Origin of the sequence: Fibrobacter sp. UBA2449, assembly GCF_002342555.1 — a bacterium.
Lineage (GTDB): Bacteria > Fibrobacterota > Fibrobacteria > Fibrobacterales > Fibrobacteraceae > Fibrobacter.
The window spans coordinates 336,348-428,694 of the sequence record NZ_DDQF01000006.1; the positions used below are offsets into that span (position 1 = coordinate 336,348).

The window sequence follows — 92,347 nt, forward strand, 5'->3', positions numbered from 1 at the left end:
TCCAGCCATTCCTCGCGTTCTTTCCTGGAGAGCTTTTTACCGCAGATGCGGTCGGCAACGCCTTCCTCTACTGCGAGCTGGATTGGCACGGTGTGAACGCTGTAGTCAAGTTCACCTTTTTTGCACTTCTCGATGAGCTTGTAGAATAGGCTGTTCACGCCGTTGTGGGTTGACAAGATGCGGATGGGATAGCCCCACATGGCGGCAGGCTTCGCGGCTGCCCACATCTTCTGGTCGTTTTCGTGGTGGGCGGCTTCGTCCCACACGATTTTACCGCCCTTGGAACGGAACGCCTTGGGGTTGCTGGAGAGCACGTAAATCTTGGAGCCGTTGCAGAACTCGATGAGCTTGGATTTGACGCCCTTGTCTTCGTCGGCGAAAACGCAGTCCTCGATGTCTTCGCAGTTGACTTCGGCGAGTGCCTTGGCGATGGCGTTGAGCTTCTGGATCCAGGAGTCGCAATAGTCGATGTATTCGGCGGCTGCCGTCATGTCGGCTGAGCTGAAGAAAACCTTCAGTCCGGGCTGTTCGATACAGTCCTGCACGTCCTCGAAGCTCTGCACCCACGTTCCGCCGATACGGCGGGACTTCTCGAAAATCTTGACCTTGCTCTTGTCAAGTAGCCAGCGCTTCTGGTAAGGAAAGAAAAAATCGTCAAGTGCTGCCATTTAAAACGCCCAGGTGTTTCTTGATTTCTTCGAGCGCCTTCTTGGCGCGTTCTTCCGGGGAAAGGTCGGACTTGTTCTTTTTCGGTGCCACGGCCTCGTACTTGCGGGCGTGTTCTGCGGTGTCGATGATGCGCTGGAGCGCGGTGTAGCGTTCGGGGGCAATCTTCACGCCGTCGAGTTCGTCCTGCTTGATTTTTCGGGCCATCACTTCGCCCAGGCTGAAGAGTTCGGCGTGGAAGTTCTTTTCGCCGCCGCTGATTTCTGCGCGGGTTTCTTCCCAGCGGTCTTCTGCCTTCCAGTTCTGCAGGGTGCGCGTGGATATGTTGAGCCTGCGACTGATGTCTGCGAGACTCAGCTGGTGGATGGTGTAAAGTTCTTTCGCCTTTGGTTTGAGTTCCGCCTTGCTCATGGCATTCTCCCGGGTGTTGCGTGGTTCTCGGTGCAGCATGCGCGTATCGCTTCGAGTGCTCGTTTCTGGTCGTCGCTGTATTGCTTCAATACGGCTTCCCATCGCACCTGGTCATTTGCGGCGTTCTTTTCCCACTTGGCGTTTTCGTTCGTGTAGAAGATGGCGAGCATGACGGCGAAGACAATGCCCACGCCGAACTGTTTCAATGCCTCTTGCCAGAAAGTTTTATCCATGGAATATACCTCCGTGCAAATGTAGCCGTAAAACACTGACAAAGGGCATGACATTGTCATGTCCTCTTTCGCGGGCAAGCGGGTAAATTTGGAGCCATGAAAGATAAGCATCCGAAGATTCTGAAATCCACCGACCTGCGCGAGCCGTGGGTCGAGGCATTCAAGACCGGCCCCGTCGTAGATATGGCGGGCAACACTCACGACTTTAGCGAAGCTGACCTCGAAGAACTCAACCAGGGAATCCACGACCAGCTCGCCGCAGGCTACCAGCCGCCGATGGTCAAGGGCCACCCGAAGGTTGACGATCCGCGTGTCGGCTCCATTGTCGATTCCAAGGTGGAAGACAAGGTGCTGAAGGTGAAACTCGACGATGTTGACCCGGACTTTGCCGAAGAGGTGAAGAAGGGCGGTTTCAAGTATCTTTCGGCTGCCGTTTACAGCAACTTGAAGAAGGGTTTGCGACACCTGGGCGCTCTCGGTGCGGTCGGCCCTGCCATGAAGGGTATGGCCCCGCTTTGCTTTGGCGAAGGTATGTTCGCCGATTCCGACAAGGGCGTTACAGAGCAGGACGTGAGCGTCTTTGCAGAGCCGTTCGCATGGGACCGCCTGGTGCCGCGATCCGTGTTCGAGTCGCTGGTGTACAAGATTGGCGGCATTGGACGCCTGTTCCGCAGCCAGCGCGAACAGCTCATTGAAAAGGAAGGCATCGAGGCCGCCGACAAAGTTTTCCCGGAATACACCATCAAGGACCTCGAAGAAATCGAAAGTGTCCTGAAGGATGCGAAGGATTTCCCGCAGCTGCCCAAGCCTGCCGTGGAAAAGCCCGCTGAATCTACAGCTTCTTTCGGTGAACCGAACGAAAGCGGTTCTGATTCGCTGGAGAACGGGAATCAGAATCCTCAGCCTACAACGCCCCCTCGCGACGAACCGACCGATTCTATCCCGGAAGGTAATTCTAGCGAAGCGACGCGGCTGAGCGAAGAGAATGCCGCGCTCCGGGCAGAGAACGATACTCTCAGGGCCGAGAAGCTCCAGGCGCAGCGCCTCCGTGCCGGTGCGGCATTCTCTGAGACTTTGGACGCAGCCATTTCCGAAGGCCGTTGCAATCAGGAACTCAAGGACAACCTGATGAAGATTTTCGGTTTCTGCCAGGAAGTGCCCGTCGATGGCGAAGGCTGCTTCGGCGAAGGCGATGAACGCGTGAATGTTGCAAATGTGCTTGCCAAGACGGTTGCCGCGCTCCCGAAGATCGTGGAGTTCGGCGAAGCCCAGGGTATGCACGATACGCCGCAGCTTGCGGCTGGTGAAGCTCTTGCCAGGTACAAGGCGGAGCAGGAATCTAAGGGCCGCGTGCTTTCGTTTGCCGAAGCTGCGGAAGAATACGGTCGAATCAAGGTTTAAACAATCAAGGAGAATCCTATGAAGGGCAATGTCCTCAATTTTACGGCGTCTAATGCCGTCCCCGCCTTCCGATTTGTCGCTCTTGGCGCAACCGAAGGTACTGTCGCACTCGCTTCCGCTGACGGCGATGCCGTTGGCGTGAGCTACGAACTGGATGCCGCACAGGATGGTCGCCAGGATGTCCAGCTTGACGGCATTGCCGAAGTGACCGCTGGCGGTGCTTTCGCCGTGGGCGCAAAGCTCAAGGTCGGCGCGAACGGCAAGGCTGTTGCCGCTGCCGCTGGCGATGCCTACGTGGCTGTCGCTCTCGATGCCGCAGCCGGCGACGGCGACCTGGTGCGTATCAAGCTCGAAAAGGGTGCCGCGACGAACGAAACCACTTTCAAGGCCGAAGAAGCCATCGGCAAGCACCTGTTCGTGAAGGCAGGAACCGACACGAATAAGGTCAAGGTTGGCACTGCTGCTTCTGCTCCGCTCGGCGTAAGCGGCGATTCCGATACCGCAAGCGGTGCGAATATCGTCATCCAGACCAGCGGCAACGTGAAGGTGCTCGCTGGCGGCAATGTGGCTGTCGGTAACCTTATCGCCGTCGATTCGAACGGCAAGGCTGTCGCGGCTGGCGCGTCTGCCGAAACTTACGGCGTGGCTCTCACTGCAGGTGCCTCTGGCGACATTATCACGGTCGCGTTTGGCTACAGCGGCAAGACTGCGGCAGGGCTTTAAACTTTAACAAGGACAAAAACATGAAGAAGATGACCAAAATCCCGCTCATTCTCCTCGCTCTCGTGTGCTCTGTAGCAGCCTTCGCAGGTGCAGACACGCTTACCGCCTGCGGCGTTCCGCAGATTTTCGCCAATCTCTTTGGCTCCGACGGTGGCGCTCTTGCCGCTGGCCTGCTCTTGCCGATTGGCGTGCAGCAGACCGACCTTGTGGCCGCCTACAAGAACGGCAAGATGATTGCCGACCAGGTGATGCCGGTCAAGGTGCTCGACGGCCCGGAACTTGCGTTCAAGTATTACGAACGCACCAAGGGCGATTCGTTTGCCGCACCTGACACCCATGTGGGCCGCACTTCCGAGCCGAATATCATCCACCTTTCCGGCGAAGAAAAGGCCGCTGTTGCCGAAGCCCATGGCTTGCAGACTATTGTTCCGAAGGAAGATATCGACCAGATCAAGAACAAGGAACGCTTTGTCAACACGAACCTTGAATACATCATGAACCAGGTGTTCCTGGGCAAGGAAATGCGTGTTGCCGGTATTGTGCAGAACACTTCGAACTATGGAACCGGTCTTTCGCACACTTACGAAGACAACCAGGGTATCGGTGCCGACGGTTTCAATATCGTGGAAGTCATTCTCGAATATCTCGAAAAGCCGCTTGCTCGCCCGAATATCCTTGGCATGAACGCCGTCGTGTGGGCAAAGCTCCGCACCGACCCGAACGTGCTCCGTTCCATCTACCCGAACTCCAACGGCGCTGGCGTCGCTACCCGCGAACAGATCAAGGCCTTGTTCGAAGTCGATGACATCCTTATCGGTGAAGCCCGCGTGAACACCACCAAGAACGCCAAGAACCCGACTCTCGAACGTTGCTGGGGCAACAACATCTGGGCCCATTACTCCGAACCGCTTTCCACGCTCAAGGAAGGCATCGCCTGGGGTATGACCGCACAGGTGGGCGACCGTTACGCAACGATCATCGAAGACGAAAAGATTGGCCTCAAGGGTGGCGAAATCATCAAGGCCGGCTTCTACCAGAAGGAAGTCGTGGTCGCCAAGGATGCTGGCTTCCTCCTGAAGAACGTCATCAAGGCCGCAGGCTAAGGCTCCCATGAACTACTGCACTTACGAGGACATCAAGGGCCATGTGCCCGAGGCGCGTCTGGTAGAGGTCACTGACGACCTCTCGCCGAACGCGACTGGCACGGTCAATGTCGAAATCGTGGAAAAGGCCATCAAGGAAAGTTCCACGCTTATCGACTCTTACGTGAGGAAGCGTTTCCCGCGTCCGTTCCAGAGTGTCCCGGAAGTGCTGCGCATGGTCTGCATTGACCTGAGCATCTACAATCTGTACGAACGCGTGACGGAGCTGAATATCACTGACGGTATGAAGCTCCGCTACGATAACGCCATCAAGCTGCTTATCCGCATTGCCGATGGCGAACAGGATATCGGTGTGGATCCTGATGAACCTGTCGTTGAATCTGGCTTTTCCGTCGCTTCGAAGCTGAACGGCGGACCAGCCATGTTTTCGCTTGAATCCATGAGGTTCTGATGAGTACGCCGGTTGCCGTTACTAACTGCTATGTGATAGAAAAGGCTGTCAAAGACCTGATTGAAGGCGGAAATGTCCCGCAGATGGTCTTCAAGGCGGTCGATATCCAGAAGGATTTACAGACCATCACTCACCCGAGCTTTACGGTCGCCATCATCAAGGGCGATTTCGAGCCGGAAGGAATGGACAAGATTACGGAGTCCGTCGAGGTGGTGGTGACACTCATCGTGAAGAACCTTGCGAACGAGGAACAGCGCAGGAAGATGATTCACCCGATGGTGTCCTATGTGGTGCAGAAGCTGCACCATAACGATCTCGGGCTTCAGATGGAGCCCCTTACCGTCGAGGGCTGGAATGATGTGACGAATACGGAGCATCTTGGAATCGCCCTGACGCTGTTTGAAATCAAGTTTAAGACGCAGTTCACGGTCGTGCCCGAAGCCGCCGAAGAAAACTACAGGGAACTGCTCTCCATCGGCTCTACGTTCCAGAGCGAAACGCCCGAACACGAGGTTCTTGCCCAGGGCGAAGTCATTTTCAAAGAGGTAAACAATGAACCTGTCCCCTAATATCCCCGAAACTAAAATCCCGGGTTCGTACACGGCCTACAACTACTATGCAGGCCCGAACGGACTCCCCGCCAACATCCAGAAGGTGCTGCTTATCGGCGACAAGTCATCTGCGGGCAGCATTGCGGCATTCAGGCCGACGGAAGTTGCTACTGAGCAGGATGCAATAGCCCTCGCGGGTGCGGGATCCGTGCTCATGCAGATGTACAAGGCTGCTAAGAAGGCTTGGAAGTATGCACAGATTTCGTTCCTGTGCTACAATGTGGCTGGCGGTTCTGCTGCCACTTGGGCGTTCACGCTTACTGGAAATGCAACTGCTGCAGGTCAGGTGGGCGTCGAATGCAACGGCGTTCAGATCGTGACCGGCGTCGCAAAGACTGATGCGGCAGCCGATATCGCCACGGCTCTCGCAGCTGAAATCAACAACACCCCAGACGCTCCGTTTACCGCTGAAGCCTCTTCTGGAACAATCACCCTTACTGCAAAGTGCAAGGGTGCGTATGTTTCCACGGCTGCGGGTGGCCTCAACGTGAGTGGGTTCAGTACGGCAACAGGCGTGACAGCCGGTTCTACCACCGCTACGGCTGGCGTAGGGACTGTGAACCTCCAAACCGCTCTTGCATTCGTATTTGCGGAACGCTATCATATCATCGTAAGTCCGGTGAATGACAGAACGAACCTCGGATATCTCAAGGTACATCTTGAAGCTGCTGCCGCACCGCTCGAACAGCGTGGTCAGCGTGCCATCTGCGGCATGGTGGCTACTCCGACTATGGATGGAACTGCTCTTGTTTCTGGGGCTGCAACCAATGCCGCAAACGAAGGTAAGTACCATAACTATGAACGCATCCACATCGCGGCAGTAAAAAACAAGCTCAACGCTACCGCATGGGAAATCGCGGCTGGTCTCGGTGCGATTTTTGCCAGTAACTCCAAGCCGAACGTGCCGATGAACAGCGTAGCCATTCCTGGCCTTGCCACCCCGGCTTTGGAAGACAAGTGGAGTGGCGAAGAACAGGATCTGCTGCTCAACGGCGGCGTGATTCCTCTCGTCGAAGAAGATGGCCAGCTCTGCATCGTGCGTGCCGTGACCACGCGTACAAAGAATAGCGGTTCTGAATGGAATAAACTCAACGATACCGGGGTCATCGCTTCGCTTGACTATTTCCGCGAAGCTATTCTTTCTACGCACAAAGTGAAGTTCAAAAACAAGGTTATCCATGCACTGCTTGCGGACGCCATCAACGAAGAAAACAAGAAGGTGGCCGAAGACCTTGAAAAAGAAGAAATCTTGCGTTACATTAAAGAATACGAAGACCAGTTCGTCACGCAGGAATCGACGAACGTACCTGGCCGCATGCTTTGCCAGATTCCGGCCCCTGTCGTGCCTGGCCTGAACCAGATCTATTCCACCATCGACCTTTACCTGTAAGGAGTGAACCATGAGAATTTCTTCTTTTACTCTCGTCAAAGACGGCTCCAGAATCACCGACTTCTCTAAGTTCAAGGAAGGTGAAACCGAAGTCGCCACCACCGTAGAAACCTTCTACGGCGAAGACTACATCAAGGTTCCGGCGAAGCATTCCTTCTCGCTTACCTACCTCCCGAAATCCGGTGCAGACCTGGACTGGGTCAAGGAAGAGGCTTCGAACGATAACGGCTGGACCTTCATCATCAACTATGTTGGCGGCAACAAGGTCACCTATACCGGCGTTCACCTGCTCAAGTCTACCCCGAACGAAGTGGACGGCAAGACCGCCAAGGAATCGCAGCTTGACTTCTACGCAGAGGACAAGAAGTAGCCATGACCGCTTTTTCTGACAAAATCAAGGCCGCCCGTGATGCCGCCGAAGAGGTCGATGTCGCAGAATCTGCGATTATCGACCAAATCAAGGCGTCGCACGATGTCTTCAAGGATATCGAGTGGCCCGGTGTCCCAGGCGTGAAAGTCCGCATGAGACTCCTGACGGTTTCCGAAGCCCGCAAGGCTAAAGTCGATAACCAGCAGGAGTTCAACCGTGACGGTATCGAAATCGGCATGCAGAACTTGGCGGACTACCGTGAACAGGAAGCTGTGCACGGTATGTGGCGGGCGTTCTCCGACCCTGCCACGGGAAAGCCGGTGTTCACCAGCGCCGAGCACATGCGGACCCTGTGCACCAATGACGAACTGAAAGCCTTGTGCGATGCCTACAATGCCTTCTCCGACGAGAACGACCCGAACCTGGAAAAGCTCTCGGACGAAGAATTTGAACAGCTCAAGGACATTCTCAAAAAAAAACCGGACCAGATTCGCTCGAAAGTCTTAAGCTTGCCTGTAGCCTGGAAGCTTCTGCGTATTTTGGTTGCCCCGCAAGAGAACTAAACGACGCCCAGTGGCTCCTCATCTTTTCGATGAAGGGCTATTTGGCCAACGATAAAGGATGGCAGAGCATTGGCTGACAATAGCGTTACATTGCGTATCGGCGCGGACCCGACAAGGCTTGAAACAGGCCTTAGACAGTCTTCCGCCTCGATTAACAGCTTTGGCGTCCGTGCCCGTGCAAGCATTGCGCGTGTCGGCAGTTCCCTACGGGGGCTTGCAGACCGTATGGTCACGCCTTTCAATTCGTTGGTTCTTGGCGGTGGGCTTGGCATGGCTGTCAAGAACGTGGGCGACCTTTCCGAATCGCTCATGTATTACGGCTTTGCGGCAAAGAAAAGCGACGCGGACACGAAGGTGTTCCGCGAATCGCTGCATAAGACGGCGGTCGAAACAGGGGTTGCCGCCAATGAAATCTTGAACGGTGTTTCAAAGATCGGTGAAATCACGGGTAAATTCGATTTTGCCGAAGAAATGGGCGGAATCCTGGCAAAGACTGCCAAGGCTTCCGGCGCATCTGTGGAAGACCTGGCTAATGTCGCATCTTCCCTGAAAGTGACCATGGGCTTGACCGCCGATGAAGTCGCAAAATTCTTCAATTCACTCATTGTCCAGGGCGACCAGGGTTCCTTTGTCCTGCGCTCTTTTGCAAGCGAAGGCAAGGCTCTTCTTGCTACTACGTCCACTCACGGCATCAAGACTGCGGAACAGTTCGCTAGTTTCGGCGGCTATTTACAGGTGATGAACTCCCAGATCAAGAGCGAAGCGGAACTTACCACGTCCGTCTCGGCTCTTTTCAGCGAACTCACGGCAAAGGCGAAAGACCTGAATAAAATCGGGGTCCATGTCTTTGACAAGAACAAGGAATTTAACGATTTCGACGCTATTATGCGCCAGCTGATGCAGAAAACGAACGGTGACCTGCAGAAATTGGGAAAACTGTTTGGCGCATCTTCCATCAAGGCGTTGCAGCCCATCATCACCGAATACAAGAATGGGTGGGAAACCTTGGATGCTATTACAAAGAGTGGCCAGGAAGGCATGACCAATACGAAAGTGCTTGATGAGCGCTTCGAAAAGGCGTCCAATTCGTTCAACAGCAATGTTGACAAGATGAAGAATGTCGCCCTGGAATTTGCCGACACGAACCTTACGGGCCCCGTGGAACAGCTCACGACCGCGCTTGGCTTCCTTTCCCGCCATCAGGGGATTGTCACGGCTGGATTCAAGGCGATGGCCGTTGCAGCTATCGCCTTGGGTGCCGTCAAGATTGGCGGCCTCGTGAAGGATGTTGCAGGGCTTGCCAGGGATATCAAGGGCATCTGGAGCAAGAAGGGCGGCGCTGGACCGTCTGCCACCAGTGCGGGCGCTTCTGCGTTGAACGCTTCCGTCCAGAAGGTATTCGTGGTCAACATGCGCGACGGTTTAGGCGGTGGCTCCGACTACATGGACGACGATGTTCCGCCTGTCAAGAATATGGCAAAGCAGACCTCCGTGGCGATGGAAACTACCACAAGAGAGGTGGGCAAGTTCCGCCAGGGACTTTCTACCGCACGTGCGGGGCTGAACAAGCTCGGCAATACCGCCCTGGGTCGCATCGGCCTTACGGCTGCCACCACCTGGGCTATGGACAAGATCTACGACTTTGGCCAGGCGTTCATGGAATGGCGCAATGTCGTTGCCGATGTCGAGGCTAACAGCCGCGCCATGGTGGAACGTAACCAGGAGAATTTCGAAAAACGGTATGGAAGCAAGGCTGCGGTGTATAGCAAGAAGCACGGCGAAACCCTGCTCGAAATCCAGAAGGAAGAAAACAGCTTTTTGCCTTCGCAGAAGAAACTCGACAAGCTCTATGCCGACCTGAACATGTATAACACTTTGATGAAAAACGCCATCAAGAACGGCGACGGGAAAAATGGCGTGTCTGCCCAGGAATACATGGCGAATTTTGTAATCAACATTGATTCTTCCGGGAAAACCGTAGTGGAAACCGACAAGGGCAAGCCGCCCAAGGTCAAGGTCCACAAGAATACACCGGGCTGGGGGGCGTAAATGGCAGAAGCGAAGACCGCAAAGCTGGGGCCGTGGGAACTCAAGCTCGTGTCCATCGACGATGACATTTCCCATGCCATCTCGTCCACGACTTACCCCTACAAGAACGGGGCGGACCATGAAGACATGGGCGTCAACCCGGAAACCTTCAAGTTTTCAGGCGTTCTCTCGAATAAAGACTACGACAATAACTATCAGTCGCTGCGCAAGTGGTTTTTGTCCATTTTCAAGAAGCCTGTAGAACTCTTTCACCCGGACCACGGGACTATTTACGGCTACCCGAAGACGGCTTCTTTCAGAAATGACCGCCGTCGCCGTTTCTGTGAGTTCACCTTCGATTTCGAAGTCGATGAAATCCAGCCCGACATCCAAAGCTACACGGACCCCTACCAGAACAATTTCAAGCAGGCGCAGGCCCTCAACCTGGAAGTACAGGAAAGCGTGGCTCTATCGATGCAACAGACTGGCGTTCCCGACATTCCGGGTTCTTCGGACTGGTCGCTTATTGACGCGTGGTCGTCTCTTGGCGATGCCGCACGAAGCTTTGCCAATGCGACAAGCAAGGCGATGGGGCAGCTTCTTGGAGTTCTCGCTACCGTCCAGGCTCCCGTCGATGCTATCAACACTACTATCGATTACTTGGACTCGCTATCTGGAACCTTGACAAAGGCTATCCAGGAATGTTGCGATTCCTTCGTGACTCTTGCCAGAAAGACAGGTCTGAATAATGGCAAATCCAGGGCTTCTACGGCCACTTTGGTGAGTAGCGCGTCTTCTATGCTGGCATCCCTTTATGACGCCCCTGCAAGCGTCCGTTCGGCTTTTGCGACCCTTGCGGCGGCAACAGTCGCGACAGAGACTGCCAAGCAGATTTCCGATGACGAGAAAAAGATGGGCGAATCCTTCGCCGCAGAACGGATTGTCATGGACGATGCCGAAGGCCGTGAACTGGCAGAGGAAAGCGAAGTCTACCTTGTTACGCCTGCCGATTTGGAAGATACCCTAGCCCTGGCAAGGGAGTTCATTCAGCAAGTCCTTCCGCAGGCTGTAAGCCCTTACAGGCTCAAGAACATGGCCGCGATGCTATCCGATGCGGTACTTCGCATAAAGCTGGAATACATGACCACAAAGACGGTCGATGTGTCCCACGAAACTCCGCTTCACAAGATTGCCCTGGAAAACGGCTTGAACTACAAGGCCGCTGAACGTCTTTGCGCATTGAACAATGTCAAGAATCCCACTTTCATGCAAGGCAAGGTGATGGTCTATGGAGAATGATGAAGTCATCTTGCTTGTGGAAAAAGCGCGTGCTGACAGGTTCGTGAGCTACACGATCGATACCGACCTGTATTCACCGGAAGGCTCGTTCCAGTTCGAAAGTGATTCTAAGTATGAAGTGAACAAGGGCGATTCCTGCGAAATTTTCGTTAATCGAAAATGCGTGATGAAGGGTCTTGTCGATTCTGTGCGTCGTTCGCTGTCTCGCAGCGGGCCAAAGCTGGAAATCGAGGGCCGTTCCGTCGCGTCCGTCCTGGCAGACTCCAGCGTGACAAACTTCGGAACTTTGCCGACTACCTTGCCCGCACTGGCTGAAAAGCTGGTGCGCGACCTTCCGTTTATCTCCAGGAAGGATTTTGTTTTCAAATCGGGCTCCGATAAAGTCAAGGTCAAGAGAAAGTTTGTGGAACTTTCTCCGGGCGACAGCGTTTTCGATGTCCTCAAGAAGGCGGCGAATTCGCAGGGTTTCCTGTTCTGGGCGTCTCCCGAAGGCGAACTGGTCTTTGACAAGCCGGTTGAGCGCGGCAAGGCTGATTTCAAGATCCACGCCTTTGAAAACGGCGAGGAAATGGACTACATCGAAGGAGCCGTTACCGAGACCCTGAACGGGCAGCATTCTCTCATCAAGGTTATCGGCGAAAGCCAGGATGATGACGACATCAAGTATGTGGCGGCAAAGGTGAAAAACGACGATTTCCCGTTCTACCGTCCGCTTGTCGTGAACTGGAACGAAAACGAGGGCCCTGCAAAGCGCACCGCAGAGCTCCAGCTGGCGACGGAAAAGGCTTCCGCAATCCAGCTCGAATATACTGTTCCCGGACATTCTCAGAACGGAAAGCCCTGGACAATCAACGCTTTTTGCGACGTAGAAGACCATTACAACGGCGCTGTGGACTCCTACCTTATCAAGCGCCGCACGTTCACGCTTGACAGGCAGAACGGCAAGCGCACGCGCCTGGAACTCCAGCCGGGAGGCTCCCTATGATGAAATTTTTCACTAGCGTCGTGACAAGCTGCAAGGATATCGCTGGAAAACTCCGCAGTATCAGCGGCAAGGCCAACGGCATACAGTTCGAAGAACGGCAGATGATGCAGCACTTCGGCTTCATCAGCATTCCAAAGTCCGGCGAACGTTGCCTTTTCCTTCAGTTCGGCAATGTTGTCATTGCGGTCGCAAGTGACGGCAAGGACCGCCCCGCCGTAAAGGAGGGTGAAACGGCGCTTTACAGCGACAAGGCCCACTACATCATCCTCAAGGATGACGGCACCATCGCCATCAAGGCCGATGGCGGTGTCGATGTCGATGGCGACCTGCGCGTGAACGGCGAGGTGAGCGACAAGGTGGGCAAGCTCTCCAAGCTGCGCGACAACTACAACCAGCACACCCACATCGGCAACCTCGGCGCTCCTACGGCACCGACGGACAAACAGGACACGGGGGCGTAAATGCTTGACCTGGACACTCTCGATTCCGAATTTTCCCGGATTGTCAAGTCTGCCGACGGCAAGACAAGCGTGGCCCCGCAGCTTGCCAAGGCATACGACGACTACGCCAAGGGCGGCATCATTCTCGGTGCGGACCTTTCGGCGGGTGGCGACAAGTCTCTCCTGGAAAGCGCCTTCTCGGTGCTCGACCCGTCCAGCGGAACGCCTGCCAACATGGCGGCGAAGCTCTGCGCCTACTGGCAGGGCCTTCCTAAGCCAGGAATCCCGTCCCACGGTGGCGTGGCTGTCGTGTCCGTCGTTCCGACCTTCGCGGCTGCCCAGGCGGGCGTTCTGGCAGCCATAATGGCCTGCGTCACCACGAAAGAAGTTCAAAAGCCCTACAAGAAGCTTTTCGGAGACATTGAAACCGTCTTGAAGACCGCCGTCTGTACCGTCACCGAAACCATGCCCACGACCCCGCCGAGCCCGTCACCTTTCCCGGAGACATTACAATGACTACTGACCAGATTAAAGAAGAAGTCCAGCTTTCGCTTACCGTCGCCAAGGGTTCCTTTTACAAGAAGCCCAAATTTGGCCACCGCTTCAAGGAACTTGCCCGGGAAGTGGCGTCCGAAAAGACCAGGAGCAGGGCCGAGACATACGCCGCCGAGGCGTTGCAGTGGATGATTGACTACAAGCACCTTAAAAGCGTCGTATCGACGGCTACCTATGTCGATAGCGACAAGCTCCAGGTGCATGTGGAATGTGTCGCCTACAATGGCGACGTGATTGAATTTACCCGTTTCGTGGAGGTTAAACAATGGCCGTAACAGTTGACCAGATCTTTCAGCGCATGGTGACCGACGCAAAGAACATTGACCCGCTGATAAATATCAGCCAGGGCACGGAAACCTATATCCGCTTCGCGACCGCAGCGGCCGCCATTTGGGGCCTGTACAAGCAGATGGACTGGACCCTTGACCAGATTTTCCCGACCACGATGAACCAGGCGAGCCTGGAACAGTGGGCGAACGACCGAGGGCTCGACTACAGCAACCTGACCGCAAGCGAGCTCTTGACGCTCATCCTGTCGTATCTCCGCAACCCGAAGAGTGGCGGCAAGCCAAGCGACTACGAACGCTGGGCGCTCGAAGCGTCTTCTACCGGCAAGGCCGTCGAACTCGAATCCTCGATGATTTCCGGCAATATGCCTGACCTGAGCGCCGCCAACGCCGTCAAGCCGCACGACCGCGAGAACATCGCCTTTACCTGCGGTTCCAGCGACACCGAAAAGTATGTCGTGATTGACTTGGGCGGTTCCAAGGAAATTTTCGGCATCGGGCTGGGCTTCATTACCAACCGACCGGCTTCTTTCAATGTCTATACGTCCGACGACGGTTCAACCTGGACAAAGCAGGGCAAGGTCGATGCAGCCTACTGGTGGGCCATGGCCACCTTCGAATCCGTTTCTACCCGCTATGTCAAGGTCGAACTCGACGAAATCGAGGCGCTCGAAAGCTGGCAGACTGCATCCCTGAACGCCGTCAAGTGCTTCGGTGTCGAAATCTACGAACCGGCTGAATCCGACGAGGCCCCGTCCACATCCCGCTGCCTCAAGAACTACTACGGCGTGGGCACGGTTCTCATGCTCATCGGCCCGAGCACGCTATCGATGCGATGCTGCGAAGCTGTCCGCGTCAAGTGCGAAGACGAAGGGCCCGTCGCACCGCGTGAAATATGGGTCAATGTCCCTGTAGAAACGACACTTTCCCTGCGCGTCACGGTAAGCGACTTGTCCAATATGGACGAAGACGGCTTCCGGGAAGACGTGACCAAGTATTTTGCCGATCTCAGCGCAGGCGACCTGTTTATCCCCGCCCAGATTGTCGTGTTCGTGCTCAAACACGGTGGTTCCAATGCCGTTGTCGAGGTCTCGAAGAACGGCGGGGCGTACCAGGAACAGACTTCGGCAATCTATCCCGAAAATGAAACTGACCAATTTGTCCTTGGTGAACTGGTGGTGCAGTAATGAGCGAGAATTTCTTCGACAGTAGGCATTACAGGGCGCTCTCGCGGCTGCACCCGCTCCAGATGGACCTGGAAGAGTATGTGGTGTGCAAGGAGCTTGACCGTGCCCTGGAAAGCGCAGACGGCGTTTACCGCGAAATCTTCCCCAGTTCGGCCACAGCGACGCTCGAAAAGTGGGAAAACCTTTACGAATTAGGCCATTCCGGCACCATTGAAGCCCGCAGGCAGGCGGTGCTGGAAGCCTCCAACCGTGATTCGGGCATTGCCGAACGCCACTACAAGGCGCTAGCCGCGTCGATGGGCTTTGAAATCGACATCGTGAAGCCGCCGAGGATGTTGCGTGCGGGTCTTGGACGTGTCGGCTTTGCAATTTACGACCCGGAAGAACAGTACACCTGGACCGTGACGAGCGACCACCCGCAACACGGCATTTACCGTATCGTGGAACTGCTCGAAGCCGAGAAAATCCCGTTCACGCAGATCCGCTGGCAGCTCTCTAAAGAAAAATTCCTTGAACTTGAGGACGGCAAGCTCTTGAAGCTCGAAAGCGACAAATTCCTTATCCTGGAGGACGAAAATGAATAAGATGAATTTTAAATCGGGCACTATCATTCCCCCGGAACTGATGAATGCCTTGCAGAATCCGTCGTTCACGAATGATGAAGAAGAGGCCGGACACTTGCCCTTGCCGCCCAACTACGGCAAAAAGGTCCAGGTGTTCAATACGGAAAACCGTGCAGTGGACCTGTCTACTGCTTCGAGCGGCTTTGCAGTCGTTATCCATCACAGTTCTTCGCTTTCCGGCGAGCCTGAAACGGTCACGATTGACGGCGTCGGCGGCACCGGGGCCAATACGATTCTCCTGGTAACCCGTGGAACGGACTATCCTGTAATTGTATCACTTCCGCAGACATACGGTTCCCGCAAGGAAATCGCTATCAAGGGCGGTTCAAGCGTCCTTTTGACGTTCTTCTCCTATGGTGCTGCGTACGTTTGGAAATATTACGAGCTCGAAACCAACCCGGTCGCCATGACCGATACGGGCTGGAAGAGCTTTACTCCTGGAGGCGATTCTACAAGCTTCGTAAAATTTGCCACGCTTACGGTCCCCAAGGGCTACAGCGCAATCGTGATGGTCAAGGGAACCGGCACGTCCACCTATCCGGTGACATCGGGCAGCAGTGGCGTTGTGGCGGACTATACCTTCCAGGCGATAGACGCCGACGACCGCGAAGAGACGTGTGAAATGTCCGTTGTGAAATGCAACGCCTCAGGCTATTTCTTGCCGGATATGACGCAAGAATATGATGCCAGGGCCGACAAGTTTAGCGGCTACCTTGTGATTCCGCCCTTGAGCACTCCCGCACAGCGCAGCGTCGATCTGAAACTTAAAACCAATCAAGGGGCGATGAGCATCACGGCTTCCTTCAGGGCGCTGCTCTACAAAGCGAACCTTGACACGACTTTACTTGCATAAGAGGTGACTATGGCTAACAGTAACGAAGCATTCGAAGGCGAAAAGACCGGGCAACTTTCCCCGGTGACTCTTGCCGCCGCACGCGAAAACCACTACGAAGGTGTTTTCAGCATATCGGGCAGTTCCAAGCGTCTCGACTTGGCTGAAATCGCCGGAACGGCTGACATCGAAGATGAGTATAGCGAAAACGGGTACTATGTCGAAGGTGCCTTGAGGTATCATTCCGGTGTGCTTTACCGCGCCAAGGTTGATATCGGCTCCGAGAATACCCCCGCCGGTCCGTGGGACTCCACCAAGTGGGAAGTGGCCAAAATCGGGCGAATTATGGCCAGCAAGGACGATGTAAATGCCGCCCTTGGCAATATCGAAACCCTCTTGGCGGCAATTTAAGGAGGCTTTAAATGAGCGTAGCAAGCGAAATCACGCGCCTGAACGGCGCAAAAGCCGATATCATCCAGGCCATCACCGACAAGGGTGTCACCGTGCCGTCTTCGGCGAAGCTCGACGACATGGCGCTGCTCATCGCATCCATAACCGGCGGGGGTGGATCTGTTGGCGGAATAACGACCAAGATGATCGATTCCGAGGTTGGCATCAAGATCGTGGACGAAAATGGCTATATCGGGGCTTCTATCACGAATTACTTCCCGCATGCAGGCAATACATACTACAATAATTTCGCCATCGTTCTTGAAGGAGTTGACTTTTCCCAGGAAGGGCTTGGACAAGTCCGATTCATAACTCCAGGGACATCTGACATTGGCGGTCGAACGTACCGTACGGTCAATATTGGAGGTGTGACCTGGTTGGCGGAGAACCTGGATTTCAAGTTCAGCGGTGTTAATATTGGTCCGTCGGGTTCTCCGTCGTCTCCGTCGGCCTGGTATTATAACAATGACGAAGCTACTTACGGCATAGATGGTACTAGAAAGTGTGGGCTGCTCTACAACTGGCATGCTGTCAAGCATCTTAACGACAACAGGTCTACTCTATGCCCCGGTTGGCACGTGCCGACGACTTCTGAGTGGGACGCCTTAGCAACGGCTGTTGGTGGCACCTCGACGGCAGGCACTAAACTGAAGGCTTCCGGTGTAAGCTGGGCGAGCTCCTGGGGTGGCACCGATGACTACGGCTTTGCGGCTTTTCCCGCTGGTCACCGGGACTCGGGCTCCTTCATCGATTTAGGCAGCTACGCGAACTTCTGGACGGCCACTGGTTACTCGTCTTCCAACGCCGCCAACCGTGACTTCAGTACGGGCGCATCGATGAATTCGAACTCCAACAGTAAGTCAAACGGTTACTCTGTTCGTCTCGTCAAGGATTCCTAAGTGAGCCTAGGCCCTTTTGGGCCTAGAGCGAACGGGACCGGAGCGCCGCAAGGCGCACGGTCCTGAATTTAATTAAATTTGCCCCCCGGCTAAGCATCCAGAAGCAAGGCTGCGAAGCAGCCTTGCGAATTTTTTTTATGAATACAGAAGACATCATAAAGTTTGAAAATAACGCCGGAAACGAACTCCATCTGTTTCGTGACAGACTGTTCTGGCAGGCTTGGGAACGTTCTGCGTTCCTTTTTTCAAAAATCTTTAGAAAATACCAGGTTCATCACAGATTCGTCCAAAAGGTCGCGCAGGACTTGGTGTGGCTCGGTTTCCCAAAGACCGTGCTCAAAGATGTCCAGATGACGGCGAAGCAGAAGGCCTTTTCTTATGAAGTATTGGACGATTCTCATATCGTAATAAAGGGAATACCAGATATTGACGGCTTCCAGGAATGGAAATCTGGCATATTGTCTTCGCCTACGGCAGACAAGAAAAAGCCCGTCACAAAAGAAGCAAAAGACTCATCAAAGAAAGATGTGAAAACCGCTGAATTTTTGCTTTATAGGCTGGTTTTTGACTTTATCATTTATTCTTCAAAACTTGTCCCTAAAATCGATAGAGATTATAAATTCACCATCGGGGAACGGATAGTCAATGAGTTGGTGAACGTGGGAGAGCACATTTTTCTTTATATTAACCATAGAACGGCCATTGATTCGACCAGTGTGATAGATTCTTTATATCGAATACGGTTTGATTTTCGTCTTTTAAATGAACTTAAACAAGTAAGCATCGACCAATGGATGTTTGTAAACACTAAAATCGAGGAGATTTTGAAAACGATAATGCCAGAATCCATGAGTTTACGGACGCATGGAGCGAGCAAAGAGGAATCCAGTATTCTGCCCTCATCACCGGGTCTTCCTGGTGACGGGTTTACACCGCTTACAAGATCCAATGAATGCCTCTTTTAAGCCTTATTAAATGAATACTTAGTCGTATGGGCTTTGCGGCTTTTCCCGCTGGTAACCGGAACTCGGGCTCCTTCAACAATTTAGGCAGCAACGCGAACTTCTGGACGGCCAATGAGAATTCGTCTACCAACGCCTACAACCGTAACTTCAATACGGGCGCATCGATGAATTCGAACAACAACAATAAGACAAACGCCTACTCTGTTCGTCTCGTCAAGGACTCCTCGGAGGGCACCCTATCGGTGCCCTCTCTTTATCGCTTACTGTATAAATCCTATCGTTTGGCCCGCAAAAACAAGCGGAATACCAGAAGCCAGCTGAAATTCGAACTAGACCTAGAATCCAACCTATTAAGGCTTGCCCAGGAGCTCTATTCAAGAACTTACGAATTATCCCCGTCTGTATGCTTTATTAACAAATTACCCGTAAAAAAGAGAGGTCGTTGCGGCTGATTTCCGCGACCGTGTAGTCCACCATTTGCTCTGTTCCTGGCTGTTTCCAATTTTCGAGAGACAGTTTATTTTTGACTCGTACAGTTGCCGCAAGGGCAAAGGAACCCTTTTTGGCATAAATAGGGCCAGAGGCTTCTTGAGAGCTGCTAGCAACGACTTCCACAGGGATTGCTGGGTTCTCAAGCTCGATGTCAAAGGCTTCTTTATGAATATCAATAAAGACCTGCTTTATGGGTTTATTATGGATGGGCTTGAAAGAGCCAAATGGAGCGGAGTCCCAGACATTGACCTATGCAAGTATCTTATCAAGAAAATTGTCTATGCGAAGCCGTTAGATACGGCCATATTCCGTAGCCCACCCGAAGCCTGGGACGACCTTCCGCACGACAAATCGATGAAATATGCAGGCGACGAAAGAGGTCTACCTATAGGCAATCTTACTTCGCAGCTGTTCGGCAATATCTACATGAATAAACTGGACCATTTCGTCAAAAGAGAGCTGAAAATACGCTATTATGGCCGCTACGTTGACGATATGGTCCTGGTCTCAGATGACAAAGAACGGCTGGTCGATGCCATTGACCGTATTCGAAAATTCTTGAAAAAAGAGCTTCTTTTGACCCTTCACCCGCATAAAATACAACTACAGCCAGCCGCCTTCGGTTTTGACTTCCTTGGCGTCCATATATTGCCCTATAGGGTATATCCTGGCATTAGGGTGCTCAAAAACTGCAAAAAGGCCGTTGTCAATCCAGACAACGACCAGGCTAAACAGGAGTCAAGAATCAATAGTTACGAAGGAATGTTTAAGCACTTGAACGGAACCAGTAAAATTCGTAAATTTATAGCCGATTCAAGGAAACCTCAATAACCGTTCAATCGGTTTTGTAATTCAATTAAATTTTGTCTCACGAAAAGCGGTTAGCGTTCTCACGACAACCGCGCCGTTATAGCGGCTATCCGCATTTTTACCTTGTAAACAACAGCAACCTCAACGGAGTTTACGTTCCCGAAAAAGAACTCCACAAGGTTCAGGCAGTCGCCCAAAGGGATTATAACAAGGCTATTCTATCGGCAGCAATACGTGAAATCGAATTGCTGGAAAAATTTGCCCTGAAATACAACGGCACCGAGATTGAGGATATCTACAACGCCCTAAATCCAGCCCGCAAGAGACTAGTCGCTCCGGCGATATTGCCCGATGCAAAATACGCCGAACTCTGGCGGAACCTCCCATACAAGGCAAAATCCTTCGCAGAAGACACTCCGGAAATTTATACCTCAAGAGGCGTGAGAGTCCGGTCGAAGTCCGAGGTCATCATCGCCGATTCTCTAGATAGTGAAGGAATTCCCTTCCGGTACGAATTCCCACTTACAGTCAAGGGCATGGGCACACTGCATCCGGATTTCTATTGCTTGAACATTCGCTCCCGCAAGGAACTTGTATGGGAACACTTCGGACTGATGGACAATCCGGAATACGCGTCCAACGCCGTCAAAAAAATCGAGCTCTACGACAAATCCGGCTATACGCTCGGCGAGAAACTCATCGCAACATTCGAAACATCGACCACCCCGCTTAACGCGAAACATGTAAGGAACGTCATTCGAAAATTCCTGAAGTAGTTTCACTTCAGCCGCGCCCTGAGCGAATCAATTTCGGCCTGTTCCAGGCCAAGCGAAAGCAGGTACTTCTCGGTGGCGGCCGCCAAATCAGCATTCTCGAAATCGGAGATGTCGACTCCCTCCACCTTATACGCATTCCGCATGAGCCTCACGATTATCGCCTGAATGAGTTCCGCCTGCTTCGCGGTCAAGGCAACCTGCCTGCCGCCACTCACGCTATAGAAATTCCTGTGCGTTGCAACGTAATCTGCCTTGATTTCTTCGGCGGTCGCTCCCATCAGGGCCTCTAGCACGGCTATCGAGAACCCGGTGCGGTCCATGCCGTACGTGCAGTGCCACAGGTACGGGCTATCATGCTCTATCATGTAACGGAGCCCCTTCACGAAGCCCTCCTTGAACGGCGTGTTCGCAAAGCCCGGCAGCACATCAAGGTAAACAACGTTCCGCGTCGCATAATAGGACTGCGCAAAGCCGTTGTACGATTCCGCATATTCCGCGCTATTTGCAAGATTCACGAAGGTCTTGACTCCCGCGACCGCCGCAAGTGAATCCGCATACTTGTTGCGCCCAATCGAGGGGTCCACCGGGCTTGACGAGCGGTAAAGCCGACCCTCGCCCATTCCCGTCGTACGCACCATCCTGAAGTTCGCAAAGTCCGCGATGGAAAGTTCCGGATACGCCTCAATGGAATAGGAAATTGCAAGTGAGTTCAAGTTTCCCAGATGTTCCGCATATCCGCCCTTCTCCTTCATCCGGATGGCAACTTCTATCGGGAATTCTGCACCTCGCCCGAGACCAATGACCTCCGCCATCTGTCCATAACGGGCTTCAAGCTTGAGATAATTCAGTCCCGAGGAAACATACAAAAAGAATTCGCCCGGAAACACATCGCCATAGCTCGCAACCACGGGAACGTCCAGCGTATCGTACCCAGGCACCATCACCGAAACAACGTCCCCGTAATCGAACTTGGTCAAGAACGAATCCGCGACAATATCGATATTCAACGACCCAAAGGCAAAAACCTCGAAGGTATCCGTTACCAGAGCAACAACCGACACGGTTTCCGAGGCATCTGAAAAACTCGAGAATTTTATTGAAGAACTTGACGAAACTACAAACGATGAACTCGAAAAGGTTTCTGACGAAGAATTTTCTTCCGAAACATCCGCAAAGGAACTATAAGAATTGCTACAGGCGACAAGGCCGAGAGCCATCACCAATACGAATGTCACGAGGCGTAAAAACTTATAGAGCATACCAAGCACAACTATACAATTTTTTACAAGGCTGTGCGAAGGCGCGCCCCAAAACAAGAGCGTCAACGCGTTAAAGAACAAAGTAATTCACACATTTCGGCGTAGCTTTCGACCACATTATCCGGGGCAAGCGGGAGCAGGTTCACCGGCTTTCCGAACCCGCAGAGGAGCGTAATGCAGTCGACTCCGGCATTGCGGGCGGCCAGAATGTCGGGCTGGTCGTCACCCACCATGACCGTTTCGGCGGGAGCGACACCCGCGGATTCCATGATTTTCAAGAGACCCGCGGGGCTAGGCTTGCGTTCGGGCGTGGTGTCGCCGCAGAGCACGAATTCAAAGCGGTCGCGGAGCCCAAAATGTTCCAGCAACTTGAATGTCGGGCGCTCCGGCTTGTTGGTGAGCATGGCCACACGGGCAGTCGTACTGCGCAAGAATTCAACAACGCCCGGATTCGGGAGCGTGCGTTCGGTGCAGTGTTCCCAGTAAAAATCCGAATAGACCTTGTGAACCATTTCGACTGTAACGCCCGTGCGGGCAATGATTTCCGGGAGGGCCGCCTCCCCCATACTCCGCTCGATCAGCTTCATGGAGCCGTTCCCGATAAAAGTCCGCACGCGCTGCTCGTCATGTTCCGGAAGCCCGAAATGGCGCAGCGCAAAATTCACCGCCACGGCAAGGTCGCCGAGGGTATTGAACAGCGTTCCGTCCAGGTCAAAAACGATCAGGGATTTCTTTTGGAGCATAGCGTGCCCAAATGTAGAAATTTACCGCAAGAATTCCATTTCGACAAGGAACCGGTAAAAGCAAAGCGCCGACACGCCCAAGATGAACACAAGCACGATTACGAACTGCACCGGATGCTCGCGAAAACTGTAATCCGCCTTGCCGTAAGAGAACTGCCCGCGGACAATCGCACTTATGAAAAGCGCCAAAAAGATTAATGCTAGCAGAAGGGACATGAAATTTCGCGTTAACGGGATTTCAATAGTAGCTTATTATTTTCTTGGAGGCCGTCGTTGTCGAAGCGGACGGTGGGATTCTTGCCGCTCTTGTAGGCTTCTTCGCTCTCGAAAAGGGAGAGCGCCACGGAAACGCCAGGCTGGGTTGCAAGATTTGCCTCGCCCACCGGAACATCGCCGCTAAACGAGAATTCCTGCGAAGAGCCGTCCTTGAACGTACCCTTGGGAATGCGGACGGTTTTGCCCAACTGCGCAATGGCCGTACCTGTGCTATCCACAAATTCAGCAACCAAATACACATCGAAGAAACAGGGCGCCACGCCGGTGTTCTTGACGGTGATATTCAAAGTGTTCGTCGCAACATTGCCTGTAGCGGTGTCGGCGGCCGTAACCGTCTGCAGTTCCGCCTGCGTCACGGTAAAGTTGTACCCGATAACTTTGCTCATGGAATCGGCCAGCGCCTTGTTGTCCTTGTAGAAATAGTAACCGCAGTCGTTGTCCTGGTCCAACACGTAGTAGGTCAGGTGCGCCGTGGTAATCGCATCCACCCAGCGTTCCGCGGTCCACTTCTGGGTGCCTCCGGGAATCAGGTCGTCATTGGCCAGCATCGTCCTGTAACCGGCGATATTCTCGGCGATAGTCGGGAGGTTCGCGTTGTATGCCCGCAGCAAGGTATCGGGCCTGCCGGGAATGCCGATGAACCCGTCGTCGCGCTTGGTAATGCCGAGGTCGAGCGCATGCGTATAGACATCGCCAAAACCGTTGGAAGGCAGCACCAGCTGGGTCTTCTTGAACACGGACGCATAATAGTCCAGCATATCCTTCAGCACCGAGTCGGCGGGCATCACGCTCCCCAACATGTGCGAGGTGTGCCATTCGCCCCATTCGCCAAAAGTGCGGACATCGATGTATTCGATACGCGGGTCGCCGTCGTATTTTTCGGCCAGGGCCTTCGCAAACTCCTTCGCCGCCCAGATATAGATGGAATCGTCCCAGACGGGAGCGTACGCATGGAAATCCGTCCCCCGCAAGTCAATCTGGATTTTCTTCGCACCCATCTCATAGACAAAGGGCGGAGTCCAGTCGTATTCTTCTTGGGGCGGGAAATCGCTCTTGATAAACGAAGGGGTGTACGGCAGCACGCGCAAGGCGTAAGTCATGTTGTGCTCGGCAAGTGCGTTCAGCAGTTTTTCCAGTTCCGTCCAGTCATAAACGCCCTTTGCGGGGTTCAGCTTGTTCCATTGCTGGTAACCGGAACCGTACGAAACCAGGTCCCACGCCCTGTTGTTCAAGGAACCGTAAGGGCCGTATTCGAATTCCGGAACAAACGTCCACGCGCCACCGGTCGGCACCGTGAATCCCTTGTGCGGGTTGGAAAGCGGCCCATCGAAACGCTTGAGCGTGTAAGTGATTTTGGTGGTGTCCGAGAATGTCGCAGAACCGGAGTCACCGCTGTTAGAGGATGTCATTCCGGCCCCTGAGCCGGAATCACCATTTACACTGCTAGACGAAATTTCTGCCAACGAACTCGACTGCAAAACAGACGAAGACTGCGCGGCATCCGAGGAACTCGATTCTTCAACCGTACTGCTTTCGCCACCCTCGGGGCCGGAACTGCTCCCGTCATCGCCACAAGCGACGAACAGCGCCGCCGCGGTCACCAGAAAGAACTTCCCAAGGAATTTGCTGAAGGGTTTCGCCATAATTTAAGTATAGCAAAAATATTTTTGCGAACATCGGGGCATTACAGAATTCCCTGCAACTCCAGAATGACTCCTAAGGAGGGCAGGGCTGTAGGCAGGTGGGTACCGTCCCCATTGGCTAGTATTATAATCAACTCAATCTGCGTATTTTAGAAAAACAAGACACCCCTTGCGTATCTCAAAAGTTTTTATTATATTAGAAAGCAGGACTTTTGATTAACGATGGAGGTTTCTTGAAAGTTGAGTTTAGAGATAAGGATTTGGAACTTTGTGCTAGGGACGACGCGTACGCAATACGGAGAATGGGCAAAAAACGAGCCGTATGCTACAGAGCTCGAATCAACGCTTTGAAGGCAGTTGAAAATTTTTCCGACTTGTCCCTATTTCCGGGGCACTTTCACGAACTTGTGGGCAACCGCAAGGGCCAATGGGCTTGCGATCTTGATCAACCGTATAGATTGATTATTTGGGGAGCAGAGCCGGACAAGGCTATTGTTTGGGCTGAAGTTACCGAGGCCGAAGTCGTAGAAATTGTAGATTATCATAAATAGAGAGGAATAATATGGCAGAAGAAAAAGAACTCATTTTGTGGGGGACAACATCTCCGGGCGAAGTCCTTGAAGAAAAACTTCAGGAGATGGGCGTAGACATCAACGATTTTGCAGTTCGAATCGGTTACACCCCCAAAACAATGAACGAACTGCTCAAAGCCAAGTGCAGGGTAACGGTAGAAATGGCCTACAGCCTTGAGCTTGGAACAGGGATTCCCCAGTATTGTTGGCTCAACCTTCAAAAACAGTACGACGAAGACCTTTGGCGTGAAAAAATCAAAGAATCCCTCAAGAAAAGAGTTGGTTGGCGCAAGTTCTTCCCTATCGGTGAACTCAATCCGCGCACATGGATCAAGGACTTCAACAACAAAGAAGACGGCGTGTCGCCCATCCTCAAGTTCTTCGGGGTGGCAAGCCCCAAGGCGTGGGAAAATTACTATTACAAGAACCGCCTGAAGGTGGCCTTCCGCATCTCGCTGGCCGAAACCGAAGACCCGTACGCGGCCTCCGTGTGGATGCGCCGCGGCGAAATCCTCGCCGACGAAATCAAGATGGAAAAGCAGAACGACAAGAAGGTGCGTTCCGCCATCAAGAAGGCAATGCCGCAATTTGTGGAACTGGCCAAAAACGACGTTGCCGCGTGGGAAGATTTACGCCGCAAGAAGGCCCTGCCCAAGCCGAAGGTGGGCGAAGATTTTATTGACGACGGCATGCACAAGTTGCAGGAACTGGGCGCAAAGCTCGGAATCAAGGTGCTCTACGCGCAGAACTTCAAGTCGGCACCCATTCACGGCATGGCCCGCTGGTACAAGGACATCCCCGTCATCCAGCTGCACGACCGTTTCAAGGACCGCAACGCGTTCTGGTTCACGTTCTTCCACGAGCTCGGCCACATCGTGCTCCACGGCAAGAAGGACATCTTCATCAAGAACGTCTATTACGGCAACAAGAACCAGCAAAAAGACGACGAGGCAAACGCATTCGCGCAAAAATACATGACGCAGGCAGGGCTAGAAGTCTAGGGAAAAATTCTCTGCTATTGGGCTCCGGTAGCGGAATTCCGTCTACAAGCCACGTTCGGACTCGAAATGCCGACTTTTGAAAGGGTCATGGAAGCCCCGAAACATCATGTCGGACTGCAATTCGTGCAAAAAAAGCAAGAATTTCACAAAAAGTCCTATGAAAAACGTAATTTCTGTTGCAAAAGTCCTATGACTTTTGTATATTAAAGGTATGGAACGCGAATTTTTAAAAGATTTGCTCACCTGGAAAAATAGCAAGCGCCGGAAGCCCCTGCTTCTGACGGGAGTTCGCCAATGCGGCAAGACCCATACCTTAAAGGAATTCGCCGCAAAATACTTCGATAACGTATGCTACATCAACTTTGAGTCTAGTGACAAGTTCGCTGCCATTTTCGATTATGACTTTGATGTAGAGAGGATTGTCAGGGAGCTTGAGCTGCTTACGCAAAGCAAAATTGAGGCCGGCAAGACTCTCCTGATTTTTGATGAAATCCAGGAAGCTCCGCGGGCAATTACTTCCTTGAAATATTTCTGCGAAAACATGCGGGAACTCCATGTGGCATGCGCGGGCTCCTTGCTCGGCGTAGCTCTCCGTCGCGAAAACATTTCCTTCCCTGTCGGGAAAGTCAACCGCATGCAGATGTTCCCGATGAACTTCAGGGAATTCTTGACCGCCTGCGGTAAAGAAAGATACATTGAACTCTTTGCAGATTGGCCTGTCGATCGGACAATTCCCGAAGTCTATGCAAAACCTATGGAACGCCTGCTGAAGGAATACCTTGTTGTAGGCGGAATGCCGGAAGCGGTGAAAGAATACGCAACCTCCAGGAATTTTGAAACCGTGGGAGAAATCCAGGATGAAATCCTTGCGGACTATGCGGACGATTTCTCGAAGCACGCTCCCGTAAATGAAATTGAAAAAATCCGCATGATATGGGATTCCGTGCCCAAGCAACTTGCCAAGGAAAACAACAAGTTCATGTTTTCGCATGTAAAGAACGGCAAAAGGGCACACGAGCTGGAGGCCGCGTTACAATGGCTTAAGAACGCCGGGCTTGTCCATTTGGTTGAGCTTGTGCAGAATGCAGAAGTTCCCTTGTCTGCAAATTCAGATGCGACGAATTTCAAGGTGTACCTTTCGGACATCGGCCTGCTGGGCCGCAGACTTTCGCTTGGCTACAAGGATATCTTGATGGACGATACGCCCAATACGAATAAGGGTGCCGTCACAGAAAACTATGTTCTGAACGAACTGCTCTGCATGCAAAAAGGCCCGTATTTCTGGCGCTCGGGGAACAGTGCGGAACTTGATTTCCTCTTTGAAAATGACGGGAAAATCGTTCCTGTCGAGGTCAAGGCGGCTACGAACACGCAAGCCAAAAGCTACAAGCAGTTCTGCAAGAAATTTGCACCGGCAAAGGGGTACAAACTTTCGCTCAAGAACATCGCCGTGAACGATTGTGAAGGATGCTCAACGGTAAGCCTGCCACTTTACTTGTTGTGGACGATTCGTTGACTTTGGAAGGGAGAAATCATCAAGTTCCTGATGATTTTTTCCGCATTGACTAGTTGCGCTCCGTTACTGATTTCGGAGATGACTTCAGAAAGTTTCGCGTATATGTTGTCTAAGGACGCGACCGTTACGAGCGTTATCTAAGCTTTTTTGCATTCTGACAATTCCTTGTACTTTTTCTTGACATCGGAAAGGACCATCGCGGCGGGGCGGGTGCGGCCTTTCAGCATGTCGTTGTAGCCCTTCTCGAGTTCCGCATCGAGGCGTTCTTTAGACCATTTGGCGGAGTTTTCTGGAGCCTTGGGCAACTTCACGTCGAAGGGAATTCCCTGTTGCAGAATAATCTGCTTGTAGAACATGTTGATGGCGCTGGAAACGGTGAAGCGCCACCCCCGCAGAAATCTAGACATTCTCTATGTATCTGCATTTGGGGAAACCGCTGCATCCGTAAAATTGATTTCCCGCCTTGTCTCCTTTTTTTGCAGTCCGTAAAATTAGAGGCTTTCCGCATTTAGGACAAATCTTTTCTGCAGTTGTTTCAGCGATCTTTTCATCTACAGAAGACGAACCGGCTTCAGAAACAGTTTCTTCCTGTTTCACGTTGTCATCTGCCTTGCAACCATTCAGGAGTTCTTCGTATTTTTTTGCATAATCAGATTTGCAGGGCTTACTACATTTGATGAAGGAATCCAGGAGTTCGTGCATTTCTTTTTCGGAAGATTTATATAGATCATCCTCTTCATCAATTCGCTTGATATACGAAACAAGTTGATCCGCTCGAATGACAATTTTACGAATGCTATCAGGCGCATTTTTGTCGTTTAAGATGGTCTTGGGATTGGCAAGCACCACGATGGAACGGTAAATTTGTGGAAAAAACTTTTCAAAAACGCCCTGCGTATAGAAATTGGTCTTGTATTCTTTGCGAATTTCCTTGATGACGTTCAAGTGTCTCTCGTTTTGCGAAACAGGAGATACAAAACCCACTTTGCGATAAAATTTTCCATGACCAATATGACGAATAAAATTACCCTTATCGTCGATTTCAATATTGCCATAAAGATTTTTGCATTCTATGATAAACGTATGCTTTCTCGTCATTACCAAAAAATCAATCTGCGCAGACAGCCCATTCTTTTCCAGGTATAGATCATGCATAATTAACATATCCATGCCACTGTTTCTTAGTTCATAGGCAATCTGTTTTTCACCGTACAATCCCGATTCAGCAGCACTAATTTGCTGTTCGATTTTATCTTTTACTTTACCAGAGGCTTTTGATGACAGGGCCTTCATTTTTTCAATAAAGGATTCGGCATCACTATTTTCCTTAATAAAGACAGGGCCGAACGATTTATAAAGCAAAGCATCTAATATAGACATATAAAACTCCTTATTTGTTCTTCTTTTTTACTGCCTTTACAATACATTTATCCGCACTATAAACATTAAGCGCCACCCCTCGTCCAATACAGTTGGCGGCTACAATATCTCCCTTACGAATATTTACTAGTTCTTTCGATTGACTTTTAGAAAAAGAAAGTTCCATATCTGTAATTTTACTTCCCAAATTGAAGATGTTTATCCCAAATCCCTCAAACTTTAAGGTATACCCGCCGAACATTCCTTCATCAACAGATTGCACTGAACCACCAATTGTAAAACGAGGTCCATCAAAACTCCGTTTTGCAGCGGCTTCATTTTGATTGTATGTATCCACAATTTCTCGTACACTAGCCAATTTTCCATTATCTTTTTTTCTAGAATCAATACAATCCATTATAAATCCGTAACCGCTGATTACAATTATCACCAAGTAGGCTAACCCAAGAATACCTTCTAATCCATTTGAAATTTCAGATGATTTGCGATTTCCAAAAAAAGAACCATCAAAAATATGAATCAAATCCACTAAAATCCAAATAGACAGGATAAAAGCAATCAAAGAAAATAAAACGTACCTATCATGCTGATATGATTGCCACATAAAAAAGCCCATAGAAGATTTAACTGCGCCGACAGCTTTATTTCCGTAAAGCCAATCGTGCCATCCAAACCAACCCAAAACAGCTGCAACTAAAGCGGCTGTTGTTTTATTGACTAGAGGAGTCTCTGCTATCGGAGGATGAACTTGATTATTTTCCTTCTCCAATTTTTCTTTAAGTTCTGAGATATCTGCATTCTCTTTTGGGGGAACAAAACCACTTTCTAATTTCTTTATCCATCGATTTCCGAGTGTAGCCATTACTTCAACGGCATTTTTATCGCAATTGTCCACTATTACAATTCTGCTACCTAAATCAATCATGACTTTCCCAAGTAAAAAGCCCTGTGATGCAGAAATCGCTTGAACATTTTTTAATCTAATGCTTTGTGTATCAACAGACGAGGTTAACATAGCCGCGTCAAGAAACAAGAATCTCTCCGACGTTAAAACAACAAGCCAGGTATTAACACCCCAATCAAAGGTGTTAGAAGTGACAGTCTGTTTCATCAAACCAGAAGCCATTGCGAAAACAATTTCATCTTGTTCCAAATATTTTTTCAATACGGATAATTCTTTTCGTGTTCCAACGGTGTCGTAATTAACACCATTGATTTCACAAATTCTTTTCCAATCTGATTTTTCCGTTGCGATTTTATACAGATTGTAATTTTGCATTTCAGGGCTCCTTCTAGCCCTTATGAATAATGCAATCGACAAAAAAGCGTGGTGTCGAATGCACTTACCGTCTTGAGGTAACGACCAAGAAACCTTTCACAAGATAAGTACAAACGACCCACGCCCATTTCTGGACGTGAGCGTTCACCTTATTCTCTTGTGAGGAAATTTTGGTCGTTTTCCAAGACGAGAATAAGAGCTAACTCTACGTTAAACTCGTCGCCCTTCACCTTGCGGTTCGGGGCTATGTCAATGAAAAATATACATAATTAGGAATGAAAAAGAGATGCCGAGTCAAGCCCAGCAAGAGAATTCGCACAAGCACGAATGGCGTTTTTCGCTTAAAAACACTACTTCTTCAACAATTCCCTTGAAAAAGTGTATTCAAACGCACAAAAGTGGGTTGAAAAAGTGCATTCAGGGGTGTTAGGGGGCGGAGCCACCTAGGAGAGAGGGTGACGGAAGACTTGCCCTAGATCCTGCTCCTACGAACCTAACTCAACTAAGGCTACAAGTAGCCAAGTTTCGTATATCGACTTCGCCCTACGGGCTTCGCTCAGGATGACACGCTCGTAGCTCAGGGTAATAGAAGGGCAAGGCTGCAGGCAGGGGGACACCTCCCCCTTTCAAATAAATGCGTGCATTTCCCTAACCACTAGCCACTAGCCACTAACCACTTTTTCTAAATGGCACGCTTCGCGTGCATTTAGTTCGGCTCGGACATGCTCGTTCAAGCAAGCTTGACTCGCGCGTCACTCGCCTTTTACTAAATTTACCCGCATGAAAAAATACCACTTGGCCACATACGGCTGCCAGATGAACGAGTACGACTCGGCGATGATTGCCCAGGAGCTCGACATGTGCGGTTGCGTCGAGACGAGCAACCAGGAAGATGCCGACTTTATCATCGTAAACACCTGCAGCGTACGCGAAAAGGCCGAGGAAACAGCCATCGCGAACATCAGCAAGCTCAAGTACCTGAAGAAGAAGAATCCCGACGTGAAGGTGGTCGTTTGCGGCTGCATGGCGAAGAATCGCGGGCCGGAACTTTTGAAGAGGCTCCCGAACGTGAGCTACATCGTGGGGCCGGACCAGTACAAGAAAATTCCGGAACTGCTGCTAGGCGATGCCAAAAGCCCCTTGCACCTGACGCACCACAAGATGTTCATCGACGAGGACCTGAGCGAGAACTACCTGGGCGAATACGCGAAGCTCCAGAACGACTTCACCACCTTCGTCGCCATCCAGCGCGGGTGCAACAAGCGCTGCAGTTACTGTATTGTGCCGTATCTTCGCGGGCCAGAAAAATACCGCGACATGGAAGATGTTCTTGCCGAAGTCCGCAAGGCGGCCGACAAGGGCATTTCCGAGGTGACGCTGCTGGGCCAGACGGTGAATGCCTACAAGACGGAAGGCGGCAATTTTGCCGACCTGCTCACGAAGGTTTCTGAAATCGGGGGCATCCGCCGCATCCGCTTTACGAGCCCGCACCCGAGGCATTACACGAACGAGCTCATCGACGTGCTGCTGAACAACCCGAAGGTCTGCCACTACGCGCACATCCCCATCCAGAGCGGCTCCGACGCGATGCTCAAGAAGATGCGCCGCCAGCACAACATGGAGCAGTACCTCTCGATTATCGAACAGCTGCGGAGCCACGACCCGTTCTACGGGATTTCGACGGACGTGATTTGCGGATTCGTGGGCGAAACGGAAGAGGACTTCGAGCAGACGCTCAAGGCATTTGAACAGTGCCAGTTCGACAGCGCCTTCATGTTCATCTACAGCCCGCGCAAGGGCACGGAATCGTACAAGGAAGCGGAGACGCTCACCGAGGCTGAAAAGAACGAGCGCCACACGCGCCTGGTGGAACTGCAGAACGCCATCACGCTCAAGCGTAACCAGATGATGCTCGGCCGCACCGAGGAACTGCTGGTGGAAAAGAACTCCGTGCGCGACGAAACGGAACTGCGGGGCCGCACCGACAACTTCAAGAAGGTGGTGTTCAAACCGGAAGAAGGCCGCATCGTAAAGCCCGGCGACTACGTGAAGGTGAAGCTGGACGACATCCGCGGGTGGACAATCCGCGGGACGCTGGTGTGAAGTGTGGGGTGTGAAGTGTGGGGTGTGGAATGAAAGGTTTAAGGTAATGAAGATGAAGTTTTGGAATGTTCGCGGGTTTGCCGCTATTTTGTTCTTGATTTGCAGTACAAGCGCGTTCGCACAGCCTGAAGCACAGCCCACGGCACAGGCAACCACCCCGTCCATCGCCGATGCACAGAAGGCCTACGTGGCCGGCAAGTGGAAAGACGCCGCGACCGCCTACGAGGCTGCGTGCCCCAGGGAACCTGATTCGGTACGCGCCGAATGCTACCTGTGGAATGTCCTTGCCCTTTCGCAGACCGGAAACGCGAAGGACTTTTCCAAGGCGGGCAAGCGCCTCGACAGCCTCATCGGCCAGACCAACCCCCAGCACAAGGTATATGCCGACCTCATGATGACCAAGGCTCAGTTCCAGCTGTACATGGGCAGGCACGCCAAGGCTGCCGAAGCCTTGATCCACGCGATCGAGACGTCGCAACCGCACCAGGTCGTCGTCCTCAAAAAGATTTGTGCCGCCGTGCAGCCCAAGGTCAAACAGCAGGCACTGAACGAAGCCTGCGCCCGACTCGACGAGCCGCAACCGGCCGCCACAGTCCCGGATACGGCCAAACCCGCTCCAGCAGCAACGGACAGCGTCAAGGACCCGCTTCAAAGTCCAACGCAGCCTCCCGAACCGCCGAAACCCGTCGCAGCAGCAGATTCCGCTCCGGCACCGGAGGTCAAGCCTGCACCGGAGGTCCAACCCGAAACAATAGTTCCCGATAAAGCTCCAAGCGCGGCTACCGAATCCTGGATTTTGCAACTCGGTGCCTTCGGCGTGAAATCCAACGCGGATTTGCTGGTCAGCAACCTCAAAAAACGCGGCATCGCGGCCACTATCGAAGAACGCGCCGGAGAGACGAAAACGCTCTACCTCGTGCAGACGGGGCCCTTCGAAACCAAGGAAAAGGCTGTTGATTTCGGTGCAAAGAAACTCGCGCCGATCAACGTGGAATTCAGGGCAATTCTGAAAAAATAGGATCGGGCAGGCCCTTCGGACCCCTAAAATTTGTTCAAATTTCGTATTTTTGCGCATTTTCCCTACAAAAAAACATAAAATGTTCTATATTTAGGACACCCCAAGCCGGGGTGGTGAAATTGGTAGACGCGCCGGACTCAAAATCCGGTACTCGCGAGAGTGTGAGGGTTCGATTCCCTCCCCCGGCATATAGGATAGGAGTAAAAGCCTAATGTCTTTTTGGAGCAAGATTGGATTAATAATGTTCCTCGCATGCGCGATGTCCTTCGCGCAGTTTGACGACGAACCGTCTGGCGACGAGTCAACGGAACAGTCTTACTCTTACGGTGACGATAATTCATCCGACGATGGCGCATCGGTCGGCGAGGCAACCGCCTCCGGCGACCAGTGGGAAGGTTTCCGCTACGAAGACCTCGGGCTCACCCAGTGGGAATTCCAGCAGGCAAAAGAAGAAGGCATTTCGAGGGACAAGCTCACCAGGCTCGTGGAGCTTGGCGTCCGCATTTCCGAATACCTCCAGAAACCGTGGAACAAACTCGGCGTTTCCGAAGAAGACTGGCTCGCCCAGCGTTCGCAGGGAATGGAAGATGCAGACATCGACCGTTCCTACAGAAACAGGTCTGGCAACCAGGGTGCCGCCTACCTCTCCCTACTCCTCCCCAGCTACTATCAGTGGAAGATGGACCAGTCCACAAAGGCTATCTGGATTGACGTGCTCTGGGTCGCAAGCGTGGGAGCAACGACTTACCTCGCCGTAAGCGGCAACAACGCATGGTGGTACGGCCTTATCGTCGTGGCCGGCGCCCACATCTGGTCGTTCGCCGACGCATTCTTCGGTACCCAGTGGGACAGCAACCCCGATGCAAACCGATTCAGCTACGGCGTTCTCCCGACCCCGGAAAAGGGTGTCCTGGGATTCTTCAATGTAAAGTTCTAAGCGCATCATGCAGCTGGAATTACTCAAAAGCAAAATTCACCGCGCTACCGTAACCGACGCAAACCTCAACTACGAGGGCTCGATTACGATTGCCCGCGATTTGATGGACGCCGCAAACATCCTCCCCTTCGAAAAGGTGGGCGTGCTCGACGTGAACAACGGCAGCCGCCTCGACACCTACGTCATCGAAGGCCCGGCCGGTTCCGGAGTCATCTGCCTGAACGGGGCTGCAGCCCGCCTCGTGCAGCCCGGCGACCTCGTGATTATTGTCGCCTACGCGACCATGAGCGAAGAAGAGGCCAAGTCGTGGAAGCCGACCGTCATCCACGTGAACGCAAAGAACGAAATCACGAACAAGTAGCCCGGATCGACATCGTCCGAGATACTTATATTTCCAGCATGCGGTTTACCCTTCTATCTGTAGCAATCCTTGCGGCCTTCGCGTTTTCTGCGGAGCCCGTCCCAAGCGATTCGCTCTCCGCAAGCGACTCCGCCGTTGTAACACCCGCATTCGACGGCATTCCCTGGAACCACTCGTCTTTTCCCCGTGAAAGGCTACTCCGCAGGACATCCATCGACCCGGCCCTGAGCGCCGCATTTTCGTACTCCGTGAGTTTCATGGGCGGGTCCTATGGCACGTTCGCGCAACAGAGCTATCTAGCGCACCTCGCATACGAATTCGACCCCAGCCTGCACCTCTACGCCGATTTCGGACTCTGGATGCCGCTCTATGCGAACTTCCGCGCGGGAGCGCCCATACCCAAGGAAAACGTCAAGCAGGGGAAAGTTGAATTCATCCTGCCCGCAATCGCCCTGGAATACAAGCCGACAGACAATTCCTACATCAGGCTCATGCTCGTAAACGAGAACGACGCAATCAAGGCTTACGGACCGTTCCGTTATCCCTCGTGCTACTGGAGAAATTCTATTTTTTGCCGTTGATGAAGAACAGCCCCGTAGCCATAGCCCTCCTGCTTGCGACATTCGTCCTCTCCGCCTGTGAAGAAGAGAAGGTTGTCGTCAAGGAGAAGCGCACCTACAAGGGCGACATTGAGGTGTTGAACAGTTGCGGAGAACCAGGGGCTGCAGCCAAAATGCGAACTTTCTTACGCGAAAATGGATTCGACGTGGTGAGCTTCGGGAACGACATGTTGCAGAACTACGAGGAAACCATCCTTGTGCTCCGGAATCCGGAATGGGAAGGCGCAAAAGCTCTGGCCCAGACGCTCCAGACAAAAAACGTTCTTACCATCGTAAGCAAGCGTGCCTATGTCGACGCAGCCGTTTATATAGGAAAAGATTTTCATAAAATCATAGAACCCGAACAGGGAGAAACAGATGACAACGAATAAGCAAGAACTTCCAGAGTCCGTAAAAATCGGTGCCAGCATTTTATTTGAGCTGCGCGCCCAGAACGTGCAGCTGATTGACCTGCGCGGCATCAAGGATGTCACGGATTATTTCCTCGTGGCAACCTGCGAAAGCGAAGCCCAGATGCAAGCGATTCTGAACGAGCTCCGCAAGGAATTCAAGGCGAACAAGCTCCCGTCCGTGGGCGTGGAATACAAGGAAGGCGTGCGCTGGGCAGTGTTCGATGCGGGCCTCGACCTGATGGTCCACCTGTTCGAAGAAGAAAAGCGTAACGAGATTTCGCTAGACCGTCTCTATGCCGACGGCAAGATTGTGGAACTCGATGAAAATGACTTTGTAAAGACAACCGACAAGAAGGCCGACGACAATGAACTCGTTTGAGCAAGAAATCGCAGAAGCGCTCGCCGCCACCGGCTCCTTCGAGAAGGAAGCCGCACTCAAGCTTATCTCCGTGCCGCCTGACACCAGCCACGGAAACTTCACCATCCCCTGCTTTTCACTCGCGAAGGTGATGCGCAAGGCCCCGAAGATGATTGCGGAAGATTTGGCCGCACAGGTGAAACTCCCCGCAGGCCTTTCGAAGGTGGAAGCCGTGAACGGCTACCTGAACTTCTTCATCGACCGCGGATTCCTCGCAAAATCTACTCTCGAAGAAATCGCTGCGAAGGGCCTGGAATACGGTCACGCCGCACCCAACGGGAAGGTCGTCTGCATCGACTTCAGCTCCCCGAACATCGGTAAGGAACTTGCCTTCCACCATCTGCGCTCCACGATGATTGGAAACTCGCTTTCCCGCATCTACAAGGCAGCCGGCTACAAGGTGGAACGCATCAACCACCTCGGTGACTGGGGAACCGCATTCGGCAAGCTTATCGTGATGTACCTGCGCGAAAACCGTCCCACCGACGACGCCACGCTCGATAGCCTCACCGTGAAGGAGCTCAACATCCTTTACGCCGCATTCTCCAAGGCATCTAAGGAAGAGCCGGGTCTCGAAGACGAAGCACGCGCCGCATTCACTAAGCTCGAACAGGGCGACGAATTCTACCGCAAGCTCTGGACAGCCTTCCGCGCCGCAACGCTGAAGGAACTTATGCGCATCTACGACATGATGGGCGTGGGCTTTGACCACTACACTGGCGAATCCTTCTTCGAAGACAAGATTCCCGCCATTCTCGACGAACTCCGCGAAAAGAACCTGATGGTCAAGAGCCAGGATTTGGACGTGGTGATGCTCGACGAATTCGACCTGAACCCCTGCCTTATCCGCAAGAGCGACGGTTCTACCTTGTACGCAACCCGCGACCTCGCTGCCGCCTGCTACCGCAAGAAGGAATACAACTTCGACAAATGCCTTTACGTGGTGGACCTCGGACAGGCGCTCCACTTCAAGCAGGTGTTCCACGTTTTGAAGAAGATGGGACGCGAATGGTACAAGGACATGTACCACATTCCGTTCGGCGTGATTCTGCAACTGGTGGACGGCAAGTGGGAAAAGGGCAAGACCCGCACGGGTACCGCAAGCCTGTTGCGCGATGTGATTGAAGCCGCCCAGAAGAAGATTCTCGAATTCATTGACGAGAAGAATCCGGGCCTCGAGAATAAGGAACTGATTGCCCGCCAGATCGGCATTAGCGCCCTTACCTTCAACGACCTCAAGAACAGCCGCCTGAAGGATGTGCGCTTTGACTGGGACGCCGTGATGAGCTTCGAAGGCGATACGGGTCCGTATGTGCAGAACGCCCACGTGCGCCTGTGCAGCATCATGCGCAAGGCCGGCATTGAACGCGCGGACCTCGCCGCCGCAATCAAGGACGTGAACTTCGCCGAACTCAGCGACGATGCGGCCTACAGCCTCATCAACATCCTGTCGAAGAAGGGCAAGAAGATTCTGGATGCTGTCGCCGGTGACGAACCGAGCGTGCTCGCCCAGTACGCCTTGGAAATCGCAGAAGCCGCCCACAAGTTCATCCACGAAGACCGCGTGCTTGGCTCCGCCGAAGAAAAGTCCCGCCTGTTCCTGGTTCAGGCAACACAGATTGTGCTCGAGAACGTGCTCGACCTGCTGGGACTCTTCCCGATCCGCCAGATGTAAAAAAAAACGCAAGCCCTTCGGGCTTGTGTTTTTTTCAATTGAGAATTGATGATTGAGAATTAATAATTATCAATTATACATTATCAATCATCAATCAATTTCCGTTGATGCAGCGAACGGAGTAGGCGTTGTTCTTTGCGTTGTTCGGCACGAGCTGTCGCACCATCTGATCGCTCATGCGGCCCATGGACCAGAGCCAGATGGTTTCGTTCCTGCCGTTTTGTGCGGACCAGAATCCGGCATACTCGCCCATTTCCTCGTAGCGGACCATGGTCTTGCCAAGCACCTTGCGGTAGCCCGAAGAATAGACGGAGAAGCCGTATTCGTCCGTGCCACCACCACCGTGCCAGCCAGTAGTAGCCTTCATCTTCTCGGCGAACTTGCCACATTTGTCTACACCTTCGTAGCACTTGGTAAGCCCAACGAGCATGTCCATCCATTCGCGGTCACGCGGCAAATGCCAGCCTTCAGGACAAGCCTTCCGGGCTCCTTCCAAATCGTAGAGACGACCGCTGCGCAAGCAATAGTTATCCTTGTCCTCGTAGCACCAGGAATGCCCTTCGACGTTGTAGTTCACGTTCTGGGCGAACCATTCACGGCCTTCCACCTTGATGGTGCGGTACACCTGGCCATCGCGCGGATCGGTAAAGGCGCTGGATACGCTGCGGATGTCGGCATGGTGCTGCTGTTCCGCCTTGCGGAATTCTGCAAGGCGTTCGCGCTTGTACTTTTCGCGGCCTTCAAGGTTTGCCGCCCAGTATTCCTGCGCCTTCGGGTTCGTGAACTTTATTCGCAAGTCCCCGACAGCGTAAGTGTCGTCGCCACAGGCGAGGTCCACGCCGGCGATATTCACAATCTGTTCTTCCTTGCCGAATGTCATGGGCTTGTTGAAGTACGAGATCCAAGCCTCTTTCGACATATTGCACTTGTTGTAGAAGTTTTCTTTCTCGATCTTTTCGGCCGGGACCGTCATGTTTCCCGAAACAGAAAAGGCGAATTTTCCGTCGTTTACCTTAAAGGATACCGGCTGGACTTCTTTATAGTGGGTGTACTTGCCCAGACGGATATTCCCTTCAATTTTTACCGAAGTGTAATCGCCTTCGCCCTCCGCATTGAAAATCGAATCCCACGTTTTCGGGGGAACAGCCTCGGAGAGAGTCCAGAGGCAAAGAGCGGATGCAATGATGACAAATCTTGATTTGGAACAGAACATTTCCTGCCTTCTTTGCTTATGTTGCACAACGTATTGAATGTTAGCTTTTTTTGCGGAAATCCACAAGGCGCCCTTTTTACAATTAACTACATTTTACATATGGCTATGACCCGTTACATTTTGCAAATTCACTGCCCCGACCAAAAGGGGCTTATCGCCGGGACCACCCAGGTTCTCGCCAAAGCAGGCGCCAATATCATCGACCTGCAACAGCATACGGCGAAAGATATCGAGACCTTTTTCCTCCGAGCCGTTTTTGAACTGGAAGCTGGCGACATCAGCGAAGTCAACAAGCACCTCGAAACGCTCGCCCCGCACCTCCAGCTGAACTGGAAGCTGTTCGACACCTCCAAGACCGAACGCGTGGCCATTTTCGTCTCGAAGACGGACCACTGCCTCTACGACCTCTTGCTCAAGAGACGCGACGGAGACCTCCCCTGCGAATTCAGCTGCATCGTCGGGAACCACCCCGACTTAGGTCCCGTGGGCGGCACTTTCGGAGTCCCGTTCTACTACGTGCCGTCGAACCCGGACAAGAGCATTCCCGAGAACCGTTTCCGCGAAATCATCGAGGAGACGAAGACCGACACCATCGTGCTCGCCCGCTACATGCAGATTCTGAGCGAGGCTTTTACCGAGGAATTCAAGTACAGGATTATCAACATCCACCACGGGTTCCTCCCCGCATTCAAGGGGGCAAAGCCCTACCACCAGGCATGGCACAAGGGCGTGAAGATTATCGGCGCCACGGCGCATTTTGCCACCGAGGACTTGGACCAGGGGCCCATCATCTGCCAGGATATCCAGCGCGTGCCCGAAACGGCAAGCATCGACGAACTGGTGGAACTTGGAAAGGACATCGAGAAGCGGACGCTTTCTGCCGCCCTCAAACTCTGGCTTGAACACCGCGTTTTCGTCTACGCCGGAAGAACCTTTATCCTGTAGGAGTTAACATGAACGAAGAAAACCTGAACGAGAACAAGGAAACCACCGAGGCTCCCGCAGTCGAAGCCGCCGAAGCCACGAACGCTGCCCCCGCAACAAACGATACGACAGCTGCCGAAGCAGCCCCGGAAGAAGCTGCCCAACAGGAAACCGTCGCCGAAGCCCCGAAGCCGGAAAGCGAGGAACCGCAGATTATCATCCAGAAGGAACGCGGGTTCGCGCACTACGTGGGATTCGCCCTCCTCTGCGTGCTGTGCATCGCCTTCTTCTTCATCCCGGGCATTGCCCTTACCTTCGGTGTGAGCAGACTCGTCCCCCTGCCGGGAGCAGCCGCCTGGATATTCAGCGCCATCCTGAGCTTTGTCCTCTGGCTCATCTTCAAGCTCAAGATCAAGGGATTCAAGAAGTCTTTCTACTTCTACATCGGGCTCTGCGTGGTGGTGTTCGCCATCCTCATCGCCATCGAAGTCCTGACCGAGAAGGTCGCCGTATTCTCCAGCATTGCAGCCCTCCTCCTGGGCGGTGCCGCATAAGGATTTTCCTATGAACATCAAAGACCAGTTTGTCCATTTTCTCGTTGAAGCGGGCGCGCTCAAGTTCGGAAACTTCGTCACCAAGAGCGGCCGCGAAACCCCGTATTTCATCAACACCGGGGAGTTCCGCACCGGAGCTACACTTTCGAAGCTTGCCGAATACTACGCAAGCACCTACATGGTCCACTTCAACGGCAAGGCCCAGAACCTCTACGGCCCGGCCTACAAGGGAATCCCGCTCTGCGCCGCTACCGCGATGAAACTCAGCGACGTGTACGCCCAGAACCTCACCTTCACCTACAACCGCAAGGAGGCGAAGGACCACGGCGAAGGCGGCATGCTCGTCGGCTACAAGTACACCGAGAAGACGAACGTCGTGATTATCGAGGACGTGATTACCGCAGGCACCAGCGTGAACGAGACGATGCAGGCGCTCTCAAAAATCGAGAACGCGAATGTCATCGGGCTTCTCATTTCCGTCGACCGCAAGGAAAAGCTCGACAACGGCAAGTCCGCGCTCCAGACGGTGCAGGACGAATACGGAATCGAGGCCCACTCCATCGTGAACATCAACGATATCATCGCATTCCTCGAAAGCGAAGAGAACCGCAAGGCGATCAACGCCCCCGAAGGAATCCTCGAAAAGGTTTACGCCTACCGCGAAAAGTGGGGCGCCAACTAGGGCCAGCCTTCCATTGAGGGAGTGACGTGTTTAGGAAGCTTGCCACACTGTGCATCGCCGTGTGCGCCCTTGTCGGGTGCGGCCCGTCGTACCATTGGAGCAAGTCGCATCCGCTATACAAGCAGCCCCCCTACAGCGCGCTTTCCATCAGCGGCACGCAGAACGCATTCGTGCTGACGCGGTCCAAGTGGTTCGCCAAGAAACTGGAAATCGCTCCCGAGAGTGCGCAGGTGCAGGTGACATCGTTCTGCGAACGCGCCTTCCTCGATGAAATGCGCAGGGCATACCCGGCGCTCAAGGACGTTCCCGACGCGACCATAAACGCATTCCCCGAAGAGAGCCAGAAGCTCGACGACCGTATCTTCATCAAGGGACACTTCCCGGAACAGGGCATCGCCGTCAAGAATGCCGACGGTTCGACCCCGGCCCTTGTACTCATCATCCACGAGTTCATCATCGGAACCGACCTGAAGCGCGAACTCTACTACGACTACGACCTCATCCACAAGGAAAACGAGGAGAAACCGACCTCCAAGAACCTGAGCGCCATATTCTCGTACACGCTCTGGGACAACGAAAGGCAGCGTCCGCTGTTTAGCGCCGTTGAAGAAATCCAGCAGCCCATCGTAAAGCTCTCGATGGACGACATGAAATCACTCATCGCCACCGCAGCACGCAAGATTCGCATAAGCCTCTACGAGGGGGTGCAGAAATGAAGCGGGCCATGGCATTCATCCTAGCACTCCTTGCCCTCGCCGCCACGAGCCTCGCGAAGGACGTGTACTTCAACAAGCACCCGGTGCTGTGGGAAAACGCGGACATCCTCATCTGGACTCCCGATGCGCAGAGCCCTGTCGACCCCCGTGAACTCTGCCTCTCGCTCAAGCGCAACAACTCCGGCGCAGGCGAACCCAAGTGCAGGCTTTTCGGGGAATGGGAACGAGACTCCGTCGCCATGCACTACGCTCGATGGTTGCAGAAGAACATGGATCCCGCCCTCGACGAGGAATACCTGCACATCCGCCACCCCGCCCTCATGGCCAAGGTGCAAAGTCTTGAAGACAATATCGTGCTCTACCTGGCCGAAAGCGGGGACAACATCAACGTCGCCATTTTCGACGAGACTTCGACAAACCCGAAAGTCGCGGGGTCGATTGCCAAGAATGCAGACAAGGTAGCACTCGCCGACAAAATCGCAAGCACATTCTTTTCGGGAAAGACCAAACGAAGGCTCTCGAAGGAAGAGCGCCAAAAATTGCAGGACGAGCCCGACGACCTTTACCAGGAAGTTCCCAAGCTCCGGGCCTGGGCCGGAGTAGCGTTCGGATATTCGCAGGCACATATTCCGCTTACGCCCTACACCTGGTACAAGAGCCACGTCGAAAGCGAAGTGCGCAACTACCGCATCACGAAGGATTCGGTAAGCCTCTGGAATTTTATCGATGATTCCGACCCGTTGCTCAACGCCTATCTCGGCGGCATCTGGTACGGGTTCATCGGCCTCGAACTCCAGTACCGTTTCGCAAAGCACAGGGTAAAGACCGATGACGACGACCCCGTCTACGACGAGCTCGACCACTGGGACTTTTACCAGCACGAAATCGGCCTCAACGCGCTGTTCTCTAGGACCTACAATATCAAGAGCTGGCTCGACATCAGCCTCCTCCTCATTCTCGGATTCCAGTACAGCTTCTTTGTCGAGGATATCGCGCTCAACGACGACGTGAAGGAACCCTCGCGCGCCTACAAGGTCCGTATCCGCTTCGAGGAAGCCTACAAGGGAGGCGTCATCGGCGGAGCAGCCCAGTTCGTTTTCAAGAAGCACTATGGCATAGGAATCCGCACCGGGATTTCGACACGCGGACGCGACATGTACGTGGATCCGACCCCCGAAGCGGCGGCGGCGCCCACGATTATCGGAGGCTCCACCATCGACTGGTTCGTCGGCCTCGGACTCGAATACCACTGGAGTCTGTAACGATACAAACTTCGGCGAACATAGTTCGCCTCGCGCTTACGCACGCGCAAGCGGTGAACGTCCCATGTAGAATTTTTCTATCTTTGTGCCCACTATGAGCGAAGAAATACAAGAAGAAAAGAAAGAAGAAGTCAATCCGTTCCTTACGCCGGTCAATATCATCGAGCCCAAGAACAAGCTCCCCGACTACACATTCGACATGCTTCCCGATGAACAGAAAAAAGTTCTGGCGAAGCACGGCTGGACGCAGCTCATGCCCGTCCAAAAGAAGACCATCCCCTACATGCTTGCCGCCCGCGACATGCTGGTGCAGTCCAAGACCGGTTCGGGCAAGACCGGCGCCTACGTGCTCCCGCTCCTGCAGGTCATCGTCCGCGACCACATCTACCCGCAGGCGCTGATCCTCGTACCCACCCGCGAACTCTGCATCCAGGTAGAAGACGAAATCGAGAAACTCTCCGAAGGCACGGGCATCCGCTCGGTCGCCATTTTCGGCGGTGTCAGCTACGAACCGCAGCTGAAAGCTCTCAGGAACGGGGTCCACATCATCGTCGCGACTCCGGGACGCCTCATGGACCACGTGCAGCGCGGCAACGTCGATTTCCTCGACATCCGCGACCTGATTCTCGATGAAGCGGACGAAATGCTCTCGATGGGATTCTACCCCGACATGCAGAAGATTCGCCGCTACCTGCCCAAGGCAATCTCGTGCACGATGTTCAGTGCGACGATTCCGCAGACGGTGAAGAGCCTCGCCCGCGAATTCCAGCGTCCGAGTGCCGAATTTCTCTCGCTCAGCTACGACAAAGTCATCGCGAACAACCTCGAGCACTACTGGTACCCCTGCGACGTGATGGACAAGGATTCCATGACCATCAAGGTGCTCGAATACTACAATCCCGACAGTTGCATGATTTTCTGCAACAAGAAGAGCGACGTAAGCTACCTCGAACAGGTGCTTTCGGGCTATGGATTCAAGGTGGGGGCTCTCAGCGGTGACGTGGCACAGGCCATGCGCGAGAAGACGCTCAACGCTTTCCGCGAAAAGAAGCTCCGCATCCTCATCTGCACCGACGTTGCCGCCCGCGGCATCGACGTGGACCACGTGACCCACGTGATTGTCTACGACCACCCGGCCGACCACGAAGTGTACGTGCACCGTAGCGGGCGCACCGCCCGTGCGGGCAGGAGTGGCCTCTGCATCTCGCTCATCACGCCTGTCGAAGAAATCGAAATCCGGCAGACCGCGGCGGACTTCGGCATCAACTTCATCAAGAAAGAAATCCCGTCCAACGAAGACATTGCAAGGCGCGTCAGCGACCGCGCGCGCACCTCGCTGGAACAGGAACGCAGGCACTTCGGCGGCCAGAAGGCGACCGAACGCATCAGCCGCATGCTCCCGCTCGTGAAAGATTTGGCAAACGGCCCCGTCGAAGACCAGATGCTTCTAGCCTACCTCGTCGACCGCTACATTTGGAAAAATTAAGTTAGACTGGTTTTAGGTAAGCAAAATGGCAAAGATAAAGGTAAAATCCGCAAAGGAAATCGAACTCATCCGTGATGCCGGAGCGCTCGCCGCCGAGACGCTCATCCGCGCAGGCGAAATGTGCAAGCCGGGAGTCTCGACACTCGAAATTGACGAATTCATCGGCGACTACACGCGCGCCCACAAGGGCATCTCCGCCTGCATGGGCTACCACGGCTACCCGCGTTACGCCTGCATCAGCATCAACGAGGTCGTGTGCCACGGCATTCCGCGTGCCGACACCATTCTCAAGGATGGCGACATCGTGAACATCGACATCACGACTATCCTTTCGGGCTACCACGGAGACACATCTGCCATGTTCTGCGTCGGCAAGGTTTCTAGCCTCGCGCAGGAACTGGTCGATACCGCAAAGTTCTGCATGGAAGAAGGCATCCGCGCCGCCGGAGAACCGTGCGCCCGCTTCTCGGATATCGGATGCGCCATCCAGGACATCGCCGACGAACACGGATTCAGCGTAGTGGAAGACTACTGCGGACACGGCATCGGCCGCGGATTCCACGAGGAACCGACCGTGCTCCACTTCCGCAACTCCGAACGCACGCCCTTCATCGAGGTCGGCAACGTGTTCACCGTGGAACCGATGATCAACGTCGGCCGCCCGGGCACCAAGACGCTCAGCGATGGATGGACGGCCGTGACCCGAGACGGAAGCCTCAGCGCCCAGTGGGAACACACCATCGTCAAGACGAAGAACGGAATCGAGATTCTCACTCTGCCCCGCTAAGGCAGGACTCCGGGAGTAAAGCGCGATGTCGTTTCTAGGGAACCTCCGGGACAGGGCCGTCGAGTCCATCATCCGCAAGAACGAGACGGTTCTCCGCTTCGGCGAAATCCAGGAAGTTTCCATCGACTCCGAAGCGAGGATTGCCGAGGTCCGCATTATATTGCGTGGCGAAACCGAGCCCACGATGTTCCGCGGCTACTACGGCTTTGACGACGGCGACAAGGGCACCGAGCTCACCGTCGACAAGATCACCTGCGAAAGGACATGGATAAACGAAGCGCTCGCGATGGCGATGGAAGGCCGCACGCTGCGTTTCGCGATTGCAGACTACAGCGGTGACAAGCTCGCGGGTATCGCCGGCGGGATCGCGAAAATCCTGTTCTAGTTCTTTTTCTTTGTATCTTTAAGCAATTCAGTGAGGTTCCCGCGCGTAGGGGCCCTGAGATAAACTGAAAAGAAGAAATTCGTTCCCAGGCCTTCTGTATTCGTTCCACCCAATTCAATTCCGAACACATTCAGCCATTCAAAAAAGCCCGACATCCTAGTACTCGGCCAACGGGGTTCAAAGACGTACATGTAGCGGGCACCAAACGTATATTCCGTCCCCAAGGAGACCTCGAAGAATATGTTCGGAGCAAAATTCGCACCGGGGAGATCTTCATCAAGATTTTTGTCGTCCGTCGAGGACAACGTGTAGACTCCGATTCCTGCTCCCGCTCCAATTGTGAGGAAGCGGGCGAATTCCAGTCCAAGGAACAAATCAATATATCCATATAAGCCATCAATACTAGCTGTATCGGAATAGCCAGAGCATCGACCATAATAATCATCCCAGTAATCACAGCCGCCATTCATATTGTCATAGAACGTCAGAACTTCTTCATCTTCAACGCCATCCTCGCGAAGAGCTTCGAACCCAAATCCCATCAAGCCCTGAATAATGAATCTAACGGGTCCCTCGCTGTCCGAAGAAGAAACCACTTCATTGATGGAATAAGAACTTGAACTTTCGGAGCGCCTACGCGAGGAACTGCTATAGAACCCGGACAGATTGAATGTATATTCGCTGGAACTGGAATATTCATAACTGTCGTAAGATTCCTCTTCATTTTCTTCCTCTTCCTCGGGAATTTCGTAGACCCATTCCGTTTCCGCATGCGCCTGGATTGCATAGGGGAATCCCGCCTGTTCATCGCCCACCGTAACGGTAGCGCAGACAGAGACATCCTCGTCAAAGGGCGTCATCCCGGCCTTCTTGCCGTTGACATACACAGGCACCCTCTGGGGAGAGTCTCCCTGACGGGCGCGAATCGACACATGCCCATTCTTGGGAACAAGTTTCTTATCGAACCGGAATTCCTGACCTCGGGCTATATTTACATTAAAGAGCACATCCTCGTAGCACGCATGTTTCAGTTCGACGCGATACCATCCCGGCGAAAGCGTATTTTCCAGACTCCCGTCTTCGTTATCAACTTGTACCGAGAGTCCATCCGCGCTCCCTAGACGATCGGGAAATTTCGGGTCAATGACAAGCGTTCCAAAATTCGGTTTCATCCGCACACCGAGACTAGTAGTATTGCCATTCACGTTCACGAGCGTATCAAGGTCGAAGTAACGGTCCAACACAAATGTAAACTTATGATTTCCTTCAGTAAGTTCCACATTGCAGGGCGTACTCTGGCAGTTCGACTGCGGACGACCATCCACGCTTAGCAACGCACCCACAGGATTTGAGGAGACTTCTATCAGCCGTTTTTTTATTCTGGACGACGACCAGTGACTTCCCATCGACACGCTTGTGAATCCGCCATGACCACCGCCGTCTTTTTCCGCATTTACCGTAATGGCTCCCGGAATGGTCCCGAACAGCATCGCCGAGCGGCTCTCGATTTCGGAGAGGAGTTCATCCACGGAAGAATTCCGGCTCGTATAGCTGGAAAGCATCCTGCCGCTCGCCGTCTCGTAGAGTTCGACCGTGAGGGTCAAGTCCGAACCGAACTGCCCCACGCGGGCCTGCGCCACGTAGTCCGCCGCGATATTCTTGCCCGTCTGCACAAGACATCCGCCTTCGCATTCCTCCAGCGACTTGTCGGGCGGCAAAAATGCGAGGATGTTTTCACGCGTCATGACGACAAAGTCCTTATACGAGGGCAGGACTTCCACCGCCTGGGACCGGAGCTTGTCCGTCAGGAACACCTTCTCGGCCCTGGACACGGAACTTCCCATGGTGACCGTCTCGAGAACCGCCACGAATACGTTTTTCGCAAGAGACGGCACAGCGAGAACCGCGACCACGGAAACCAGGAATATGATAGAACGGAACAGTCTCATTTCGCAACCAAAAAATAAACATTTTTTTACCTAAATGCAATCTTCAGCAATACCGACACGCTGTCAAGGGACATTTACCAAACATCCCCTGCCACCCCCCGCAGGATTTATTAAAATAGTCTCATCATTACAGGAGTCCCGAATGACCGAAGAAACCGAGAATACCAAGAAAAAGCTCAAGGAAAAGGCGACCAACATCCTTTTCGACCTCATCACGAATATTCCCGACTCCCTGTACGCCGAAAACCGGGAACCGGAAAAGAGGGCGAACCAGCTTATCCAGCAGGCGGCGTTCAAGGCGGCCACCATAAGCGCCACGCTCTCTATCCCTGCAGGAATCACGGGCATCCTCACCGCCATCCCGGACATCGCCGCCATCTGGCGCATCCAGGCGCAGCTCGTCGCCGACATCGCGGCAAGCTACGGCAAGCTCGCCCTACTAAGCCGCGAGGCCATGGTCTGGTGCCTGTTCCGCCATAGCGCGGCCCAGCTCATCCGCGACATCGCCGTGCGCACCGGCAGCCGCATCGTGGTACAGAAGCTCTCCACCACCGCGCTCAAGGCGCTCATCCAGAAAATCGGCATCAAGATTTCCTCGAAGTTCCTGAGCAAGTCGCTGCTCCGCGCCATTCCGGTCGTGGGGGCGGTGGGCAACGGAGCCTACACCTACTACGACACGTTCGAAGTCGGCAAGACGGCAACGGCCTACTTCAAGGCGCTCGCCGACCAGGACGGCAAGGCTGTGACCGACGCCGAGATCGTAGACGCGGAAGGCGCCGGACCTAGCAACAAAGAAGATTCCAGCTCCGAAGCGAAGTGAACGACTCCACGCATAAGCATTTGGCTGTCCGCACCGTCTACGGGCTCCTGTCAGCAATCCTCCTCGCCCTATTCGCCCTATCTGTCTGTGGCGAGACCATTCCCGTGAACGAAGGCGCGGGATTCGACGGGGAATTCTACCGCGAGGTCTTCCGCAACTTTTCCGCAGATTTCTTCGCCACCGGCTATGACAGTTTCCGCATCCAGCGCATCTTCCCGTTCTGCCTGATGAACGTTGTCTATAATCTGGCCGGCATTCCGCTCGACAATGCGCACATGATGGCCGGGATGTACGTGCTCCATTTTGTAAACCTCGCCCTCCAGCTCCTGCTGTTCTTCAAGCTGGCACGGTTGCAGGGATGGAAACCCGCCACAACGGTCGTCCTCTTTTCGCTATTCTTCTTCAATTACGCAACCCTGAAAAACTGCGGCTACGTTCCGTTCCAGACGGACGCCTTCGCCGTGACTGTCGCGCTCGCCTCCTACTACGCGATCCTCAAAGGCAGGGAGGCCTCGGGATTCGTGCTCTCGCTCCTCGGGCTTGTCACCTGGCCCACCCTCACCTACGTGATGACGCTGCTTCTTTTGTTCCCGCTCCGACCGGGCGTGAGCAAGTCCGCAGGCGCGCTCCCGGAACTTTTCGAAAAACCGGTTCCCAAGTTTTTCCTGGTTCTCCCGTTTGTCTACGGGCTTGCCGCCGGGACTCTCGTCATCCTGTTCCATGTCATGCACAAGCAGGAAATCCTCGACAACCTCCTGATGGGAAACTTCGGCACCGGGCACATCATCTTCTGCCTTATTGCATTCTCGGGCTGCGCCTGGGTTATCGCCTTGCTCCGAAAAGTCCCCGGCATTCCCTATTCCGCAGTGGATTTCGCCCGGTCTTTCCGCCCCAGGGTCTTCATCGGCATCGTGCTCTGCATCGCAGCCGTATCCCTGCTCCTCCGCATGCACACGAACAACGACTACTTCTTCGACGGCAAGGTGTTCCTGCTCCAGGTCCTCATCCGTCCCTTAAAGTACCCCCTCGTCACCCTGGCGGGGCACGTCGTCTACTGGGGTGCCCTTCCCGCCTTCCTGGTCTTGTTCGCGAGGGATTTCGTAAAGGTTTCCACAGCAAGGTCGCCCGGGCATACGCTAGTGCTTCTCGCCTTCCTCTTTTTTGCCCTCGACAGCGAATCGAGGCACATCGCTCCGTTCCTGCCGCTCCTGCTGGTGCCGCTGGGCCATGCCCTCGACAAGGCGGACCCTGCACCCAAATTTGCCATTTTCACCGTTATTTTGCAGCTTGTGCTTTCGCATTTTTACATTCCCATCAACGTGGATGGTTTTTCCGAGAGCCTCGAGGCGGGCAAATTCCTCACCCCGGAAGCACAGCGCCATTTCATGAATTACGGCCCCTGGATGACCGGAAGCAGCTATCGGGACTGGATTACGGTTGCCATAGCCGCCCTTATCGGCACAAACGAAGTTTTCAAGCGCTCCAAACGCCCCCAAAGCGGCAAATAGCCCTTGAATACCCCCCGAAATTTTCTATCTTTGGGCGCAAACTTCAAAACATCAACTCCATTTGTGGAATAAAAAATGAAAAACATCCAAAATCACAGAAACATCGGTATTTCTGCCCACATCGACTCGGGCAAGACTACCCTTACCGAACGCATCCTCTACTTCACAAAGCGTATCCACGCTATCCACGAAGTTCGTGGTAAAGACGGCGTCGGCGCCACGATGGACTCCATGGAACTTGAACGCGAACGCGGCATCACGATTCAGTCTGCCGCCACGTTTGCAAACTGGACCCACACCAAGAGCGGTGAACAGGACTCCATCAACATCATCGATACCCCGGGGCACGTGGACTTCACGATCGAAGTGGAACGTTCCCTCCGCGTGCTCGACGGTGCTATCCTCGTGCTCACCGGCGTCGAAGGCGTCCAGTCCCAGTCTATTACCGTTGACCGCCAGATGAAGCGCTACCATGTGCCGCGCGTGGTGTTCGTCAACAAGTGCGACCGCTCCGGTGCAAACCCGCTCCGCGTTGCCGAAATGCTCAAGGAAAAGCTCAACCACAAGCCCTGCGTGATGCAGATTCCTATCGGTCTCGAAGACCAACTGAAGGGCGTGGTCGACCTCGTCGAAATGAAGGCCTACTACTTCGAAGGCGCCAACGGCGACGACATGATCGAAAAGGAAATCCCGGCCGAACTCGTCGACCAGGCCAACGAATACCGCACCAGGCTCGTTGACTGCTGCGCCGACTACTCTGACGAAATCATGGAAAAGGCCATGGAAGGCCAGTACGGCGTCGACGAAATCGACAAGGCCCTCATCAAGAAGACCATCCGCGAAGCCACCATCCGCCTCGACATCACCCCGGTGTTCATGGGTTCCGCCCACAAGAACATTGGCGTGCAGAAGCTCCTCGACGGTGTCATCGACTACCTCCCGTGCCCGACCGACGTTGAAAACAAGGCCCTCGACCTCGACAACAACGAAGCCGAAGTCATCCTCAAGAGCGAAGACAACGCACCGCTCGTCTGCTACGCGTTCAAGCTCGTGAACGACCGCTACGGCCAGCTCACCTACGTCCGCGTGTACCAGGGTACCCTCAAGAAGGGCGACATGATCACCAACATGGCCACCACCAAGAAGGTGTCCGTGGGCCGTCTCGTGCGTATGCACGCCGACGAAATGGTGGACATCACCGAAGCCGGTGCCGGCGACATCGTTGCCCTGTTCGGTATCGACTGCGCTTCCGGTACGACCTTCACCGACGGCAAGAACCACTACAACATGACTTCCATGCACGTGCCGAACCCCGTGATCGAGCTCGTGATTGAAGCCAAGAACCGCGACGACCTCGACAACATGTCGAAGGCCCTCAACCGCTTCACGAAGGAAGACCCGACCTTCCAGGTCGAAGTCAACAAGGAATCCGGCGAAACCATCATCAAGGGCATGGGCGAACTTCACCTCGACGTGTACATCGAACGTATGCGCCGCGAATACAAGGTGGACGTGCAGACCGGTGCTCCGCAGGTGGCCTACCGCGAAACCATCACTCGCGAAGCCAAGTTCGAATACACCCACAAGAAGCAGACCGGTGGTTCGGGTCAGTTCGCCAAGATGTCCGGCGTGATGCGCCCGATGCCTGTCGAAGGCGACTCCGACAAGGTCTACAACTTCGTGAACTCCGTCGTCGGCGGCCGTATTCCCAAGGAATACATCCCGTCTTGCGACAAGGGTTTCCAGAGCTGCATGGAAGCCGGTTCCCTCATCGGCTTCCCGGTCGTGGGTATCGAAATGGAAGTCCAGGATGGTGCGTTCCACCCGGTCGACTCCTCTGACATGGCGTTCCAGATTTGTGCCCGCATGGCTTTCCGCGAAGCTTTCGCCAAGGCCGGCGCCCAGATCCTCGAACCGATCATGAAGGTCGAAATCGCCACTCCGACCGAGTTCCAGGGCAACGTCGTGGGTAACGTCTCCCAGCGCCGCGGTTCCATCACCGGAACGAGCGAAGAAATGGGCACGACGACTATCACCGCCGAAGTCCCGCTTTCCGAAATGTTCGGTTACGCCACCGACCTCCGCTCCATGACTCAGGGTAAGGCCGAGTTCACCATGGAATTCGCGAAGTACGCTCCGGTGCCGAAGAACATCCAGGAAGAACTCATCAAGAAGTACGGCGACAAGGCCAAGGCTCGCGCCTAAGCCCAAGCGACTTCAAGCAAGATTCAAGGTCCGGTGGCACATGCCCCGGACCTTCTTGCATATTTGTATGCATCGGGAAGGAAAAAAATCACCCGGCCATGAAGGCCGAGTGACTTTGGAATAGAAAGTGTACACCCAATGAGTCCTACCCCGCGGTTCGATCCGGCATCCCTTCTCCAGAACCAGGACTGACTGGAAGTACACCCTCAATATACTTCGCATCCTCCGGACGTGAACAAAATTTTTCACAAAGCGCCATTCCCGTAAGGAACATTCCAATGTGGAATAGGGTTCCCGGCATGATTTCAGACAAAGTCTTTGCTATTTTATGCAAAAGGGAAAAAGGAGAAAATCATGCCAAAAAGAGCATTATCGGCCTTGACAATCGGGCTAACGATTGCCATCTGCATCGTAGCCTTCACGGCCTGCGGCTGTACCGACACCTGCGACGGGGTCTACCATCCGATATACAAGCTTGCCGACTGCCAGAAATCCACCAATGTTTTCAAGAAGGGAAACACTGTTCATTACGAGCATTCCGAAGGGTTCGAATTCGACCTGACCGTGAGCCAGGATTCTACCTTCATGGAGGACTGGAGCGATTTCTGCGTGGTGGCAAAGGAAGAGGACCGCTCTGTACTCCTCACGTCCACCTACCCCATCATGAGCGTCGAAGTCAACTTCTATGGCGGCATTAACGTCAGCGAGGAAGAAAACAAGAACAATCTTGTCATAAGCCACACCATGCCGATGCACATAAGCCACAAAAACACGGGCTTCTTTGTCGAACTTGATTCCACCGGAACTCCGGAAGAAAAGGGCATCGAGGGGACGGTCAGATTGCTCGATACAATCACTTTCAACGGAGTCACTTACGACAGCGTTTTCGCCATCATGGACATGGCTCACTACGACGCTCTCAACTACCATAAACAAATCGAAAGCGACACCGCTTTTCTCTACTTTTCCAAGACTGCGGGAATCCTGAGGCTCGAAACCACCGACGGAGCTTCTTTCACCATCAAGGAAAGGGGCGACAATGAATAAGTTTTCGACAGCAACGACGCTAGTCGCACTCACCTTGACGCTCACTTCGTGCGGGATGTTCGACGTAGACGATCCGTATGTCGGCGGCGATTTCGCAAAACTGGTGCAGAAGGAACAGGAATGGGGCGATACAGTCAAGGTCATCGACAATTGGGGCATTGAGGATTCCTACAGAGAACGCATCTACAGCCACAAGCCCGAGTATTTTGAATTCGAGGCACATGGTTTCCTCAACGAAATTACCATCGGCGTGAGGGTTGAATGCGACGAAAACGGTGGCAAGATGACCGTTTCGTGTCTCAGGAATCTTCGCAACGTCAATTGGCCCTACGGCCCGGACATCGTATTCAAGGACCTCGACGGAAACAAGATGACAAACAACGACGGCTACACCGTGCGTATGCTGGATTCGATGAAAGTCGGAAAGAGAACCTTCAAGGATGTTCTGGAATTCGACGCCACCGGCGCCGAAGAGAGCTCATGCAACTTCGACAAGTTCTATGTCGCCGCAAGCGACGGGCTTTTGCGCATAGACCTGCAGGATTCGATTACTATCGAGCGGAAACCTTAGCCTGCTTCCATAGCTGCTGCAGGCCTTCTAGTCCGAATTCGGAAACGGCCTTCCCCTGCTCGCGTGCAAGGCGTTCCACCTCGCGGAATCGCTTCTCGAACTTCGCGTTTGCGCGGCGGAGTGCCACGTCGGCATTGAACCCGCTATGGCGCGCCACGTTCACGAGGCAGAACATGATATCGCCGAACTCGTCTTCCAGGCGGTCGGTGTTCGCGTTCTCTGGCGTAACCTTCTCCATCTCGGCACGGAATTCCGCAAATTCTTCCTGAGCCTTGTCGAACACGGGTGCGGCCTCGCCCCAATCGAATCCGACTTTCGCCACCCGGCGGATAATATCCTGGCTGCGAGCCAAGGTCGGCATGCTACGGCTCACCTTGTCCATCACGGACTTGCCGGCATCCTTCTGGTGCAGCGTCTCCTGGGCCTTGATCTTTTCCCAGCGGCGGCTCACTTCGCCCGCGGTATCCACCTGCGCATCGCCAAAAACGTGCGGATGCCTGCGAATCATCTTCTCGCAAATTCCCTGCACCACGTCGTCGATATTGAAATCGCCACTTTCCTTGCAAACCTGCGCATGGAAAACCACCTGCAAAAGCACGTCGCCGAGTTCCTCGCACATGTGCGCCTTGTCGTCCTCGAGAGCGGCATCGATGAATTCACTGCTCTCTTCGACCAGGTAGGGCAAGAGCGTATGCGTGTCCTGGGCGCGGTCCCACGGGCAACCGTCTTCGGCACGGAGCTTCGACAGGATATCGACCAAATCTTCAAACTTGTACTTCATGGCCCAAAGATAGAAAGTCGCACGCACGCAGGTTCTCCCCCTTGTTTTTGACACTCGAATTCTGTATTTTTAGGCACGGGCAAACAACAACGCCCAAAGGGAAGCAATGAAAGACATCTACACCGTAAAGCCAGAAGAGTATCCGCTCTTGCTCGGGGAATCCATCTACAAGCCAAAACAGCTCTATGCCATGGGGACGCTCCCGCCGCCAGTTCACGCCCTCGACAGCGCGAAAGCTCGCAACGCAAACCTCCCCGTGGGAATCGCGATGGTCGGCACGCGAAGGCCGGGAAACAGCGCCCAGGAACTCTGCCGGAGGCTCGTGGGCGCACTATGCGGGACACAAGCCATCGTCGTCTCGGGACTCGCGCAGGGAATCGACAGTCTGTGTCACGAAGCCGCGCTCGATGCGGGAATCCCGACAATCGCCGTGCTCGCGCAGGGGCTCGGCACCAAAATCGAAGGCAGCCGCGGAAACCTTGCAAGGCGCATCCTCGAACACGGCGGCGCCATCGTCTCGGAATTCGAACCCGACATGCCTGCCTACAAGGGGAATTTCCCGGCAAGGAACCGCATCATCAGCGGCATGTCGCGAGCGACTGTCATCGTGCAGAGCAAGGCGAAGGGCGGAGCGCTCATCACCGCCGAATTCACCCGCAAGGAGGGAAAGCCGCTCTACGCCATCCCCGGCGACTTCGACAGCGAAGTGGCCGGGGGCACGAACGACCTACTCGACCGGGAGCTTGCGAAACCAGTCTTTCGGCCCGAAAGTCTGGTTTCGGTTCTCGGACTCCCCCGGCGAGGAGGTCAGAGCATCACGGCCTTCGAAAGCGCGGGCTGCACGCTCGGAAAAAACGCGAAAGCACTTTTTGCAAAAGTCAACGGCTACCGCAAAACATTTCCCGAGCTCCAGGCAGAATCGGGCTTTAATATCGGCGAACTTTTAGCTATATTGACAGAGCTCGAAATTGCGGGTCTCGCCCACACCGAAGACAACTTCATGTTCCACTTCAACGGATCGGCATAATGCACAAGAAAATCTACATCGCCATTGTGGTCGTCATTTTCTTTATCGCTATCGTTGTATCCCAGCTCCTGTTCAGCAAGGGGAACATTTTCGAGCAGCAGATGCTGATTCAACAAATCGAATTAAAGCAAAAGCAAATCGATTCGCTCAACACCGTCATCGAAGAGCGCAAGCTCATCATCGAGAGACTCCAGAACGACTCCCTCTACAAAGAAGAAATCCTCCGCACCCGTTACGGCATGAGCCGCAAGGACGAGAAGGTTTTTCAGATGGTCAAATAGCTACTCTTTCTTTTCGGCAGAAAGAGCCTTCACCGCTTCGGTCAGGCGGTCGATTGCCTGGATGAGTTCGTCCATCTTGGCATCGCTTACACCACCGGCAACGGCGGCACCGACCGCAGCCTGGGCCGCAGTCTCAACAGCCTTTGTCGCTCCAGTCGCTGAGCCTGCCGAAGCGTTCACCGGGACCTTGCCGAGCCAGATATCCGGCCAGCGGTCGTTGCCGCTGTGATAGGTAATGCGGGTCGCCGTCTCTACCGGTTCGCCAATCTTCCAGATGTAGAGCTCGTAGTCGAACAGGTCGTGGTCGTGGCCCTTGTCGGTCGCACCCCACACAAGCCACTTGCCATCGGGCGAGAGGCGTGGGAAGTATTCATGACTGCGACGGCCCGGCAGGTCCATCAGCTTCACGTTCTTCGGGATGCCGAAGAAGCCGACCTTCTCAATCTGCTTGCCGTCCTTGGCAGAAAACCACAGGATTTCGCTCGGGGCTGCAGTACCGCCATTACCCGTGGGGTTCACACGGTAGAGCTTGGAGCCGTCGAAGTTCCAGTCAATCTGGCAACCGTCGCCGGACTTGGTCCAGACATTCTTCGAGAGGTCCCACACGCCCGTCTCGCGCATGGAGCCGCGGAGCGTAATCGCCAAATGCTTGCCGTCGGGGCTCATGTTCGGTTCCTGCAGAATCACGCCGGACTTGTTGAAGGCCTTTTCGCCATCGAGCACGAGCGTTTCGGCCTTGCTCGCGAGGTCCATCGTAAACACCTTCCCTGCGCGGCTAAATACAATCGACTTGCCGTCGGGTCTCCAGGTGCCCCATGTGGCGTTGTCCACCACCTTGCGCGCGTTCTCGCCCGAGATATCGACCATCCACAGGTCCCACTTTTCGGGATAGTTCGCGTCGTTTTCAGGAACCCAGCCGCCCTTGCTGCGATTAAAAAGCACCGTCGAACCATCCGGAGAGATTCGCGGGAACCAGTCCACGTTGTCGCCACTCGTAAGCGCACGGGCATTGCTGCCGTCGGCATTCATAATCCAGATATCATGATGCGAATTCGCGCGACTCGTCGCCCAGACAATGGCCCCTTCGAGCTTGCCCTTGAGGGCAGAAAGTGCCTTCTGCTCGTCGGCAGTCGGATCAACAGCGGCACCCGTCGGAGCTCCCTGCTGGGCAAAAACAGAAGTCACGGCAAATGCCGCACAAGCGCAAATCTTCACAAACTTTTTCATGCCCTAAAAATACGAAAAAAAAGCGCCCGCCTATCCGGCAAGCGCGTTTTTGTCTTTGGAATCGATAGAATTCACAAGCCGGGTTCTACTCCAGGCGTATTTTTTTCAACTGCGTGCCTCCCGCAGTCTGGACGCGGAGCACATAGACACCCGCAGGAATCCCCTCGAGGCTCACCGCCATGCCGCCAGAAACATTCCCATTCCAGAGAGTCTTGACCGCGGTTCCCGTCACGCCGAACACGTCCATGCGCACGTGTCCCACTGCGTTCACATGCAGGGTGCGGCCCAGCTGGGAGATACCCACCGCGGCCGGCAAGCGAGCCGCTTGGATAGCGACACTTCCATCGGAACTGGAACTCAAATCCGGCACACTGCTGGAACTTCCGGGCACGACTGCGCTACTGGAACTCTGCGGCGGCGGATTCGAGCCCGCCGTCATGAGGTTCGGCATGTTGCCCGAAACCAAGAGCCCGTTCAAGAGCTTGAGCGACTGGTTAAAGTAATTCTCGTCACCGAGCGCCACTGCCTCCTTCCAGTATTCATCAAGCTTGGACTGGTACTTGGCATCCGAGATGAGAGAGGTCATCAGGGAAGTCACGAACGTACTGTTGTGATCGTTGCCGAGACTGCCGGAAGAACGAAGTACAGGCCCCTTCATGTTCGATACAGGAACAGTCGACACGAACTCCGCCATCTTCTTGTCGATGGCGAGCGCACGCTGATCGCCATGCCAGCAAACGGCCTTAGCGTTACGCCACGGGGCGCGCGAGGCGTCGTAGCTGTAGTAGTCATCCTCGCTCTTGCCGTTCTTATCGGTCCAGTCATCCACCAAGCCCGTCTTGACTTCGTTAGAGCTCGACTCGTAAAGCTTCATGTTGGCGTCGTAGGCGGTCTTGCTCCAGAACTCGGAGTTTTCCGTATCGATGGCAGCGAAAAGCGGCATGTAGGCCGGGTCGAAGTAACCCGGGTTCTTGCGGTTTAAAGCGGCATCGCCCCACTTGTCACCAGGCATATGCAAACCGTTGCTTTCGAATTCGGACTTTTTCATGGCCTGAATCAGTTTCTTGGCGTCTTCCTTGTACTTCTCGTCGCCAAACTGGTAGTATGCCATCACCAAGGCTGCTGCGGCATCGATATCGCCATCCAGAGCGGCACCGTTGCCCGCATCCCACGATTCCGAAAGATTACCGATTTTCCAAATCATGAGTCCGTTTTCGTTCTGAAACTTCTTGTAGAAATTCCAAATCTTGTCGAACTGGCTCTGGTAACTCGTTGTATTGTCACTGAAATAGACCATCAGGAGCATGCCGTAGCCGACACCTTCCGAAAAATACTGGTTGGACCCAGGATCAGAACGCACACCGGCGATATCGCCCTGTTCGTTGTACATGTCCCTCATCCAGGCAGCGAACTGCTGTTTCAGCTGTTCCGAGGCGGCAGCCTTGTCGCTCAGGAGAGTCGCGTTTCCACCGTAATCGGACATTTGCGGGAACGGGAAGTTTACCGCCGCCTGCGAAAGTCCAAAAGCCATAAGGCCCGCGAGGCCCATTTTTACCAAACAATTCATAAACACTCCTTGTGCCCACAGGGCATTAACTACTCTCTAAAAAATAACTTAATATCGACAAATCCAAAACTAATTAAAAGCTACGCGTGTGGACAAAGTGCGACCCGTCACGGAAAAAAGGATGACACGATACACTTTGTAGCGTTTTTCCGATTATTTGAGCGTTTCCAGAATGGAATCGAGGCGGGCCGTAAGCTGCATCGCCCCCTCTGCGCTCAGGTGGTCCATGTTATAGGCCATATTTTCCGTATAGTCGTGGTCCCCCATTTTATTTTCGTCCATCCAGATGAGCCCCATCCCTTTTACACGGCTCAAAATGGAATCCGCGATGGAACGCTTGGGGCCATAGACACCATACGAGCCCGTTTCCCTATAGCCAGGATTTTGTGGCGCGATAAAGCATATAATGTTCAAATTTCTCTCCCGCGCCATCTTGATAATTTCTTCAAACAGCGAAAAATCGTATTTGTAGTTTTCATCCAAAGTCGAAAGGGCCGTCGTATCGCGGAATACGTCTATACCGTACCACCCCATGGTCGGCAACAGGAAGTCTTCCAAGTTGTAGGGATGCTGCAATACGGATTCTGGCTTGGGGCACTCCGAGACCAGGCTCAGGAACCCTTCCGGCACGCCGTCTTTCCAGAAAGAATGATCCTCGTCATACTTGAAACCCGGAACGCCGTCTATAATCGGGCCCCATGATGTCGACCGGTCGTACCACAACAGGTCCGGAGACATTTCAATCACCAGCGTCTTGAGGTTGGGAACGTGCTGCAATATGTAATTCTTGAAGAGGTAGTGCATGCCCCTCATGTCGCCTGCGGAATAGGCCATGTTCAAGAAGTTTTCCGATTTCACATTCTTCTCGTACATGCCGAACATCATCCTCGAACTTCCAAGGCCTACAACGGTCACCTCCTCGCGACGATACCAGAACCTCTCCATTTTCACGCGAAGTTCCAACGCGTTGTACCACACGCCTTCATCGTAATACACTCCAGCGCTATCGGCATTCAGCGTCAGATTCGGCCGTGCAGAAGCCTTGGCGTCCACCCAAAAATTCGGATGCCAAAGTTCATCGCCTTCGGCGATTTCCACGACACTTTCGTCTTTCAGATACACAAGGGCAATCTTCGAATGGGCCCCCTCCAGATTGGAAAGAGTCACAACGGCGAAATTTCCCCCGCCCAAAGACCATTCGCTATGGTCGAACGAATAACCCGCAGGGGCTGCTACAGCCTGCAGCAGTTTGCCCGTGCTGTCGGAGACAAGCAGACGTTCGTGCATGCCGTATTTTTTTCCGACAAAGTCGACTCCCGGTCCCTTTCCGAAATCAAGGAACAAAGTGCGCTTAGAACCATCCCTCGCAAGCGACGCGTTACACGCCTGCGCGCTATCGTACCAGACGGTATCGCGGGCATGCGCCATCAGCGTCGAGCCGGAATCCGCCACATGGGCGCGCAAAAGCCTTGCACCCGAAACCGCAATAGAATTGTCTTCGCTGATGCCGCCGTGGTAGGCGCCGTCGAACAGTTTCTCGGGCGTTCCGAACTTGCCGCCCGCAAATTTCACCTGCCAAGTCGAAGCCGCCTTGAATGCGGAGGCATCCTTGTTGTTGCCCGCGTCGGTCACGTAAACGATTACCGTATCGCCGTTTTCGAGCACGCGCCAGCGCGGAATGGCGGCAGATTCCACATTGAGTTTCACGAGATTCGAGCCATTCGCATTCAAGTCGCGCACATACAGGGACGACTTGCCCGCCACACCCTCAAGGCCCGTGCAGAAAGCCACCCTTTTCCCATCAGGCGAAATTTCGGGATGATACGCTCCTATCGTATCCGCAATCTCCACCACCGATAAGCTGCCGCTGGTGTAATCGATAAAAGCAATGTTGCCCGAAACGTCGTTCCGGAAGGCGAGTTTCATCTTGCGGGTTCCCGTCCGCGACTGCAAAAACGAAGAACTTGCCATCGGGGCAATCCGACTCGAATTCGCCATTCCGTCTCCGCCCATCCACACAGGGTTGACAATGATGCCAAACGCCAGGCGGAACCCGACATATTCGGCACGGGTAGACGAGACGACCGTGTAGACATCTCCGCGGCCGTAAAGAGAAATGGAGGAAGCGTCGTTGCGGTAGCTTCCGCCTTTCAAGACGCGCTGTCCCAGGGCGCCCCCATCTGGAGCTCCGGCATAATTCAAAATAGTCGTATCGCGGAAGATTCCAAACCAGTCGTTCACCCATTCCATGGCGTTACCGAACATGTCGCAAAATTCATTCGCAGCGGCCTTTTCACAAACCGGATGCAGCTTGTAACCGGAATTACCTGCAGTCCACGCCTTTTCCACATTGCTGTTGCGGGACGCCACAAAGACCCATTCCGCCTCCGTAGGCAAACGGTAGCCCAAAATATCGGCATGATCCGAGAACCCTTCCATTTTCACGCAATGGCGCTGTTCGTCAAACGAGGCCATGCTATAGCTGTAAACCGTATCGAAACCTTCCGCCTTGCTGCGCTCATTGGCGAACAGGACGGCATCGTAATAGGAAACATTCGTTGCCGGGAGAGCGCCATCTTCGCAATCCAGCGAAAGGCCCGTCGCAGATTCCATCAGCCCGTTGAACTCTCCGCACGTCACTTCGCTCCGGGACATCGAGAAGTCATATTCGAACCCCACCATCATTTCCGGGCGTTCGTTGATATTTGCCGAAGTCTTGTTCGTCCCGAGAGCCACCAACGATTCGCCCGTATGGACACGGATCATGCCGGCAAGGGAATCCTTTTCGAACTCCTTCGTCGAAGGACGACCCGAATCCCCGCCAACGGAGTTGGAGCAGGAGAAAAAGAACAGGGAGAGCAGCAAAAGCAGCGCTTTATACAGCATCACTCACCTCAACGTCTTCAATAGGGAATCGAGTCGGGCTGTAAACTGGCGCGCCCCCAGATAGCTCAGGTGGTTGCTGTTGTAAGCCATTTCGGATGTGTAATCATGTTCTCCAAACTTGTTCTCGTCAAAAATATAGTAGCCCGATTTCTCGAGTGCACTGACAATCTTTTTCGCGACTTCCATTTTGGGGCCGAACGATCCGAAGGATTCCGTCTTTGCGAAATCCGGATTCTGGGGAGTGATGGCCAAAATCAGCTTGACGCCACGCCGTTCCGTCTCCGTCCGCAGGGAATCCAGCATTTCCCGGTTTCTTCTCAATTTTACACTGCTATACGGCATCTTGGAAACATCGGCGTCGACATAGGTATCGCCCCAAGAAACCGAAGGTAACAGGAAGGAATCATCCATGTAGTTCTGGGCGAAAAGGGATCTCGGGTAAGAATACTCCTGGCTCAAGGCGGCTACAACATCCTTGGTTTCATGGCTCAAATGATGCTCGTCGTAAATAAGTCCCGGCGAGAACAGGCGCACGTAGTAGAAATAGTCGTTTTCCTGCCGGAACAGGAACCCCGGGGAAAGTTCTACGACAAGGACCTTGATTTTTTCCGCATAGCGCAGAATGTATCTCGACGCAATATACTTGAACAGGAACAGATCGGCGAGCGTCACGCCCATATTCAATGTCTTAAAGGCGGTTATCGAAGTATCGATTACGGCGTCGAGCAACATGGAACTGCCCAGGGTAACGCACTCAATGTTCCGGTAGTTTTTCCAGAACATCTGCATCCTCATGGCCAATTCCACAGAAGAGCCCTGGAGCAGGTTGGCGGGATTGTAGTCGAAATACATGCCCGCGCTGTCCAAATCAAGCAGCACATCCCGATCAGCGTCCGATTTCCCTTTCACCCAGAAACTCGGATGCCACAGTTCATCCCCTTCGACAAGCTCGACTACGCTCGAATCGGACATATCGACAAGGACAATCTTCTTGTGCGCCCCATCCAAATTGGAAAGCGAAGCGACCACCAGATTTTCCCCTCCCTGCCCCCATTCGGTATGGTCGAAGGAATATCCCGCAGGCGCAGCGACTGACTGAATTAGCTTGCCGGTACTATCCGCCACAAACAGGCGTTCATGCATTCCGTAACTTTCACCGACAAATTTACGTCCCGGGCCCGCTCCAAAATCAAGGAACAGGGTCCGCTTGCTCCTGTCTTTAGAAAGAGAGACATTGCATGCCTGTGCGCTGTCGTACCATACAAGGTCGCTTGCCTCCTTGAACACCGTCGAACCCGGTTTCGCGACGCGAGCCCTCAAGAGACGCGCTCCCGTTACAGCAAGCGACTTGTCTTCACTGATTCCGCCATGGTATGCACCATCCAAAATTTTGGTCGGCTTGCCGAACTTGCCGTTTGCAAACTTCACCTGCCAGGTAGAAGTCTCCTTGAAGCTTGTCTCGTCCTTATTGTTGCCCGCATCCGTCACGTAGATTATAATCGTAGTTCCGTTTTCAAGCACCTGCCAGCGCGGAATTACGGCCGATTCCACTTCGAGCTTTACAAGGTTGGTCCCCTCCGCGTTCAAATCGCGCACATAAAGGGCGGACTTTCCCGAGACGCCCTCAATCCGGGAGCAGAAGGCCACGCGGTTTCCATCGGGGGAAATTTCCGGATGGTAGACATCCAGCGTATCCTCGATTTCTATCACGGACGGAACGCCGCTGGAATAATCGATATACGCCAAGTTGCCCGTGATATCGTTCCTGAACGCAAGTTTCATCTTGTGGGTTCCCGTCAAGGAATGCAGCGCACTGGAACTCGCCAAAGGAACAACACGGCTCGTAGCCGCCTTGCCATCGCCTCCCATCCAGGTCGGTTCGGGAATTGCCCCTTTTGCCAAACGGAATCCGACATATTCGGCACGGGTCGAAGAAACGACCGTATAGATGTCACCGCGATTATAGAGAGTAATGAAAGAATTTGCGTTACGGTAGCAGCCTCCTTTTATGACACGCTGGCCCAACGCGCCGCCGTCAGGAGCCCCGACATAGTTCAAAAGGGTCGTATCCTTCAAATTACCGAACCAGTCGTTCACCCATTCTATCACATTCCCGAGCAAATCGCAAAATTCATCCTTTTTAGCCTTGCCGCACACCGTCTGGATTTTAAGTTTCGAATTTTCTGCCGTCCATCCCTTGTCAAAAGACCAGTTGCGACCCGCCACAAGAAGCCATTCCGCTTCCGTCGGCAAACGATAGCCTTCGCTTTCGGTCGAGAAAAAGAATCCTTCCAGATTCGTGCAGTGATGATTCTTGTCGAACGTAGCCTTGCTATAGGAATAGGCGGTATCGCGCCCCTCCCTCTTGCTACGTTCATTGGCAAACAGGACTGCATCGTAATAGGTCACGTCTGTCGCCGGATAATAGCCGTGACAATTCAGAGACAAGCCAAAGGACTTTTTCATCAGACGGTTGAATTCGCCGCATGTCACTTCGCTGCGCGACATTGAAAAATCATAGCTGAACTTTACCTGCATCGCAGGGCGTTCGTTGGTGCGGGCGTTGTTGGAATTGGTACCCAAGGTAACCTCTTCTCCCGCCGCCGAAACCGAAATCATTTTTGAGAAAGCGACACTTTCATCATCTTCGGAAGTATATTCCGGCATTGCCATTTCTGAATTAGAGCAGGCGCAAAACAAAACCAGCATCGACAGGTAAAGGAACAATCGCATCGGCGGCAAAGATAGAAATTTTGCCTAGCTCACAAGGCTGCTATCGATCGGGCAGACGGCTTTTAGCAATTTCCCTGTTTGCATCGATGCCTGGATATTCGGGAAAAAGGTCGTCTGCAAGCCTGTACCAGCGAAGCGCGCGGGGAGGTTCCGTTTGCAGGTACAAATTGCCCAAGTCGAATGCGGCAAGGCCCGCAAACTGTGCCGGAGTAAGCGGTTTGAATTCTAGGCCGGTCCAGCGACCCGCCTTGTACTTTTCGCGATATTCCTCATTGGTGTAGGTATAGCCGAGACGGTTTGGTTCGAGGTTCACCGTCCTTGGCGCAAATCCCACCTGTGCGCGGCCGTCATCCTTGCCGTACCGCAAATACACATGCCCCGGCAAGAGAATAACATCAAGCGGAATTCCGCGGGCTTCGGCGACCATCATCGCAAGCCACGCAAGCCCCATGCAGCCCGATTTCCGGGTTTCAAGCACCCGCAGCGGTAGAATCGCATCGTGGGCTATGGACGCCTCGCCCTCCCCCGCAAATTCGATTTTCCAGAATTCCCACAGGAGCGATTTCAAAGAGGCGAGCGTATCGCGCGTTGCAGACAAACTACTATCGTAGAAGACAAGACCTTCGCGCCAGGCATCTACAGAATCTATGCAGGCGGGAGCGCGGTTCTCGAAGGTACAGGCCATTTCAGCGTACCGCACGTTTTCAGGACGCCCTGTCCACAGCACAAGCGTGAGCGAAACCGCCAGCAAAATCAGCAGCAGCGGCCAGAATACTCGCGAGAACATTGCGGAGAGGCGGGCAAGCATCTTATCTCAGGGCATCCCATTCCATCGGGGACTGCCAAAAATCGCGGGCCGTCATCATGTATATCACGAGCCGCTTGCTCTGCATATCCTTCTTCATCTTCATCATGCGGTGGTAAACGCCCGGGCCTCCGCCCCAGCTGGTGAGCACCTGCACGTCGAGCCCTGTCGCATAGGCAAGGAGCGATCCCGGCCCGCCGCTCTTCTGGTCCACAGACTCAAACACACCCGTGAATGAATCGCCCATCAAGAGAATCGGCGCATTCTTGCCGCCCTTGTAAGGTTCTGTACCCTTGAAGATTTTCATCGCGGGCAACGTATCTGCAGTGTACTTCGCCTTCTCCGCATCGGGCAGGTGCGCCACCAGGTCGCCCTCGCGCATTGTCGTCGTCTCCTGCATGTTGAGCGAACCCGGCTTCGCTCCGGCATCGCCGTACCAGCTGTACTGCGTCACGCGGGCGGCAAGCTGTTCCATGGCGGCAAGCATGCCGGGGAGCGACCAGTGCGTATCGTAGCGCTGGTAGCTAAAGTGCGGGGGTTCGTCGCCCGCCTTGGCCGCCATGAGCGCCGGGTAGATATCGAGTACGTCAAGCCCGGCGGCAAGCATCTCGCGGGTAAATTCGCGGCCCGCGGGGTTCACGCAGAGATCGGCAGGCGTCCCTGCCACAAGGCGCTCGGCGTAAATTTCTTCCTTCACGGGAACGGGAACCACGAGCAGTTGCACCCCGATGGAATCCAGGTAGTGTTTAAGTTCCAGCAGGCGCGGGAGCGGGTTGTGCAGGCTATCCTGCCCGGTTATCTTGTCTGCAAGCAGGTAGTTTGCATTGCGGCGGAACCAGAGGAAGCTTTCCGCGGGTGTCGCTCCCGCTGTCGCCCAGGCGTTCTGCTCCTTCGGGAGTTTCGCAAGCGTATTCTCGAGCGTAGCGCGGAACTTCGCGGTTTCCGCATTCGCGGGGCAAGAGCCTTCCAGCGAGGCAAGCGTCTGCAGGCGCGCATCGGAGGTCGTGTCGAGTGCGCGGTTCACCGGCACCACCTCGCCCGCCGCAGCAAGCGAATCGGCAACAGCCTGTGCGCGAATCTGTTCTTCGGACAGGCGGAATGCAGGAACATCGAACGCGACCCACATGGGTTTCCCCATCGGGTTCCCGCGCATCACGGCAAAGGGCTGCGTCTTGGCGCCTTCGGGCCAGAAGCCTCCCGGCGTATGGGGTTCTAGGTCTGTATTGAGCGTCGGATACCAGTAAGAAGACAGCGTCCGAGCCCAGTTCATCGCATCTTCGAGCGTCAACTCTGCCGTAATGTAATGGTTGAGCACCTCGGCAGTCTCACCGTGCGATGCGAACTTCAACTTCGCAAAAAACACGGTACGGCCCGTCCAGGTGGCCGGCAAGATTTCTGCCCACCACTCGACGGAACCGTCGCTCATCGGCACGCCCCAGAATCTGCCTACCGTCTGGAACGCCCTGAAGACATCGGGTTCGCTCCACTTGACGGCCTCCACGGCACTGAGCACCCGGGCAAGAGAATCATCGCCCGTCTGCGCATAGAGAATCTTGGAAAGCGGTTCCCACGCCAATGGTTGCCTGCCAGCCACAACGGAGGGCTCATATTCCGAAAGCGAATCGAGCATCGGGAACGGATATTCGGCAAGCTTCGCGCTAGCCATCACCCCCTTGTAATTCTCCGGCTTTTCGTCCTTGCCTGCAAGGCGGATGGGATTGTCGTAATAGGCGGCAAAATCAAGTGCGGCGAGCGTCGGCTTGTCGATTACACGCACCTGCTTGTCCCTGAATTCGACATGTAATTCGAACACCGTCACCGGAGTCGAAGGAGCGGGCGGAAGCGCCCTGGACGCAGAAAGTTGCTTTTCGGGAGACGCAGTCGAAACATCCGTGGCAGGATCCGGCGTCCCGGAAGCACAGGAGCAAAGGCCCAGCGAAACGCAAAGAGATGCGGCAGCAAGCCCCATGCGCCTGCAAGTAAACGGGATAATATTCATACGCTACCGAATATACAAAAAGCACATGTGGTCCAAAGCCCGCCGCACCGCATATTTTCTAGATTTGTTCCGCAAAAAAGGGCACCATGAAAAACCTATTTGTAATCGCAACCGCAAGCGCCGGGAAAATCCGGGATTTCGCGCATATTTTAGGCACCGACCACTACGAATTCAAGACGCTGAAAGACATCGGCTTCGACGAAGAAATTGTCGAGAACGGCAATTCATTCGCCGAAAACGCCATCATCAAGTCAAGCACCACGGCCCGCTGGCTTGCCAAACGCGGCATCGAGGCAACCGTCCTCGCCGATGACTCGGGACTCGAAGTCTTCTCGCTCGCTGGAGCCCCCGGAATCTACAGCGCACGCTACAGCGGCATCCACGGCGCAGACGAAAGCAACAACACGCTTCTCCTCAAGAACCTCGCGGGAATAACCGACCGCAAGGCGCGCTACTTCTGCGCACTCGCCTACCAGACAATCACGCGCAACGCCGACGGCGAATTCGTCGTGAGCGAGCCGCAGATTTTCGAAGGCGAATGCCGCGGCAGCATCAACTATGCTCCCGTAGGCGACATGGGATTCGGCTACGACCCGTTATTCGTCCCCGACGGAGAAACCCGCACCTTCGCGCAGATGGAGCTTGAAGAGAAGAAGGCCATCAGCCACCGCGGAAACGCCATCCGAGCCCTGAAAAAAGCGCTCGGGAAATAACGAAGACGCCGTAGCACCACGCCCTCACTAGATCCTGCAAGAACTGCAACATGCTGAAGGTCCTATTCGCTCCGCTACAAGGTTACACGACGGGCATCTATCGGGCAGCCCATGCAAAAATCTTTGGCGGCATCGAAGCATATTACGCTCCGTTCTTGCGGATTGAAAACGGGCACCCGCGCGAAAGGGACCTGCGCGACCTCGAAACCCCAGCAGGCGTGCCGGGTTCTCCACGGGTCATTCCGCAGGTCATCGCGAATAGCGTCGAAGAATTCAAGGTTCTCGCCGACGCCATCCTGCAAAAAGGCTTCACCGAAATCGACTTCAACATGGGCTGTCCATTCCCCATGCAAGTCAACCGTCACCGTGGCGCAGGCCTGCTGAACGACACCCGAACCGTCCAGGAAATCATGAACGAAATCGCGCGGCTATCCGCAGCGGGAACCGCAAAGTTTTCCGTCAAGATGCGGCTCGGACAGGAATCTCCCGATGAAGCGTTCGCACTCCTCCCGATTTTAAACGATACTCCGCTCACGCACATTACGCTCCACCCGCGCCTCGGCAAACAGCAATACAAGGGCGCAATTGATATCAAGTCATTTGAGAAATTTTACAGCGAATGCCGCCACCCGCTTGTATATAACGGGAACATCACAGACGTTTCGCAAATTCAAGAAATGGAACGCCGCTACCCGAATCTCGCCGGAGTGATGATCGGCCGCGGATTACTTGCGCAGCCAAGCCTCGCAGCGGAATACAAAGCAGGGAAAGCGAACATAACAGGAAAAGAATTTACAGACAAACTTCTCCAAATACACCAGATTATTTTCGAACACGCGCGGCAAACATTCCAGGGCGACAGCCAGATCCTTGCGCACGTGCAAAGTTTCTGGGATTATCTGGAGCCGAGCATTCCCAAAATGACGTTCAAGAGAATCAAGAAAGCAGGCAAGCTCAGCGTATACGCCGATGCAGTTTCTACATTGCTCCCCGAGAACCAGCATGAATAGCGTTTATATCGAAATCACGAACGCCTGCAACTTGCATTGCAGCTTTTGCCCCAGCAGTGATTGCGGGCACGAGGCCGGTTCGGGAGCATCGCGCTCGTTCATGCCGAGCGCACTTTTCGAGAAGTGTATCGCGGGAACGGTAGAAGCAGGCATCGAGAACGTATATCTGCACGTCCTGGGCGAACCGACGCTGCACCCGGGATTTGCACTCTTTCTCAAGGATATAAAGGCCGCGGGCCTCACCGCGACGCTCACCACGAACGGCACGACCATCAGGCGAGTCGCCCACCACATATTGAACTGCCCCGCCGTGCGCCAGGTAAACTTTTCGACGCACGCGTATGCGGAACTCCCGCCCGACGATGCGCACGGGTATCTACAGGACGTCCTCGACTTCTGCAAAATGGCCTTGGCCGCAAGGCCCGACATGTACATCAATCTGCGGCTCTGGAACATCGGTGCCGCAACCACCGGAAACTGGAACGAGTTTGCGATTTCTCGCATAAACGAGACGTTCAACACGCAGGTCGCTCCGGGGAATTTCTGCAGCAGGCACAAGAGTTTCCCTATCGCGGGGAGGCTCTACCTGCACGAAGACTCACGATTCGAATGGCCGGGAACGAGCAAGGTCACTGCTAGTGCTGAGCATGGTCAAAGTGAGCCCGCCGAAGTGACCGCCAGCAAATACCCCGCAGGCACGTGCCATGCCCTCGATACACACGCGGCCATTCTCCATGACGGCCGGGTTGTCGCCTGCTGCCTCGACTACAGCGGGCAAATCACCCTCGGGAACATCGCCGACCAGAGCCTCGCCGAAATTTTAGACTCACCAGCCGCCCGCAATTTACGTGAAGGGTTCGAAAAGCACGAACTGCGCCACCCCTTCTGCCAAAAATGCTCCTTCTGCAAGCGCTTCGGGAAGTAAATTCCAGACAAATTGCTATATTCTACTAGAAATAGAAAGGTGATTCAATCGTGAAAAAGTTGTTCTTTGCATTGACTGCATGCGCCGTTCTTTTTGCCGCGTGCGAAGACAGTTCAAGTTCCCCGAGTTCAGAAAACAATTCAAGCGTAAAATCCAATAGCTGTTCCAATGCCGACGAACCGCTTACCGACCCGCGCGACGGCAAGGTTTATAAGACCGTCAAGATCGGCAACCAAGTCTGGATGGCCGAGAACCTGAACTATGACGTAGAAGGCAGCTGGACAAACGACAGCCTCGACAAGGACGGTTCCATTTACGGGCGTTTTTACACTTTTGGGAGAGCAAAAAAAGCATGTCCAGATGGATGGCATCTGCCCACCTTTGACGAAATTGACGAACTTCGCGAAAACACGGGCGGAGTCGGCTTGGCCGGAAAGAATTTAAAAGCGACCTCCGGCTGGGATAAAGATGAAGAAGGCAAAGACGGAAACGGCACCGACAAGTACTGTTTCGGCATCAAGGCGAGCGGGAAATCGTTGAATGCAGCAGATGGCGTCTATAGCGTCGGTAAAGCTGCTCAATTATGGACTTCATCCTCTTTCACCGACTGGCGTTACGACAGTTACGGGAACCGCATCAACAACGATGATCTAGGTTATTACTTGTCTTTCACGAGCAGCGATTCTGTGCAAATCGAGTCTTACAGTACAATCTATGCTTGGAATGTACGCTGCCTCAAGGGCGATCCCGAGCCCGAACCGATTGCTCCAGAAAATTCGTCGGGATACGATGACGGTGCTTTTACGTCCAAATCGGATTAGAAGTACATGAAGACTGCGCCAGACAAGGATTATAGGAATAATTTCACCTAGTTCGGGCGATCGATAAGCACCGGAGCCTTCAGGCTAGCTTCGCCTTCCCAAAAAGGATACACAACCTTTTCGTAGAACTGTTCGAAGCGTTTCCTGTTCATCATCTTCCAGCTTTCAAATGCAATATCGTTCACACCCCTGAAAACAACCCGCATAAAAACATCCTCGAAGCCACCATCCACAATCTGTCTATAGAACGGTTTCAAGTCAAATTCGTAAGGCAGCATCACGGACTCACGCATCGCGAATGTTCCCAGCGCTACCAGAGTTTCAAAGTCATTTTCGCTGCCATCCAGTGAATCCAGGCGGTCAAAGTTCAACTTTTCGAATTTCGATTCGCTCTCGGCAAAACGATACACCGTAGACCTGGCCCATTCCCTGTGGATATCGAGCAGCGGGTGGTCCTCGAAACGTTCCAGCACTTCCTTAAAGATAAGCATCAACTTTGCAAAATACTTTCTCACATAAGCAGCACGATCCCTTGTATCCCCTACAAAATTCGCATAAACACCATTCACAAAGAAATCAATCCACATCCTCCTATTCGCCGAAATCTGCGCGAGCAGGAAATAGGAACCTTCGTGCTGGCGTGTCGACTTTACGGCAAGTTTCGCCACCTCGTAGGCCTCATCCTCGCGCTTATGGAAAAAGAGCGCAACTCCCTTGTTGTACAGAAGGTGGTAGGATTTCGGATAAAATGACAGGCCGAGATCATAATACTTCAATGCAGAATCGATTTTTTCCTCAAAATCGTAGATGTCGCCAACAAGCGAAAACGCCAGCTCGGCCGGTTCTATCTCAATGGAGCGTTTTGCATACAAGGCGGCACTGTCAAGCTGTCTAAGCATCATGTAAGAATAGCCCAGTTCGTAGTTGACCGTCGCATTTTTCGGGGAGAGCGAATCGGCCTGCTTGTAGCACTTGATGGCCTCACGGAACATCCTATTGTCGTGGTAAGCGTTTCCCTTGGCAATCAGCTGCACAGCTTCGCGTTCATTGGCCGAAAGGGTATCATTCCCCATCGCCTTGGGTGCGCTGGCCACATTCGTATAGCGGATTGTCGAAGATTGCGCAAAAGACTGCTGCAAGCCCAGGAAAACAAATCCAAGACCAAGAATCAGCGACAAAGGAAGGCTTTTGACTTTCATGATTCCAATATATATTTTTATTTTTCCTATGTGCAAACGACAATTCTCGATTTCACGGGTGTTTACAGTTTTCAGCCCTTTATGCAAGGTCTGAAAGGAAATTCGCGTCTAGTTTCCGCAACTTCGAACGCAAAAATCCTCTACATAGACTGCGCCGATATTCCGGGCACGGACTGCTACTGCGACGACGAGGCCGTCGAAGCCATCTGCAGGCGCATTGCTGCCGCGGGCATTAAGGACGCAGGCGGCATCCACTTCTTCGACAACGGCAATTACCACTACATGAGCAAAATCTGGACGGACATGGTCCAGGAACCGTTTTCGCTTGTCGTTTTTGACCACCATCCCGACATGCAGGAGCCGCGATTCGGGAACATCCTCAGTTGCGGCGGCTGGGTCAAGAAGGTTTTGGAAGAAAACAAGTTCATAGGCAACGTTGTCATTATCGGGGTCGCTGACCACCTCGTAGACGAAATCCGCGAAGAACTTTCGCAGGCGGGCGATACCAGTACTTTAGACAAAGTAACTTTCATCAAAGAAAGCGAAATACGCGAAACCGGTTCACCCACGTCATTCTCGCGCACACCCTCGTCATTCTCGCGAACACCCACGTCATTCTCGCGAATGCGAGAATCTTTAAGATCCCCGACCAAGTCGGGGATGACAGAAGGCCGAATCTACATCTCCATCGACAAGGACGCCCTCTCCCCCGCCTACGCGGCCACCAACTGGGATCAGGGTTCGCTGGACGTAGCAGCACTCAAAGAAATCATCGCCGGTCTCGCCACAAGCCACAAAATCATCGGCGTAGACATCTGCGGGGAACGCGCCCGCGACTTTGCAGGCGACGAGCACCACACCGTGCAAGAAGCGGATGCGCTCAATAGCGGACTCAACCGGGAACTGGCGGAGTTCCTGGCGCCACTCCTCTAAAAACAGCGGGTTTTCAATCCTCAATCCCCAATTTTTGAATATCCGGCCCCTTTCATAAAAATAAAACTTGCTTTTCTCCAGAAAAAAAGGTATTTTAAAAAAAATTTAAAACAGGAAGCCACTATGGGAAAACTCATCAAGATTGTCGTATTTGTCGCCGTATGCGTGATTTCTGCGTTCGGCATCTACAGCCTCATCAAGTACAACAAGGTCGACGAAAACACCGCCGACTAGCCAAAACGCGCACAACGCTGTCGGACCGCGGGTTCGACGTTTTTCGCCATACCGCAAGGCATACTCGCCCGCGGTATTTTTATATTTCCCAGCATGAATCTTTTGAACAAAAAGCCCATTTTCTTTGCGACAGCAGCCGCGCTCTTCATAGCCATTCTCTTCATCGTTTTCCGCGGATTCGTCTTTGACGACTCGCAGCTGATGCTCAACAGCGACCAGCTGAATGGCATCGGCAGCCGCATATTGCGTGCCGAAAACCCAATCGTCACCGAATGGGACGACAGCCGCCTGGGAGGGGTTCCCACCATCGATGCGCTGTTCGCCGACGCCTACCACCCGCTCGTATGGACGCAGTTCCTGATGGACCCGGCACGCGCCGTGGGCTTCAAGTTCATCCTCACCGTGTGGGTCGCCTTCATGAGCGCCATGCTTTTGGCCTGGAACCTCACGGGCAACCGCTGGTGGGCCGCCCTCCTCGGGTTCCTCTACGCCTTCTCGCCGGAATACTTCACCTACATCTACGGCGGCCACGACGGAAAGATGATGGTTTTCGCCATCGCCCCGCTCGCCCTCCTCGCCATCCGGAAGGTTGTCCGCAACGGAAGCCTCCCCTACCTTATCGTGCTTGCGCTTGCCATCGCGTGGATGATTCTCGGAAGCCACCTGCAGCTCACCTACCTCTTCCTGTGGGGAGCCGGGTTCTACACGCTTTATGAGGCCGCCTTCCACTGCAACACGTTCAAGACGCGCGGCAAGCGCATCGGGCTTGCCGCCGCAGGCCTTGCTTTCGGGCTTGCGCTCGCCTGCTTCCAGCTGGTGCCGCCCTACCTGTACACCACCACGCAATCCGTGCGCGGCGAAGGCGACCATACCAACATGGGCCACGCCGTCAGCTGGAGCCTGCACCAGGAAGAACTCGCGCAGATGATTCTCCCCGGGTTCATCGGCGTGGACGTGTACGAACAGGATCCCAAGTCTGGCGATATCGTCGGCAGCTCTTTCATCTCGTATTCGAGGGGCGAACTGCAGAAGATGCCCGGAGGCTCCCCGTTCTACTGGGGCCACAACAGCTTCAAGCTCGACCACAACAGCGCGGGCACTCTCCTCACCTTCCTCGGATTCCTCTGCCTCTTCTTGCCCGGCAAGCGCCGCTGGGCAACATTCTGGGCCATGGGCATGGTCGTCGCCCTCAGCTACGGCATGGGAGCACATTCCCCGCTGTTCAAGCTCTGGTACGCCATCCTCCCCGGCGTCAAGAACTTCCGCGCGCCCGGCATGGCACTGTTCTGGCTTCCGCTGCTGCTCGTGATGATGGCAGGGCCCGTGCTCCGCGCCATCAGCGACAAGGGAGAAGATGCGGCAAGGAACCTCCGCGCGCTCAAGCACGGCGCCGCCATGTTCATCGTCCTGCTTTTGCTCACCGTCATCGCACGCTACAACTGGACGCTCTTCATCGGACCGTTCGGGCTTGTCGCCTGCATCGCCTATGCGCTTGTCTGCATCGGAATCATGAAGGTAGACGACCAGGGCAAGGCGCTCAGCTTCGAAAGTTTCATCGACGCCTACAAGACTGCCTTCAAGGACAAGGGTAGCATCACAAGCCGTGTGGCACAGGCTTGCTTCGTCCTCGGCTTCACCGCCATCGGTGCATTCCTCATGAGCGGACAGGACCTGCTCGCAGACCCGATCACGGCGCCCTACTTCAAGCCGCTGAACGAAATTATCATGCAAGCGACCGCCGCGAAGATCATCCCGAGCTTCGTGCTCGCGCTCGCGACCATCGTCGTTGCACTCTTCCTCTTCTTCTGGAAGGGATCCACCGTCGCGAAGGCGTGCATCTTCGCCGTCGTCGCCGCCATCGAGCTGTTCTTCATCAACGGAGCCTTCATCCAGAACGTTCCCGCGGCTCAGTACCTCCAGCCGAACAACGCCGTGGTCGCCGCCATCAAGGCTCCCTACAAGGCCGATTCGCTCAACACACCGCGCGTGCTTTCGCTATCGCGCCAGCCGTCGCTCGGTGCAAACGCATTCCCGCAATACCACCTGCGTAACGCCGACGGCTTCCACGACAACGAGCTTGCCTCCTACCGCGAATTCCGCGGCGGCCAGCAGAACGCCAACTACCTCCAGAACATTAACGACCCCGATGCGGCACACCCGTTTCTCGACCTCATGAACGTGGGAGCAATCGTCTTCGACACGCGCCAGGGCACCACCTACATGCCGATTTCCACGGCCATGGGCGAAGCCTACATCTATGGCCAGTCCGTGACGATGGACGATGCAAGCGCCATCAAGACCTTGCGCGAAAAAGCAGCCATCCGTAAGCCCAAGGCCGAAGAGAGCGCCCCTGCCGAAGCAACAGACTCGACAGCCACAGTCGATTCCACGACAGCAGAAGCTGCCGCGGAGGTCTCTCCAGCCGCAGAACCCGAAGATGACAGCTTCTACTACCGCGAAACGGTCATCCTCTCCGAAAAGCCCGAACACGAAGGCGAAGGCGGAGTCGCGAACGGGCACGCGAAGCTTATCGCAAGCCCCAAGATGGACACGCAGGTATTCCAGGTAGAAAGCGACCGCGCCGGCTTCATGGTCGTCGCAGGCAACTACCACCCCTACTGGAACGCGACCGTGAACGGCAAGCCCGCGAAGGTCTACAAGGCGTTCGGCACGTTACGCGCCGTCGAAATTCCGAAGGGCAAATCCGAAGTCCGCATGGAATACCGGAGCCGTCCGTTGCACGCCTGCATCAAGGTGAGCGCGGTCGCGGCGCTGTTCCTCGTCGCTATCGGGGTGCTGGTTCTTATCCGTCGCAAAAAAGCCTAGCCAAGGCCAGTCTAGGCACGACCTTCGAAAAAGGCGTCGAAGTCAATATCGCGGACGCTTTCAACTATAAACTCGGGCTTGGTCTCGAGTTTTTCTACATCTTCGCGCTTGGTTTCGCCACAGAGCGGAAGCACGAACCTGCATCCGCTGCGCTTCGCAAGTTCGAAGTCGGTATAGAGGCGGTCGCCCACAAAGAGGATCTCTTCGGGTTCGTATTTTTTGAGTACGCCCGCAAGCATCGCAGGATTCGGCTTTCCGAAACTGCGTTCCGGTTCCACGCCATAGGCCGTCTTGAGAAGCGCCATGAAGCTTCCGATATCGGGCACGGGCCCGTTTGCATCGGGGCACACGAAATCCGTATGCGTCACCCAGAACGGGATCCCGCGCTGGACGCGGAAACTGAGTTCGCAGAGTTCGCGGTAGTCAAAACTGTTGTGATAGGCGACGAGCACGAGTTCGGTCTCTTTTACCGACGGGCAAAGATTCAGGCTCGGATCCTGCGCCGCGAACCATTCATGCACTTCGGGATTCGCAAAGAAGAACACGTTCCTGATTCCCTTTTCGTGAATCGCTTCGAGCGAGAGGTAGAGCGCAGAGATGATGGAATCGTCACGCAGCGGAAGTCCCATCACATGGAGGCGATTCTCGTAAAATACAGGCGACTTGCTCGTGTTGTTGCTCAGGTAATAGACCGGCACGCGGGCTGCCACGCGTTTCACCGTCTCGACAGCACCTGGGTAAGGACGCCCGCTCAAGTAGAGCGTGCCATCCAGATCAAATACGACTGCCTTTACCGGTTTGTGTTCCACGATGCGGTAAATGTAGCAAACACCCGCAAAAAGTTTTATATTCTACGCCATGAAGACTCCCGACAGCCGTTTCTACTGTCCGCGAATTGACGTGGGCGAATTCACCCTCGACGAAAACGAAAGCGGGCACGCAGTCCGCGTTTGCCGCGCCACCGTCGGCGACACTCTCGAACTCTGCGATGGGCTCGGGCATTTTGCCGATGCGACAATCGTCAAGGCCGATCCGAAGGCCTGTGAAGTCCGCATCGACAGGTTCGAAACCGTATCGGACGAGCGCCCCAAGCTGAACCTCGCCATCGCATGCCTCAAGGACGACGCGCTAGAAGAAGTCGTATTTCACGCGGCACAGACAGAAATTGACACTATCTATTTCTTGCGCACTGACTTTTCGCAGGAGCCGAAGAACTCCGACCTGCACAAGCTAATCCGCCGCGCCGAACTCAAGAGCCTGGTCAGCCTCAAGCAGTCGAAAAAACCATGGCTGACCCGAATCGAGGGTCCCATCGAATTTGACCGCTGGCTCGAAAGCGAAGGCGGGGACCTCGTCCTCTGCGACATCGATGGCGAACGCAAAGCACCCGTCCTAGACCGTAGGACAACCCTCCTCATAGGTCCCGAAGGCGGATTTTCCCCCCGGGAAATCGGGGCCGTCAAATCTTACCAACAGGGCAAGACGCACCTCCTGAATTTGGGAAACACCCGCCTCAGGGCAAGGACTGCCGCCATAATCGCCCTTGGATGTTTAATTTATCACATCTAAAACCATGCCAAAAAGCCTCTTGTCCCTCAAAAATCACATTAAATCACTTTTTTGTAAGAAATACCGAATTTGACTTGACTTTCTTGTTTCTTTAAGATATTTTTGTTTACAGACTTCATATCATCCCATTTTGGGAAAAACAACAACAAGGAGTTTACTATGAAGAAGTTGATCGTTGCCGCACTCGCAGCATTCCTCATGATCGGTTGTAGCTCGACCCCGCAGGAAAAGTCTGCCAGCAAGCTCATCGAAATGCAGATGCTCAAGAAGAAATACCTGAAGGACCACGTGCCTGCCGGTATGGGTATCGGTGTTTCCACCGACGAACAGATTGCCATGGAAAAGGCCGATCAGAACGCCCGTGTCGACCTCGCCAAGGAAATCGACGCCCAGACCAAGGCTCTCATCAAGAACTTCAAGGAAGACGTGAACGACCAGGTTGCCGAACACTTCCAGAGCACTTCCAAGACTGTCGTAAACACCCACATGAGCGGTGCTACCCTCACCGACGTGCAGGTTGAAACCGACGAGAACGGCCACTTCAAGATCTACGGCATCATGACCCTCGACGCCAACCTCGTCGAAGAACTCATCAAGAGCCTCCAGGCCGCCGGTTCCTATGACGACGCTGTCGCCAACAAGATCCGCGCTGCTGCCACCAAGGCTTACGCTGAACTCGATGCCGAAATCGAAAAGCAGTAATTCCTAGCGGAATCCGCATTTGAAAAGGACCCGGCCGCATGGCCGGGCCCCTTTTTTTACCTCAACAAAAAGAAGAGGCCGACGCAGCCGTCAGCCTCTTCCTCTATACGTTCCTTCGCGCCTACTTTTTCTGACAGGCCTTGCCGAACATCTGGTTCAGCTTGGTCGCCGGGAGTTTCTTCACCGCGGTCGCCTGCGCAATGCCCTCGTCACGGCCGACACCCTGGACGGATTCAGTCGTCTGCTGTTCAAAAGCACCGAGCGTCACGGTACCGCGCGACGTGCAGAGGGTCTTGCTCGTATTCATCTTATCGGTGAACTGGAGCTTTGCATTGAGCGCCGGGAGCGACTCCTTGTCGAGGAGGGTGATTCCCGCATCGGCCAAGAAACTCTTGAGAGCGCCACAAGCCTCCACCGGTCCGTCGCAGACTAGCCTGTAGGTGCAGGCGGCCTTCTCGGAATCGTAGCGCACAGTCTGCGAAAGGAGGACCGCAGCACGGACGTAGCGGAAATTCAAGTCGGCATGCACCGTCACCTCGCCCGCCGGATGCAGTTTCTTCACTTGGGCAAGCGAGAACACGGCCTCGCCTTCATCGTTCGTTTTCTCGTGCGCGATATCCCTGCTATCCTGGGTCAATGCAAGGGGGAATCCCTTCACTGGGCCCGCGAAATCCGTCACGGTCACCATCAGGGCTTCGCTTGTGAGGTCGGTTTCAATCTTCAGGCTACTCATGCCCGAGATAAGGTATTCCTTCAGTTCGCCAAGGGTGCTCTCGAGCTTCATTTCCTTCGGAATCTTCTGCACGCAGCTCAAGTCTTCCAGGAGCTCGGTATAGGAATCGGCAAGTTTCTCGAGAGCGACCATGTCGACGCCCATCTTGCGGTAATCGCGGTCCACCATGTCGAAGCGGATGATGGAGTCCTTGGACTTCATCTGAGCACGGATGGAGTTCAAGTCCATGAGGATCTTCGATGCCATCAGGTCGGTATCGATGGTCGCTGTAGACTGGAACGCCCCCTTCGACTTTGGTCCCTGGGTCAGTTTCGCGCCCTTGAGCGTCATGCTGGTAGAGGTGCTCTTCATGCCCTTGGCCGTCGATGTCACCTTGCCCTTGGAATCTTCCTTCACGGTAGTCTCAAATTCGCTGGAGACCTTAGTCCGCAGCTGCTTTGCAAGTCCTTCCAACGCAAGCTGGTCAGCTTCCTTCTGCGACTTTTTCGAAGTCGCCGTGTATGTCAGCACCTCGGCCGAGGCGAACGCCGTCATAGCAACCAGCGAGGCGAGAAATAGTTTATTCATAATGCCGCTCCCGGATTACTGGATTTCCAGGATAATCAGTTTCTTCGTGATGTTCTGCTTGCGGACCTTTGCGAGTCCATCAAGGCTTTCGACAAATTCGCCGTAGACCATCTGCGCATCTTCGTACTTGTCCGGATCCACATAGATTAGCAAGTCATAGGTGTTTCTGCTCATCGAAATCACCTGCATCTTGTTGAATTTCTTCCTCATCTTGATGGAGACGATGTTCGAGATTTCTTCGGCTTGGTCATCGGTAAAGTCCCCGGTCAAATGCGCAACCACCTTGTACTGCACACCTTTCTCGAGTTCTTCGGCGAGACGGTCGCGGACCTTGTTTTCGAGTTTCTTGATAGCCCTCTGCACGGCCTTCTGCACAAGCACGCGCTGGCTTTCGCCGTTATCCTTGAGGCGCATGGATTCGCTAGCAAGGAGGTTCGCCGTGGAAGCTTCGCTTGCGTTCAGGTCAATCACGATGTAATCTTCCTGGATGCTACCCGCAAAAGTGATGTTGATGTCGGCTCCCACAGAGAGGCCCGCCACATAGGCAAGGTCCTCGTTGTTGCCAGCAATATCGGACTGGAGCTGCACCACTTCATCGAGCTGGGCCTGGCTTTCGAGTCCCATGACCGTATAGTCGCGGCTCGTGAGATAGGTATTGATGACTTCCATCGCCGTCTTCGCAAGCGGATTTTTGCGGATAACGTCAATGCTTCCTGCCATTTTTGCGCCCATCGCCGGAGCGACAAGAACCGTAGGACGGACCTTGAAGCTCACCGTCGAAACCTTGATATCGTCGTCGGCAGCCTCAGCAGCGTCAGCCGTTTTTGCAGAGAGTTCGCCCTGGGCCCTATTTTCCTTGCTCCTTGCAGAGGCGGCCGCGGAGCCGTCATCCTTCGCAGGGGGATTCGATGCGCAACCCGCCAGCACAAAGGCAACCGCAAAGGCACAAAGAACAGAGCCCAGACGGAGACCGAGCACACCTTTTTCATTTTTCTTCATAATCTGTCCTTTATAGGTTCCTAAACCTACTATTCGTTTTCAAGGCCAGCCTTGGCTGCCTCGTATTCTTCTTCCGGAGTCTTGTACTGGATGAAGTTGCGAGCATTGCCCATGTGGTTTCCGCGCACGCAGTAGACTTCGTAAGTCTTGGTCTTGCGCATGCTCTTGCCGTTCTTGAGGACAACCTTCATGTCGAACTTCGCAATCTTGTTAAGACCGATCGTGACGGGCACGGCGTATTCCATTCCATCGAGTTCAGCACCCGAGAAGGACTTGACAACCTTGCCCTTGCGCGTCACGACAATTTCCTTGATTTCGGAAAGGTCCGAACGGGTGATGCCACCGAGACTGAACTTCAGGTCCGTAGAGTATTCCGTCTTCGGCAAGTCGAGATGCTTGCGTTCGACGGATGCGCCCATTTTCAAGGTAAGGCTCTTGAGGTCCCTGCCCGAAGGAGCCTCTTCCTTCTTGGGTTCGACCTTGGGTTCTTCCTTCTTGGGTTCGGCCTTCGGTTTTTCCTTCTTGGATTCCGCCTTGGGCTGTTCCTTCACCGGAGCCGGAGCGGGTTCAGCGGCAGCCGTATCAGCAGCGGGTTCTTCTGCCGGGGCAGGTTCCTCGACCGGAGCCGGAGCTACGTACTCCGTCACCCACATGTAGCACTGGATTTCCACATCGCCTTCGCTACAGGTCGCAAGGAAGCGTTTGGTCCCGTAAGCATCGTCATCCCATTCGAACGTGCGCTGATAGACGCCGTTTGCACCCACCGTATCCGATTCGCCGAGGACCGTCACCACGACACCAGGGTTAACGCGGGCCTGCAGGGTCACGTTGGGGAAGAACACCTGAGGCGAGAGCGGGGAGGCCTGGAAGCGAAGTTTCTTCTCAAAGGCGTCCGCGCGTTTCGAGTAATCCTTGTCGAAATCGTTCAAGGTCTGTTCGAGGGAATCGATCATCCCGTCGCCAAAGATGTTCACGTTGGAAAGCTGCGTCGAAAGGGCCCTCGTACCGGAACTTCTCAACTGCAGTTTCTTCACCCTGCCGTTTTGGTCCACAAGCACGGTCTGGTTTTCGACAATGTTCTCGGACGCACCGTTCGCGCCGGTAACATCGACCTTGCCTTCCTTCAGGGAGGCCACCATCTGACCGTTGTACCCGCCAACAAATCCGGCGGTACCGCGAATGGCTGCAGTCGCCGTTCCCGTGCGGAACATGAGCGTATTTCCAGATTTCTGTTTCTGCACATCAAAGTGCACGCCACCATTATTGACTACAATGGAGACCTGTCGGCTCAGGGAATCGAATATTTCCACATCGAGCGTCACTTCGGAGAGTTCCGTAATCCACAGCGAAGAACCGTCGCTCACGGACAAGACAGCTTCGGATTCGGCTCCCGTGCGGATGCGGTCCTTCTCGATCACCGACTGCCCGATGCGCAGTTGCGACCAGTCACCTTCACTCTTGCGCTGCAAGTTCGCATCGCCCAGTGACTTGCGGACCTTCGCTTTCAACTTGGCATGTTCCGGCTTCGCGGTTTCGACCTTGGCCGGTGCATCGGTCTTTGCCATGGTTTTGGGATCAGGCTCGTCATTGCAAGCCCAGAAAAAGGCGGCACACAAGGCAGCCGACATGAGGGGAAGTCTATTGGATACTCGCATATATTGCAAATATATATACGTTGACACAGAAAAATAAGATTCCGGCATCAAAAACACATGCAGAACCGGATTTTGGCATTCGCCGTTATCCGCGGACACTTTTCCGCCAGCGTTCACGGATAAGCTGGAGGTCGTGCTGGTAGGGATTGCGCCTAAAATCCTCAAAAGCCCAGGCTGTCGGATGGAAAACGCCCTTGGAATAGGTCAATAGCATGTCGAGCCACACCCCCTCCCCCGCATAGAGCTTGTAGGGGCCGCGCTTGTAGCTAGGAAGCACGACCTTGTCCAAATCCATGTAGCCGATGTCGATGTTCACGTGCCGCGCCCCAGACGCCGAGGAGACGTCTGCCGCAAGTTCCAGCGCATTGCTGCGGGCCTTTTCGAGGGCAATCGATTCCGGCGGGATGCACTTTTCAAACGAGACCACTCCACGGTAAAGATTTTCGCCCATTTCGGGCACATAATAGTCCGTTTGGTCGAATGCAAAGAGCTTGCCCCTGTAACGGAGTGGGCCCCAGGCATCTTCCAGAATCTCGATTACCCGCGTATCCCATTCCGCACCCTGCTGAAGCACAAAGGCTATCAGCTGCACATCTTCCGAAAATTGTTTTTTTTCTGCCATACAAGCACCACAAAAGCAAGCAAAAAACTGACCGGCCTAATGAGGGAACACCGTCAGGTTCTTGCGGACATGTTCCAGTTGCTGTTCGGAAAAGCCCTCGAATTCCTCGCCCGTCACGCTGGGGAACATGAGGTTACGGTGGTCCGGACAGTCCGTCACGCTGAAATCCGCGGCCGCAGCCAAATCCAAGCGGTAGGCGGGCACGGCAAAATCCGAATGCCCAACAGAGTTCTTCTTGAGAAGCCCGCTCAAAAGCAAGTCGCGACAGAACGGCGTATCCGTAAATCCGTCTTCAAGCACCGAGTAATCCATCGTCTCACTCATATCGCTGCGAGTCGAAGTCGTGTGGCGCAGCCCGAGAAAATGTCCCGATTCGTGGACAGCCGTTTCAAGGATTTCCCCGACCGTGACTTCCGATTCTCCGTAGGGAGTCTTCTCGCGGGTGCCAATGACGACCGTGCTGCCCTCTCCTCCGCCAAAGTTTCCTGAGTACAAATAGGAGTACCCAAGCACATGGTCGGCCTCGATACGGTGCACCAGGACCAGGTCCAGGGATTTTTTCAGTTCTTTCTCGGGCCAGCCCCCGAGTTCCGAAACAAACAGGTCGTCCGACGACCTTCCCGCAAGCCAGGGTTCGTCCGCCGGATATTTTTTTCCAAGATCCGGATGCTCATGGGCGTAGCGTACATACAAAGTATCAATACCGATTCCCTTGAAAAACTTGCGGAACGATTTGAGCATCGAATCGGCAAAAGCCTGAACCGTCATGGAGGAATCGGGGAAAACCACTTTACCCACGACAATCAGGTTGATGGAGAAGTTTTTCGAATACGGGCCTTCGGCGTCGAGCCGCACATTTTTCACATTGCCCATATAAAAATCGCCATTCAGGGCTAGCGTCGTCACCCATCTCGCCCTGTCATTCTCCTCGCAGACAAAATCATAGTAGTAGCGGCCATCCTTTTCGACGGCATCTAAGGACCTCACATGTCTTATGGAATACCTCTGGTCGTCCAGCGCACCCCCCACCCTGAAGAGCTGCAAGACAGGAGCTTCATCCAGCGAAGAATCCTTGTCAAAAGACAATGTGTACGAGACTCCCGGATGAAGGCTCAGGACAGCCCCCGAAGTCAGGTATGCAGCCACAGAATCGCTTATGGCAGGATCGTTCGGGAAAAGGACGTATGGACTCATGAACGACGGTTGCAGGACAGGTTCGCCCGGGTCGACCTCGGAGCACCCGAGCAACATCACCAAATTCACGAGAAAAATCAAACTGAAAATTTTTTTCATCGATTTTGGCTCATTTTCCGTTTTCAACCGTTTTTATAGATAGAGACATCCTTTTAACCCAAAAGTAGATAAAAGATGGTCATAAAGACAAGAAAAAATGCACTTATTTTAGCCAGCCTGCAAGAACTGGCCGCCCCATTGGCCGGAAAACCGGCCCTCGTCAGCGCACTCACCCTGATGGCCGTATACGCAAGCCTCGATTTTCCGGGTTATGCGCCGTTCCTGCTCATCCCCATAGCCGTCGTCGCGAGGACATTCCACAGGAGTGTCCAATGCGCCATCCTGTTCACGCTCGTCTGCGGTTGCGTAAGCCATACCGCGCAAGCCCACCGCGAACATCTGCATGCCGGCCACGAACCCAGCGAAATTCCGGCCAAAGCTTGCGGCAACATCGAATCGCTCCTTCCGAGGCCTAGCGGGACCGCCTTTATCGTGAAGGCGGACAGCGGCTACCGATTGCGCATTACTGAAAAACGAGCGTTCGAATCGCTCCCCGAACCCGGAGACAGCATCTGTTTCGAGGCCCAGTGGTACCCCGTCACGCCCCCGACAGTGCCCGGGGCTTTCGACACCCGCGAATGGCTCAGGAGTCAAGGGTTCGCCGCATACGGCAAGTTCAGGCACTGGACATCCTGGCACGGGAAATGGACCGCCGAGCGCAGCTTCTACGCATTCCGCCAATGGATAAAGCGCCGTTTCGAAGCACACCTCGACCCCGCCGAAACCGGACTTTTGCTCGGGCTCCTCGCCGGAGACCGAAGCGGAATCCCCGATGCCATCCGCAACGACTTCCAGCGAACAGGTCTTGTCCATGTTCTCGCCATTTCGGGATTCCACGTCGTGCTACTCGCCGGCATCCTGAGCGTCTTTTTAAAAGCGACACGGCTGCCGCACAAGGTGGCGAACCTCATCGCCATCGCGCTGCTGTTCGTCTATGTCCCTGTCACGGGAGGTTCCCCCGCCGTTAAACGCGCCGTGCTGATGTTTGCAATTCCACAACTCGGCACCATGTTCGGGAAGCCCGCCAACACGTTCAACAGCCTGGGCGTCGCGCTACTGTTCATCCTGCTTCCCGACCCGTCGCAACTCTGGAACCCCGGATTCCAGCTTTCGGCAACGGCCACGGCGGGAATCCTGCTCGGCAACAGCTGCAACCCCTTCAAAAGCATCCCCGAAGGCCTCCGCAAATCCAGCCTCTGGAAACTTACCGAAGGCTACGTGCTCTCCCCGACATACGTCACCCTGTGCGCGACGCTTGCGACCGCCCCGTTCCTGATTCACCATTTCAAGACACTTTCGCCGCTCGCCTGGCTCGGCAACATCATCATCGTACCGCTCGTCTCGTGGGGCATGCAGGCCGGACTTTTCGCGCTACTTTCGCCAATCGAATCCCTGTGCGACACCTTTTGCGCTGCAGCCGGATTCTTCTTGCGCATGGCAAGTTTCCTCACTCGCCTGCTTTCGGATTCGTCGGGAGCCGCCATCACCGTCGGTCCATTTTCCCCGGCCATCCTCCTGCTGCTGGGGGCCCTTTTTGCACTCCTTCCCGCCATTCGCAAAAATGCGGTTGCAAAGAAATTCGGACTATTGTGCCTGCTCCTGTTTTCGGCCATCTTCTGCGTCCAGGGTTACATGCAGATTTCGCATCCGTCCTGGAACCTCACGCTTATCGACGTGGGCCAGGGCGACAGCATTTTGCTCACGACGCCTTCCGGCAAGCACATCCTCGTCGATTCCGGAGACAGAAGCAAGAGGGATATGGGTAAAGACGTCATCGTCCCCTTCCTGCGTCACTCGGGAATCCAAAGACTCGACGCGCTCGTCATCACGCATCCCGACCTAGACCATTTCGGCGGAGCCTCCAGCATCCTGCGTACCTTTCCTGTCAAGGAACTGTGGATAAACGAATGTTCGCGCACGGAAGCGAAGGCAGATTGGCAAAAGACAATCGCCACCGCTGCCGACAGGGAAATTCCCATCCGCGACATAGGCCGCGGATTCACATGGAGGGAACACCATTTCGAAATCCAGGCGGTCCATCCCAACCCAAAATCGACAGCAGGGCTCAAATGTAGCGATGCAAACCAGGGCAGCATCACGCTTCGGGCGCACGGGCTCGGGCACTCGGCGATGCTCACCGGCGACCTGACTGCCGCAGGCGAAAAGGAAATTCTCGCATCCGATGCCAACATCCGAAGCGACATCCTAAAACTCGGACACCACGGAAGCAAGACTTCGAGCAGTGCACCATTCCTGGACGCCGTTGCGCCGCAACTCGCGCTGATTTCGAGCGGGAGAAAAAACAGGTTCAGGCATCCGAGCAAACAGGTCATCGAAAGGCTCGACTCCCTGCACATTCCCTACCTGAACACGGCGACAAGCGGAACCGTCTTCGTGACGTTTTCCGCGGATACTGTAATTGTCGAACCGATGCTGAAATGAAAGCGGACTATCTGCAAACAAAATGCTAGGAGTTCATGCAGTCGAGGCTCACGCCATGCAGGGCCCCGTTCGTCGCGACACTAGAGAACCCTTCATAAATCGGGGCCACAGGTTTGCCGTCTTCACCGAAAAGTTCCGTCTTGCCGTCGATGGTGCTGAACTTTCCGCCCGCTTCTGCAAAAAGGAGCGGATACGGCGCGATATCCCAGAGAGAAACGACCGGGTCCACCATCACTTCGGCACGTCCCGCCGCCACAAGGTAATATCCGTAGCAGTCGCCCCACCCGCGGTGGAGCCTTGCCCCGCGGCGGAGCTTCGCGAAACCTTCGCCATAGCCCTGGGATTCCATCGTGTTCACCGTACCCGAAAGCACGAGCGCCTCGTTCAACTGCGAAACGCCAGAAACACGCACCGGACGGCCATCCAGGAAGGCGCCACCGCCGTTCACCGCCCACACGGCCGTATTCATCGCCGGGATGCGGATAACCGAACACACCGGGACATTCTTCTTGTAGAGCGCGATGAGCGTCCCGAACAGCGGAACCCCATGCACGAATGCTTTCGTACCGTCAATCGGGTCGATGACCCACTGGTATTCTGCATCGGGGCTCTCGATTCCGTATTCCTCGCCAATCACGCCAAAGCCAGGAGTCTCCTTCGCCCAGAATTCACGGGCCAGTTCTTCCGTACTCTTGTCGGCGACCGTCACCGGCGTGTTGTCCTTTTTCCACTCGACTCCAACGCCGGACTGGAAATACTTCAGGATATTCTCCTGGGCCATTTCCGCTGTCTTGAGCGCAATCTGCAGCAGGTCGTTATATTCCCGGACCATATTACGCCTCGCACCATTTTTTCACGAGCGTGAGGAGGAAAGCGTTTTCTTCGGGTTTTCCAACCGTGACGCGCACGTGTTCGGGCATGCCGAAGCTCGTAAGCCCGCGAATAATCATGCCGTTGCTTTCCAAAAACGTGACCAGTTCCTTCGCGCGTTCGCCAATGCGCACGCAAATGAAGTTCGCCTGTGTCGGGAGGACCTTGAATCCGAGTGCTTCGAATTCGCGGGTAAGCAATTCCACGCCCTCGGCGTTCATCTTGCAAGTCGCCTCGACATGCGCAGTATCACCGAGAGCCGCAATCGCCGCCACCTGCGCCGCCTGGTTCACGTCGAACGGGGGCTTGATTTTCCAGAGGGCGCGGACAACCTCGACACTTCCCATGGCATAGCCCACGCGGAGCCCGGCAAGCCCGTAGATCTTGCTGAAGGTGCGGTTGACAAACAGGTTCGGGAATCTATCAAGGGCGGCGGCCATATTCGGATAATCGCTTGCGGTCGCAAATTCGGCGTAGGCCTCGTCCAAAAACACGAGCACATCCTGCGGCACCTTGCCCATAAAGTCGCAAATTTCTTTTTCCGTGTAGTACGCACCCGTCGGGTTATTCGGGTTGCAGATAAACACCACGCGAGTCTTGCCGTCGATTTTCTTTGCAAGGTCGTCAAGCGACGTACGCACCTCGCCCTCGCCCACACCGATAAAGTCGGCGCCATTCGAAAGCGTCGTGAACTTGTACACAGAGAACGTCGGCGTAATGCCCACGCAGTTGTCGCCCTGGCGGATAAAAGCCTTGCCCACCATGTCGATAATCTCGTCGGAACCGTTCCCTATGACAATCTGGGACGTTTTCACACCGTATTTTTTTGCGATGGCGTCGATAAGCTTGGGCGCATCGCCACGCGGGTAGAGGTGCAGGCTGTCCGCAATCTCATGAAAAGCCTCGACCGCTTTCGGGGAGGCTCCCAACGGGTTCTCGTTGGACGCAAGTTTGACAATACGCTTCAATCCGTAGCGTTCGCGGATTTCCTCGATAGATTTTCCGGGAACGTAATCGGACAATTTCGAAAGTTCTGGACGCGGTTCGACCATAATTACCTCTTGATTCGCCCCCAAATATAGAAAATCGTCGCAGGATTATTAAATTTAGGGCGTATGAAACGACTCCTCGCCCTCATCGCCGTAGCTCTTGCAACTAGCGCTTACGCTGTCGATCCCATGTGGGATATCCGCTACACGCTCGGGCCAGACACGAGACCATCTCCGAGATGGGGAATCGGCGTCGGAGCCGTGAGCAACTACAGTTCGAACATCCTCTTCCCCGTAAACCTGACCACGGCACTCTCCAAGGAATGGAACATCGGCGGCAAGCTGAATGTTCGCAGCAAGGACAAGTTCGACGAAGTCATCGTCACGCTCGACATTGGCGGGCGATACCTGATAAACGAGAACAACTTCCTCGAACTCGACGGTTTCTTCGGGCTCAACCGAAACAACAGCACGGCCATCGTGCTCACCTACGGAAACGAGCAATTCATATCCAAGAATTTTGCCAACTTCTACGAAATCCGCGCAGGCGTCCTAGAAGGTGTCACCGGAGAAAACGGATACGTCAAGTTCGCCGCGGGAATGACCCCGACACTCTACTTCAACAAGTATTTCCGCACCTTTATCGAAATCAACATGTCCGGAAGCATCGGCAACCTGACCGACGACTTCATGGTCGACATTATCCCGAAATTTGAACTTACCTTCGGATTCATCCGGTTCCGCCTCGACTTCGACATCGGAATCTTGCAAGAAAAGAACAACGACAACGGGACCATAGCGCTCTACGTGATAGCAGCACTATAAAAACCAAGATTTTCAGAAGCAAAAAGCCCGCTTATAAAAGCGGACTTTTCGTTTAGGATGGAGGGATCATGAAGACTTACTTGACTACGAATTTCTCGCCGTCGTAGTCAATGACCACGGGCTTTGCGGCACTCACGGTACCGGCGAGAATGGCGTGGCTCAGCGGGCGTTCCACGTTCCTTTCCAGGTAACGCTGAATCGGCCGCGCGCCGAATTCCGGCTGGTAAGCACCATCGGCAATGGCGTCCAGAGCGGCGTCGGTCAGGGTCAGCTGCAAATCCTGACGGGCGGCGCGTTCGGCGAGTCCCTTGAATTTGAGCCTTACGATGTCACGAATCTGCGGCTTCGTCAAGCTCTGGAACACCAGCACTTCGTCCAGCCTGTTCAGGAATTCCGGCCTGAAGAAGCTGCGGAGCTCCGGCTCGATTTCCTTCAAGGTCACGGGCTTTGCATCACCCGCGCGGTTCTGGAAGTGAGCAGCACCCAGGTTTGACGTCATGAGAATCAAGGTGTTCTTGAAGTTCACCGTACGGCCCTTGCCGTCGGTCAGTCGACCGTCGTCAAGCACCTGCAACAGCGTGTTGAACACGTCGGGGTGAGCCTTCTCGATTTCGTCCAGCAGAATCACGCAATACGGATGCGTACGCACGGCTTCGGTCAACTGGCCGCCTTCTTCGTAGCCCACGTATCCCGGAGGCGCACCGATCAAGCGGCTCACGCTATGCTTTTCCATGTATTCGCTCATATCGATACGCACCAGCGCGTTCTCGTCGTCGAACAGTTCCACGGCAAGCGCCTTCGCAAGTTCCGTCTTGCCCACACCCGTGGGGCCGAGGAACAAGAAGCTGCCAATCGGCGCATTCTCGCGGCTTAAGCCACTACGGTTACGCAGTATTGCTTCCGAAACCGCCTCGACGGCCTCGTCCTGGCCAATCACGCGGGCATGCAGGCGTTCGTCCAGGTGCAACAACTTTGCCTTTTCGCCTTCGCAAAGCTTGGTCACCGGAATTCCGGTCCAGCGGCTCACCACGAGGGCAATGGTCTCTTCGGTCACCTCTTCGCTCAAGTCGCCGTCGCCTGCGGACTTCTTGATTTCTTCCGTCTTCGCGGCGATTTCACGTTCCAGGTTCACAATCTTGTTGTACTTGAGTTCGGCAGCGCGGTTCAAGTCGTAGCGGGCTTCGGCCTGCTCCATCTCGTCCTTCGCCTGCTGCAAGGATTTCTTAAGCCCCTGCAACTCGGCGTTTTTCGCACGCCTCTCCTGCCAACGGTCCTGCATCAGCTTTACAGCCGCATCGGTCGTCGCGAGTTCTTCGCGCAATTCTTTCAGGCGCTTTACGCTGGTGTCGTCGGTTTCCTTCGCCAAGGCCTGCTCCTCGATTTTCATCTGGAGTTCCTTACGCTGCAAGGTGTCCAAGGCTTCGGGCACGGTGTCCATCTGCGTCTTCACAAGGCTTGCGGCCTCGTCAATCAGGTCAATAGCCTTGTCCGGCAAGAAACGGTCACTGATGTAGCGGTTCGAAAGTTTCACCGCCGCCACAAGCGCGTTATCGTGCAGACGCACGCCATGGTGCGCATCAAAGCCATCCTTGATGCCACGGAGAATTGAAATCGATTCTTCTTCGCTGGGCTCGTCAACCTGCACAGGTTGAAAACGGCGTTCCAAGGCGGAATCCTTCTCAATGTACTTGCGGTATTCCTGCGTGGTGGTTGCACCGATGCAGTGCAGTTCACCACGGGCGAGTTTCGGCTTGAGCATGTTGCCCAAGTCCATGGAGCCTTCCGTCTTGCCCGCACCCACGATGGTGTGGATTTCGTCGATAAACAAAAGCGTGTTGCCGTCTTCTTCAAGGGCGTCCAGCACGGCTTTCAAACGTTCCTCAAAATCGCCACGGTATTTTGCACCCGCCATCAAGGCAGACAAATCCAGTGCGAACAACTTCTTGCCCTTCAATGCGTCAGGCACGTCGCCGCGGTAAATACGCTCGGCGAGCCCTTCCACAATGGCGGTCTTACCCACGCCGGGTTCACCAACCAGGCACGGGTTGTTTTTCGTCTTACGGCTCAAAATCAAGATGACACGGCGGATTTCCTCTTCACGGCCAATCACCGGCGAAAGCTTGCCGTCGGCGGCCATTTCTACGAGTTCACGGCCATAGAGTTTCAGCGGAGACTGTTCCTCGGCATTCGCGGCACCCGCAAACGGGTCCGACAGCCAAGTTTCCACGACCTCGACGCTACCGAGCGCATCTTCAAAAACCTTCGCAAGGCCACGGTCGCCCGAGAACTTCATCAAGGCCACAAGCATGTCGCCCGGAGTCACCATGCGGTTCACCTGACGCGCCGCCTGCACGGAGGCACGCAAAATGCGGTTCAAGTCGTTATCGGGTTCCACGTCAGGGTTCACGCCTTCCATACGCGGAATCTTCTGCACGAACGGTTCCAGCTTGCCGCGGAGTTCGTTGGTCTTCGCGCCTTTGGATTTATACAGTTTCTTCAAGGTGGCATCCGGGCCTTCGACAAGCCCCACCGCCAAGTGCGCCGCACCCAAGTAGGAATGCGAGCAACGGTCACGCAGGCTCTGCGCCTTCGCCAAAACTTTTTCTGCATCGTTGCTAAAATCGGACATAAATGAACCTTCTTTTTATTTTTACCGCTCTCTAGATGCAAAACCCGTGCCAAGGGCCTCGCTCGGCAAAAAAAACGCCCCAAATAGCGCAAAAACGGCAACTCCCGCCATCAAAAGCAAAAAAAATGTCGCATTTTTCAGCATCATTTTTTCAAAATAAGACGCGCGGGTGTTTAATTCCGCATAAATAAAGGTATATTCAGAAAGTGATCTTATAGAGGCTCTTTATGAGCAAAAATAAGACAAAAACGGAAACTAACCTTCAGCGATGTCAAATTCTGGGTGGGCGTCGAAAAACTGATTCACCGTGATAATCGGAATATCCTTGATTTTCTCCAACACAAGCAGGTCCGAATCACCGCTCACCAAATAGTAGGCGTTCGCGGCAATCGCACATTCCAAAAACATATTGTCTTTAGGATCTCTGCAGACATTCACAGCCGCATTCTTTTCGATAATGGTCATTACCTTTGCAATTTGGCTTTTCCACCTTGCTGCGATATCGGGCCTTTTGCTGGCTACTTTATCAATAATACGGCAATACTCTGCCATTATGTCAATAGTTGCAAAGGGCTTTATTTCTTGGCGAAAAATAAGCGACAGGAATTTTCGAGAAGATGTAAATTTCTTTCT

88 protein-coding genes, 1 tRNA gene and 1 pseudogene are annotated in these 92,347 nt (G+C 54.1%); 59 read left to right on the forward strand and 31 right to left on the reverse strand.

Annotated features, from left to right (window positions below):
- The 3 genes from B4B27_RS04815 to B4B27_RS04825 all read right to left on the reverse strand — a co-directional run.
- Positions 1–668: terminase large subunit domain-containing protein (locus B4B27_RS04815; protein ID WP_290724212.1), on the reverse strand; the 668-nt coding region annotated here is incomplete at its 3' end.
- On the reverse strand, positions 655–1,077 hold the full coding sequence (locus B4B27_RS04820) for a phage terminase small subunit-related protein (RefSeq protein WP_158213108.1): 423 nt from the start codon (positions 1,075–1,077) through the stop codon (positions 655–657). The genes B4B27_RS04815 and B4B27_RS04820, both read right to left, overlap by 14 nt.
- Positions 1,074–1,310: a hypothetical protein gene (locus B4B27_RS04825; protein ID WP_158213109.1), complete on the reverse strand. Its 237-nt coding sequence runs from the start codon at positions 1,308–1,310 to the stop codon at positions 1,074–1,076. The genes B4B27_RS04820 and B4B27_RS04825 overlap by 4 nt, the downstream gene beginning before the upstream one ends.
- Before the next feature lie 96 nt (positions 1,311–1,406).
- Here B4B27_RS04825 and B4B27_RS04830 point away from each other — a divergent pair, with 96 nt between their 5' ends.
- The 22 genes and pseudogenes from B4B27_RS04830 (at position 1,407) to B4B27_RS04935 (ending at position 20,550) form a co-directional block, all read left to right on the forward strand.
- Entirely contained in the window at positions 1,407–2,711 is a 1,305-nt protein-coding gene (locus B4B27_RS04830; protein WP_290724215.1) for a hypothetical protein, read from the forward strand.
- A gap of 18 nt (positions 2,712–2,729) precedes the next feature.
- Complete coding sequence (locus B4B27_RS04835; protein ID WP_290724218.1) at positions 2,730–3,434, forward strand: capsid cement protein; 705 nt, start codon at positions 2,730–2,732, stop codon at positions 3,432–3,434.
- 20 nt (positions 3,435–3,454) lie between these two features.
- Positions 3,455–4,537 carry a hypothetical protein gene (locus B4B27_RS04840; RefSeq protein ID WP_290724221.1) on the forward strand — a complete coding sequence of 361 codons (1,083 nt, stop codon included), beginning with the start codon at positions 3,455–3,457 and terminating at the stop codon, positions 4,535–4,537.
- Between the two features lie 7 nt (positions 4,538–4,544).
- On the forward strand, positions 4,545–4,988 hold the full coding sequence (locus B4B27_RS04845) for a gp436 family protein (protein ID WP_088637839.1): 444 nt from the start codon (positions 4,545–4,547) through the stop codon (positions 4,986–4,988).
- A complete protein-coding gene (locus B4B27_RS04850; protein WP_290724224.1) occupies positions 4,988–5,557 on the forward strand; it encodes a phage protein Gp37 in 570 nt (189 codons plus the stop codon). The genes B4B27_RS04845 and B4B27_RS04850 overlap by 1 nt, the downstream gene beginning before the upstream one ends.
- Positions 5,541–6,989, forward strand: coding sequence for a phage tail sheath subtilisin-like domain-containing protein (locus tag B4B27_RS04855; RefSeq protein ID WP_290724226.1), 1,449 nt, complete (start codon positions 5,541–5,543; stop codon positions 6,987–6,989). Before B4B27_RS04850 ends, B4B27_RS04855 begins: the two co-directional genes overlap by 17 nt.
- Positions 6,990–6,999: 10 nt before the next feature.
- The gene (locus B4B27_RS04860; RefSeq protein ID WP_088637842.1) at positions 7,000–7,359 is read left to right on the forward strand and encodes a hypothetical protein; all 360 of its coding nucleotides are present in this window, start codon (positions 7,000–7,002) and stop codon (positions 7,357–7,359) included.
- A 2-nt stretch (positions 7,360–7,361) separates the two neighbouring features.
- Positions 7,362–7,922 (forward strand): hypothetical protein, encoded by a 561-nt coding sequence (locus B4B27_RS04865; RefSeq protein WP_290724229.1) that lies wholly within the window; start codon positions 7,362–7,364, stop codon positions 7,920–7,922.
- Between the two features lie 69 nt (positions 7,923–7,991).
- A complete protein-coding gene (locus B4B27_RS04870; RefSeq protein WP_290724231.1) occupies positions 7,992–9,971 on the forward strand; it encodes a phage tail tape measure protein in 1,980 nt (659 codons plus the stop codon).
- Entirely contained in the window at positions 9,972–11,249 is a 1,278-nt protein-coding gene (locus B4B27_RS04875) for a DNA circularization N-terminal domain-containing protein (RefSeq protein ID WP_290724233.1), read from the forward strand. It begins immediately after the preceding gene.
- Positions 11,239–12,234, forward strand: a complete 996-nt coding sequence (locus B4B27_RS04880) for a phage baseplate assembly protein (protein WP_290724235.1) — start codon at positions 11,239–11,241, stop codon at positions 12,232–12,234. The genes B4B27_RS04875 and B4B27_RS04880 overlap by 11 nt, the downstream gene beginning before the upstream one ends.
- Entirely contained in the window at positions 12,231–12,695 is a 465-nt protein-coding gene (locus B4B27_RS04885) for a hypothetical protein (RefSeq protein WP_290724237.1), read from the forward strand. Before B4B27_RS04880 ends, B4B27_RS04885 begins: the two co-directional genes overlap by 4 nt.
- Positions 12,696–13,190 carry a hypothetical protein gene (locus tag B4B27_RS04890; RefSeq protein ID WP_290724239.1) on the forward strand — a complete coding sequence of 165 codons (495 nt, stop codon included), beginning with the start codon at positions 12,696–12,698 and terminating at the stop codon, positions 13,188–13,190. It begins immediately after the preceding gene.
- Entirely contained in the window at positions 13,187–13,504 is a 318-nt protein-coding gene (locus tag B4B27_RS04895; RefSeq protein WP_290724241.1) for a phage GP46 family protein, read from the forward strand. Before B4B27_RS04890 ends, B4B27_RS04895 begins: the two co-directional genes overlap by 4 nt.
- Positions 13,495–14,703, forward strand: a complete 1,209-nt coding sequence (locus B4B27_RS04900) for a discoidin domain-containing protein (RefSeq protein ID WP_290724242.1) — start codon at positions 13,495–13,497, stop codon at positions 14,701–14,703. The genes B4B27_RS04895 and B4B27_RS04900 overlap by 10 nt, the downstream gene beginning before the upstream one ends.
- Positions 14,703–15,287 carry a putative phage tail protein gene (locus B4B27_RS04905; RefSeq protein WP_290724245.1) on the forward strand — a complete coding sequence of 195 codons (585 nt, stop codon included), beginning with the start codon at positions 14,703–14,705 and terminating at the stop codon, positions 15,285–15,287. Before B4B27_RS04900 ends, B4B27_RS04905 begins: the two co-directional genes overlap by 1 nt.
- Positions 15,280–16,179: a hypothetical protein gene (locus B4B27_RS04910; RefSeq protein ID WP_290724249.1), complete on the forward strand. Its 900-nt coding sequence runs from the start codon at positions 15,280–15,282 to the stop codon at positions 16,177–16,179. The genes B4B27_RS04905 and B4B27_RS04910 overlap by 8 nt, the downstream gene beginning before the upstream one ends.
- 9 nt (positions 16,180–16,188) lie before the next feature.
- Positions 16,189–16,569, forward strand: a complete 381-nt coding sequence (locus tag B4B27_RS04915; RefSeq protein WP_290724253.1) for a hypothetical protein — start codon at positions 16,189–16,191, stop codon at positions 16,567–16,569.
- Positions 16,570–16,580: 11 nt separating this feature from the next.
- Positions 16,581–17,507, forward strand: coding sequence for an FISUMP domain-containing protein (locus tag B4B27_RS04920; protein WP_290724255.1), 927 nt, complete (start codon positions 16,581–16,583; stop codon positions 17,505–17,507).
- A gap of 137 nt (positions 17,508–17,644) precedes the next feature.
- Positions 17,645–18,472 (forward strand): hypothetical protein, encoded by an 828-nt coding sequence (locus B4B27_RS04925; protein ID WP_290724257.1) that lies wholly within the window; start codon positions 17,645–17,647, stop codon positions 18,470–18,472.
- A gap of 456 nt (positions 18,473–18,928) precedes the next feature.
- A pseudogene (locus tag B4B27_RS04930) lies at positions 18,929–19,795 on the forward strand (RNA-directed DNA polymerase); the annotation flags it as partial.
- A 32-nt stretch (positions 19,796–19,827) separates the two neighbouring features.
- Positions 19,828–20,550 (forward strand): hypothetical protein, encoded by a 723-nt coding sequence (locus B4B27_RS04935; protein WP_290724261.1) that lies wholly within the window; start codon positions 19,828–19,830, stop codon positions 20,548–20,550.
- Positions 20,551–20,552: 2 nt separating this feature from the next.
- On the opposite strand, the gene B4B27_RS04940 is transcribed toward B4B27_RS04935, so the two are convergent.
- From B4B27_RS04940 to B4B27_RS04955, 4 genes are all read right to left on the reverse strand, one after another.
- Positions 20,553–21,809: a tyrosine-protein phosphatase gene (locus B4B27_RS04940; RefSeq protein WP_290724264.1), complete on the reverse strand. Its 1,257-nt coding sequence runs from the start codon at positions 21,807–21,809 to the stop codon at positions 20,553–20,555.
- A gap of 62 nt (positions 21,810–21,871) precedes the next feature.
- Positions 21,872–22,552, reverse strand: a complete 681-nt coding sequence (locus tag B4B27_RS04945) for an HAD family hydrolase (protein WP_290724266.1) — start codon at positions 22,550–22,552, stop codon at positions 21,872–21,874.
- Positions 22,553–22,573: 21 nt separating this feature from the next.
- Positions 22,574–22,741, reverse strand: a complete 168-nt coding sequence (locus tag B4B27_RS04950) for a hypothetical protein (protein WP_290724268.1) — start codon at positions 22,739–22,741, stop codon at positions 22,574–22,576.
- Positions 22,742–22,779: 38 nt separating this feature from the next.
- Positions 22,780–24,471: a hypothetical protein gene (locus tag B4B27_RS04955; RefSeq protein ID WP_290724270.1), complete on the reverse strand. Its 1,692-nt coding sequence runs from the start codon at positions 24,469–24,471 to the stop codon at positions 22,780–22,782.
- Positions 24,472–24,773: 302 nt separating this feature from the next.
- On the opposite strand from B4B27_RS04955, the gene B4B27_RS04960 reads away from it, so the two are divergent.
- The 3 genes from B4B27_RS04960 to B4B27_RS04970 all read left to right on the forward strand — a co-directional run bounded on the left by B4B27_RS04960 (position 24,774) and on the right by B4B27_RS04970 (position 27,560).
- Positions 24,774–25,022 carry a type II toxin-antitoxin system RelE/ParE family toxin gene (locus B4B27_RS04960; RefSeq protein WP_414654297.1) on the forward strand — a complete coding sequence of 83 codons (249 nt, stop codon included), beginning with the start codon at positions 24,774–24,776 and terminating at the stop codon, positions 25,020–25,022.
- An 11-nt stretch (positions 25,023–25,033) separates the two neighbouring features.
- Entirely contained in the window at positions 25,034–26,044 is a 1,011-nt protein-coding gene (locus B4B27_RS04965; RefSeq protein ID WP_173380908.1) for a HigA family addiction module antitoxin, read from the forward strand.
- 211 nt (positions 26,045–26,255) lie between these two features.
- Positions 26,256–27,560 (forward strand): ATP-binding protein, encoded by a 1,305-nt coding sequence (locus tag B4B27_RS04970; RefSeq protein ID WP_290724273.1) that lies wholly within the window; start codon positions 26,256–26,258, stop codon positions 27,558–27,560.
- Between the two features lie 137 nt (positions 27,561–27,697).
- Here B4B27_RS04970 and B4B27_RS04975 read toward each other — a convergent pair whose 3' ends face one another.
- Genes B4B27_RS04975 through B4B27_RS04985 form a run of 3 tightly spaced genes read right to left on the reverse strand, consistent with a single transcriptional unit; the run spans position 27,698 to position 30,219 of the window.
- Complete coding sequence (locus B4B27_RS04975) at positions 27,698–27,967, reverse strand: type II toxin-antitoxin system RelB/DinJ family antitoxin (RefSeq protein WP_290724275.1); 270 nt, start codon at positions 27,965–27,967, stop codon at positions 27,698–27,700.
- The gene (locus B4B27_RS04980; RefSeq protein WP_290724277.1) at positions 27,960–28,940 is read right to left on the reverse strand and encodes a nuclease-related domain-containing protein; all 981 of its coding nucleotides are present in this window, start codon (positions 28,938–28,940) and stop codon (positions 27,960–27,962) included. Before B4B27_RS04980 ends, B4B27_RS04975 begins: the two co-directional genes overlap by 8 nt.
- A 10-nt stretch (positions 28,941–28,950) precedes the next feature.
- Positions 28,951–30,219: a PH domain-containing protein gene (locus B4B27_RS04985; RefSeq protein ID WP_290724279.1), complete on the reverse strand. Its 1,269-nt coding sequence runs from the start codon at positions 30,217–30,219 to the stop codon at positions 28,951–28,953.
- Positions 30,220–30,999: 780 nt separating this feature from the next.
- On the opposite strand from B4B27_RS04985, the gene miaB reads away from it, so the two are divergent.
- The 9 genes from miaB to argS all read left to right on the forward strand — a co-directional run bounded on the left by miaB (position 31,000) and on the right by argS (position 37,743).
- The gene (gene miaB / locus B4B27_RS04990; RefSeq protein WP_290724281.1) at positions 31,000–32,322 is read left to right on the forward strand and encodes a tRNA (N6-isopentenyl adenosine(37)-C2)-methylthiotransferase MiaB; all 1,323 of its coding nucleotides are present in this window, start codon (positions 31,000–31,002) and stop codon (positions 32,320–32,322) included.
- 46 nt (positions 32,323–32,368) lie between these two features.
- The gene (locus B4B27_RS04995; RefSeq protein ID WP_290724283.1) at positions 32,369–33,340 is read left to right on the forward strand and encodes an SPOR domain-containing protein; all 972 of its coding nucleotides are present in this window, start codon (positions 32,369–32,371) and stop codon (positions 33,338–33,340) included.
- Positions 33,341–33,444: 104 nt separating this feature from the next.
- Positions 33,445–33,528, forward strand: a tRNA-Leu gene (locus tag B4B27_RS05000).
- 53 nt (positions 33,529–33,581) lie between these two features.
- Positions 33,582–34,277 (forward strand): hypothetical protein, encoded by a 696-nt coding sequence (locus B4B27_RS05005; protein WP_290724285.1) that lies wholly within the window; start codon positions 33,582–33,584, stop codon positions 34,275–34,277.
- Positions 34,278–34,284: 7 nt separating this feature from the next.
- Positions 34,285–34,638, forward strand: a complete 354-nt coding sequence (gene panD, locus B4B27_RS05010) for an aspartate 1-decarboxylase (protein ID WP_173380904.1) — start codon at positions 34,285–34,287, stop codon at positions 34,636–34,638.
- A gap of 38 nt (positions 34,639–34,676) precedes the next feature.
- Positions 34,677–35,219, forward strand: a complete 543-nt coding sequence (locus B4B27_RS05015) for a hypothetical protein (protein ID WP_290724288.1) — start codon at positions 34,677–34,679, stop codon at positions 35,217–35,219.
- Complete coding sequence (locus B4B27_RS05020) at positions 35,219–35,629, forward strand: LytR C-terminal domain-containing protein (RefSeq protein WP_290724290.1); 411 nt, start codon at positions 35,219–35,221, stop codon at positions 35,627–35,629. Before B4B27_RS05015 ends, B4B27_RS05020 begins: the two co-directional genes overlap by 1 nt.
- Positions 35,616–36,029: a ribosome silencing factor gene (gene rsfS, locus B4B27_RS05025; RefSeq protein WP_173380901.1), complete on the forward strand. Its 414-nt coding sequence runs from the start codon at positions 35,616–35,618 to the stop codon at positions 36,027–36,029. Before B4B27_RS05020 ends, rsfS begins: the two co-directional genes overlap by 14 nt.
- Positions 36,016–37,743 (forward strand): arginine--tRNA ligase, encoded by a 1,728-nt coding sequence (gene argS / locus B4B27_RS05030; RefSeq protein WP_290724293.1) that lies wholly within the window; start codon positions 36,016–36,018, stop codon positions 37,741–37,743. Before rsfS ends, argS begins: the two co-directional genes overlap by 14 nt.
- 94 nt (positions 37,744–37,837) lie before the next feature.
- Here argS and B4B27_RS05035 read toward each other — a convergent pair whose 3' ends face one another.
- A complete protein-coding gene (locus B4B27_RS05035) occupies positions 37,838–38,956 on the reverse strand; it encodes a fibrobacter succinogenes major paralogous domain-containing protein (protein ID WP_173380899.1) in 1,119 nt (372 codons plus the stop codon).
- 99 nt (positions 38,957–39,055) lie between these two features.
- Here B4B27_RS05035 and purU point away from each other — a divergent pair, with 99 nt between their 5' ends.
- From purU to B4B27_RS05075, 8 genes are all read left to right on the forward strand, one after another.
- Positions 39,056–39,901 carry a formyltetrahydrofolate deformylase gene (gene purU, locus B4B27_RS05040; protein ID WP_173365942.1) on the forward strand — a complete coding sequence of 282 codons (846 nt, stop codon included), beginning with the start codon at positions 39,056–39,058 and terminating at the stop codon, positions 39,899–39,901.
- A gap of 8 nt (positions 39,902–39,909) precedes the next feature.
- On the forward strand, positions 39,910–40,434 hold the full coding sequence (locus B4B27_RS05045; RefSeq protein WP_173380898.1) for a hypothetical protein: 525 nt from the start codon (positions 39,910–39,912) through the stop codon (positions 40,432–40,434).
- 10 nt (positions 40,435–40,444) lie between these two features.
- Positions 40,445–41,116, forward strand: coding sequence for an orotate phosphoribosyltransferase (gene pyrE / locus B4B27_RS05050; RefSeq protein ID WP_290724298.1), 672 nt, complete (start codon positions 40,445–40,447; stop codon positions 41,114–41,116).
- 26 nt (positions 41,117–41,142) lie between these two features.
- Positions 41,143–41,832: a hypothetical protein gene (locus B4B27_RS05055; protein ID WP_290724300.1), complete on the forward strand. Its 690-nt coding sequence runs from the start codon at positions 41,143–41,145 to the stop codon at positions 41,830–41,832.
- 8 nt (positions 41,833–41,840) lie between these two features.
- Positions 41,841–43,094: a hypothetical protein gene (locus B4B27_RS05060; protein WP_290724302.1), complete on the forward strand. Its 1,254-nt coding sequence runs from the start codon at positions 41,841–41,843 to the stop codon at positions 43,092–43,094.
- A gap of 94 nt (positions 43,095–43,188) precedes the next feature.
- Positions 43,189–44,580, forward strand: a complete 1,392-nt coding sequence (locus B4B27_RS05065) for a DEAD/DEAH box helicase (protein WP_173380894.1) — start codon at positions 43,189–43,191, stop codon at positions 44,578–44,580.
- A 25-nt stretch (positions 44,581–44,605) separates the two neighbouring features.
- Positions 44,606–45,367, forward strand: coding sequence for a type I methionyl aminopeptidase (gene map, locus B4B27_RS05070; RefSeq protein WP_173380893.1), 762 nt, complete (start codon positions 44,606–44,608; stop codon positions 45,365–45,367).
- 25 nt (positions 45,368–45,392) lie between these two features.
- Entirely contained in the window at positions 45,393–45,752 is a 360-nt protein-coding gene (locus tag B4B27_RS05075) for a hypothetical protein (RefSeq protein ID WP_290724305.1), read from the forward strand.
- Here the strand turns inward: B4B27_RS05075 and B4B27_RS05080 are convergent.
- Complete coding sequence (locus tag B4B27_RS05080; RefSeq protein ID WP_290724307.1) at positions 45,749–47,701, reverse strand: PEGA domain-containing protein; 1,953 nt, start codon at positions 47,699–47,701, stop codon at positions 45,749–45,751. The genes B4B27_RS05075 and B4B27_RS05080 overlap by 4 nt on opposite strands.
- A 142-nt stretch (positions 47,702–47,843) precedes the next feature.
- Between B4B27_RS05080 and B4B27_RS05085 the strand changes: the two genes are divergently transcribed.
- The 5 genes from B4B27_RS05085 to B4B27_RS05105 all read left to right on the forward strand — a co-directional run bounded on the left by B4B27_RS05085 (position 47,844) and on the right by B4B27_RS05105 (position 53,852).
- Positions 47,844–48,521, forward strand: a complete 678-nt coding sequence (locus B4B27_RS05085) for an EcsC family protein (RefSeq protein ID WP_173380890.1) — start codon at positions 47,844–47,846, stop codon at positions 48,519–48,521.
- Complete coding sequence (locus B4B27_RS05090) at positions 48,518–50,029, forward strand: hypothetical protein (protein ID WP_290724308.1); 1,512 nt, start codon at positions 48,518–48,520, stop codon at positions 50,027–50,029. The genes B4B27_RS05085 and B4B27_RS05090 overlap by 4 nt, the downstream gene beginning before the upstream one ends.
- A gap of 75 nt (positions 50,030–50,104) precedes the next feature.
- On the forward strand, positions 50,105–52,234 hold the full coding sequence (fusA, locus tag B4B27_RS05095) for an elongation factor G (protein WP_290724310.1): 2,130 nt from the start codon (positions 50,105–50,107) through the stop codon (positions 52,232–52,234).
- A gap of 354 nt (positions 52,235–52,588) precedes the next feature.
- Positions 52,589–53,281, forward strand: coding sequence for a hypothetical protein (locus B4B27_RS05100; protein ID WP_290724312.1), 693 nt, complete (start codon positions 52,589–52,591; stop codon positions 53,279–53,281).
- Positions 53,274–53,852: a hypothetical protein gene (locus B4B27_RS05105; RefSeq protein ID WP_290724314.1), complete on the forward strand. Its 579-nt coding sequence runs from the start codon at positions 53,274–53,276 to the stop codon at positions 53,850–53,852. Before B4B27_RS05100 ends, B4B27_RS05105 begins: the two co-directional genes overlap by 8 nt.
- Here B4B27_RS05105 and mazG read toward each other — a convergent pair.
- A complete protein-coding gene (mazG, locus tag B4B27_RS05110) occupies positions 53,833–54,633 on the reverse strand; it encodes a nucleoside triphosphate pyrophosphohydrolase (protein ID WP_290724317.1) in 801 nt (266 codons plus the stop codon). The genes B4B27_RS05105 and mazG overlap by 20 nt on opposite strands.
- A gap of 106 nt (positions 54,634–54,739) precedes the next feature.
- On the opposite strand from mazG, the gene B4B27_RS05115 reads away from it, so the two are divergent.
- Both B4B27_RS05115 and B4B27_RS05120 read left to right on the forward strand, forming a co-directional pair.
- Positions 54,740–55,660, forward strand: a complete 921-nt coding sequence (locus tag B4B27_RS05115) for a DNA-processing protein DprA (protein WP_290724320.1) — start codon at positions 54,740–54,742, stop codon at positions 55,658–55,660.
- Complete coding sequence (locus tag B4B27_RS05120) at positions 55,660–55,941, forward strand: FtsB family cell division protein (RefSeq protein WP_173365959.1); 282 nt, start codon at positions 55,660–55,662, stop codon at positions 55,939–55,941. Before B4B27_RS05115 ends, B4B27_RS05120 begins: the two co-directional genes overlap by 1 nt.
- Here the strand turns inward: B4B27_RS05120 and B4B27_RS05125 are convergent, their stop codons facing one another.
- The 6 genes from B4B27_RS05125 to B4B27_RS05150 all read right to left on the reverse strand — a co-directional run bounded on the left by B4B27_RS05125 (position 55,942) and on the right by B4B27_RS05150 (position 67,158).
- Positions 55,942–57,168: a hypothetical protein gene (locus tag B4B27_RS05125; protein ID WP_290724324.1), complete on the reverse strand. Its 1,227-nt coding sequence runs from the start codon at positions 57,166–57,168 to the stop codon at positions 55,942–55,944.
- A gap of 85 nt (positions 57,169–57,253) precedes the next feature.
- Entirely contained in the window at positions 57,254–58,735 is a 1,482-nt protein-coding gene (locus B4B27_RS05130) for a glycosyl hydrolase family 8 (RefSeq protein WP_290724327.1), read from the reverse strand.
- 153 nt (positions 58,736–58,888) lie between these two features.
- A complete protein-coding gene (locus tag B4B27_RS05135; RefSeq protein ID WP_290724330.1) occupies positions 58,889–61,621 on the reverse strand; it encodes a TIGR02171 family lipoprotein in 2,733 nt (910 codons plus the stop codon).
- A 3-nt stretch (positions 61,622–61,624) separates the two neighbouring features.
- Positions 61,625–64,354, reverse strand: coding sequence for a TIGR02171 family lipoprotein (locus B4B27_RS05140; protein ID WP_290724332.1), 2,730 nt, complete (start codon positions 64,352–64,354; stop codon positions 61,625–61,627).
- A 40-nt stretch (positions 64,355–64,394) separates the two neighbouring features.
- Positions 64,395–65,162 carry a transglutaminase family protein gene (locus B4B27_RS05145; protein ID WP_290724335.1) on the reverse strand — a complete coding sequence of 256 codons (768 nt, stop codon included), beginning with the start codon at positions 65,160–65,162 and terminating at the stop codon, positions 64,395–64,397.
- Between the two features lies 1 nt (position 65,163).
- Positions 65,164–67,158, reverse strand: coding sequence for an alginate O-acetyltransferase AlgX-related protein (locus tag B4B27_RS05150; RefSeq protein WP_290724337.1), 1,995 nt, complete (start codon positions 67,156–67,158; stop codon positions 65,164–65,166).
- Positions 67,159–67,244: 86 nt separating this feature from the next.
- On the opposite strand from B4B27_RS05150, the gene rdgB reads away from it, so the two are divergent.
- From rdgB to B4B27_RS05170, 4 genes are read left to right on the forward strand one after another with little or no spacing between them, the layout of a single operon-like run.
- On the forward strand, positions 67,245–67,871 hold the full coding sequence (gene rdgB, locus B4B27_RS05155) for an RdgB/HAM1 family non-canonical purine NTP pyrophosphatase (protein WP_290724339.1): 627 nt from the start codon (positions 67,245–67,247) through the stop codon (positions 67,869–67,871).
- 50 nt (positions 67,872–67,921) lie between these two features.
- Positions 67,922–68,881, forward strand: a complete 960-nt coding sequence (locus B4B27_RS05160) for a tRNA-dihydrouridine synthase family protein (protein ID WP_290724341.1) — start codon at positions 67,922–67,924, stop codon at positions 68,879–68,881.
- A complete protein-coding gene (locus tag B4B27_RS05165; protein ID WP_290724343.1) occupies positions 68,874–69,806 on the forward strand; it encodes a radical SAM/SPASM domain-containing protein in 933 nt (310 codons plus the stop codon). The genes B4B27_RS05160 and B4B27_RS05165 overlap by 8 nt, the downstream gene beginning before the upstream one ends.
- Before the next feature lie 50 nt (positions 69,807–69,856).
- Positions 69,857–70,627, forward strand: a complete 771-nt coding sequence (locus B4B27_RS05170) for an FISUMP domain-containing protein (protein ID WP_290724345.1) — start codon at positions 69,857–69,859, stop codon at positions 70,625–70,627.
- Positions 70,628–70,674: 47 nt separating this feature from the next.
- On the opposite strand, the gene B4B27_RS05175 is transcribed toward B4B27_RS05170, so the two are convergent.
- Positions 70,675–71,826, reverse strand: a complete 1,152-nt coding sequence (locus B4B27_RS05175; protein ID WP_290724347.1) for a tetratricopeptide repeat protein — start codon at positions 71,824–71,826, stop codon at positions 70,675–70,677.
- 81 nt (positions 71,827–71,907) lie between these two features.
- On the opposite strand from B4B27_RS05175, the gene B4B27_RS05180 reads away from it, so the two are divergent.
- Entirely contained in the window at positions 71,908–72,759 is an 852-nt protein-coding gene (locus B4B27_RS05180; protein WP_290724349.1) for an arginase family protein, read from the forward strand.
- Positions 72,760–73,086: 327 nt separating this feature from the next.
- Positions 73,087–75,819 (forward strand): hypothetical protein, encoded by a 2,733-nt coding sequence (locus B4B27_RS05185; protein ID WP_290724351.1) that lies wholly within the window; start codon positions 73,087–73,089, stop codon positions 75,817–75,819.
- An 11-nt stretch (positions 75,820–75,830) separates the two neighbouring features.
- On the opposite strand, the gene B4B27_RS05190 is transcribed toward B4B27_RS05185, so the two are convergent.
- The gene (locus tag B4B27_RS05190) at positions 75,831–76,628 is read right to left on the reverse strand and encodes an HAD-IIA family hydrolase (RefSeq protein WP_290724353.1); all 798 of its coding nucleotides are present in this window, start codon (positions 76,626–76,628) and stop codon (positions 75,831–75,833) included.
- A 49-nt stretch (positions 76,629–76,677) separates the two neighbouring features.
- On the opposite strand from B4B27_RS05190, the gene B4B27_RS05195 reads away from it, so the two are divergent.
- Positions 76,678–77,388 carry an RsmE family RNA methyltransferase gene (locus B4B27_RS05195; protein ID WP_290724355.1) on the forward strand — a complete coding sequence of 237 codons (711 nt, stop codon included), beginning with the start codon at positions 76,678–76,680 and terminating at the stop codon, positions 77,386–77,388.
- Positions 77,389–77,547: 159 nt separating this feature from the next.
- The gene (locus tag B4B27_RS05200; RefSeq protein ID WP_173365842.1) at positions 77,548–78,090 is read left to right on the forward strand and encodes an LPP20 family lipoprotein; all 543 of its coding nucleotides are present in this window, start codon (positions 77,548–77,550) and stop codon (positions 78,088–78,090) included.
- Between the two features lie 121 nt (positions 78,091–78,211).
- Here the strand turns inward: B4B27_RS05200 and B4B27_RS05205 are convergent, their stop codons facing one another.
- From B4B27_RS05205 to B4B27_RS05225, 5 genes are all read right to left on the reverse strand, one after another.
- Positions 78,212–79,390: a hypothetical protein gene (locus B4B27_RS05205; protein ID WP_290724357.1), complete on the reverse strand. Its 1,179-nt coding sequence runs from the start codon at positions 79,388–79,390 to the stop codon at positions 78,212–78,214.
- 15 nt (positions 79,391–79,405) lie between these two features.
- Entirely contained in the window at positions 79,406–80,389 is a 984-nt protein-coding gene (locus B4B27_RS05210) for a DUF6175 family protein (protein WP_173381563.1), read from the reverse strand.
- A gap of 29 nt (positions 80,390–80,418) precedes the next feature.
- The gene (locus B4B27_RS05215) at positions 80,419–81,954 is read right to left on the reverse strand and encodes a FecR family protein (protein WP_290724360.1); all 1,536 of its coding nucleotides are present in this window, start codon (positions 81,952–81,954) and stop codon (positions 80,419–80,421) included.
- Positions 81,955–82,129: 175 nt separating this feature from the next.
- Complete coding sequence (locus tag B4B27_RS05220; RefSeq protein ID WP_173381561.1) at positions 82,130–82,666, reverse strand: DUF4416 family protein; 537 nt, start codon at positions 82,664–82,666, stop codon at positions 82,130–82,132.
- A gap of 36 nt (positions 82,667–82,702) precedes the next feature.
- On the reverse strand, positions 82,703–83,941 hold the full coding sequence (locus B4B27_RS05225) for a hypothetical protein (RefSeq protein ID WP_290724363.1): 1,239 nt from the start codon (positions 83,939–83,941) through the stop codon (positions 82,703–82,705).
- A gap of 156 nt (positions 83,942–84,097) precedes the next feature.
- On the opposite strand from B4B27_RS05225, the gene B4B27_RS05230 reads away from it, so the two are divergent.
- A complete protein-coding gene (locus tag B4B27_RS05230) occupies positions 84,098–86,401 on the forward strand; it encodes a DNA internalization-related competence protein ComEC/Rec2 (protein ID WP_290724365.1) in 2,304 nt (767 codons plus the stop codon).
- 25 nt (positions 86,402–86,426) lie between these two features.
- Here B4B27_RS05230 and hisN read toward each other — a convergent pair whose 3' ends face one another.
- Both hisN and hisC read right to left on the reverse strand, forming a co-directional pair.
- On the reverse strand, positions 86,427–87,233 hold the full coding sequence (hisN, locus tag B4B27_RS05235; RefSeq protein ID WP_173381558.1) for a histidinol-phosphatase: 807 nt from the start codon (positions 87,231–87,233) through the stop codon (positions 86,427–86,429).
- Position 87,234: 1 nt separating this feature from the next.
- The gene (hisC, locus tag B4B27_RS05240) at positions 87,235–88,323 is read right to left on the reverse strand and encodes a histidinol-phosphate transaminase (protein ID WP_290724368.1); all 1,089 of its coding nucleotides are present in this window, start codon (positions 88,321–88,323) and stop codon (positions 87,235–87,237) included.
- Positions 88,324–88,386: 63 nt separating this feature from the next.
- On the opposite strand from hisC, the gene B4B27_RS05245 reads away from it, so the two are divergent.
- The gene (locus B4B27_RS05245) at positions 88,387–89,085 is read left to right on the forward strand and encodes a hypothetical protein (protein WP_173381556.1); all 699 of its coding nucleotides are present in this window, start codon (positions 88,387–88,389) and stop codon (positions 89,083–89,085) included.
- Between the two features lie 76 nt (positions 89,086–89,161).
- On the opposite strand, the gene B4B27_RS05250 is transcribed toward B4B27_RS05245, so the two are convergent.
- The 3 genes from B4B27_RS05250 to B4B27_RS05260 form a co-directional block, all read right to left on the reverse strand.
- The gene (locus B4B27_RS05250; protein ID WP_290724371.1) at positions 89,162–91,714 is read right to left on the reverse strand and encodes an ATP-dependent Clp protease ATP-binding subunit; all 2,553 of its coding nucleotides are present in this window, start codon (positions 91,712–91,714) and stop codon (positions 89,162–89,164) included.
- Positions 91,715–91,735: 21 nt separating this feature from the next.
- Positions 91,736–91,861, reverse strand: a complete 126-nt coding sequence (locus tag B4B27_RS05255) for a hypothetical protein (protein WP_290724373.1) — start codon at positions 91,859–91,861, stop codon at positions 91,736–91,738.
- 108 nt (positions 91,862–91,969) lie between these two features.
- Positions 91,970–92,347, reverse strand: a 378-nt coding sequence (locus B4B27_RS05260) for a putative toxin-antitoxin system toxin component, PIN family (RefSeq protein WP_290724375.1), incomplete at its 5' end; no start/stop codon positions are given.

Bases quoted from the DNA above. Each gene is read 5' to 3' on its own strand.
- B4B27_RS04875 (WP_290724233.1), top strand. From the start codon at position 9,972: ATGGCAGAAGCGAAGACCGCAAAGCTGGGGCCGTGGGAACTCAAGCTC.
- B4B27_RS05115 (WP_290724320.1), top strand. From the start codon at position 54,740: ATGAAAGACATCTACACCGTAAAGCCAGAAGAGTATCCGCTCTTGCTC.
- B4B27_RS05100 (WP_290724312.1), top strand. From the start codon at position 52,589: ATGCCAAAAAGAGCATTATCGGCCTTGACAATCGGGCTAACGATTGCC.
- B4B27_RS05105 (WP_290724314.1), top strand. From the start codon at position 53,274: ATGAATAAGTTTTCGACAGCAACGACGCTAGTCGCACTCACCTTGACG.
- B4B27_RS05205 (WP_290724357.1), bottom strand. From the start codon at position 79,390: ATGAATAAACTATTTCTCGCCTCGCTGGTTGCTATGACGGCGTTCGCC.
- B4B27_RS05195 (WP_290724355.1), top strand. From the start codon at position 76,678: ATGAAGACTCCCGACAGCCGTTTCTACTGTCCGCGAATTGACGTGGGC.
- B4B27_RS04925 (WP_290724257.1), top strand. From the start codon at position 17,645: ATGAATACAGAAGACATCATAAAGTTTGAAAATAACGCCGGAAACGAA.
- B4B27_RS04920 (WP_290724255.1), top strand. From the start codon at position 16,581: ATGAGCGTAGCAAGCGAAATCACGCGCCTGAACGGCGCAAAAGCCGAT.
- B4B27_RS05140 (WP_290724332.1), bottom strand. From the start codon at position 64,354: ATGCGATTGTTCCTTTACCTGTCGATGCTGGTTTTGTTTTGCGCCTGC.
- B4B27_RS05165 (WP_290724343.1), top strand. From the start codon at position 68,874: ATGAATAGCGTTTATATCGAAATCACGAACGCCTGCAACTTGCATTGC.
- B4B27_RS04900 (WP_290724242.1), top strand. From the start codon at position 13,495: ATGGCCGTAACAGTTGACCAGATCTTTCAGCGCATGGTGACCGACGCA.
- B4B27_RS05015 (WP_290724288.1), top strand. From the start codon at position 34,677: ATGCGGTTTACCCTTCTATCTGTAGCAATCCTTGCGGCCTTCGCGTTT.
- B4B27_RS05005 (WP_290724285.1), top strand. From the start codon at position 33,582: ATGTTCCTCGCATGCGCGATGTCCTTCGCGCAGTTTGACGACGAACCG.
- B4B27_RS05160 (WP_290724341.1), top strand. From the start codon at position 67,922: ATGCTGAAGGTCCTATTCGCTCCGCTACAAGGTTACACGACGGGCATC.
- mazG (WP_290724317.1), bottom strand. From the start codon at position 54,633: ATGAAGTACAAGTTTGAAGATTTGGTCGATATCCTGTCGAAGCTCCGT.
- B4B27_RS04855 (WP_290724226.1), top strand. From the start codon at position 5,541: ATGAACCTGTCCCCTAATATCCCCGAAACTAAAATCCCGGGTTCGTAC.
- B4B27_RS04915 (WP_290724253.1), top strand. From the start codon at position 16,189: ATGGCTAACAGTAACGAAGCATTCGAAGGCGAAAAGACCGGGCAACTT.
- B4B27_RS04940 (WP_290724264.1), bottom strand. From the start codon at position 21,809: ATGCTCTATAAGTTTTTACGCCTCGTGACATTCGTATTGGTGATGGCT.
- B4B27_RS04850 (WP_290724224.1), top strand. From the start codon at position 4,988: ATGAGTACGCCGGTTGCCGTTACTAACTGCTATGTGATAGAAAAGGCT.
- B4B27_RS04970 (WP_290724273.1), top strand. From the start codon at position 26,256: ATGGAACGCGAATTTTTAAAAGATTTGCTCACCTGGAAAAATAGCAAG.
- B4B27_RS05065 (WP_173380894.1), top strand. From the start codon at position 43,189: ATGAGCGAAGAAATACAAGAAGAAAAGAAAGAAGAAGTCAATCCGTTC.
- B4B27_RS04885 (WP_290724237.1), top strand. From the start codon at position 12,231: ATGATGAAATTTTTCACTAGCGTCGTGACAAGCTGCAAGGATATCGCT.
- B4B27_RS04965 (WP_173380908.1), top strand. From the start codon at position 25,034: ATGGCAGAAGAAAAAGAACTCATTTTGTGGGGGACAACATCTCCGGGC.
- B4B27_RS04960 (WP_414654297.1), top strand. From the start codon at position 24,774: ATGGGCAAAAAACGAGCCGTATGCTACAGAGCTCGAATCAACGCTTTG.
- B4B27_RS05075 (WP_290724305.1), top strand. From the start codon at position 45,393: ATGTCGTTTCTAGGGAACCTCCGGGACAGGGCCGTCGAGTCCATCATC.
- B4B27_RS05175 (WP_290724347.1), bottom strand. From the start codon at position 71,826: ATGAAAGTCAAAAGCCTTCCTTTGTCGCTGATTCTTGGTCTTGGATTT.
- B4B27_RS04895 (WP_290724241.1), top strand. From the start codon at position 13,187: ATGACTACTGACCAGATTAAAGAAGAAGTCCAGCTTTCGCTTACCGTC.
- B4B27_RS04945 (WP_290724266.1), bottom strand. From the start codon at position 22,552: ATGCTCCAAAAGAAATCCCTGATCGTTTTTGACCTGGACGGAACGCTG.
- B4B27_RS05220 (WP_173381561.1), bottom strand. From the start codon at position 82,666: ATGGCAGAAAAAAAACAATTTTCGGAAGATGTGCAGCTGATAGCCTTT.
- B4B27_RS05185 (WP_290724351.1), top strand. From the start codon at position 73,087: ATGAATCTTTTGAACAAAAAGCCCATTTTCTTTGCGACAGCAGCCGCG.
- B4B27_RS05035 (WP_173380899.1), bottom strand. From the start codon at position 38,956: ATGTTCTGTTCCAAATCAAGATTTGTCATCATTGCATCCGCTCTTTGC.
- B4B27_RS05210 (WP_173381563.1), bottom strand. From the start codon at position 80,389: ATGAAGAAAAATGAAAAAGGTGTGCTCGGTCTCCGTCTGGGCTCTGTT.
- rsfS (WP_173380901.1), top strand. From the start codon at position 35,616: ATGACAACGAATAAGCAAGAACTTCCAGAGTCCGTAAAAATCGGTGCC.
- B4B27_RS05215 (WP_290724360.1), bottom strand. From the start codon at position 81,954: ATGGCAAAGACCGATGCACCGGCCAAGGTCGAAACCGCGAAGCCGGAA.
- B4B27_RS05120 (WP_173365959.1), top strand. From the start codon at position 55,660: ATGCACAAGAAAATCTACATCGCCATTGTGGTCGTCATTTTCTTTATC.
- B4B27_RS04910 (WP_290724249.1), top strand. From the start codon at position 15,280: ATGAATAAGATGAATTTTAAATCGGGCACTATCATTCCCCCGGAACTG.
- B4B27_RS04865 (WP_290724229.1), top strand. From the start codon at position 7,362: ATGACCGCTTTTTCTGACAAAATCAAGGCCGCCCGTGATGCCGCCGAA.
- B4B27_RS05245 (WP_173381556.1), top strand. From the start codon at position 88,387: ATGAAACGACTCCTCGCCCTCATCGCCGTAGCTCTTGCAACTAGCGCT.
- B4B27_RS05180 (WP_290724349.1), top strand. From the start codon at position 71,908: ATGCAAGGTCTGAAAGGAAATTCGCGTCTAGTTTCCGCAACTTCGAAC.
- B4B27_RS04985 (WP_290724279.1), bottom strand. From the start codon at position 30,219: ATGCAAAATTACAATCTGTATAAAATCGCAACGGAAAAATCAGATTGG.
- hisN (WP_173381558.1), bottom strand. From the start codon at position 87,233: ATGGTCCGGGAATATAACGACCTGCTGCAGATTGCGCTCAAGACAGCG.
- B4B27_RS04980 (WP_290724277.1), bottom strand. From the start codon at position 28,940: ATGTCTATATTAGATGCTTTGCTTTATAAATCGTTCGGCCCTGTCTTT.
- B4B27_RS04955 (WP_290724270.1), bottom strand. From the start codon at position 24,471: ATGGCGAAACCCTTCAGCAAATTCCTTGGGAAGTTCTTTCTGGTGACC.
- B4B27_RS05135 (WP_290724330.1), bottom strand. From the start codon at position 61,621: ATGCTGTATAAAGCGCTGCTTTTGCTGCTCTCCCTGTTCTTTTTCTCC.
- B4B27_RS05020 (WP_290724290.1), top strand. From the start codon at position 35,219: ATGAAGAACAGCCCCGTAGCCATAGCCCTCCTGCTTGCGACATTCGTC.
- B4B27_RS05085 (WP_173380890.1), top strand. From the start codon at position 47,844: ATGACCGAAGAAACCGAGAATACCAAGAAAAAGCTCAAGGAAAAGGCG.
- B4B27_RS04905 (WP_290724245.1), top strand. From the start codon at position 14,703: ATGAGCGAGAATTTCTTCGACAGTAGGCATTACAGGGCGCTCTCGCGG.
- B4B27_RS05150 (WP_290724337.1), bottom strand. From the start codon at position 67,158: ATGAATATTATCCCGTTTACTTGCAGGCGCATGGGGCTTGCTGCCGCA.
- B4B27_RS05045 (WP_173380898.1), top strand. From the start codon at position 39,910: ATGAACGAAGAAAACCTGAACGAGAACAAGGAAACCACCGAGGCTCCC.
- B4B27_RS05145 (WP_290724335.1), bottom strand. From the start codon at position 65,162: ATGCTTGCCCGCCTCTCCGCAATGTTCTCGCGAGTATTCTGGCCGCTG.
- B4B27_RS05060 (WP_290724302.1), top strand. From the start codon at position 41,841: ATGGCATTCATCCTAGCACTCCTTGCCCTCGCCGCCACGAGCCTCGCG.
- B4B27_RS04820 (WP_158213108.1), bottom strand. From the start codon at position 1,077: ATGAGCAAGGCGGAACTCAAACCAAAGGCGAAAGAACTTTACACCATC.
- B4B27_RS04890 (WP_290724239.1), top strand. From the start codon at position 12,696: ATGCTTGACCTGGACACTCTCGATTCCGAATTTTCCCGGATTGTCAAG.
- B4B27_RS05080 (WP_290724307.1), bottom strand. From the start codon at position 47,701: ATGAGACTGTTCCGTTCTATCATATTCCTGGTTTCCGTGGTCGCGGTT.
- purU (WP_173365942.1), top strand. From the start codon at position 39,056: ATGGCTATGACCCGTTACATTTTGCAAATTCACTGCCCCGACCAAAAG.
- hisC (WP_290724368.1), bottom strand. From the start codon at position 88,323: ATGGTCGAACCGCGTCCAGAACTTTCGAAATTGTCCGATTACGTTCCC.
- pyrE (WP_290724298.1), top strand. From the start codon at position 40,445: ATGAACATCAAAGACCAGTTTGTCCATTTTCTCGTTGAAGCGGGCGCG.
- B4B27_RS04845 (WP_088637839.1), top strand. From the start codon at position 4,545: ATGAACTACTGCACTTACGAGGACATCAAGGGCCATGTGCCCGAGGCG.
- map (WP_173380893.1), top strand. From the start codon at position 44,606: ATGGCAAAGATAAAGGTAAAATCCGCAAAGGAAATCGAACTCATCCGT.
- B4B27_RS05200 (WP_173365842.1), top strand. From the start codon at position 77,548: ATGAAGAAGTTGATCGTTGCCGCACTCGCAGCATTCCTCATGATCGGT.
- B4B27_RS04975 (WP_290724275.1), bottom strand. From the start codon at position 27,967: ATGTCTAGATTTCTGCGGGGGTGGCGCTTCACCGTTTCCAGCGCCATC.
- miaB (WP_290724281.1), top strand. From the start codon at position 31,000: ATGAAAAAATACCACTTGGCCACATACGGCTGCCAGATGAACGAGTAC.
- B4B27_RS04880 (WP_290724235.1), top strand. From the start codon at position 11,239: ATGGAGAATGATGAAGTCATCTTGCTTGTGGAAAAAGCGCGTGCTGAC.
- B4B27_RS05255 (WP_290724373.1), bottom strand. From the start codon at position 91,861: ATGATGCTGAAAAATGCGACATTTTTTTTGCTTTTGATGGCGGGAGTT.
- rdgB (WP_290724339.1), top strand. From the start codon at position 67,245: ATGAAAAACCTATTTGTAATCGCAACCGCAAGCGCCGGGAAAATCCGG.
- B4B27_RS05130 (WP_290724327.1), bottom strand. From the start codon at position 58,735: ATGAATTGTTTGGTAAAAATGGGCCTCGCGGGCCTTATGGCTTTTGGA.
- B4B27_RS05250 (WP_290724371.1), bottom strand. From the start codon at position 91,714: ATGTCCGATTTTAGCAACGATGCAGAAAAAGTTTTGGCGAAGGCGCAG.
- B4B27_RS04840 (WP_290724221.1), top strand. From the start codon at position 3,455: ATGAAGAAGATGACCAAAATCCCGCTCATTCTCCTCGCTCTCGTGTGC.
- B4B27_RS04995 (WP_290724283.1), top strand. From the start codon at position 32,369: ATGAAGATGAAGTTTTGGAATGTTCGCGGGTTTGCCGCTATTTTGTTC.
- argS (WP_290724293.1), top strand. From the start codon at position 36,016: ATGAACTCGTTTGAGCAAGAAATCGCAGAAGCGCTCGCCGCCACCGGC.
- B4B27_RS04825 (WP_158213109.1), bottom strand. From the start codon at position 1,310: ATGGATAAAACTTTCTGGCAAGAGGCATTGAAACAGTTCGGCGTGGGC.
- B4B27_RS04835 (WP_290724218.1), top strand. From the start codon at position 2,730: ATGAAGGGCAATGTCCTCAATTTTACGGCGTCTAATGCCGTCCCCGCC.
- B4B27_RS05125 (WP_290724324.1), bottom strand. From the start codon at position 57,168: ATGAAAAAGTTTGTGAAGATTTGCGCTTGTGCGGCATTTGCCGTGACT.
- B4B27_RS04830 (WP_290724215.1), top strand. From the start codon at position 1,407: ATGAAAGATAAGCATCCGAAGATTCTGAAATCCACCGACCTGCGCGAG.
- panD (WP_173380904.1), top strand. From the start codon at position 34,285: ATGCAGCTGGAATTACTCAAAAGCAAAATTCACCGCGCTACCGTAACC.
- fusA (WP_290724310.1), top strand. From the start codon at position 50,105: ATGAAAAACATCCAAAATCACAGAAACATCGGTATTTCTGCCCACATC.
- B4B27_RS04860 (WP_088637842.1), top strand. From the start codon at position 7,000: ATGAGAATTTCTTCTTTTACTCTCGTCAAAGACGGCTCCAGAATCACC.